Annotated in this window: 95 protein-coding genes, 4 tRNA genes and 4 pseudogenes (1 of these 103 cut by a window edge); 44 read left to right on the top strand and 59 right to left on the bottom strand. The window is 69.1% G+C overall.

Annotated features, from left to right (window positions below):
• The 12 genes from EPA99_RS13240 to EPA99_RS13185 form a co-directional block, all read right to left on the bottom strand.
• Positions 1 to 767 (bottom strand): elongation factor Tu (locus tag EPA99_RS13240; protein ID WP_129471694.1); only part of this gene is annotated, 767 nt, incomplete at its 3' end.
• A 47-nt stretch (positions 768 to 814) separates the two neighbouring features.
• Positions 815 to 890: transfer RNA gene (locus tag EPA99_RS13235), tRNA-Thr, on the bottom strand.
• A gap of 42 nt (positions 891 to 932) precedes the next feature.
• Positions 933 to 1,006, bottom strand: a tRNA-Gly gene (locus EPA99_RS13230).
• A 40-nt stretch (positions 1,007 to 1,046) separates the two neighbouring features.
• Positions 1,047 to 1,132 (bottom strand) — tRNA-Tyr (locus tag EPA99_RS13225).
• A gap of 128 nt (positions 1,133 to 1,260) precedes the next feature.
• Positions 1,261 to 2,352 (bottom strand): redox-regulated ATPase YchF, encoded by a 1,092-nt coding sequence (gene ychF / locus EPA99_RS13220; protein ID WP_129471693.1) that lies wholly within the window; start codon positions 2,350 to 2,352, stop codon positions 1,261 to 1,263.
• Positions 2,353 to 2,426: 74 nt separating this feature from the next.
• Positions 2,427 to 3,011 carry an aminoacyl-tRNA hydrolase gene (pth, locus tag EPA99_RS13215; protein WP_129471692.1) on the bottom strand — a complete coding sequence of 195 codons (585 nt, stop codon included), beginning with the start codon at positions 3,009 to 3,011 and terminating at the stop codon, positions 2,427 to 2,429.
• 57 nt (positions 3,012 to 3,068) lie between these two features.
• Positions 3,069 to 3,725 (bottom strand): 50S ribosomal protein L25/general stress protein Ctc, encoded by a 657-nt coding sequence (locus EPA99_RS13210; RefSeq protein WP_129471691.1) that lies wholly within the window; start codon positions 3,723 to 3,725, stop codon positions 3,069 to 3,071.
• A gap of 169 nt (positions 3,726 to 3,894) precedes the next feature.
• Positions 3,895 to 4,854: a ribose-phosphate diphosphokinase gene (locus EPA99_RS13205; protein ID WP_129471690.1), complete on the bottom strand. Its 960-nt coding sequence runs from the start codon at positions 4,852 to 4,854 to the stop codon at positions 3,895 to 3,897.
• A gap of 86 nt (positions 4,855 to 4,940) precedes the next feature.
• Positions 4,941 to 5,018, bottom strand: a tRNA-Gln gene (locus EPA99_RS13200).
• Between the two features lie 15 nt (positions 5,019 to 5,033).
• On the bottom strand, positions 5,034 to 5,903 hold the full coding sequence (gene ispE / locus EPA99_RS13195) for a 4-(cytidine 5'-diphospho)-2-C-methyl-D-erythritol kinase (RefSeq protein WP_425479205.1): 870 nt from the start codon (positions 5,901 to 5,903) through the stop codon (positions 5,034 to 5,036).
• A 7-nt stretch (positions 5,904 to 5,910) separates the two neighbouring features.
• Positions 5,911 to 6,555, bottom strand: coding sequence for a lipoprotein insertase outer membrane protein LolB (gene lolB, locus EPA99_RS13190; RefSeq protein WP_129471688.1), 645 nt, complete (start codon positions 6,553 to 6,555; stop codon positions 5,911 to 5,913).
• Positions 6,552 to 8,225, bottom strand: a complete 1,674-nt coding sequence (locus EPA99_RS13185; RefSeq protein WP_129471687.1) for a tetratricopeptide repeat protein — start codon at positions 8,223 to 8,225, stop codon at positions 6,552 to 6,554. Before EPA99_RS13185 ends, lolB begins: the two co-directional genes overlap by 4 nt.
• Before the next feature lie 67 nt (positions 8,226 to 8,292).
• Between EPA99_RS13185 and hemA the strand changes: the two genes are divergently transcribed.
• From hemA to EPA99_RS13170, 3 genes are read left to right on the top strand one after another with little or no spacing between them, the layout of a single operon-like run.
• Positions 8,293 to 9,576: a glutamyl-tRNA reductase gene (hemA, locus tag EPA99_RS13180; RefSeq protein ID WP_129471686.1), complete on the top strand. Its 1,284-nt coding sequence runs from the start codon at positions 8,293 to 8,295 to the stop codon at positions 9,574 to 9,576.
• Complete coding sequence (gene prfA, locus EPA99_RS13175) at positions 9,554 to 10,639, top strand: peptide chain release factor 1 (protein WP_129471685.1); 1,086 nt, start codon at positions 9,554 to 9,556, stop codon at positions 10,637 to 10,639. The genes hemA and prfA overlap by 23 nt, the downstream gene beginning before the upstream one ends.
• 16 nt (positions 10,640 to 10,655) lie before the next feature.
• On the top strand, positions 10,656 to 12,362 hold the full coding sequence (locus EPA99_RS13170) for an O-linked N-acetylglucosamine transferase, SPINDLY family protein (RefSeq protein WP_241688386.1): 1,707 nt from the start codon (positions 10,656 to 10,658) through the stop codon (positions 12,360 to 12,362).
• Between the two features lie 4 nt (positions 12,363 to 12,366).
• On the opposite strand, the gene EPA99_RS13165 is transcribed toward EPA99_RS13170, so the two are convergent.
• Both EPA99_RS13165 and EPA99_RS13160 read right to left on the bottom strand, forming a co-directional pair.
• The gene (locus tag EPA99_RS13165; RefSeq protein WP_129471684.1) at positions 12,367 to 13,125 is read right to left on the bottom strand and encodes an anti-sigma factor family protein; all 759 of its coding nucleotides are present in this window, start codon (positions 13,123 to 13,125) and stop codon (positions 12,367 to 12,369) included.
• Positions 13,122 to 13,634 carry an RNA polymerase sigma factor gene (locus tag EPA99_RS13160; protein ID WP_129471683.1) on the bottom strand — a complete coding sequence of 171 codons (513 nt, stop codon included), beginning with the start codon at positions 13,632 to 13,634 and terminating at the stop codon, positions 13,122 to 13,124. The genes EPA99_RS13165 and EPA99_RS13160 overlap by 4 nt, the downstream gene beginning before the upstream one ends.
• Positions 13,635 to 13,719: 85 nt before the next feature.
• Between EPA99_RS13160 and EPA99_RS18975 the strand changes: the two genes are divergently transcribed.
• The 4 genes from EPA99_RS18975 to EPA99_RS13140 all read left to right on the top strand — a co-directional run bounded on the left by EPA99_RS18975 (position 13,720) and on the right by EPA99_RS13140 (position 17,784).
• The gene (locus tag EPA99_RS18975; protein ID WP_129471682.1) at positions 13,720 to 15,039 is read left to right on the top strand and encodes a S8 family serine peptidase; all 1,320 of its coding nucleotides are present in this window, start codon (positions 13,720 to 13,722) and stop codon (positions 15,037 to 15,039) included.
• 36 nt (positions 15,040 to 15,075) lie between these two features.
• A complete protein-coding gene (locus tag EPA99_RS13150) occupies positions 15,076 to 15,975 on the top strand; it encodes a hypothetical protein (RefSeq protein WP_129471681.1) in 900 nt (299 codons plus the stop codon).
• Between the two features lie 111 nt (positions 15,976 to 16,086).
• Positions 16,087 to 16,605: a molybdenum cofactor biosynthesis protein B gene (gene moaB / locus EPA99_RS13145; RefSeq protein ID WP_129471680.1), complete on the top strand. Its 519-nt coding sequence runs from the start codon at positions 16,087 to 16,089 to the stop codon at positions 16,603 to 16,605.
• A 126-nt stretch (positions 16,606 to 16,731) separates the two neighbouring features.
• Positions 16,732 to 17,784 carry a glycosyltransferase gene (locus EPA99_RS13140; protein WP_425479204.1) on the top strand — a complete coding sequence of 351 codons (1,053 nt, stop codon included), beginning with the start codon at positions 16,732 to 16,734 and terminating at the stop codon, positions 17,782 to 17,784.
• Between the two features lie 51 nt (positions 17,785 to 17,835).
• On the opposite strand, the gene EPA99_RS13135 is transcribed toward EPA99_RS13140, so the two are convergent.
• Both EPA99_RS13135 and EPA99_RS13130 read right to left on the bottom strand, forming a co-directional pair.
• A complete protein-coding gene (locus tag EPA99_RS13135) occupies positions 17,836 to 18,444 on the bottom strand; it encodes a TlpA family protein disulfide reductase (protein ID WP_129471678.1) in 609 nt (202 codons plus the stop codon).
• Complete coding sequence (locus EPA99_RS13130; RefSeq protein ID WP_129471677.1) at positions 18,441 to 19,721, bottom strand: YihY family inner membrane protein; 1,281 nt, start codon at positions 19,719 to 19,721, stop codon at positions 18,441 to 18,443. The genes EPA99_RS13135 and EPA99_RS13130 overlap by 4 nt, the downstream gene beginning before the upstream one ends.
• 92 nt (positions 19,722 to 19,813) lie before the next feature.
• Between EPA99_RS13130 and wrbA the strand changes: the two genes are divergently transcribed.
• From wrbA to EPA99_RS13115, 3 genes are read left to right on the top strand one after another with little or no spacing between them, the layout of a single operon-like run.
• Positions 19,814 to 20,410, top strand: coding sequence for an NAD(P)H:quinone oxidoreductase (gene wrbA, locus EPA99_RS13125; protein ID WP_129471676.1), 597 nt, complete (start codon positions 19,814 to 19,816; stop codon positions 20,408 to 20,410).
• Between the two features lie 3 nt (positions 20,411 to 20,413).
• Complete coding sequence (locus EPA99_RS13120; RefSeq protein WP_129471675.1) at positions 20,414 to 20,758, top strand: DUF2069 domain-containing protein; 345 nt, start codon at positions 20,414 to 20,416, stop codon at positions 20,756 to 20,758.
• Between the two features lie 40 nt (positions 20,759 to 20,798).
• The gene (locus EPA99_RS13115) at positions 20,799 to 21,284 is read left to right on the top strand and encodes an asparaginase domain-containing protein (protein ID WP_129471674.1); all 486 of its coding nucleotides are present in this window, start codon (positions 20,799 to 20,801) and stop codon (positions 21,282 to 21,284) included.
• A gap of 579 nt (positions 21,285 to 21,863) precedes the next feature.
• Here EPA99_RS13115 and EPA99_RS13110 read toward each other — a convergent pair.
• Positions 21,864 to 23,624: a S8 family peptidase gene (locus tag EPA99_RS13110; protein WP_129471673.1), complete on the bottom strand. Its 1,761-nt coding sequence runs from the start codon at positions 23,622 to 23,624 to the stop codon at positions 21,864 to 21,866.
• Between the two features lie 306 nt (positions 23,625 to 23,930).
• Positions 23,931 to 24,482 (bottom strand): putative Fe-S cluster assembly protein SufT, encoded by a 552-nt coding sequence (gene sufT / locus EPA99_RS13105; protein ID WP_129471672.1) that lies wholly within the window; start codon positions 24,480 to 24,482, stop codon positions 23,931 to 23,933.
• A gap of 136 nt (positions 24,483 to 24,618) precedes the next feature.
• Here sufT and EPA99_RS13100 point away from each other — a divergent pair, with 136 nt between their 5' ends.
• The 4 genes from EPA99_RS13100 to EPA99_RS13085 all read left to right on the top strand — a co-directional run bounded on the left by EPA99_RS13100 (position 24,619) and on the right by EPA99_RS13085 (position 26,533).
• Entirely contained in the window at positions 24,619 to 25,038 is a 420-nt protein-coding gene (locus EPA99_RS13100; protein ID WP_129471671.1) for a hypothetical protein, read from the top strand.
• A gap of 75 nt (positions 25,039 to 25,113) precedes the next feature.
• Positions 25,114 to 25,677 (top strand): RNA polymerase sigma factor, encoded by a 564-nt coding sequence (locus EPA99_RS13095; RefSeq protein ID WP_129471670.1) that lies wholly within the window; start codon positions 25,114 to 25,116, stop codon positions 25,675 to 25,677.
• Complete coding sequence (locus EPA99_RS13090; protein WP_129471669.1) at positions 25,674 to 26,066, top strand: hypothetical protein; 393 nt, start codon at positions 25,674 to 25,676, stop codon at positions 26,064 to 26,066. Before EPA99_RS13095 ends, EPA99_RS13090 begins: the two co-directional genes overlap by 4 nt.
• Positions 26,067 to 26,071: 5 nt before the next feature.
• Positions 26,072 to 26,533: a DUF3106 domain-containing protein gene (locus EPA99_RS13085; protein ID WP_129471668.1), complete on the top strand. Its 462-nt coding sequence runs from the start codon at positions 26,072 to 26,074 to the stop codon at positions 26,531 to 26,533.
• Positions 26,534 to 26,636: 103 nt separating this feature from the next.
• On the opposite strand, the gene EPA99_RS13080 is transcribed toward EPA99_RS13085, so the two are convergent.
• Positions 26,637 to 28,967, bottom strand: coding sequence for a DUF1631 domain-containing protein (locus EPA99_RS13080; protein ID WP_129471667.1), 2,331 nt, complete (start codon positions 28,965 to 28,967; stop codon positions 26,637 to 26,639).
• A 163-nt stretch (positions 28,968 to 29,130) separates the two neighbouring features.
• A complete protein-coding gene (locus EPA99_RS13075; RefSeq protein ID WP_164978649.1) occupies positions 29,131 to 31,359 on the bottom strand; it encodes a DUF1631 family protein in 2,229 nt (742 codons plus the stop codon).
• A gap of 152 nt (positions 31,360 to 31,511) precedes the next feature.
• Here EPA99_RS13075 and EPA99_RS13070 point away from each other — a divergent pair, with 152 nt between their 5' ends.
• The 4 genes from EPA99_RS13070 to EPA99_RS13055 are packed head-to-tail and all read left to right on the top strand — an operon-like array spanning position 31,512 to position 34,402.
• Complete coding sequence (locus tag EPA99_RS13070; RefSeq protein ID WP_129471665.1) at positions 31,512 to 32,099, top strand: nitroreductase family protein; 588 nt, start codon at positions 31,512 to 31,514, stop codon at positions 32,097 to 32,099.
• Positions 32,096 to 33,073 carry a 5'-3' exonuclease gene (locus EPA99_RS13065; protein ID WP_206733756.1) on the top strand — a complete coding sequence of 326 codons (978 nt, stop codon included), beginning with the start codon at positions 32,096 to 32,098 and terminating at the stop codon, positions 33,071 to 33,073. Before EPA99_RS13070 ends, EPA99_RS13065 begins: the two co-directional genes overlap by 4 nt.
• Entirely contained in the window at positions 33,070 to 33,621 is a 552-nt protein-coding gene (locus EPA99_RS13060; RefSeq protein ID WP_129471664.1) for an NUDIX hydrolase, read from the top strand. The genes EPA99_RS13065 and EPA99_RS13060 overlap by 4 nt, the downstream gene beginning before the upstream one ends.
• Positions 33,614 to 34,402: an N-formylglutamate amidohydrolase gene (locus EPA99_RS13055; protein WP_241688384.1), complete on the top strand. Its 789-nt coding sequence runs from the start codon at positions 33,614 to 33,616 to the stop codon at positions 34,400 to 34,402. Before EPA99_RS13060 ends, EPA99_RS13055 begins: the two co-directional genes overlap by 8 nt.
• A gap of 198 nt (positions 34,403 to 34,600) precedes the next feature.
• Here the strand turns inward: EPA99_RS13055 and pip are convergent, their stop codons facing one another.
• Both pip and prmC read right to left on the bottom strand, forming a co-directional pair.
• On the bottom strand, positions 34,601 to 35,542 hold the full coding sequence (gene pip / locus EPA99_RS13050; protein ID WP_129471663.1) for a prolyl aminopeptidase: 942 nt from the start codon (positions 35,540 to 35,542) through the stop codon (positions 34,601 to 34,603).
• A 65-nt stretch (positions 35,543 to 35,607) separates the two neighbouring features.
• Positions 35,608 to 36,459: a peptide chain release factor N(5)-glutamine methyltransferase gene (gene prmC / locus EPA99_RS13045; protein WP_129471662.1), complete on the bottom strand. Its 852-nt coding sequence runs from the start codon at positions 36,457 to 36,459 to the stop codon at positions 35,608 to 35,610.
• Between the two features lie 56 nt (positions 36,460 to 36,515).
• Between prmC and EPA99_RS13040 the strand changes: the two genes are divergently transcribed.
• From EPA99_RS13040 to EPA99_RS13020, 5 genes are all read left to right on the top strand, one after another.
• Positions 36,516 to 37,367, top strand: coding sequence for an alpha/beta hydrolase (locus EPA99_RS13040; RefSeq protein WP_129471661.1), 852 nt, complete (start codon positions 36,516 to 36,518; stop codon positions 37,365 to 37,367).
• Between the two features lie 155 nt (positions 37,368 to 37,522).
• A complete protein-coding gene (ahpC, locus tag EPA99_RS13035) occupies positions 37,523 to 38,083 on the top strand; it encodes an alkyl hydroperoxide reductase subunit C (protein ID WP_129471660.1) in 561 nt (186 codons plus the stop codon).
• Positions 38,084 to 38,248: 165 nt separating this feature from the next.
• On the top strand, positions 38,249 to 39,838 hold the full coding sequence (gene ahpF, locus EPA99_RS13030) for an alkyl hydroperoxide reductase subunit F (protein ID WP_129471659.1): 1,590 nt from the start codon (positions 38,249 to 38,251) through the stop codon (positions 39,836 to 39,838).
• A 513-nt stretch (positions 39,839 to 40,351) separates the two neighbouring features.
• A complete protein-coding gene (locus EPA99_RS13025) occupies positions 40,352 to 41,341 on the top strand; it encodes a LysR substrate-binding domain-containing protein (protein ID WP_129471658.1) in 990 nt (329 codons plus the stop codon).
• On the top strand, positions 41,338 to 42,300 hold the full coding sequence (locus EPA99_RS13020) for a transaldolase (RefSeq protein ID WP_129471657.1): 963 nt from the start codon (positions 41,338 to 41,340) through the stop codon (positions 42,298 to 42,300). Before EPA99_RS13025 ends, EPA99_RS13020 begins: the two co-directional genes overlap by 4 nt.
• A 226-nt stretch (positions 42,301 to 42,526) precedes the next feature.
• Here the strand turns inward: EPA99_RS13020 and EPA99_RS13015 are convergent, their stop codons facing one another.
• The 8 genes from EPA99_RS13015 to EPA99_RS12980 form a co-directional block, all read right to left on the bottom strand.
• Positions 42,527 to 43,603 (bottom strand): protein-glutamate methylesterase/protein-glutamine glutaminase, encoded by a 1,077-nt coding sequence (locus EPA99_RS13015; protein WP_129471656.1) that lies wholly within the window; start codon positions 43,601 to 43,603, stop codon positions 42,527 to 42,529.
• Positions 43,604 to 43,631: 28 nt separating this feature from the next.
• The gene (locus tag EPA99_RS13010) at positions 43,632 to 44,438 is read right to left on the bottom strand and encodes a CheR family methyltransferase (RefSeq protein ID WP_129471655.1); all 807 of its coding nucleotides are present in this window, start codon (positions 44,436 to 44,438) and stop codon (positions 43,632 to 43,634) included.
• A gap of 12 nt (positions 44,439 to 44,450) precedes the next feature.
• Positions 44,451 to 45,725: an EAL domain-containing response regulator gene (locus EPA99_RS13005; protein ID WP_129471654.1), complete on the bottom strand. Its 1,275-nt coding sequence runs from the start codon at positions 45,723 to 45,725 to the stop codon at positions 44,451 to 44,453.
• Positions 45,726 to 45,763: 38 nt separating this feature from the next.
• Entirely contained in the window at positions 45,764 to 46,297 is a 534-nt protein-coding gene (locus EPA99_RS13000; RefSeq protein ID WP_129471653.1) for a chemotaxis protein CheW, read from the bottom strand.
• A gap of 9 nt (positions 46,298 to 46,306) precedes the next feature.
• On the bottom strand, positions 46,307 to 48,229 hold the full coding sequence (locus EPA99_RS12995) for a methyl-accepting chemotaxis protein (RefSeq protein ID WP_241688383.1): 1,923 nt from the start codon (positions 48,227 to 48,229) through the stop codon (positions 46,307 to 46,309).
• Between the two features lie 47 nt (positions 48,230 to 48,276).
• The gene (locus EPA99_RS12990; RefSeq protein WP_129471651.1) at positions 48,277 to 50,268 is read right to left on the bottom strand and encodes a methyl-accepting chemotaxis protein; all 1,992 of its coding nucleotides are present in this window, start codon (positions 50,266 to 50,268) and stop codon (positions 48,277 to 48,279) included.
• Positions 50,269 to 50,412: 144 nt separating this feature from the next.
• Positions 50,413 to 52,500: a chemotaxis protein CheA gene (locus EPA99_RS12985; protein ID WP_129471650.1), complete on the bottom strand. Its 2,088-nt coding sequence runs from the start codon at positions 52,498 to 52,500 to the stop codon at positions 50,413 to 50,415.
• A 12-nt stretch (positions 52,501 to 52,512) separates the two neighbouring features.
• Positions 52,513 to 52,830 carry an STAS domain-containing protein gene (locus tag EPA99_RS12980; protein ID WP_129471649.1) on the bottom strand — a complete coding sequence of 106 codons (318 nt, stop codon included), beginning with the start codon at positions 52,828 to 52,830 and terminating at the stop codon, positions 52,513 to 52,515.
• A 146-nt stretch (positions 52,831 to 52,976) separates the two neighbouring features.
• Between EPA99_RS12980 and EPA99_RS12975 the strand changes: the two are divergent.
• Together EPA99_RS12975 and EPA99_RS12970 are read left to right on the top strand one after the other, a co-directional pair.
• Positions 52,977 to 53,549: pseudogene (locus tag EPA99_RS12975) on the top strand (type 1 glutamine amidotransferase family protein).
• 117 nt (positions 53,550 to 53,666) lie between these two features.
• Positions 53,667 to 54,800, top strand: coding sequence for an MBL fold metallo-hydrolase (locus EPA99_RS12970; RefSeq protein WP_129471648.1), 1,134 nt, complete (start codon positions 53,667 to 53,669; stop codon positions 54,798 to 54,800).
• Between the two features lie 182 nt (positions 54,801 to 54,982).
• Here EPA99_RS12970 and msrA read toward each other — a convergent pair whose 3' ends face one another.
• Positions 54,983 to 55,654, bottom strand: coding sequence for a peptide-methionine (S)-S-oxide reductase MsrA (gene msrA, locus EPA99_RS12965; protein ID WP_129471647.1), 672 nt, complete (start codon positions 55,652 to 55,654; stop codon positions 54,983 to 54,985).
• Positions 55,655 to 55,668: 14 nt separating this feature from the next.
• Positions 55,669 to 55,950 carry a putative signal transducing protein gene (locus EPA99_RS12960; protein WP_129471646.1) on the bottom strand — a complete coding sequence of 94 codons (282 nt, stop codon included), beginning with the start codon at positions 55,948 to 55,950 and terminating at the stop codon, positions 55,669 to 55,671.
• A 274-nt stretch (positions 55,951 to 56,224) separates the two neighbouring features.
• Between EPA99_RS12960 and EPA99_RS12955 the strand changes: the two genes are divergently transcribed.
• The 4 genes from EPA99_RS12955 to rlmM all read left to right on the top strand — a co-directional run bounded on the left by EPA99_RS12955 (position 56,225) and on the right by rlmM (position 60,151).
• Positions 56,225 to 57,970: a glutamine--tRNA ligase/YqeY domain fusion protein gene (locus EPA99_RS12955; protein WP_129471645.1), complete on the top strand. Its 1,746-nt coding sequence runs from the start codon at positions 56,225 to 56,227 to the stop codon at positions 57,968 to 57,970.
• Positions 57,971 to 58,113: 143 nt separating this feature from the next.
• Positions 58,114 to 58,488 carry a hypothetical protein gene (locus tag EPA99_RS12950; protein ID WP_129471644.1) on the top strand — a complete coding sequence of 125 codons (375 nt, stop codon included), beginning with the start codon at positions 58,114 to 58,116 and terminating at the stop codon, positions 58,486 to 58,488.
• A 24-nt stretch (positions 58,489 to 58,512) separates the two neighbouring features.
• Entirely contained in the window at positions 58,513 to 59,073 is a 561-nt protein-coding gene (locus EPA99_RS12945) for a nucleoside deaminase (RefSeq protein WP_129471643.1), read from the top strand.
• Between the two features lie 25 nt (positions 59,074 to 59,098).
• Positions 59,099 to 60,151, top strand: coding sequence for a 23S rRNA (cytidine(2498)-2'-O)-methyltransferase RlmM (rlmM, locus tag EPA99_RS12940; protein WP_129471713.1), 1,053 nt, complete (start codon positions 59,099 to 59,101; stop codon positions 60,149 to 60,151).
• Positions 60,152 to 60,292: 141 nt separating this feature from the next.
• Here the strand turns inward: rlmM and EPA99_RS12935 are convergent, their stop codons facing one another.
• On the bottom strand, positions 60,293 to 61,396 hold the full coding sequence (locus EPA99_RS12935; RefSeq protein ID WP_129471642.1) for a Gfo/Idh/MocA family protein: 1,104 nt from the start codon (positions 61,394 to 61,396) through the stop codon (positions 60,293 to 60,295).
• Positions 61,397 to 61,561: 165 nt separating this feature from the next.
• On the opposite strand from EPA99_RS12935, the gene EPA99_RS12930 reads away from it, so the two are divergent.
• Positions 61,562 to 62,281 (top strand): hypothetical protein, encoded by a 720-nt coding sequence (locus EPA99_RS12930; RefSeq protein WP_129471641.1) that lies wholly within the window; start codon positions 61,562 to 61,564, stop codon positions 62,279 to 62,281.
• 229 nt (positions 62,282 to 62,510) lie between these two features.
• Here EPA99_RS12930 and EPA99_RS12925 read toward each other — a convergent pair whose 3' ends face one another.
• Positions 62,511 to 63,695: a UbiH/UbiF family hydroxylase gene (locus tag EPA99_RS12925; protein ID WP_129471640.1), complete on the bottom strand. Its 1,185-nt coding sequence runs from the start codon at positions 63,693 to 63,695 to the stop codon at positions 62,511 to 62,513.
• Positions 63,692 to 64,900, bottom strand: coding sequence for a 2-octaprenyl-6-methoxyphenyl hydroxylase (ubiH, locus tag EPA99_RS12920; protein WP_129471639.1), 1,209 nt, complete (start codon positions 64,898 to 64,900; stop codon positions 63,692 to 63,694). The genes EPA99_RS12925 and ubiH overlap by 4 nt, the downstream gene beginning before the upstream one ends.
• Positions 64,901 to 64,972: 72 nt before the next feature.
• Here ubiH and EPA99_RS12915 point away from each other — a divergent pair, with 72 nt between their 5' ends.
• From EPA99_RS12915 to EPA99_RS12875, 9 genes and pseudogenes are all read left to right on the top strand, one after another.
• Positions 64,973 to 65,572, top strand: coding sequence for a hypothetical protein (locus EPA99_RS12915; RefSeq protein WP_129471638.1), 600 nt, complete (start codon positions 64,973 to 64,975; stop codon positions 65,570 to 65,572).
• Positions 65,573 to 65,604: 32 nt separating this feature from the next.
• Positions 65,605 to 66,162, top strand: a complete 558-nt coding sequence (locus EPA99_RS12910; RefSeq protein ID WP_129471637.1) for a cob(I)yrinic acid a,c-diamide adenosyltransferase — start codon at positions 65,605 to 65,607, stop codon at positions 66,160 to 66,162.
• A 1-nt stretch (position 66,163) separates the two neighbouring features.
• Positions 66,164 to 67,069, top strand: a complete 906-nt coding sequence (locus EPA99_RS12905) for a histone deacetylase family protein (protein WP_129471636.1) — start codon at positions 66,164 to 66,166, stop codon at positions 67,067 to 67,069.
• A 191-nt stretch (positions 67,070 to 67,260) separates the two neighbouring features.
• Positions 67,261 to 69,696, top strand: coding sequence for an LPS assembly protein LptD (gene lptD / locus EPA99_RS12900; protein ID WP_129471635.1), 2,436 nt, complete (start codon positions 67,261 to 67,263; stop codon positions 69,694 to 69,696).
• A gap of 20 nt (positions 69,697 to 69,716) precedes the next feature.
• Entirely contained in the window at positions 69,717 to 71,045 is a 1,329-nt protein-coding gene (locus EPA99_RS12895; protein WP_425479207.1) for a peptidylprolyl isomerase, read from the top strand.
• The gene (pdxA, locus tag EPA99_RS12890) at positions 71,002 to 72,030 is read left to right on the top strand and encodes a 4-hydroxythreonine-4-phosphate dehydrogenase PdxA (RefSeq protein ID WP_129471633.1); all 1,029 of its coding nucleotides are present in this window, start codon (positions 71,002 to 71,004) and stop codon (positions 72,028 to 72,030) included. The genes EPA99_RS12895 and pdxA overlap by 44 nt, the downstream gene beginning before the upstream one ends.
• On the top strand, positions 72,027 to 72,839 hold the full coding sequence (gene rsmA, locus EPA99_RS12885; protein WP_129471632.1) for a 16S rRNA (adenine(1518)-N(6)/adenine(1519)-N(6))-dimethyltransferase RsmA: 813 nt from the start codon (positions 72,027 to 72,029) through the stop codon (positions 72,837 to 72,839). The genes pdxA and rsmA overlap by 4 nt, the downstream gene beginning before the upstream one ends.
• Positions 72,840 to 72,959: 120 nt before the next feature.
• Positions 72,960 to 73,337: a Co2+/Mg2+ efflux protein ApaG gene (gene apaG, locus EPA99_RS12880; protein ID WP_129471631.1), complete on the top strand. Its 378-nt coding sequence runs from the start codon at positions 72,960 to 72,962 to the stop codon at positions 73,335 to 73,337.
• A 10-nt stretch (positions 73,338 to 73,347) separates the two neighbouring features.
• Positions 73,348 to 74,166, top strand: a pseudogene (locus EPA99_RS12875) (symmetrical bis(5'-nucleosyl)-tetraphosphatase); the annotation flags it as partial.
• 52 nt (positions 74,167 to 74,218) lie between these two features.
• Here the strand turns inward: EPA99_RS12875 and EPA99_RS12870 are convergent.
• The 10 genes from EPA99_RS12870 to EPA99_RS12825 all read right to left on the bottom strand — a co-directional run bounded on the left by EPA99_RS12870 (position 74,219) and on the right by EPA99_RS12825 (position 81,044).
• Entirely contained in the window at positions 74,219 to 74,548 is a 330-nt protein-coding gene (locus tag EPA99_RS12870; protein ID WP_129471629.1) for a low molecular weight protein tyrosine phosphatase family protein, read from the bottom strand.
• A gap of 31 nt (positions 74,549 to 74,579) precedes the next feature.
• Positions 74,580 to 75,098 (bottom strand): dihydrofolate reductase, encoded by a 519-nt coding sequence (locus EPA99_RS12865; RefSeq protein ID WP_206733755.1) that lies wholly within the window; start codon positions 75,096 to 75,098, stop codon positions 74,580 to 74,582.
• Entirely contained in the window at positions 75,095 to 75,889 is a 795-nt protein-coding gene (locus EPA99_RS12860) for a thymidylate synthase (protein WP_129471628.1), read from the bottom strand. Before EPA99_RS12860 ends, EPA99_RS12865 begins: the two co-directional genes overlap by 4 nt.
• Complete coding sequence (gene lgt, locus EPA99_RS12855; RefSeq protein WP_129471627.1) at positions 75,889 to 76,773, bottom strand: prolipoprotein diacylglyceryl transferase; 885 nt, start codon at positions 76,771 to 76,773, stop codon at positions 75,889 to 75,891. The genes EPA99_RS12860 and lgt overlap by 1 nt, the downstream gene beginning before the upstream one ends.
• A gap of 110 nt (positions 76,774 to 76,883) precedes the next feature.
• A complete protein-coding gene (locus EPA99_RS12850) occupies positions 76,884 to 77,456 on the bottom strand; it encodes a hypothetical protein (RefSeq protein WP_129471626.1) in 573 nt (190 codons plus the stop codon).
• Positions 77,457 to 77,689: 233 nt separating this feature from the next.
• Positions 77,690 to 78,178: a TPM domain-containing protein gene (locus EPA99_RS12845; RefSeq protein ID WP_129471625.1), complete on the bottom strand. Its 489-nt coding sequence runs from the start codon at positions 78,176 to 78,178 to the stop codon at positions 77,690 to 77,692.
• Entirely contained in the window at positions 78,178 to 79,101 is a 924-nt protein-coding gene (locus EPA99_RS12840; RefSeq protein WP_129471624.1) for a TPM domain-containing protein, read from the bottom strand. The genes EPA99_RS12845 and EPA99_RS12840 overlap by 1 nt, the downstream gene beginning before the upstream one ends.
• 12 nt (positions 79,102 to 79,113) lie before the next feature.
• On the bottom strand, positions 79,114 to 79,752 hold the full coding sequence (locus tag EPA99_RS12835; protein ID WP_129471623.1) for a LemA family protein: 639 nt from the start codon (positions 79,750 to 79,752) through the stop codon (positions 79,114 to 79,116).
• Positions 79,753 to 79,841: 89 nt separating this feature from the next.
• On the bottom strand, positions 79,842 to 80,591 hold the full coding sequence (locus EPA99_RS12830; RefSeq protein WP_129471622.1) for a TerC family protein: 750 nt from the start codon (positions 80,589 to 80,591) through the stop codon (positions 79,842 to 79,844).
• Between the two features lie 72 nt (positions 80,592 to 80,663).
• Positions 80,664 to 81,044 carry a diacylglycerol kinase gene (locus EPA99_RS12825; protein ID WP_129471621.1) on the bottom strand — a complete coding sequence of 127 codons (381 nt, stop codon included), beginning with the start codon at positions 81,042 to 81,044 and terminating at the stop codon, positions 80,664 to 80,666.
• A 237-nt stretch (positions 81,045 to 81,281) separates the two neighbouring features.
• Between EPA99_RS12825 and EPA99_RS12820 the strand changes: the two genes are divergently transcribed.
• Both EPA99_RS12820 and EPA99_RS12815 read left to right on the top strand, forming a co-directional pair.
• Entirely contained in the window at positions 81,282 to 81,962 is a 681-nt protein-coding gene (locus EPA99_RS12820; protein ID WP_129471711.1) for an SGNH/GDSL hydrolase family protein, read from the top strand.
• Positions 81,962 to 82,477 carry a VOC family protein gene (locus EPA99_RS12815; protein WP_241688382.1) on the top strand — a complete coding sequence of 172 codons (516 nt, stop codon included), beginning with the start codon at positions 81,962 to 81,964 and terminating at the stop codon, positions 82,475 to 82,477. The genes EPA99_RS12820 and EPA99_RS12815 overlap by 1 nt, the downstream gene beginning before the upstream one ends.
• A 167-nt stretch (positions 82,478 to 82,644) precedes the next feature.
• Here EPA99_RS12815 and EPA99_RS12810 read toward each other — a convergent pair whose 3' ends face one another.
• Together EPA99_RS12810 and EPA99_RS12805 are read right to left on the bottom strand one after the other, a co-directional pair.
• Positions 82,645 to 83,916 (bottom strand): sensor histidine kinase, encoded by a 1,272-nt coding sequence (locus EPA99_RS12810; protein ID WP_129471620.1) that lies wholly within the window; start codon positions 83,914 to 83,916, stop codon positions 82,645 to 82,647.
• A 45-nt stretch (positions 83,917 to 83,961) separates the two neighbouring features.
• A complete protein-coding gene (locus EPA99_RS12805) occupies positions 83,962 to 84,663 on the bottom strand; it encodes a response regulator transcription factor (RefSeq protein WP_129471619.1) in 702 nt (233 codons plus the stop codon).
• Positions 84,664 to 84,798: 135 nt separating this feature from the next.
• Here EPA99_RS12805 and EPA99_RS12800 point away from each other — a divergent pair, with 135 nt between their 5' ends.
• Complete coding sequence (locus EPA99_RS12800; protein ID WP_129471618.1) at positions 84,799 to 85,149, top strand: DMT family protein; 351 nt, start codon at positions 84,799 to 84,801, stop codon at positions 85,147 to 85,149.
• 117 nt (positions 85,150 to 85,266) lie between these two features.
• Here EPA99_RS12800 and EPA99_RS12795 read toward each other — a convergent pair whose 3' ends face one another.
• From EPA99_RS12795 to nudE, 4 genes are read right to left on the bottom strand one after another with little or no spacing between them, the layout of a single operon-like run.
• A complete protein-coding gene (locus tag EPA99_RS12795; RefSeq protein ID WP_129471709.1) occupies positions 85,267 to 85,590 on the bottom strand; it encodes a YnfA family protein in 324 nt (107 codons plus the stop codon).
• 13 nt (positions 85,591 to 85,603) lie between these two features.
• Positions 85,604 to 86,425, bottom strand: a complete 822-nt coding sequence (gene mazG, locus EPA99_RS12790; protein WP_129471617.1) for a nucleoside triphosphate pyrophosphohydrolase — start codon at positions 86,423 to 86,425, stop codon at positions 85,604 to 85,606.
• A gap of 37 nt (positions 86,426 to 86,462) precedes the next feature.
• On the bottom strand, positions 86,463 to 87,278 hold the full coding sequence (cysQ, locus tag EPA99_RS12785; protein ID WP_129471616.1) for a 3'(2'),5'-bisphosphate nucleotidase CysQ: 816 nt from the start codon (positions 87,276 to 87,278) through the stop codon (positions 86,463 to 86,465).
• On the bottom strand, positions 87,275 to 87,820 hold the full coding sequence (nudE, locus tag EPA99_RS12780; RefSeq protein WP_129471615.1) for an ADP compounds hydrolase NudE: 546 nt from the start codon (positions 87,818 to 87,820) through the stop codon (positions 87,275 to 87,277). Before nudE ends, cysQ begins: the two co-directional genes overlap by 4 nt.
• Before the next feature lie 184 nt (positions 87,821 to 88,004).
• Here nudE and EPA99_RS12775 point away from each other — a divergent pair, with 184 nt between their 5' ends.
• A complete protein-coding gene (locus EPA99_RS12775) occupies positions 88,005 to 88,739 on the top strand; it encodes a 16S rRNA (uracil(1498)-N(3))-methyltransferase (protein ID WP_129471614.1) in 735 nt (244 codons plus the stop codon).
• A 189-nt stretch (positions 88,740 to 88,928) separates the two neighbouring features.
• On the opposite strand, the gene EPA99_RS12770 is transcribed toward EPA99_RS12775, so the two are convergent.
• Entirely contained in the window at positions 88,929 to 89,261 is a 333-nt protein-coding gene (locus EPA99_RS12770; RefSeq protein WP_129471613.1) for an EF-hand domain-containing protein, read from the bottom strand.
• Positions 89,262 to 89,598: 337 nt separating this feature from the next.
• On the opposite strand from EPA99_RS12770, the gene EPA99_RS12765 reads away from it, so the two are divergent.
• Entirely contained in the window at positions 89,599 to 90,411 is an 813-nt protein-coding gene (locus EPA99_RS12765) for an outer membrane beta-barrel protein (protein WP_129471612.1), read from the top strand.
• Between the two features lie 63 nt (positions 90,412 to 90,474).
• Here the strand turns inward: EPA99_RS12765 and EPA99_RS12760 are convergent, their stop codons facing one another.
• The 7 genes and pseudogenes from EPA99_RS12760 to EPA99_RS12735 form a co-directional block, all read right to left on the bottom strand.
• Positions 90,475 to 90,942, bottom strand: a complete 468-nt coding sequence (locus tag EPA99_RS12760) for a chemotaxis protein CheW (protein ID WP_129471708.1) — start codon at positions 90,940 to 90,942, stop codon at positions 90,475 to 90,477.
• A gap of 14 nt (positions 90,943 to 90,956) precedes the next feature.
• Positions 90,957 to 92,393: a chemotaxis protein CheB gene (locus tag EPA99_RS12755; protein WP_129471611.1), complete on the bottom strand. Its 1,437-nt coding sequence runs from the start codon at positions 92,391 to 92,393 to the stop codon at positions 90,957 to 90,959.
• A 7-nt stretch (positions 92,394 to 92,400) separates the two neighbouring features.
• Positions 92,401 to 94,290, bottom strand: a pseudogene (locus EPA99_RS19165) (response regulator); the annotation flags it as partial.
• Positions 94,291 to 94,470: 180 nt separating this feature from the next.
• A pseudogene (locus EPA99_RS12750) lies at positions 94,471 to 99,612 on the bottom strand (Hpt domain-containing protein); the annotation flags it as partial.
• Between the two features lie 82 nt (positions 99,613 to 99,694).
• Entirely contained in the window at positions 99,695 to 101,728 is a 2,034-nt protein-coding gene (locus tag EPA99_RS12745) for a methyl-accepting chemotaxis protein (RefSeq protein WP_129471609.1), read from the bottom strand.
• Between the two features lie 72 nt (positions 101,729 to 101,800).
• Positions 101,801 to 102,331: a chemotaxis protein CheW gene (locus tag EPA99_RS12740; protein ID WP_164978651.1), complete on the bottom strand. Its 531-nt coding sequence runs from the start codon at positions 102,329 to 102,331 to the stop codon at positions 101,801 to 101,803.
• Between the two features lie 81 nt (positions 102,332 to 102,412).
• A protein-coding gene (locus EPA99_RS12735) for a response regulator (protein WP_129471607.1) crosses the window boundary here: on the bottom strand, positions 102,413 to 102,724 show its 3' portion. Its footprint extends 90 nt past the window's final position; only the last 312 of its 402 coding nucleotides appear in the window; the start codon falls outside the window, past its right edge; it ends in the stop codon at positions 102,413 to 102,415.

Raw genomic sequence — 102,724 nt, 5'->3', positions numbered from 1 at the left:
GTCTTCTGCACCGGACGGATACCGACGATCTCGATTTCCTCGCCGACCTTGATCACGCCGCGCTCGATACGACCGGTCACCACGGTGCCGCGGCCCGAGATCGAGAACACGTCTTCCACCGGCATCAGGAACGACTTGTCGATGTCGCGCTCCGGCTCCGGGATCCAGGTGTCCAGCGCCTCGACCAGCTTCAGGATCGCCGGCACGCCGATCTCGCTCTGGTCGCCTTCCAGCGCCAGGCGGGCCGAACCGGAAATGATCGGGGTGTCATCGCCCGGGAAGTCGTACTTGCTCAGCAGCTCGCGCACTTCCATCTCGACCAGCTCGAGCAGCTCGGCGTCGTCGACCATGTCGGCCTTGTTCAGGAACACCACGATGTACGGCACGCCGACCTGGCGCGAGAGCAGGATGTGCTCGCGGGTCTGCGGCATCGGGCCGTCGGCGGCCGAGCACACCAGGATCGCGCCGTCCATCTGCGCCGCACCGGTGATCATGTTCTTGACGTAGTCGGCGTGACCCGGGCAATCCACGTGCGCGTAGTGGCGAATCGTCGATTCGTATTCCACGTGCGCGGTGGAGATCGTGATGCCGCGCGCCTTCTCTTCCGGAGCGGCGTCGATCGCGTCATAAGCCTTGAACTCGCCACCGAAACGCTCGGCACCGACCTTGGTCAGTGCGGCGGTCAGCGTGGTCTTGCCATGGTCGACGTGACCGATGGTGCCCACATTCACGTGCGGCTTGGTGCGCTCGAACTTACCCTTTGCCATGGCTGCCTATTCTCGATTCTTGGAAGAGTGGAACGTCTTGCTATGAATGGTGCTCACGAAAGGAATCGAACCTTCGACCTCCTCCTTACCAAGGAGGTGCTCTACCGACTGAGCTACGTGAGCGGAAACTCTGAATTTTGAAGGTTTTCCAAGCAACTGTCCAATTGGAGCGGGAGACGGGAATCGAACCCGCACCATCAGCTTGGAAGGCTGAGGTTCTACCGTTGAACTACTCCCGCACCCGGAAGCTTGCCGCTTGGAAACACACCACCTCAAAACTGGTGGAGGGAGGTGGATTCGAACCACCGAAGGCGTAAGCCAGCAGATTTACAGTCTGCCCCCGTTGGCCGCTTGGGTATCCCTCCAGCTGTACAACTTGGCCACTGCCCCGACCTGAATTCAGCCGGGGTGAAACAGCCCGTTATTCTGGTCGCGACATGCGGGGTTGTCAACGATTTTTGACATCCCGCATGCACTTTCTTCTGAGGCCGGATCAGACGTTGAAACGGAAATGCAGGATGTCGCCTTCCTGCACCTTGTATTCCTTGCCCTCAAGACGCAGTCGACCTGCCTCCTTGCAGCCGGCCTCGCCCTTGTACTTGATGAAATCGTCGTAGCCGATGGTCTCGGCGCGGATGAAGCCTTTCTCGAAATCGGTATGGATCACCGCCGCGGCCTTGGGTGCGGTGGCGCCAGCCTTGACCGTCCATGCGCGCACTTCCTGCACACCGGCGGTGAAATAGGTCTGCAGGCCCAGCAGTTGGTAGGCCGCGCGGATCACGCGGTTCAAGCCCGGCTCTTCCAGCCCCAGATCGGCCAGGAAGGCATCGCGATCGGCATCGTCCAGCTGCGACAGCTCTTCCTCGATGGCTGCCGACACCGGCACCACCTGCGCGCCTTCCTGCGCGGCGCGGGCGCGCACGGCCTCCAGGTGCGGGTTGTTCTCGAAGCCATCCTCCAGCACGTTGGCGATGTACATCACCGGCTTGAGCGTGAGCAGGAACAGATCGCGCACCAGCGCCTTCTCTTCCTCGTCCAGGCCGGCGGCACGGCCAGGCTTGCCATCGTCCAGCGCCTTGCGCAGCTTCTCCAGCACCGGCTTGCGCGCGGCCGCGTCCTTGTCGCCACCCTTGGCCGAACGCTCGGCGCGGTTGAGCGCCTTTTCCACGCTGTCCAGATCCGCCAGCGCCAGTTCGGTATCGATGGTCTCGATATCGGCGATCGGGTCGACCTTGTTGTTCACGTGGATGATGTCGCCATGCTCGAAGCAACGCACGACATGGGTGATCGCGTCGACCTCGCGGATATGCGCGAGGAACTTGTTGCCCAGGCCTTCGCCACTGGCCGCGCCTGCGACCAGGCCGGCGATGTCGACGAACTCCACCGCGGTCGGCACGACCTTCTGCGGCTTGACGATTTCAGCCAGCGCGCCCAGGCGCGGATCCGGCACCGGCACCACGCCCACGTTGGGCTCGATGGTGCAGAACGGAAAGTTCGCCGCGGCGATGCCCGCCTTGGTCAGCGCGTTGAAGAGGGTGGACTTGCCGACATTCGGCAGGCCCACGATGCCGCATTTGATACCCATGGTTCGATTCCGGGATTTGGGATTCGGGATTGGAGATTCGCCGTGGCACGCGGCCGCAAATCCCCAATCCCCAATCACGAATCCCTGCTCGTGTGCAGGCGCTTCATGGCTTCGTTGAAATCCCCCGCCACCGCCAGCGGCAGCACGTCCAGCGCCTCATCAATCGCACGGCCGATGGAGATTTCTTCATCCGCTGTCGGTCGACCCAGCACCCACGGCGTCACCTTGTCCTTGTGGCCCGGGTGGCCGATGCCGATGCGCAGGCGATGGAAGCGGGCGTGTCCCAGCAGCTTGATGGTGTCGCGCAGGCCGTTCTGTCCGCCATGGCCGCCGTCGAACTTCAGCCGCGCCGTGCCCACCGGAAGGTCCAGCTCATCGTGCGCCAGCAGCGCCTGCTCCGGCTCGATCTTCCAGAACCGCAGCGCGGCGGTGACCGACTTGCCGCTCAGGTTCATGTAGGTCGCCGGCTTCAACAGCCAGACCGACTCAGCGCCAATCTGCGCCCGCGCCACCTCACCGAACAACTTGCCTTCCACCGACCATCGCGCCCCCTGCTGCATCGCCAGGGTGTCGACAAAACGGAACCCGGCATTGTGCCGGGTCCGTAGATGTTCGGGTCCGGGATTGCCCAGCCCGACGATGAGACGCAAGCCTGCCATCGCAGTGCAATCGCATCCATGGCGGAAGCCCGAAGGGGCCTCCGCCACGGCGCACGATTACTCTTCGTCCTTGGACGCCTTGGTGGCCGGCACTTCGGCCGAGGCCTCGCCTTCGGCTTCCGGCTCGGCTTCCACGCGACCGTGCTTGGCGGTCACTACGGCCACGTCGTGCTCCTTGCCCAGCTTCAGCTCCGGGATTTCCACGCCCTTGGGCAGCTTCAGCTGCGAGAGGTGGATCACGTCGCCGACGGCCAGCTCGGCCAGGTCGATCTCGATGAATTCCGGCAGGTCGCCCGGCAGGCACTCGACGACGACTTCGTTCAGCTCGTGGGTCACGACCACGTCGGCGGCCTTGCCGGCCGGCGAGCTGTCCTGGTTGAGGAAGTGCAGCGGCACGGCGGTGCGGATGGCTTCCTTGTCGTTCACGCGCTGGAAGTCCAGGTGCATGATCTGCTGCTTGAACGGATGGCGCTGCATGTCACGCAGCAGCACCTTCTGCACGTCGCCATTGAGGCTCAGCGAGAGGATCGAGGAGTAGAACCAGTCGTGCTGGCTGGCGAGCCAGACGTCGTTGTGGCTCAGGGTGATGCTGACCGGCTTGAGGTCGCCACCGTAGACGATGGCGGGCACGTTGCCGGCGTGACGCAGGCGGCGGCTCGCACCCTTCCCCTCGTCTTCGCGGCGCTGCACCTGGATTTCGTGTGTCGTTGCCATGATGTTCACTTCTTTGTTGATGAACCGCCTCGCGGCGGTGATGCGACTGCCCCGCGACCAGGGAAGCCGTTGGAATGCCGGGATTGGGCATTCGGGATTGGTGATTGATTCGAAGCAGGTACCGCTTCAGCCAATCACCCAATCCCCAATCACCAATCCCGGCCCTTTGTCAGTCCACGTACAGCGAGCTGACCGATTCGCCGAAGGCCACGCGACGGATGGTCTCGGCCAGCAGCTCGGCCACCGACAGCTGGCGGATCTTGCTGCAGGCCTGCGCGGCTGGCGACAGCGGGATGGTGTCGGTGACCACCAGCTCGTCCAGCACCGAGCGGTTGAGGTTGTCCACGGCCGGGCCGGACAGCACCGGGTGGGTGCAGTAGGCCGCGACCTTGAGCGCGCCGCGCTCCTTCAGCGCAGCCGCGGCGGCGCACAGGGTGCCGGCGGTATCGACGATGTCGTCCACCAGCACGCAGGACTTGCCTTCCACGTCGCCGATGATGTTCATCACCGTGGAGACGTTGGCGCGCGGACGGCGCTTGTCGATGATCGCCAGGTCCGCATCGTCCAGGCGCTTGGCCACTGCGCGGGCGCGCACCACGCCGCCTACGTCGGGCGAGACCACGACCATGTTCTCGGTGCCGTAGGCGCGCCAGATGTCGGCCAGCAGCAGCGGCGAGGCGTAGACGTTGTCCACCGGGCAGTCGAAGAAGCCCTGGATCTGGTCGGCGTGCAGGTCCACCGTCAGCACGCGGTCGGTGTCCACCGCCGAGAACATCTTGGCCGCGACCTTGGCGGTGATCGGCACGCGCGAGGAGCGCATGCGGCGGTCCTGGCGCGAGTAGCCGAAGTACGGCACCACCGCGGTGACGCTGGAAGCCGAGGCGCGCTTGAGCGCGTCCACCAGCACCAGCAGCTCCATGAGGTTCTCGGCCGAAGGCGCGCAGGTCGGCTGCACGACGAAGACTTCCTGCTGGCGCACGCTCTCCTGGATTTCCACCTGCACCTCGCCATCGGAGAAGTGCGACACCATCGCCTTGCCCTGGCGCACGCCGAGCTGGCGGCAGATGCTGGCGGTCAGCGGCTTGTTCGCATTGCCCGAAAAGATGAGCAGATTGCGGTCGTCTTGCATGTCGGCGGGGTCCGGGCGTTGGCGGGGCGCGTCGACTCGGGCCGGCGCATTGGCGGAAGGACGAACGTGGAATACGAAAGGCAGATTGGCTGGGGCGGTAGGATTCGAACCTACGAAATGCCGGGATCAAAACCCGGTGCCTTAGGCCTCTTGGCGACGCCCCAGCAGACTGCGATCCATCAGGTTGTTGCTTGCGCCAACGCCGCGCGCAGGGGCGATACCTCCGCACCCGCCACGACCCAGGCCTGCCACTGCGCCGGGAGTCGTTCGAGCGCCGCCTGGGCGGACGCGCGATCGGCAAATTCGACGAAGCAGCCACTCCCCGTTCCGGTCAGTCGCGGCGCACCCACTTCGGAGAGCGCCTGGAAGACGGCCTCCACCGCAGGTTCGCGGCGACGCACCAGCGGCTCGAAGCAGTTGCCGAGCCGTTGTCCGGAAAGGAAGTCCGATATTTTCGCGGGCGCGGCATCCCGCGTCAAATCCGGTGCACGAAAGAGCTCGGCGGTGGGCACATGGACCCCCGGGCTGACCAGCAGGTACCACGCTGGCGGCAGCACCATCGGCTGCAACCGTTCTCCCACCCCTTCGGCCCAGGCGTTGTCGCCATGCACGAAGACCGGCACGTCCGCCCCGAGCGCCAAGCCCAGCCTTGCCAGGGCCTGCACACCCAGGGACAGCCCGCACAGCCGGTCCAGGGCGCACAGCACGGTGGCGGCATCGGAAGATCCGCCACCAAAACCGCCGCCGGCCGGGATTCGCTTTTCGATGCGGATGTCCGCACCTTTGAATGCATTCGAAGAAGAAGCCAGCAACTTGGCCGCACGAACCGCCAGGTCATCGGCTTCGGCCACGCCCTCGACCGAAGCACCCACGCGCCGGACGACCCCGTCGCGACGCGGACGCAGGTGGACGGTGTCGCCCCACTCCAGGATGCGAAACACGCTCTGCAGCTCGTGGTAGCCATCGGGACGGCGCCCGGTGATCTCCAGGAACAGGTTCAGCTTGGCCGGCGCGGGCCAGGCCGACCAGCCGTCGGCATCGACAGGCACGGGCATCTCAGGGTAGCCATTGCCAGTCGTCGACCAGCAGGCGCACGGTGGCATCGCCCCGAACCGACTCGATGCGCGCCGGCAGCGCCTGGCCGGTGACCGCATCCTGCCGCCAGGCCGGGTAATCGATGCGCCAGCCGCCCTGCTCGATCCGCTGTGGCAGGCCGTCGGCGCCGTACTGGATGTCGGCCTGGCCAAGGTCCGGCGCAGCCACGCCCTGCACCCAGTCGGCCAGTGCACGCACCGGGATGTCCCACTGCGTGGCCTCCTGCAGCAGCACCTCGGCATCGGGCCCGCTGCGCGGACCACCCTCCAGTCCGTCCAGGCGCCCCGCCCCATCGGGCTCGACGGTGAGCTGCCAACTCTGGCGCGTCACCGGCGCGCTCAGGGACATCACATCGCCCCCCTGGCGATCATGGCGCCAATCGATCCGCCCACTGCCGCCCTTGCCGGCCTTCTGGATCGCCACGCGCCCGCCGAAGGACCACGGACCGGCGTTGCGCAGGACTTCCGCCCGGGCGCGCTGGGCCACGGCGGCCGCCTGCGCCGCCTGGCCTTCCAGCGCGGGCGCGGGCTCGCGCGCCTGGCGCGTGGCGCAACCGGCCGACAGTCCCAGCAGCGCCAGCGCTGCCCACCGCATCCAGGTCCTCATGCGCCGGTCTTTTCCAGGGCGCGCTGCAGCGCGCGGCTATCGGGGTCCAGCTTGCGCGCCTCCTCGAAGTAGCGCCGCGCCTCCTCGCGCCGACCCTGCTCCCAGAGCACCTGGCCCAGATGGGCGGCGATCTCGGGGTCCTTCATCAGGGTGAAGGCACGGCGCAACTGCGCCAGCGCCTCCTCGACCTTGCCCAGGCGATAGAGCACCCAGCCATAGCTGTCGATGATGGCCCCCTCGTCCGGCGATGCGGCGCGAGCGCGGTCGATCAGCTGCAGTGCTTCCTGATAGCGCGTGGTGCGGTCGGCCAGGGTGTACCCCAGCGCGTTGAGCACCGCCGTGTTGTCCGGCTCGGTCACCAGGATGCGGCGCAGGTCGGCTTCGGCACGATCGATCTGGTCGCGCTTCTCCCAGGCCAGGCCACGGGCATACAGCAGCGCGCTGTCGTCCGGATAGGCGGCCAGGCCGCGGGCTAGGGCATCGATCTCGCCGGCCTCGTCCTCGTCCTTCTGCCGCAGCTCGGCCTCCAGCAGGTAGGCGTTGCGGCGGGCATCGTCGTCCAGCGAGGCGTCGCCCTGCATCTTGCGCGCCTGCTCGTAGGCCTCGGACTTGCGGTCCAGCTCATGCAGGGCATAGGCCGCGCGCAGGCGCGCCTCGGTCCGGGCCTCGCCCTGCGAAATCTTGGTGTACCACTCCAGCGCCTCGGCTGGGCGCTTGAGGTATTGCGCGATCTGCCCCAGCAGCAGGTCGCGGCCCGCATCGGCTTCGCCCGAGGCGCCGCGCAACTCATCGTACAGGGCGGTCAGGGCGAAATTGTCCTCGGCCTTGGCCAGCAGCGAGGCCCGCAAGGCCCAGGTGCGCTCGTCCTGCGGCCCCTGCGCCATGGCACCGGCGGCGGCGACGGGGTCGCCCAGGGCATCGAACTCCTGCGCGAGCAGCACCCGCAGCTGCGGATCCTGGGCGGCGGCCGGGGTCAGGGTGGACAGCACCTGCTTGGCCTGGGCCGCCTGGCCGGACCGACGCAGCTGGGTGGCATGCAGCAGGGCCACGCGTGGATCGGCCGGGAACCGGCGCACGACCTCGGCGATCACGCGCTCGGACAGCGCCGGCCGGTCAAGGGATTGCGCCAGCCCGCCAAGGGCCAGCCAGAACGGCAACTGGTTGGGCAGGTGCCCGCCGGCGATCAGGCGCTCGGTGACCTTGGCCGACGTGTCCGGGTTGCGGCCACCGGCGCCCAGCGCACTGATGGCGTAGCGCCAGGCCTGCGGGGTTTCCGCGCGCAGCAGGGCCTTGAGCTCGCGCAACGCCACGCGGGTATTGCCGCCGCGCACCGCCAGGGTGGCCTCGGCGGCCTGCATGGCCAGCGAGGTCGGCGCGCGCTTGCGCCACAGGTCCAGGGACTGGCGGGCGCGCTGGTCGTCTTCCGCCAACAGGGCGATCCGGGTGGACAGCTCGGCCAGGCCGATATCGTCGCTGTCCTGCGCGGCCTGCAGGTACCACTGCGAGGCCTCCTCCAGGCGCCCGGCCTGCAGGGCGAACTCGCCGGCCATCACCGGGGCCAGGACATCCCCGGTCTCCGAGGTCTCCGATCTTGGCGCCTGCGCCCGGCTGGTCCCCGCCGCGGACAGGATCAGCAGCAGGCAAACGATAAAACGCATCATTGCGGGCATTGGCGGGGGACGGACCGTAAAATGGCGGGCTATGGAACGCCAGCAGCTTAACGCAAGCGCCTGAATCATGACGTTGTGGGTACTCGGCCTGAACCACCAGACCGCGCCGGTCGACCTGCGCGAACGGGTGGCTTTTGCCGGCGAAAGCCTGCCCACGGCGCTGGACGCCATGCGCGCCCTGCCGGGCGTGCAGGAAGCGGCCCTGCTGTCCACCTGCAACCGCACCGAGCTGTACGCGGTGGCCGATGACGCCCAGGTGCTGGCCGACTGGCTGGAGTCGCACGGCCAGGGCGTGCAGGGCTACCTGTACCGGCACCAGGACGGCGAAGCGGTGCGGCACCTGTTCCGCGTGGCCACCGGCCTGGACTCGATGGTGCTGGGCGAGCCGCAGATCCTGGGTCAGGTCAAGGACGCCTGGTCGCAGGCGCGCGGCCAGGGCACGCTGGGCCAGCGGCTGGACCGGCTGTTCCAGCAGACCTTCGCGGTGGCCAAGCGCGCGCGCACCGACACCCTGGTAGGCGCCAATCCGGTGTCGGTGGCCTCCACCGCCGTGCGCCTGGCGCAGAACGCCTTCGCCCGCCTGAGCGAGTCGACCGTCCTGCTGGTCGGCGCCGGCGAGACCATCGAGCTGACCGCCAGGCACCTGAGCGAGGGCAAGGTACGCCGCCTGCTGATCGCCAACCGCACCCTGGCCCATGCCCAGGAGCTGGCCTCGCGCCATGGCGGGACCGCACTGCCGCTGTCGGCGATCGAGCGTCACCTGGCCGAGGCCGACGTAGTGTTTTCCGCCACCGCCGCGCGTGAGCCGGTGATCTATCGCAGCCAGGTGGCCGCCGCCCTGCAGCAGCGCAAGCACCGGCCGATGATGCTGTTCGACCTGGCGGTGCCGCGCGACATCGAGGCCAGCGTGGCCGAGCTGGCCGATGCCTATCTGTATTCGGTGGACGACCTGGAGCGGGCGGTCGAGGAGAACCGGCGCGGACGCCGCGAGGCCGCCGAGGCGGCCGAGGCCATCATCGACCTGCAGGTGGCCCGCTATCTGGAAACCCTGCACGCCAGCCGGCACCACGAGCCGCTCAAGCGCCTGCGCGCCCTGGGCGATGCCACCCGCGAGGAGATCCTGGCCAAGGCCCGCCAGCAGCTGGGCAATGGCCGCGACCCGGACGAAGTGCTTCAGTTCCTGGCCAACACCCTGACCAATCGCCTGCTGCATCCGCCGACCGCCGCCCTGCGCGAGGCGGCCCTGCGCGGCGATGCCGACCTGGCCCGCGCCGCCGACCGCCTGTTCCCGGCCAAGCCTGGCTACCACCACCCTATTCCCCCGCCTGATGACCCCGAACCTTCGCCGTAAGCTCGAAGCGCTGGCCGAGCGCCGCGAAGAACTCGAACGCCTGCTCGCCGACCCGCACGTGGTCGGCGACAACGAGCGCTTCCGCAACCTCTCGCGCGAGTTCGCCCAACTGGAGCCGGTGGCCACCGCGCTGGCCGCCGAGGCGCAGGCGCGCGCCGACCTGTCCGCCGCCCAGGCCATGCGCGAGGATCCGGAACTGCGCGAGCTGGCCGAGGAGGAAATCGCGACAGCCCAGGCCGAACTGGCCCGGCTGGAGGATGCGCTGGCGCTGCTGCTGGTGCCCAAGGACCCGCGCGACGACGGCAACCTGTTCCTGGAGGTCCGCGCCGGCACCGGCGGCGATGAGGCGGCGATCTTCGCCGGCGACCTGTTCCGCATGTACGCACGCTATGCCGAGCGCCAGGGCTGGAAGGTCGAGGTGGAATCGGATTCGCCAGGCGAGCACGGTGGCTACAAGGAGGTGGTGGCGCGCGTGGTCGGCAGGGGCGCCTACTCGCGGCTGAAGTTCGAGTCCGGTACCCACCGCGTGCAGCGGGTGCCGGCCACCGAATCGCAGGGCCGCATCCACACCTCGGCCGCGACCGTGGCGATCATTCCCGAGGCCGACGAGGTCGAGGAGATCGCGATCAACCCGGCCGACCTGAAGGTGGACACCTTCCGGTCTTCCGGCGCCGGTGGCCAGCACGTCAACAAGACCGACTCGGCCATCCGCATCACCCACCTGCCCACCGGCGTGGTGGTGGAGTGCCAGACCGAGCGCAGCCAGCACGCCAACCGCGACAAGGCGATGAAGCGCCTGAAGGCCCAGCTGCTGGAGGCCGAGCGCAGCAAGCAGGCCGCGGCCGAGGCGCAGACGCGCAAGCTGCAGGTCGGCAGCGGCGACCGCAGCCAGCGCATCCGCACCTACAACTTCCCGCAGGGCCGCATCACCGACCACCGCATCGAAGGCCTGACGCTCTATGACCTGCCCAACATCATCGAGGGCGGCATGGACGAGCTGATCGGGCGGCTGATGCACGAGCACCAGGTCGACGAGCTGGCGCGGTTGTCGGACGGCCCATGACGCCGGACGCGTCGCGGTGAGCGCGGCAGCCGCACAGCAGCGGCTGGAGCAGGTCCGCCAGCGGCTGCGCCAGCAACCGCAGGATTTCATCGCCTGGGTGATGCTGTCCGAGGCGGAGATGGACACGGGCAACCCGCGTGCCGGCGAAGCCGCCGCCCTGCGCGCGTTGTCGCTGCGCCCCGACCATCCCGAGGCGCTGGCGCGGCTGGGACGTGCGCGCTGGATGCTGGGCCGCATCGCCGAGGCCAGCGCCAGCCTGCGCCTGGCCTGCCAGCAGCAGCCGCAGCATCCCGGCTTCTGGCTGTGGCTGGGACACGTGCTGGAAGACGCGCACGATGCCGAAGGCGCGGCTGAGGCGTATCGGCGCTCGCACGCCCTGATGCCGCAGGAGGCACAGATTGCCGCGCACCGGCTCAACTGGCAGCGCAAGCTCTGCGATTGGGAGGGTGTGGATGCGCTGTCGCGGCAGGTCCGCGACGCGGTCCGGCAGCAACAGGCCATGGTCGAGCCGTTCGCCTTCCTCAGCGAAGAGGCTTCGGCGGCCGAACAGCTGCAATGCGCCAGGACGCGCGCCCAGGCGGTGGCGGCCAGCGTGACCCCGCTGCCGGCGGCGCGGGTGCGCGATCACGGCGCGCTGCGGGTGGGCTTGATGTCCAACGGCTTCGGCGCGCACCCCACGGGCCTGCTGATCGTGGCGCTGCTGGAAGCCCTGGCGCAGCAGGGCGCGCTGTCCCTGCATTTGTTCGCGCTGAACGCCGAGGACGGCAGCCCGATCGGACAACGCCTGCGGCGCGCGGCGCAGTGGCACGACCTTTCCGCGCAATCCCACCTCACGGCCGCGCAGGCGATCCGCGCTGCCGGAATCGATGTGCTGTACGACCTGCGCGGCTGGGGCGGCGGTGGACGGCCGGAAATCCTGGCCCAGCGTCCCGCGCCGGTGCAGGTGAACTGGCTGGCGTATCCGGGGACTTCCGGCGCCCCCTGGATCGATCACGTGCTGGCCGATGCCTTCGTGCTGCCGCCGGCGCTGGAAGCGGGCTTCAGCGAACAGGTCCTGCGCCTGCCGCGCGCCTTCCAGCCCTCGGACACACGCCGCCTGGTCGGCCAGCCGCCCTCGCGTGCGGCCTTGGGGCTGCCGGAGACCGGGGTGGTGTTCTGCTGCTTCAACAACAGCTACAAGCTCAACCCGCGCAGCATCGATCGCAGCCTGGCCGTGCTGGCCGGCGTGCCGGGCAGCGTGCTGTGGCTGCTGTCCGGACCGGGCCAGGCCGATGCGCGATTACGCCGTCATGCCGTGGCCAAAGGCATCGCCGAAGACCGCCTGGTGTTCATCGACAAGCAGCCCCACGCCCACTATCTGGCGCTGTATCGCCATGCCGACCTGTTCCTGGACACCTCGCCGTACAACGCGCACACCACCGCGTCCGATGCGCTGTGGGCCGGGTGCCCGGTGCTGAGCTGCCCGGGGGAGACCTACGCCTCGCGCGTGGCGGGCAGCCTCAACCATCACCTCGGGCTGGACGCGCTCAACCTGCCCGACGATGCGGCCTTCGTGGCCAGCGCGATCGCCCTGGCCAGCCAGCCGCACGCACTGGCCGAGCTCCGCGAGCGCCTGGCACGCGCCCGGCAGGACGCCTCGCTGTTCGACATGGTCGGCTTCGCCGACGATTTCGCCCGGGCCACCGCTGAAATGGCGCGGCAGCGCGGCTGGGCCGGCGCCTGACTTGCTAGCGCCAGCCCGCCTGGCGCGCGGCCTGCTCGTCCTGTGCGTCCAGGGCATCTCCGGCGATGCTGGCATCCACCGCATCCAGTACCACCGCTGGCAGCGGCGTGGCGGCCTGACGCAGTTCGCCGGAGGACGCCTGGGCCTGGCTGGCCAGCACCGGCAGCGACCAGCCCTGCCCGTCGCGGCAGGCCAGGCCCGCGGTGCTGGCCGCATCCACACGGAAGGTGCGGCAGTACTGGCCGGCCTGGTTGCGGAAGCTCAAGGCGATACGCACTTTGCCCGAGGTTTCCGAAGCCAGTTGACGATCCAGCGCCTGGGCCAGGGCGCCACTGGCGCGCAAGCCATCGGCGCCCTGCTCCCAGTCCGCCCCGCCTTGCGCGTCTCGCAGCATCGGCAGGGCGATCACCGCCAGTACGATGCCCGCCGCCAAGGCGCCCAGGTGCGACCACACCACGCGCGCGCGCTTGCGCGGCCGCAGGGCGACGACGTTGCCCGGTGTTGCCGCTTCCCCGCTGGCAGCTGTGTCTGGCTCGGGCGCGGGCGCCGCATGCCCCAGCACCAGCTGCATCAAGGCGTCGGGGATGGGCGCCTCGGCAGCGGCGGCATGCGAGGTCCGCAGCCGCGCGTCCTGCCGCTGCTGCCGGGCGATGCTTGCGGCCAGCTGCGGGTCTCGCGCCTTGGCCGCTTCGACCTGCGCCACGCCTTCGGCGTCCAGTTCGCCGTCCAGGTAAGCCATCAAGGTGGCGTCGTCGATGTTCATTGCACTTCTCCAGATTCGTCGCCCAGCAGGGCCTGCAACGCTTCGCGCCCGCGCGCCAGCCGGCTGGTGAGGGTGCCGACCGGGATCTCCAGCGCCTGCGCGGCCTCCCGGTAGGCCAGGCCTTCCACCAGCACCAGCGCGATGGCACTGCGCTGTTCTTCCGGCAGCCGCGCCATCGCCGCCTCCACCGACAGCCGCACCGCATGCGACTCGACGCTGGCCACGCCCACCTGTTCGCCCAGCTCCGCATCGGCGAACAGTGCCTGCCCCCGACGGCGCGCGCGCACCTCGTCGATCCAGGCATTGCGCACGATGCGGTACAGCCAGGGATCCAGCGGCTGGTCCGGATCCCACTGCGCGGCACGGGCCAGCGCGCGCTCGGCGGCGACCTGCAGCAGGTCGTCGGCGTCGTGCGGCGTGCCCGCCAGATTGCACGCGTAGCGCCGCAACTTGGGTAGCCGCTCGCACAGCGCCTGACGGAACGAAGGAGTCACCGCATCGTGCTTCATGAGTGGTATACGTTCGGGAAGCGAGATTGCTTCCATGGCGCGCGTGACTTTTTTTACATCGACACGACGGACCCGGAGCGTGGCGATGCTAGCGCAGGCGCTCGCGCTTGCGGCATGGCTTGGGCTGGCCCCGGCGGCCTCTGCCCAGCTGCAGCCGCTGCAGCAGGCCACCGCACCGTTGACCCAGGGCGTGTCGCGCGCGGTCGATCCGCTGCTGGACCGGACCACCGCTTCGCTCGATCGTGCCCTGAGCCAGGCCCGCCAGTTGCAGCAGCGGCAGCTGTTGCGTCGTCACCGAGACGTGCTGGACACCGACAGCTACGACAACCTGGTCGTGCGTGGCCAGGTCTTGGCCCTGGCGCCCACGGCGGAAGGACTGGCGCGCGCGCGCGCCGCAGGCTTCACCGACCAGGCTCCACGCCGACTGGAATCGCTGGGCCTGGAAATCGTGCCGCTGCGCGCGCCGGCCGGCCAGTCCACGCGGCAGGCGATCCAGACGCTGCGCAAGCTCGATCCGGCAGGCAGCTACGACTACGACCATCTCTATTCCGGCAGCGGTGGCTTGACCACAGGCAGTGTGGGCAGCGGTACGTCCGGCACCGCGGCTTCGGGTTCGCCCTGGCGCGTGGGGCTGATCGACAGCGGCGTGGATGCCGCGCATCCGGCGCTACGCGGTGCGCAGCTGCAGCGCTGGGGCTGCGATGGGCAATTGCATCCGGATGTCCATGGCACGGCGGTGGCCTCGCTGCTGGTCGGCGATGGCAGGCAGGCGCAGCCAGGCGTGCAGTTGTTCGCCGCGGACGTCTACTGCGGCGCGCCCACCGGCGGCAATGCGCTAGGCGTGGCACAGGGGCTAGCCTGGCTGGCCCAGCAGCAGGTGCGGGTGGTCAACCTCAGCCTGGTCGGGCCGGACAACGCGGTGCTCAAGCGCGCAGTGGCCGCGGCCATCGCGCGCGGCATGGTGCTGGTGGCCGCCGTGGGCAACGATGGGCCGGCCGCCGCGCCCTTGTTTCCTTCGGCCTATCCGCAGGTGATCGGCGTGACTGCGGTTGATCCGCGCGATCGCGTCCTGCCCGAGGCCGGACGCGGCGAGCAGGTCGATCTGGCCGCAGTCGGCGCACAGCTGCAGGCGGCCACACCCGGTGGCAAGTTCCAACGGGTACGTGGCACCTCCTTCGCCGCCCCGCGCGTTGCGGCACTGGCCGCGCAACTGCTGGCGGCGCAGCCCAATGCCGACGCCGACGCACTGCTCGGCGCCCTGGCCGCGCAGGCCCGCGACCTGGGCAAACCCGGCCCCGACCCGGTGTACGGCCGCGGCCTGGTGCCTGGCCTTGAAGATGAACGGGCGGCAACATCTTCTGGCGGCATGGAAGAAGCGCGGAGCCAGGTTCGTAGTGCTCCTTGAAGGCAGCGGATTGTCCGCGCCAATGAGGAGATCACCATGCGTCACAACACTCTGACCTGGGCCACTGCCGCCGTCATCGCCCTCGCCTCCACCGCAGCATCGGCCCAGGTCCTGGGCGGCCTGGGTGGCCAGGTCGGCGGCGCAGTCGGCGGTGCCGGCAACCTGGGTGGCCAGATCGGCGGCGTCGGCCCGTCCGTGGGCGGTATCGGTTCGACCATCGACAACACCCGCGGCATGGCCGGCGAGCGCCTGAACCAGACCCGCAGCCGCGCCGAGCGCGCCGCGCAGCGCGCCCGCAGCCAGGCCACGGACACCGCAGCTTCGGTGCGTGGACAGGCCGATTCGAGCGCACGCCAGGCGCAGACGCTGGGCCAGGCAGCCACGACCGCCGCGTCGGTGACCGGCAATGCCAGCGGCACCGGCAACGCCGCCGGCAATGCCTCCAACGGCGATCTGAGCGGTGCGTTGAGCGGCGCCGGCGACGCCGCCGGGTCGGCCAGCCTGGACACGACCGGCGTGACCAGCGCGGGCCGCGAAGTGACCAGCCAGACCGCCGAGTCGGCCCGCGCCGGGGCTGGCCAGGCCGCCCAGGGCGCCCGCAACACCGCCGGTCGCGTGCGCGATGGCGTGCAGACGGCCTCCACGCGCGCCCGTGGCGGTGTCCAGTCCGCGGTGGAGGGCGCCAGCAGCGCCGCCTCGCAGGCCGGCGATCGCGCCGCCGTCGACGGCAGTGCGCAGGGCTCGGGCCAGGCCAATGGCCAGGGCGCCCTGAGCGGAGTGGTCGAGGACAGCGCCGCCAGCGGCAATGCCAGCGGCAACGCGAACGGCAATGCCAGCGGCAGCGCCTCGCGCAACGGGGTCAATGCCTCGGTCGGCGGCTCGGCCAATGGCGCTGCCAGCGGCTCGGCCAGCACCAACGGCAATCCCCAGCCGTAAGCTTCAACGATGCCAGACACGCCGGTGCCCACACGGGCACCGGCGTGTTGTCGTCTGGAACGGGCTGTTCAACGCGTTGAAGCCCCGGCAGCCGGGACGTAGGCTGGGCCGATGACATCACACGACACCCTGATTCCCCTGCGCCTGTGCGTCCTGACCGTCTCGGACAGCCGCACCCTGGCCAACGACGCCTCCGGCGATTACCTGATCCAGGCCGCCACCGGGGCCGGACACCAGCTGCACGACCGCGCGATCGTGAAGGACGACATCTACCGGATGCGCGCCATCGTCTCGGCCTGGATCGCCGACGAGGAGGTGGACGGCATCCTGGTTACCGGCGGTACCGGCTTCACCGGTCGCGATGCCACGCCCGAGGCGCTGCTGCCGCTGCTGGACAAGCAGATGCCCGGCTTCGGCGAGCTGTTCCGCGCGATCAGCGTGGAGGAGATCGGCACGTCCTCGCTGCAGTCGCGGGCCTTCGCCGGGCTGGCCAACCAGACCTTCGTGTTCTGCCTGCCGGGCTCGACCTCGGCCTGCCGCACGGCCTGGGAGAAGATCATCTCGGCCCAGCTCGATGCGCGGACCCGCCCCTGCAACCTGGCCACGCTGCGACCACGCCTGCGCGAGTAGGAACACTTCCTGCTGCCCAGGACGCGCCGGCGCGAATCTGTGGGCTGTCGCACATGGGACATGGGATACTGGCAGCGGGCAGGCACGTCGGTGTCGGCCTTGTCCCACGTACACCGTGCCCCCCGCATGCCACCCGGCGCCAGCGCTTCCGACCCGCCTCCGTCCAACCCTCGCGTTCGCGTGATCACGCGCGACAACGGCGCCGGGCTGCTGCGCGATCTGGAGCTGGTGATCGCCCGCCTGCGCGAGCACGGGCGGCAGCCCGAATCGGTGCGCTACCGTGGCAGCAAGCTGGTCAACCGGCTGCGCGAGACGCGCCTGCAGGCCGACTGCCGCTGGCGCGGGCCAGTCGGCACCCAGGTCTTCCTCGAGCGCATCTATCCGCGCTGCCTGCCGCTGGCCGAGCGCAACGTGCTCATCCCCAACCCGGAATGGCTGCATCCGCACTGGCGCCCGCTGTTGGGGCGGTTCGATGCCATCCTGTGCAAGACGCGCCAGGCCGAGCGCATCTTCGATGGCCTGGGCCTGCGTACCCGCTACATCGGCTTCACCGGCGATGACCGCATGGATGCCTCGGTGCCGCGCCAGGACGGGTTCCTGCACGTGGTCGGGCGCAGCACCGCCAAGGGCACCGACGCGGTGCTCGATGCCTGGCGCCGCAATCCGCACTGGCCCATCCTGACCGTGCTGCGCTGGCGGCCGCCGCCGGCCTGGGTCAGGCAGGTCCGCAACATCGACTACCGCAGCGCGCGCGTCTCCAATGCCGCGTTGCGGGTCCTGCAGAACCGGCACCGCTTCCACCTGTGTCCGTCCGAGGCCGAAGGCTTCGGCCATTCCCTGATCGAAGCCATGAGCGTGGGCGCGGTGGTGCTGGCCACCGATGGCGAGCCGATGAACGAGCTGGTGGACAGCAGCCGCGGCATCCTGATCGCCCCGCAGGACGCGCGCCCGATGGCACTCGGCACCCGCTATACGGTGAGCGTGGAGGCGATCGAGATGGCCGTTGAACGCGCACTTGCGCTGCCGCTGGCCCAGCAGCTCGCCCTGGGGCAAGCGGCCCGGGCGTTCTTCCTCGACAACGACCGTGCCTTCGGCGAGCGTCTGTCCCAGGCCATCGGCCCGATGCCCGAGCCTGCCGAGCAGGCAGCGCTGGTCAATCTGGAAAACGCCAGTTCCTGAGCGCTACGCGGCCGGCATGCCAATGCCGGCCTTGCGCCGCGGCGTGCACGCCTAGGCCGGCTGCTTGCCTGCGGCGGGCGCCGCCGTGATCGCCTCACGGATCTGCGCCGGCGTCACCGGACCCAGGAAACGCTTGGCAACCCGGCCGTCCGGTGCGATCAGGTAGGTCATCGGCAGTCCGCGCGGGGTCTCGAAGTCCGCTGGCGGGTTGTAGACGTCCACCTTGGCCAGCGGATAGTCCACCGGATTCTTGTCCACGAAGGCCTTCAGGTCCGCGTCCTCGATGTCGTCGTAGGCCAGGCCGATGATGCGCACCGTGTCCTTGTCGGACTTGGCCATGGCCGACAGCTCGGGCATTTCCTTCAGACAGGGCTTGCACCAGGTCGCCCAGAAGTTCACCACCACCCAGTGCCCCCGCTGCTGGGCCAGCTCGTAAGGCTGGCCATCGACCGTGGTGACTTGCAGGGTCGGAAACTCCTTGGTGGTCGCGGCAGGCTCCTGCGCCGGCGGCGTGGGCTGGGCCCGGGCAGAGGCGGCGGCAGGCGCGGCATCTTGCTTGGCAGGTGCGTCTGCGGCCGCCGGCGCGGCGACCTGCGGCTTGTCGCAGGCGGACAGGGTCAGCGCCGTCAACACGGCCAGGGACAACACGAGAGGCTTCATGGGGAGGACAACTCCGCGGGGGAAGGATAGATCTCGGCGACCTTGTGCTTGAGCAGGTCGCGCATCGGCATGCGCAGGCGATTGAGTGCGTCGCGCACGGAGGTGCCCAGCGCATCGTCCTGGAACGGCAGATGCGCCTCGGACACCGGCACGCGCAGCTGCGCGGCCTCGTAGAGTTCGGACAAGGTCACCGTGTCCAGATCGCGCGCCAGGATCCACTCGCCGTTCTCATCGCAGCGCACCAGCTTGATCCGGCACAGCGCGGCCAGGAACTCCTGCACCAGGGCGTCGGTCAGCATCGGCTCCAGCTTGAGCAAGCGATCGTCGCTGAGCCCTTCGCCACGCGCACGCGCCTGGTGGAAACGCCCGACCATGCGCAGCAGGCCGTACAGCTCGAAACCCACCGGCAGCCGCATCGATGCCGGCTGGTAGCGGAACGCCGCGCTGGTCGCCGCGGTCGATGCGCCGATCAGGATCGCCACCCAGCACAGATAGATCCACAGCATCAGGATCGGCACCACCGCCAGCGGGCCGTACAGCGTCTGATAGCTATTGAAGTTACCTAGGTACAGGCCCAGGGCCCACTTGACCACTTCCAGCAGCAGCGTGGCGATCAGGGCGCCGGCGAAGGCATAGCGCAGCTTGATCGGCCGGTGCGGCACCACCCGGTAGATCGCGGTGATGGCGAACAGCTCGATCACCACCGGCGCCACGGTCAGCACGGTGTTGGCCAGCACGCGGCCCTGCTCGGTCTCGAACAGCGGCAGCGCGAAGAACCGGGCCGAGATCGCCAGGGAGGCCGCCGCCAGCAGCGCGCCCAGCGTCAGCACCGTCCAGTACACCAGGAAGCGCACCAGCCGCGGACGCGACTCGGGCACGCGCCAGATCTGGTTGAAGGTCGCCTCGATGCTGTTGAGGGTGATCAGCAGCGAGAACACCAGCGCCACCACGCCGGCCGCGGTGAGCTGCGCGCGGTTGGAGGACAGCTGCAGCAGGTATTGCCTGGCCGAGGCCGCCGCGCTGGGGACGAAGTTGGAGAACACGTACTCGCCCAGCTTCTGGCTCCATTCCTCGTAGCCGGGAAAGGCGGACAGCACGCCGAACACCACCATGGTCAGCGGCACCAGCGCGAAGATCGTGGTGTAGGCCAGCGCCGCGGCGGCCTGGAACAGGCGGTCGTCGAGAAAGCGCTTGACCAGGAAGCGGGCGAAGCTGCCGACCCGCGCGCGATCGCGCAGGCGCTCGTTCCATCGCTTCAATGCATCCGCAGGTTTCATCGGCGCAAGGGTAACGGATGCGCTGTCGAGGGGGACATGGCGTCCGCCAGGGCCGATACTAGGCGTCGCGCTCTTAAGGACACACCTTTCCGATGACCGAGATCCTGGTGCTCTACTACAGCCGCGGCGGTTCGGTGGCCAAGCTCGCACGCCAGATCGCGCGCGGCATCGAGGAAGTCCCCGGCATGTCCGCCCGCCTGCGCACCGTTGCGCCGGTGGCCCCGGTCACCGCGCAGGCACAGCCGCCGGTGCCCGAGGACGGGGCACCCTACGTGGACAAGCAGGACCTGGTGGACTGCGCCGGCCTGGCGCTGGGCAGCCCGACCCGGTTCGGCAACATGGCCGCGCCGATGAAGTACTTCATCGACACCCTGGGCGCGGAATGGGCCAGTGGCGCGCTGGTCGGCAAGCCGGCCGCCGTATTCACTTCCACTGCCACCCAGCATGGCGGCCAGGAATCGACCCTGCTGTCCATGCAGGTGCCGCTGCTACACCACGGCTGCCTGCTGCTGGGCATTCCGTACACCGAGCCCTTGCTCAGCAGCACGCGCACGGGCGGTACGCCCTATGGCGCCAGTCATGTCGCGGGCGGCGATGACGATGCCACCTTGAGCGAGGAAGAAGCGATGCTGGCCCGGGCCCTGGGCCGGCGCCTGGCCGATACCGCACGCCGCCTGCAGGCGGCCTGAGCCATGACCCTGGCCAAAGGGTTGCTGGCGCTGGCCCTGGCGGGGCTGGCGGTGCTGTTCGCGGTCTGGTTCCACGGCGACCGCCACTGGCTGGCCACGCAACTGATCTTCACCCTGCCCGCTCTGCTGCTGTTGCTCGGCGTGCTGGCGCGGCGTCGCACCGCCGGGTTCTGGTCCGGGGTGATCGCGCTGGCCTGGTTCAGCCACGGCGTCATGGTGGCCTGGAGCCGCCCGGCCGAAGCGACGCAGGCGTGGCTGGAGATCCTGCTGGCCCTGCTGGTGATCGGCGCCTCCAGCCTGCCCGGCCTGCGCAAGCGTTTCAGCAAGAAGCGCGCGCGGACGCAGTAAAATCCTCGCCCCTATTCGAAGCGGTCCCGCGGAGCGTGTGATGGAAGAGCTGCTGATCGTCACCACCGGTGGCACCATCGACAAGATCTATTTCGACGACAAGTCCGATTACCAGATCGGCGACCCGCAGATCGGCCAGATCCTCAAGGAACTGGGCGTGACCTTCCGCTTCACCGTGATCCCGATCATCCGCAAGGATTCGCTGCACATCACCGATGAGGACCGCGAGCTGATCCGCGCCACGGTGGCCGCGCAGCCGGTGCGCCATGTGCTGATCACCCACGGCACCGACAGCATGGTGCAGACCGGCAAGGTGCTGAAGACCATCGCCGACAAGACCATCGTGATGACCGGCGCGCTCAACCCGGCGCGGTTCCGCGGTTCGGATGCCGAGTTCAACATCGGTTGCGCGGTCGGCGCGGTGCAGTCGCTGCCGGCGGGCGTCTACATCGCCATGAACGGCCGCATCTGGGACCCTGAGCAGGTGCGCAAGAACGTGGCGGCCAATCGCTTCGAGGCGGCCTGAGCGCGCTCAAGAGGCGCTTGCCTCGAATCGATGCGCAGCGGCGCCGACGGCTCCGCTTCGGGAAGGCGGCGGTTTGCCGTTGCTGGCGTTCGCTTCCTTGGCTTGCGGCGACGGTGGATGAAAAGAGCGTCATCCACCCCACGTAGGGTGGACAACGCGAAGCTTGTCCACCACGCGCGATGCGGCTGGACCATCGAAAAGCCTTGCGAAGACGACTTGCTGTGGGCTTGAGCCGCCGTACCGGCCAGCAGGCAGGCCTGCGTCGGGCATGGCTGGCTTGCGGCTACGCCCCGTCATCTGCTGCTCCGCGACGGTGGATGGAAGAGCGTCATCCACCCTACGGCGGGTGAGCAACGCAATTTGTCCGCCACGCCCGATGCGGCTGGACCGCGGAAACGTAGGGTGGACAACGCGAAGCTTGTCCACCGAGGCGCCCGCTGCGGCTGGTCACGATTCGCGCTGCTTGGTGAGGTCGGCTTTTGCCGACGTTGTATCTCCTAAGCGATCAACGCACTCGCGTTCGGCGCAAAAAGAGAACCCCCGGATCAACCGGGGGTTCTGGTTACCAGCGCTGCTCGCTCAGTAAGTAGCCCGCAGGGTCACGCCCGAGAAGCTGCTGTAGGCCTTGACCCGCACGTACCAGGTGTCCGCGGCCGGCGAGTTGAAGGTGCAGGTTTCGCTGTTGCCGCTGCGGTACGGCCGGCAGTTGTAGGTCGAATCGGTCGGCGCCGCGCCGCGCCGCACGTACAGGTCGGCATCGCCCGTCCCGCCGCTGATGGCCACGGTCAGGGTGCTGCGACCAGCGGGCACCGTGATGGTGTACTGCAGCGAGTTGCCGGTCGTGGCCGATAGCCCGGTGACCGGCGTGCCGCTGGTCAGGGTGTTGCCGCTGGGCGGGTTGGGATTGGTGCTGCCGCCACCGGTGACCGCGTCCACCGCCGCCTTGGCGTTGACGATGCCAGCGCCAATGGGCTGCGAGGGCGTGCTCGGGAAAGCGCGCGCGGTCGACTTCAGGGTGGATTCGACCTGCGCCGGGGTTAGCGGCGAGGAGGCCACCGACTGCATCAGGGCGACCACGCCGGCCACGTGCGGGGTGGCCATCGAGGTGCCGCTGTAGGAGGCGTAGCTGGCGTTGCCCGGCGTGGTGGTACCGCTGTTGAGCGTGGACAGGATGCTGGAGCCCGGCGCGGCGATGTCCACCCCGGAGCCATAGTTGGAGAAGCTCGAGCGCGCGCCGGTATTGGTGGTGGAACCCACCGCGATCACGTTGTTGCAGTTGGCCGGCGAGGCATTGGCCACATTGGTGTTGTCGTTGCCGGCGGCGATGACGAGGGTGGAGCCGCGGCCGACCGCGCTGTTGATGGCGTTCTGGGTGGTGGTGCCGCAGGCGCCGGAGCCGCCCAGGCTGAGGTTGATCACCTCGGCCGGCGTGCTGGTGTTGGGCACGCCACTGACGGTGCCGCCGGAGGCCCAGATGATGGCGTCGGCGATATCCGAGTCGTAACCGCCGCAGGTGCCCAGCACGCGCACCGGCATCACCTTGGCGCCGTAGGCCACGCCGGCCACGCCGACGCTGTTGTTGGTGACCGCGGCCACGGTGCCGGCCACGTGCGTGCCATGCCAGCTGGAGTTCTGCGCGCCGTGGGAATAGCCGCACTGGTTGGCCGTGACCCAGTCGCCGGGATCGGCCGGGTTGGAGTCGCGGCCATTGCCATCGTTGGACACGGAGGTGTCGGCGATGAAGTCGTAGCCGGCGATGACGTTGGCGTTGAGGTCCGGATGGCTGGTGATGCCGGTATCCAGTACCGCCACCACCACGCCGGTGCCGCTGGTCACGTCCCAGGCCTCGTTGGCGCGGATGCCGCCGTTGCCGCCCTGATAGCTCCACTGCTCGCTGTAGCGCGGATCGTTGGGCGTGGCGTAGGCGCGGTTGAGCTTGTCCACCTCGACATATTCGACCTCCGGGTCCGCAGCGATCTGGCGCATCAGCGCCTCCGCTTCCACCCGGTCCAGCTTGCGCGCGCTGCGCACCACATCCGAGCCCACCGCGGTGCGGCGCAGGTACTGGATATCCAGGGCGGACTTGCCCGAGACCTTCGGCACGGCCGATGCCGCGGACTTCAGCTTGGGCGACAACGCGGCCGCGTCCAGCTGGGCGGCCGACCCTTCGCGGTACTTCACGATGAAGCGGTCGAACCCTTGCTGATCGGTGGCCTGCAATCCGGACAGGTTGAGCCGCTCTGCGGCCATCGCGGCCGGAGCCGTCATGATCGAGACGAACACCGCGGCAGCCGCGGCCAACGCATGCTTGCGCATGCGGCCTTGCGTGACTTCGGACATCGAACTTCCCTCTCAATGGAATGGAGCGGTCACCCGCATTCCTGCGGGCATCTCCGGCCACACGCCTTGGCTTCTGTTGTGATTCGAGCTGACGGCGTCCGACCGGCGTTTTGACCCGGGACAATCCGGGTCTGACTCGAACCTAAACGAGGGAAATCGCGTGAAACAAGACGTTTCACCGAAAATGGTTGCATCTGCGCTTCGGGATGTCCGATTCGGGACGCCGATCAAGTCCCAAACGGACCTGGAAACGGACATTCAGGGACATGGGCGGCGTGTTTTCACACCGCAGCAAAGAAAGTGCGCTCAGAGCATCCCGGTTTCCAGGCGCGCGGCCTCGGACATCATGTTGCGGTTCCACGGCGGGTCGAACACCAGCTCCACGTCCGCCTCGGCGATGGTGGGGATCATTTCCAGCTTGCTGCGCACGTCGTCCACCAGGATCTCCCCCATCCCGCAGCCCGGCGCGGTCAGCGTCATCCGCACATCCACACGACGGCGCCCATCGTCGAGATGCCCCAGGTTGGCCTCGTAGATGAGGCCAAGATCGACGATGTTGAACGGAATTTCCGGATCGAAGCAGGTCCGCAGCTGGTCCCACATCATGCGTTCGACCTGTTCGTCGCCCGCGTCGGCCGGCAGGCTCAAGGGCTCGACCGGCTCCTTGCCGATGGCGTCGGCGTCCTTGCCGGCGATGCGCATCAGGTTGCCTTCCACGAACACCGTGTAGCTGCCGCCCAGGGCCTGGGTGATGTAGCCGTAGGTGCCGGCGGGCAAGGTCACCGATTCCCCGGAGGGGACCATGATGGCGTCGCAGTCGCGTTCGAACTGGACGGGTTCGCTGCTTCGGGAATACATGCGGGACAGGTGGGGACGCACGGTCGATCGTGCAAGCGCGCCATTCTAGCCGAGCGCCCCGCTGCGCCGGCCCGCATGGCATGGACAGAGCATTCCGGCCGCGCCCGTTATGCTGGGCGCATCGTCTGGAGCTCCAATGTCCTTCACACCCTCGTTGAGCGGCGGCCGCACTTGGCTGGCGCTGCTGCTGACCTTCCTTGCCTGCGGTCTGCTGTCCCTGCTGTGGTCCGTCCTGGCCTTGCAAACCAATCGTCAGTGCAGCTGGATGGCGCTGGCGGTGGCGCTGGATTCGGTGGTTTGTCTGCGTCTGTTCGGGATGGCGCCGGGGCTGGCCCGCGGCCTGATCGCGCTGCTGGCGACCGCGCTGGGCATCGCGTTGGCCTACTGGAATATCGTCTCGCTGCACCTGGGCTCGATCTTCGGCCTGGGCCCGGTGGAAGCGTCCACCAAGCTGGGCCTGGACCTGGCCATGACCCTGCTCGGGCTGGCCACCGGTCCTACGGACTACGCCTTGGTACTGATCGCCTTGGTCGGCGCGTTCTTGGCTGGTCGCTGAACATCGATCAGCGCCGGTCAACCAGGCATTTTCGCGGACGTTCACTCTGGCAATCCTCCCTGCCGGACATAAGCTGTGCTGGTGAGTGCAGACATCGCCGCCCCCCTCGATCGCGTCACGGAAACGCCGCCAGTCTCGCTGGAGGCCTTCCTGGCCGGCATTGGCCCGCGCGCCTTCCGGTTCGCTGAGTCCGGCCTGCGCAGTCGCGATGACGCGCTGGATGCGGTGCAGGACAGCATGATGCGGATGCTCGGCTACGCCGAGCGGCCGGCGCACGAATGGACGCCGCTGTTCTGGAGCATCCTGCGCCGGCGCATCATCGACCTGCAGCGGCGTAGTAGCTTCCGCCTGCGGTGGCTGCTGCCCAGCAGCGAACGCAGCCAGGACAGCCTGATCGACTGGGCCGATACCAGCGCCGGCCCGTCCGATCGCCAGGAGCAGCGCGAAGCCTACGGCCTGATGGTGCAGGCCTTGCGCGCGCTTCCGGCCCGCCAGCGCGAAGCCTTCACCCTGCGCGTGCTGGAGGAACTGGATGTCAGCCAGACCGCCCAGGTCATGGGCTGCTCGGAAGGTTCGGTCAAGACCCATCTCTCGCGCGCCCGTGAGGCGCTGCAGAAGCAACTCGAGGATTTCCGATGAACACCCCGTCTTCTTTCGACGTGCGCGCCCGGCAATTGCATGCCGCGGCGAGCGCGCAGCTTTCGCCACAGACGCTGACGCACCTGCGCGCGGCGCGTCATGCCGCCGCCCAGGGCCAGCCAGCCTCGGGCCCGGCAAGACCGGCGCCGCGCTGGCTGGCCGCCAGCGCGTTCTCCCTGGCCCTGCTGGCCGTGGTGGGCGTGGGCCTGCTGCGGCAAACCACGCCGGCCCCGTCCAGCCCGTCGCAAGTGGCGGCGCAGACGGCCGACGGCGACGGACTGCCGTCGGACCTGGATGCAGTGGCCGAGGATCCTTACGCGGAGTTGGACACCAATCCCGACCTGTTCGTCTGGCTGGGTTCTGACAGCCAGCCGCTTGCCATGGAGTGAAGCAGATGAAGTCCTTGTCCTGTCTCGTGTTCGCCGCCGCGCTGGCGCTGGCCGCGCCGCTGGCGGCGAAGGATCCGCCACGGCCCGATACCGACCCGCCGCCGCGCTGGGAACAGCTGACCGAGGCGCAGCGCCAGGCGCTGATCGCGGGCGTGCGCGAGCACTGGAACAATGAGCCGGACAAGCGCGCGCGCATGCTGGAGCGCGCCGAGCGCTGGCAGCGCATGACGCCGCAGCAGCGGGAACAGGCGCGAAAGGGCATGGAGCGCTACGAGAAGATGAGCCCGGCCGAACGCGAGCAGGCGCGCGCGGTCTTCGAGCGCACCCGCGACATGGACCGGGAGGCGCGCCACCGTTTCCGCGACCAGTGGCGCGACATGACACCCGAGCAGCGCCAGGCCTGGATCCAGGCCCATCCGCCGGTGAGGCAGGACGCCCCTCCCCCTCCCCACGATCATCCGCACTGATCGTCCGGCAGTCGGCCGAGCGACCGAAAACCGATGCGTCGCCATCGCGTGCAGGAACATCGCGGTCACGGGCGTTGCCGACCGGCAGCACCGGCCAAGGGCATCAGACCTCGGCAGAGCCCCGCTGCACGCCGGTGTCCAGGCGGTCGATCACGCCCTGCATGGCCGCGTCGAAGGCGTCCTGCTCGTGATGCTTGCGCAGGCGCCCCATGCGCACCATCACCGCCAGCTCCTCCGGCGAGGCGACGCAGAAGCGCACGCCGCGACGGTTGACGAACAGCAGGCGCGAAGAAATCGGGCTGACCCAGGACAGCTTGCCGGCCTGCACGCGGTTGTCCTTGTCGATGAAATCCAGCCAGGTGCCCACGGGCAGCTTGCGGAAGTGCTCGGCGTCGGTGGCGTCGAAATCCAGCGTGTCGGTGCCGCCCACCAGCGCGATCGGCGCCGCCTCCGGCTCGACCGGGCGCGGCAGGCTCACGGTGGGCAGCTCCGGCAGCGCCTTTTCCAGGTCAGGACGTGAGGCGGCCACCGCCTGCAGGGTCTCGCGCAGCGCATTGATGGCGGCGTTGGCCTGGTCGCCGGTCACCCCGACACTGGCGAACACCCGCACCAGGCCGGCACGCTCGGCTTCCAGCCAGGCCACGTTGGCCTGCTGCGCCTGCGCCTGGTCCACCGCCGCCAGCACGCCATCGGCCAGGTGTAGGGCATCGGCCAGGGCCGCGCCGTCGTCGCTTTCGCGCAGCACCGCCATGGTCACGTGGTGCGCCCACGGCTGGCGCAGGAAATCTTCGATGGCCTGGGGCACCTGGCGTCCCTGCAGACGCTGGTCCAGCTCGGCGTTGGTGCGGGTGCGGGCCGCTTCCAGCCGTTCCTGGCCGCGCTGGATTTCCGCGGCGCGGCGCTCGGCCACCTCGATGCGGCGCTTGTGCTGGGACAGGAAATCGCGGAACTCTTCCTCCAGCGTCAGGAACACCGCCAGATTCTCGTTGAACTCGGCGACCAGCCGATCGATGACTTCCTCGACCTTGGTCATCAAGGTGCGCTCGGCCGCGCTTTCGCCGGTGTTGCCCTCGCAGGCCTCGGCCAGCACGTTGAGCAGGCGCCGGGCCGGGTGGGTCTTCTGCACGAACATCCGGCGGTCCAGCAGCGCCACCTTGACGAACGGCACCACCAGGCGCCCGATCAGCTCGCGCGGCCGGCCGTCGAGTTCGCGCTCGTCCAGCATCACATCGAACAGCATGCCGACCAGGTCGATGGCGTCCTCGTCCATCGGCGACAGGCGCGCCTGGCCCGGGTCCACGCCCAGCTGGCTGGCGCCGCTGAGGACTTCGCTCTTGAGCCGCTGGGACAGCGACTCGCCGGTATCGCCGATGGCCGCGCGCAGGGTGGCGCTGGGCGAGGCCTGCAGCACCGACAGCACCGACATCATCTCGCGCTGGGACAGCGGACGCTCTCCGCCGCCGACCGACTCGCCATAGCCTGCGCCCTGCCCTTGCCCCGCATCGTGCGGGTTGGCCTCGCGGTGCTGGCGCGTCTCCTGCAGGAAGTGGTGCAGCGCTTCGAGCAGCACGCCCGCATCGGCGTCGTTGCCGACGAAGTGCCCATCCGGGCCCTGCCCACCCATGGCCCGGCGCATGCCGGCCATGCGCTGAGTGAAGCGCGCCGCCCAGCCCGGTGCACTGGGCTCTTCCGGCACGGTGCCGAAGAAGTCCTCGCCCGTGGCCGGCGCCGGCGACGGCACAGGAGATTCCATCGTCCTGCGGCGGGCCCCGGCGGCGGGCGCCACCTGCGGCAGGACGTTGAGCTGGACCAGCCGCTCGTCCAGCGCTTCGTAGATGCGGCCGATGACCGGCGCCAGCTCGCGCTCGCACAGCTTGATCACGACCAGGCGCACTTCCAGGCTCAGGTCGCTGCTGGAGAACGCCTCGTGGACGGCCAGGCCGATGTGCTCGGGCCCGACCGGGTTGGTGTCGTTGTCCAGCTCCAGCCCGCCCGCCAGGTGGCCCAGGCGACGGTCCAGCCGCACCAGGACCAGCTTGCACTCGCGGCTGATCACGCTGGCCAGGTTGCGCGCGGCCAGGCGCGACTCGAGCTCCTGATCCGAAACCAAGCTCAGGCCGCTGGTCTGCGGATCGATCAGGACGCTTTCGGCCGACAGCGGGGTGCGGTCTTCCAGGGACTTCCAGCAGCGGTCCAGGTGCGAGCGAAACCGGGCCACGATCTCATCGCGGCGGCGGCGCAGCTCGCGCATGCCATCGAGGAAGGCCGCCTGCGAAGGCCCGGCGCGCTCGGCCCGGTCGAACAAGGCATCATCGAAACGACCCAACGCCGTGGAGAACGCCTGCACCAGCGGTGGAACAGCGCCGTCGAACGCCTGCTGCAGCAGCCGCGTGCCGTGTTCCGGCCGGTTGGAGACATCGACACTGAACGGCATAAGGGCTTCCCCGCCGGGGCTGGCCGGCGCATTCGAGTAGGGAGCATGGGGGACACGCAGAGACGGTGCAATCGTAGGCACACGGTCACGTTCACATCCGTGATGACGGTCGTTATTCCGACACGCCGCCGCGCTTACGAAACGTTCGCGCCGCCTTGCCGAATCAGTGCGCGAGCTGCTCGATGGCGCCGGCCATGGCGCTGTAGAACGCGTCTTCCTCGCGGTGCAGGCGCAGTCGCTCCAGCTGGGCCATGACCGCCAGTTCCTCGGCCGAGGCCACGCACAGCCGGCTGCCGAGTTTGTCCACGAACATCAGCCGCGCCGAGATCGGGCTGACCCAGTTCAACTTGCCGGCCCGGACACGGCCATTGCGGTCCACGAAGTCCAGCCAGGTGCCCATCGGCAGGGCGCGGAAGAAATCGGCGGTGATCAGGTCGATCTGGTCCGCTTCGACGGGGGCATCGAGCGCCTCGGCGACCAGCTCGTCCACCGGCGCAGCGCTGGGAAACGCCTCTGCCGTGCCTGCCGCCAGGCGCTCGGCCCCTGCTGCTGCGGGCGCGACCGGATACAGCGACTGCTGCAGCGATTGCAGCGCCTTGCCCAAGGCGACCGGGTCCAGCCCCTGCTGGGCCAGCATCCGCTCCAGCCAGGGCATCCAGTCCGCCAGCCACGGCGTGTCCGGACCGTGCAGCTGGTCGTGGCGCACCGCCGCGACCAGCTGCTCCAGCGCACTCAGGCCCTGGGCCAGGTCCTGGCCTGCGGCTTCGCCGCGCAACCGGATGGCCGCGATGTAGGGCACCCAGTAGCCGCGCAGGAAGCCGACCAGCCCCGGCGGCGCGGCCAGCTCGGCCAGCCGGGCCTGCAGCTGCGTCTCGGCAAAAGCGCGGGCCTCGTCGCGGCGCTCCTGTGCGCGGTGCAGCTCGGTGGCCCGGCGCTCGGCGATCTGCACCTTGCGCAGGTAGGCGCCGTAGTACTCGCCGAAGCGCTTGAGGATGGGCGTGAAGGCCTGCACGTCCTCGCTGAAGTCGCGCAGGATCGAGACAATGGCCACCTCGATCTCCTCCAGCAGGGCGCGTTCTGCATCGCCCTCGCCGATGCAGCGCTCGCTGGCGTCGGCCAGCAGGTTAAGCAGGCGCCGCGCCGGGTGCTGGTCGCTCAGGAACAGCTCCCGATCCACCAGCGCCACCTTGATGTAGGGCGCGGGCAGCAACAGCATCAGCTCGCGCGCACGGCCCTGCAGGTGGCTCTCGGCCAGCATGACCTCCAGCAGCATGCACACCAGGTCGATGGTGTCCTCGCCCTGGTTGCCCAGGCGGATGCCAGTCGGGTCGATGCCCAGGCGCCCGGCGCCGGCCAGGATTTCCCACTTGAGCCGCTGCGACAGCCGCGCGGCACGGCTGGGAAATGGGGCCAGCGATTCGTTGGGCATGGACTGCATCAGCGACAGCACCGACAGCAGTTCGCGCTGGGACAGCGCGCGCTTGCCATCGCTGGGCTCGGGCTGGGTCTCGCCAGCCAGGCGGGCGCGCTGCAGCAGCGCATGCAGCGCCGGCGGCAGGGGTTCGGCCTCGCCTCCGACGTGTTCGCTCAGCGCTGCGCGCGCGCGCTTGGCCGCGGCGGCCGGGTCGTTTTCCCACTGCACGAAGAAACGCGCGATCCAGTCCTCGGTCTGGCCCTGCTCGGCGTCCGGGTCGAGCGCGGTGCTGGGGATCCAGCGGCGTACCCCGCCGCGCGGACGCGGGCCGGCGCTTTCCTGCAGCAGCGCGGCCAGGCCGGTCTGGATCTGCGAATAGAGCGAGCCGGTGCGGGTATGCAGCTCGGTCTCGCACAGCTTGACGATCAGCTTGCGCGCCGCCGGGGTCAGGGTGCAGGCCGACAGGCTTTCATATACGGCCACGCCGATGTGGTGCGGACCGAAGGGCAGCGTGTCCTCGGTCAGGCGCAGGCCGCCGGACAGCAGCCCGAGATAGCGGCTGAGCCGCATCAGCTCGGGCTTCCAGCGCGCGGCCAGGTCGTCGGCCAGCGAACGCACCGCCAGGCGCACTTCCAGCTCGTGGTTGGACACCAGGCTCAGGTGCTCGGCATCGCCGTCGGCCAGCTTGTGCTCGACCGAGACCGGCCGTCCGGCCTCCAGCATCTGCCAGGTATTGGCCAGGTGGGCGCGGAACCGGGCCAGCATGGCCTCGCGCCGGCGCCGGACCTCGCGCACCGCATCGATCAGGTCCAGCGAGTCGGCCCCGGCATCGCCCGCGGCGGAGAGCAGTTGGCCGGGCAGGCCGGTCAGGATGGCCTCGTAGGCATCGGCCAGCGGAACGAGGGCCAGCTGCCGCAACTGTTGCAACAGCGCGACATTCTTGCCCACCAGTCCATCGCGAGCCTGCGGATCCAGCATCCGGTCGTGCATTCCTTTGGGCGCGGGGAACGACGAAAGCGTGCCGGATGCCCCGCCTGCATCCGTCACGACACGATCCATCCACAGGATCACAGGACAATGATAGCGGCCGCCGCCGTGAAAACTTTCGTAAGCCCGCTAAACTGACCACCATGCCTACGCCCACCACGCCGGATCTGCTGCGCGCACTGGACGAACGCCGTTCGGTGCCCTCCAAACAACTTGGCGAGCCCGCCCCGTCCGATGAGGTGCTGCTGCAGATGCTGCGCAGCGCCAGCCGGGTCCCGGACCACGGCAAGCTGGCCCCGTTCCGCTTCATCCGCATCCAGGGCGATGCGCGGCGCCAGCTGGGCGACATCCTGGCCGCGCGCACCGAGGAACTGGACCCGGAGGCCGGCACCGTCGCCATCGAGAAGGACCGCAACCGCTTCAACAGCGCGCCACTGGTGATCGTGGTGGTGGCCAGCCTGATCCCCGAGCACAAGGTGCCCGAGGATGAGCAGTGGATGACCGCCGGCAGCGTGTGCTTCGCCCTGCTGGTGGCCGCCCAGGCTTTCGGCTTCGGCGCACAGTGGCTGACCGGCTGGGCCGCCTACGACGGCCTGGTGGCGCAGCGCCTGGGCCTGGCCGAAACCGAACGCGTCGCCGGCTTCATCCATATCGGCACGCCCAAGCTCGCCGCCCCCGAGCGCGAGCGCCCGGACCCGGCCAGGCTACTGAGCGACTGGACCCCGGCATGAGCGTCGCGCCGCTTGCGGCGCCGGTCCATCTGGTCGACGCCAGCCTCTACATCTTCCGCGCCTGGCACTCGGTACCCGACGAGTTCCACGACGCCGAAGGCTGGCCGACCAACGCCGTGCACGGTTTCGCCCGTTTCCTGCTGGAACTGCTGGAGCGCGAGCGCCCGCGGCATATCGCCGTGGGTTTCGACGAAGCGCTGGATACCGGCTTCCGTCACCAGCTGTACCCGGCCTACAAGGCCAACCGCGAGCCGGCCCCGGAAGCGCTGCGTCGCCAGTTCTCGCACTGTAAGGCGCTGTGCGCGGCGCTGGGCCTGACCGTGCTGTCGCACGCGGATTTCGAGGCCGACGACCTGATCGGCAGCGCCCTGCGTGCCAGCCGCGACTTCGGCCTGCGCGGCATCATCATTTCCGCCGACAAGGACCTGTCCCAACTGCTGCGCCCAGGCGATGAGCAGTGGGATTTCGCGCGCGGGCAGCGCTGGGGCCTGGCGGGCGTGAAGGCCAAGCATGGGGTGGAGGCGCACCAGATGGCCGACTACCTGGCGCTGTGCGGCGATGCGGTGGACAACATCCCCGGGGTGACCGGGATCGGCTGCAAGACCGCGGCGATCCTGCTGTCGCACTTCGGCGACCTGGACACCCTGCTGGCCCGCGCCGACGAGGTGGCCTTCCTGCGCATGCGTGGCGCGGCCACCGTCTCGCTGCGCCTGCGCGAGCAGCGCGAGCACGCGCTGCTGTGGCGCCAGCTGACCACCATCGCCACCGACGCCCCGCTGGACGGGGTGGCCCCGTTCCTGCGCAACCCTGCCGATGGCCAGATGCTGGCCTCGCTGTCCGAAGCCCTGCGCCTGGGCCCGATGACCCGCCGCCGCCTGCGCGCGGCGGCCGGCCTGGACGAGCCCGAATTCACGACGCCGTCGCCTGCGGACACCACGATGGATGCCCCTTTCATTCCTTCCGGACTGACATGAACAGCAAAGACGCCACGCCCGAGATCATCTACGAAGGCAAGTACCTGCGCATGGTCCACCGCGGCAACTGGGAGTACGTGGAGCGCACCCACGCCCAGGGGCTGGCGGCGATCATCGTGGCGGTCACGCCCGAGGACAAGGTGGTCTTCGTCGAACAGCTGCGTGTACCGCTGCAGGCGCCGACCATCGAGATGCCGGCCGGCCTGGTGGGCGATATCGACGCGGGCGAATCCATCGAACTGTCGGCCATCCGCGAGCTGGAAGAGGAAACCGGCTGGACCGCCGCGCATGCCGAGGTGCTGATGATCGGCCCGACCTCATCGGGCATGAGCAACGAGAAGGTCGCCTTCGTGCGCGCCACCGGCCTGACCAAGGTCGGCCAAGGCGGCGGCGATGGCGATGAGAACATCACCGTGCACGAGATTCCGCGCCCGCAGGCGGCGGCCTGGCTGGTCCGGAAGATGGGTGAAGGCTATGCGCTGGACGCCAAGCTCTGGGCCGGGCTGTGGATGATCGAACACGAGCTGGACGGCACGCCGCGTGGCTGATGCCCAGGCGGTGCAGACGTTGCTCGGTCCGCAGGACCCGGCGACGTTCTCGGTGCTCAATGCCGCGGGCCGCTCGCCCTACGTCCTGATCGCCGATCACGCCGGCCAGGTCGTGCCGCGGCGCCTGCACGACCTGGGCCTGCCGCAGGCCGAGCTGGACCGCCACATCGGTTGGGACATCGGCATCGCCGGGGTCACCCGGCACCTGTCGGCGCTGCTGGATGCGCAGGCGGTCCTGCAGACCTATTCGCGCCTGGTGATCGACTGCAACCGGCCACTGGCCTCGCCCACGCTGATCCCACAAGTCAGCGACTTCACCGAGATTCCTGGCAATGCCGGCCTGGACGCTGCGCAGCGTCAGCAGCGGATCGACGAGATCCATGCGCCTTATCACGCCCACATCCGACAGGTCCTGGATGCGCGCGCCGGACAGGGCCTGCCGACCCTGCTGGTGATGATGCACAGCTTCACGCCGGCGATGGCCGGGGCGCAGCGTCCCTGGCACGCCGGCGTGCTGTACCACCGCGACACGCGCCTGGCGCACGCGCTGCTCAGCGCGCTGGGCGCGGAAGGCGACCTGGTCGTGGGCGACAACCAGCCCTATGCGGTGAGCGACAGCAGCGACTATGCGGTGCCCGTGCATGGCGAGGGCCGCGGCCTGCCGCATGTGGAGCTGGAGATCCGCCAGGACCTGATCGCCGACGACGCCGGGCAGCAGGCGTGGGCACAGCGGCTGGCGCGCATCTTCACCGCCATCGCCGCCGACTTCGTCCCGGGCTGAGCCTGGGGCTTAGGTTTGGCTGCCGTCGCGATGGGGCGGCGCCGCTGGCGCTGCCGTTTCAGCGACGAGCCTTACCCGGCCTGCCCCCTCTCTTCGGCATCCGAGCGCGATGCCTCGCGAACAAACAGGCTTCATCGACCGATCCGCAAGCGCCGGCGGCTTGGCGCCGCCGGGCTTTCAGGGTGCGGCTGACGCCGCTCAGGCGAAGGCGTCGGTGGCGCGCACCAGTGCGTCGATGTTCTCCGCCTCGAAGGCCGAGTGCCCCGAGGCCGGGGTGATTTCCAGCTTGGCCGTGGGCCAGGCCTGGTGCAGATCCCAGGCGTTCTGCACCGGGCAGACCACGTCGTAGCGCCCGTGCACGATGACCCCGGGGATGTGGGCGATCCGGTGGGCGTCGCGCAACAGCTGGTCGTCGACCTCGAAGAAGCCGCCATTGACGAAGTAGTGGTTCTCGATGCGCGCGAAGGCCAGGGCGAACTGCGCATCCTCGTGGCCGGCCACGAAGTCCTGGTCCACGTGCAGGAAGCTGGTGGCGCCTTCCCACACGCTCCAGGCGCGCGCCGCCTCCAGGCGGGTGGCTTCGTCCTCGCTGGTCAAGCGGCGATGGAAGGCGGAGATCAGGTCATGGCGTTCTTCCTGCGGGATGGCCTTGAGGTAGTGCGCCCAGGCCTCCGGGAACAGGCGGCTGGCGCCTTCCTGGTAGAACCACTCCAGCTCCCAGCGACGCAGCATGAAGATGCCGCGCAGCACCAGCTCGGTCACGCGCTGGGGATGGGTCTGCGCGTAGGCCAGGGCCAGGGTCGATCCCCAGCTGCCGCCGAACACCTGCCAGGTCTCGATGCCCAGGTGCACGCGCAGCGCTTCGATATCGGCCACCAGGTCCCAGGTGGTGTTGTCCACCAGGTCCGCGTGCGGCGTAGAGCGCCCGGAGCCGCGCTGGTCGAACAACACGATGCGGTACTTGGATGGGTCGTGGAACTGGCGCATCTTGGCGCTGCAGCCGCCGCCGGGACCGCCATGCAGCATGACCACCGGCTTGCCGTCCGGATTGCCGCACTGCTCGTAGTACAGCGTGTGGCGGTCATCGACCGGCAGCCTGCCGGTGTCGAACGGTTCGATGGCGGGATACAGCGTGCGCATGGGCCAAGCCTTTCAGACGACGGAAAAGCGGAAAGTCTAGCCGAGCCGGGCCTTGCGCCCCTGCCCTACGCGGGCAGGCGGCCGAGCGTGACGCGGTCGCGCTCCTCCAGATCCTGCACGGTCTGCACCTCGGCCAACCCGTGCTGGCGCATCAGTGCGTGCACGGCTTCGCCCTGGTCCCAGCCATGTTCCAGCAGCAGCCAGCCGCCGGGCAGCAACCGCGCCGGCGCGCCGGCGACCAGCACGCGGATGTCGTCCAATCCATCGGCTCCCGAGGCCAGCGCGGTGGCCGGCTCGAAGCGCAGGTCGCCCTGCTGCAGATGGGCATCCTGGCTGCCGATGTAAGGCGGGTTGCTGGCGATCAGCGCGAAGCGCCGGCCGCCCAGCGGCGCGAACCAGCTGCCCTGCGCGAACTCCACATTGGTCAGCGCATGCGCCTGCGCGTTGGCTCGCGCCACCTCCAGCGCCTGGGCACTGGCATCGGTGGCCAGCACCCGGGCCTGCGGGCGCTCGCTGGCGATGGCCAGGGCGATGGCGCCGCTGCCGGTGCCCAGGTCGGCCACATCCAGCGGGCGGTCCGGCGGCAGGCGCTCCAGCGCCAGCTCCACCAGGCGCTCGGTCTCGGCGCGGGGGATCAGGGTGGCTGGCGTCACCTTCAGGTCCAGGGTCCAGAAGCCGCGCCTGCCGAGGATGTAGGCCAGCGGCTCGCCGGCAATCCGTCGCTGCAGCAGCGCTGCGAACGTCTCCTGCACGGCCGCCGGGGCAGGATCGGCGCCATGCGCGAACAGCCAGGCACGCTCGCGCCCCAGCGCATGCAGAAGCAGGGCTTCGGCCTCGAAGCGCGGGTCGGGCGTGGGCAGGGCGGTGGCGCCTTGGCGTAGCAGTGCATCCAGGCGCGGGGGTTCTTGCGTATCCATGGGCGCATGTTAGCCGCTGGCTTGCGGCGACCCGTCTTTCCCTACCGGAGCCTGGCTTGAACCGATTCCTCTGCTTCTTTCGCCTGGGCCTGACCGGCGCTGCGGCCCTGCTGCTGGCCGGCTGCCAGACCATCGTCTTCGGCATCGCCAACCGCGGGGTTGCACATCCGGATGCGACCGCCGTGTACGACAGCGCGCGCGGCCTTTCGCTGGACATCTACAAACCCGCCGCACCCAGTGCACGCGCGCCGGTCGTGGTGTTCTTCTATGGCGGCAGCTGGCAGCGCGGCAGCCGGGCGCAGTATCGCTTCGTCGGCCGGCGCCTGACCGAAACCGGCGCGGTGGTCATGGTGGCCGATTACCGCCTGGCGCCCGCCACGCCCTTCCCCGGCTTCATGCACGATGGCGCCCGAGCCGTGGCCTGGGCACGGCAGCATGCGACCGACTACGGTGGCGACCCGGCGCGGGTGTTCGTGGCCGGGCACTCGGCCGGTGCCCAGATTGCCGCGTTGCTGGGCACCGATGCGCGCTACCTGGAAGCGCAGGGCCTGAAGCCGGCGCAGCTGGCCGGGGTGATCGGCCTGTCCGGCCCCTACGACTTCACCATTCAGGGCGATCGGGCCCTGGAGGGGGTGTTCGGGCCGGCCTGGCAGTGGCCGAAGGCGATGGCCGCAGGCTTCGTCGATGGCGATGAACCGCCCTTCCTGCTGGCCATCGGCAGCGACGACAAGATCGTCTCCCCTGGCCAGACCTTCGAACTGGCGCGCAAGCTCAAGGCCCGCGGCGTGCCGGTGCAGACCCTGACGCTGCCAGGCGGCAGCCACTTCACGCCGCTGGTGGAGCTGTACGCGCCCAAGCGCGGGCCGCAATTGCTTCAGGCCATCGACGATTTCGTCCGCGCGCCGTGATCTGGGTGAAACACCCACGGAACTAGGATGTGTCAGCCGGATTTTGATAGTCAACGGCTATTACATCGATCCCACCAATCGATTTGAGCGATGGATGGCAGATCCGTAGGATAGCCCTCAGTCGCTTCACCCCCATCCACCAAAGAGGAAACCCGATGCCCGTCATCAACACCGAAATCCTTCCGTTCCAGGCCAGCGCCTACAAGAATGGTGAGTTCATCGAGGTCAGCGACGCCGACCTGAAGGGCAAGTGGTCCGTGGTCGTGTTCTACCCGGCCGACTTCACCTTCGTCTGCCCGACCGAACTGGAAGACCTGGCCGACCATTACGAAGAGTTCCAGAAGCTGGGCGTTGAGGTCTACTCGGTCTCCACCGACACCCACTTCTCGCACAAGGCCTGGCACGACACCTCGGCGGCGATCGGCAAGATCAAGTACGCCATGATCGGTGACCCGACCCATCAGATCTCCAAGAACTTCGACGTGCTGCGCCCGGCGGGTCTGGCCGACCGCGGCACCTTCATCATCGACCCGCAGGGCGTGATCCAGTCGGTGGAAATCACCGCCGAGGGCATCGGCCGCGAAGCCGGCGACACCCTGCGCAAGGTCAAGGCCGCCCTGTACGTGGCCTCCCACCCGGGCGAGGTCTGCCCGGCCAAGTGGAAGGAAGGCGCCAAGACCCTGGCACCGTCGCTGGACCTGGTCGGCAAGATCTAAGTTTCTGGCCTGACCGCCTTCCCCGCCCTGCGCGGGGAAGGCACCGGCGGCAAACCGCAGTTCGTGTCCTTGTCCCGCATGCCGGCGCGGCTTGCGGTTTGCCTCCCCCCTTTCCCTCTGCCCGACCGGGCAGGCCCTTCTGTTTCCGTCATTTGGAGCACGCCAATGTTGGACGACACCCTCAAGACCCAGCTCCAGGCCTACCTGGAGCGCCTGACCCGACCCATCGAGCTGGTCGCCTCGCTGGACGACAGCCCGACCTCCGAGGAGATGAAGACGCTGCTGGGGCAGATCGTCATGCTCTCGGACAAGATCACCCTGGTCGAGCGCCGCCAGGGGGACAGCCGCGCGCCGTCCTTCGCGATCAATTCGCCGGGCCACGACATCCACCTGCGCTTTGCCGGCCTGCCGATGGGCCACGAGTTCACCTCGCTGGTGCTGGCCCTGCTGCAGGTCGGCGGCTATCCGTCCAAGGCGGCGGTGGAGACCATCGAGCAGATCCAGAACCTTGAGGGCGAGTACAAGTTCGAGACGTACTTCTCGCAGAGCTGCCAGAACTGCCCGGACGTGGTGCAGGCGCTGAATTTGATGGCGGTGCTGAACCCGAAGATCCAGCACGTGGCCATCGATGGCGCCGTGTTCCCGGCCGAGGTCGAGGAGCGCCAGGTGATGTCGGTGCCGACCGTGTACCTCAACGGCGAGACCTTCGGCCAGGGCCGCATGAACCTGGAAGAGATCGTCAGCCGTCTGGATGCCGGTGCGGCCAAGCGCGATGCCAAGAAGATCGCCGCCAAGGATCCCTTCGAGGTGCTGATCGTCGGGGGTGGCCCGGCCGGTGCGGCCGCCGCGGTCTATGCCGCGCGCAAGGGCATCCGCACGGGCGTGGCGGCCGAGCGCTTCGGCGGCCAGGTGCTGGACACGATGGCCATCGAGAACTTCATCTCCGTGCAGGAGACCGAGGGCCCGAAGATGGCCGCCGCGCTGGAAGCCCACGTGCGCCAGTACGAGGTGGACATCATGAACCTGCAGCGCGCCGAGAAGCTGATCCCGGCCGGTGCCGATGGCCTGATCGAAGTGCAGCTGGCCAACGGCGCCTCGCTCAAGGGCAGGACGGTCATCCTGTCCACCGGCGCGCGCTGGCGGCAGATGAACGTGCCCGGCGAGAACGAGTACAAGAACAAGGGCGTGGCCTACTGCCCGCACTGCGATGGCCCGCTGTTCAAGGGCAAGCGCGTGGCGGTGATCGGCGGCGGCAACTCCGGCGTGGAGGCGGCCATCGACCTGGCCGGCATCGTCAAGCACGTCACGCTGGTGGAGTTCGACCACAAGCTGCGTGCCGATGAGGTGCTGCAGCGCAAGCTGCGCAGCCTGCCCAACGTGACCATCGTGCTGTCGGCGCTGAGCACCGAGGTGCACGGCGACGGCAACAAGGTGACCGGCCTGTCCTACACCGACCGCACCAACGACGAGCAGCATCGGCTGGAGCTGGAAGGCATCTTCGTGCAGATCGGCCTGCTGCCCAACACCGAGTGGCTGAAGGACACCGTGGCGCTGTCCCCGCGCGGGGAGATCATCGTCGACGAGCGTGGCGCCACCAACATCCCCGGCGTGTTCGCGGCGGGCGATGCCACCACCGTGCCCTACAAGCAGATCGTCATCGCCATGGGTGAGGGCTCCAAGGCCGCGCTGAGCGCCTTCGACCACCTCATCCGCCACAGCGCACCCGCGCAGACCGAGACCGCCAAGGCAGCCTGACTGGAGGGGAATACAGGGCTCCCCAGCCTCGGCCACCGATTGGAGGTCTCACGCCCGCCGGAGTTTTCCGGCGGGTTTTTTTGTGCCGTAAGTTGAGGCGTTGGCGTTGGCGTGGGCGCGTCGTCTCGGATCGGGATAGGACGCGGTGCGGCCACGTCGTTCGGTTCGCGGCGATGGTGGGTGAAGAGGCGTCATCCACACACGGCGCTCGGTGGGCACGTCGGCACGGTCCTGGGCTTGGCGGCGATGGTGGATGAAGAAGCGTCATCCACCCTACTGACCCGCCGTCAGGAGGTCCGTCCCTTTGCCGGGGAGAATTTATCGATTGACGGCCACGGGCTTGTAGCCTTGAATGATCGACCACATCAATGAGCTTGGCAGGCGTTCGAAAAGACATGCGCTGGACCGCCGAAACGATGTGGCGGCGCAGTCGCCAGGCGTGGCGCGAGCGACCAAACCCCGCGCGAGCCCAGTTCAACGGCACTTCGATCCTGGCCCATCCCCGGAACCGCCATGAATCTACGCGACCTCAAATACCTGGTGGCCCTGGCCGACCACAAGCACTTCGGCAAGGCCGCCGCCGCCAGCTTCGTCAGCCAGCCCACGCTGTCCACCCAGATCAAGAAGCTGGAGGACGAGCTGGGCGTGTCGCTGGTGGAGCGCGCCCCGCGCAAGGTGATGCTGACGCCCGCCGGACGCGATGCCGCCGACCGCGCGCGCCGCATCGTGGCCGAGGTGGACCAGATGAAGGAAGCCGCCCGCCGCAGCCAGGACCCGGAGGCCGGCACGGTGCGCCTGGGCATCTTCCCCACCCTGGGCCCTTACCTGCTTCCGCACGTGGTGCCGCTGATCCGCGCGCGCTTTCCGGAGCTGGAACTGCTGCTGGTCGAGGAGAAGAGCGATGAGCTGCTCAACCGCCTGCGCGAGGGCCGCCTGGATGCCGGCCTGCTGGCGCTGCCCGTGCACGACGACCAGTTGCATGCCGAGTTCCTGTTCGAGGAACCCTTCCTGCTGGCCGTACCCGACCGGCATCCACTGGCCCGGCGCGATGCGCTGACGCTGGAGGAACTCTCCGAGCACAAGCTCTTGCTGCTGGAAGACGGCCACTGCCTGCGCGAGCAGGCGCTGGAAGTCTGCCGCCTGTCCGGGGCCAACGAAAAATCCGAGTTCCGCGCCACCAGCCTGGAAACGCTGCGGCAGATGGTCGCGGCCAATGTCGGCATCACCCTGTTGCCGAGCCTGGCGGTCAAGCCGCCGGTGGCGCGCTCGGACAGCATCCACCTGCTGGGTTTCAGCGACTCGGCGCCGAGCCGGCAGATCGCCATGGTCTGGCGCCGCAGCTCGGCCATGACCGGTTTCCTGTCCAGCCTGGCCGAGGTCTTCCGGCAGCTGCCGCCGGACCTGTTTTCCACCACGGACACACCGATGCAACGCGCCGTGGTGTCCAATGCCGCACGACGTTCATCCCCCGCATCATCTTCTGCACGGAACAAACGCTCATGACCGCTCCTTCCAAACTCCAGCAACTGCGCGACCTGTCCGTGGTCGTGGCCGACACCGGCGATTTCGACGCGATCAAGCGGCTCAAGCCCGTCGATTGCACCACCAATCCGACCCTGGTGAAGAAGGCGCTGGACCTGCCCGTCTATGCCGACCTGATCGATGAGCAGATCGAGTGGGCCAAGGGCCAGGGCAAAGTCAACGACACGCTGGTGGCCGAGGTGGTCGATCGCCTGACCGTGGCCGTGGGCGTCAAGCTCGCCGGGCTGATCCCCGGGCGCGTGTCCACCGAGGTCGATGCCGACCTGGCGCACGACGTGGAGGCCACCGTGGCCAAGGCGCGCAAGTTCATCGCCATGTACGCCGAGCATGGGGTGGACAAGAGCAAGGTGCTGATCAAGGTCGCCTCGACCTGGGAAGGCATCGAGGCCTGCCGCCAGCTGCAGGCCGAAGGCATCGACTGCAACTGCACGCTGATCTTCAACCCCACCCAGGCCCTGGCCTGCGCCGAGGCCAATGCCTTCCTGATCTCGCCGTTCGTGGGCCGCATCCTGGACTGGTACAAGGCCAATGGCCAGGCGCCGGCGAACATCGATGAGGACCAGGGCGTGAAGTTCGTGCGCGGGGTCTACGACACCTTCAAGCGTCGCGACATCAAGACCGTGGTGATGGGCGCCTCGTTCCGCTCCACCGAACAGATCGAGGCGCTGGCCGGCTGCGACCGGCTGACCATCTCGCCGGATCTGCTGGAAAAGCTGGATGCCGACCACGGCGAGCTGCCGCGCAAGCTCTCGCCCAGCCAGCCCGATGGCGCGCCGGTTACGCCGATCACCGCCGAGCAGTTCGCCGCCGACCTGGCTGCCGATCCGATGGCCACCGAGAAGCTGGCGACCGGCATCGACGCCTTCGACAAGGATCTGCAGGCACTGCGCAAGACCATCGCGGATCGACTGGCGGGCTGAGCCTGCTTCAAGACTCTAGCGCGGCGCTCGTATCGCGAGCGCTGGCGCGGCCTGAAGGACCGCGAAAGCGCTTGTGAGAGCGGCTTTGGCCGCGAAGGGGCTTTGCCGGGAAAGCCTCTTCGCGGCTGAAGCCGCTCCCACAAAAAGCCGCCCCACTGAAGCCGCTCCACAAGGTTCGCTTCTACCTTGCGGGTTGCACTGCTCGGTCGGTGGGCTATGCGCGGCGCTAGGTCATCTGCTGGCCGATCTCACGCGCCATGGCGTTGAGCGGCAGGATCTTCTCCACACCGCCGCGCTTGATCGCCTCCTTGGGCATGCCGAACACCACGCTGCTCTGCTCGTCCTGGGCCACGGTGTGCGCGCCGGCCTGGCGCATTTCCAGCAGGCCCACTGCGCCGTCATCGCCCATGCCGGTCATGATGATGCCCAGCGCGTTGCCGCCGGCGGCACGCGCGGCCGAGCGGAACAGCACGTCCACCGAGGGCCGGTGACGGTTTACCGGTGGCCCGTCCAGGACCTCGACGAAGTACTGCGCGCCGCTGCGACGCAGCAGCATGTGCTTGCCGCCTGGCGCGATCAGCGCGCGTCCGGGGACCACGCGATCGTTGTTGGCCGCCTCCTTGACCGAGATCTGGCACAGGGTGTCCAGGCGCGCGGCGAAGGCGGCGGTGAACTTCTCCGGCATGTGCTGGACGATGACGATGCCCGGGCAGACGCGCGGCAGCGCGGTCAGCACTTCTTCCAGCGCCTGGGTGCCGCCGGTGGAGGTGCCGATGGCCACCACCCGCTCGGTGGTCTGCGAGAGCGGCCGGTTGCCTTGGGCGGGCAGGATGACGTCCGCGTTGTGCTTGGTCTCGGCCTTTACCGCCGGTGCGGCCGGGCGCGCGGACAGGCGCTTGAGGTTGGCGCGCGCGGCGCTCTTGACCGTGGCGATCATCTCCTCGGCCGAATCTGTGAGGAACTGCTTGAGCCCGAGCTTGGGCTTGGTGACCACTGCCACCGCGCCGGCGGCCAGCGCATCCATGGTCACCCGCGCGCCCTTCTCGGTGAGCGTGGAGCAGATCACCACCGGGGTCGGGCGCTCGCTCATGATCTTGCGCAGGAAGGTGATGCCATCCATCTTGGGCATCTCCACATCCAGCACGATCACGTCCGGCCACTGCTGGCGCATCTTGTCCATCGCCAGCAGCGGATCGGCGGCAGCGGCAATGACCTCGATGCCCGGCGCGTCGTCCAGCACGGCCACCAGCACCTGGCGCACCACCGCCGAGTCGTCGATGACCATGGCCTTGACCGTATTCATGCCCAGCTTGCTCCCGGCACGTCGGCCTTCATGGTTTGCGGTACACCGACGGCGCGATCTGCACCACGTCGTTGCTGATTTCGTTGAGGCTCTCGGAGTGACCGATGCACAGGAGGCCGCCGCGCTTGAGCGCGCCCAGCACCCGGCCCACCACTTCGCGCTTGGTCTGCCCGTTGAAGTAGATCATCACGTTGCGCAGGAAGATCACGTCGAACTGGCCCAGGCTGGGCAGCGGCGCGTTGAGGTTGGCATGCAGGAAGCTCACCCGGTCGCGGATGCGGCGATCGATCAGCATGGTGCCTTCGTAGTCGCCGCGGCCGCGCAGGCAATAGCGCTTGAGCATGTCCTGCGGCATCTGCTCCAGGCGCAGCAGCGGGTAGTGCCCGGTGCGGGCCTTGGCCAGCACGCGGGTACTGATGTCGGTGCCGACCACCTCGAAGGGACGGCCCTGCAGGGTGTTGTCCAGCACCATGGCCATGCTGTAGGCCTCCTCGCCGCTGGAGCTGGCCGCGCTCCAGCTTCGGAACGGGGTGCCGCCACTGTGCGCGGCTGCGGCGTTGCGCAGCACCTCGAAGTGCCGGGGCTCGCGGAAGAAGTAGGTCTCGTTGGTGGTCAGCAGGTCGATCGCGGTCTGCACCTCGGCACCGCCCTCGCGGCTTTCCAGCAGCTGCAGGTACTGGCCATAGGTCTGCAGCGAGTTCGCCCGCAGGCGCTTGCCCAGGCGTCCGCACAGCATGGCCTTCTTGGCCGGGGTGATGGTGATGCCGGCCGCGTCGAAGATGAAACGCTGGAAGCGGCCGAATTCCTGCTCGGTGATGGTGTTCTGGCTGGTCATGGTGTGGTGCGGTCAATGAGAAGGGGCGTTGGCGCCACCGGGCAACGGGCCGTGTTCCTGCAGCTGGCGCTGGTGTTCCAGCAGCCAGGCGTGCAGTGCGCCGCCGGCCAGCGGGCGCGACAGCAGGTAGCCCTGGGCGACATCGCAGCCCAGTTCCTGCAGCAGGGTCCAGTCCTCCACCGTCTCGATGCCTTCGGCCACCGAGCGCAGTTCCAGGCGCTGGGCCAGGTCCAGCGCCGACTCCAGCACGGTGCGCAGGTTGCGGCTGCGGTGCGCGCCATGGACGAAGCTGCGGTCGATCTTCAGTTCGGTGAACGGGATGCGGGTCAGCTGCTGCAGCGAGGAAAAGCCGGTGCCGTAGTCGTCCAGGGACAGGCCGAAGCCCTGCAGGCGCAGGCGCGCCAGCATGCCCAGCGCGCTGCCGGACACCAGCGAGCTTTCGGTGATCTCCAACACCACCTCCGACGGCGACAGGTCGTGCCGGCGCACCAGTCCCAGGAGTTCGTCCAGCAGATCCGCGTTCTGCAGCATGCTCGGCGACAGGTTCAGCGCCAGGGTCAGGGCGAACCCGGCCCGCTTCCAGGCCGCCAGCCGCGCCATCGCCTGGTCGGCCACGCCAGCGGTCAGCGCGTGGATCAACCCCTCGCGTTCGGCCACGGCGATGAAGCGGTCGGGTGCGATCGGCCCGAGGCTCGGGTGACGCCAGCGCGCCAGCGCCTCCACGCCCCCCACCCGCCCGCTGCGCATGTCCACCTTGGGCTGGTAGGCGACCTCGATCTGGCCGCGCTGCACGGCTTCGCGCAGCATCTGCGCCATGGTCGACTCGCCCGGGGCCTCGGCTGTCTCCGGCGCCCGCGCATGCGGTACCGGTGCCGGCACTGCGTGCGCGCGCAGCACGGCCTCGAACTGTGCGGCGCGCAAGGGCTTTTCCAGACCCGCCAGCACCTGCAGCCCGTTGTTGCGACCGACCTGCAGCACCGAGTCGATCAGCCCGGGGCCCCGCTGGGATGCCACCACGATAGGCACGCGCACGCCACAGCGGGCCAGCGCATCGAGCAACTGCACGCCGTCCATGCCGGGCATTTCCAGATCCACGATCATCAGCCCCAGCGGCGGGTCCTGGGCCGCCCGTGCCAGCGCGGCGTGGCCATCGGCCGCGCCTTCCACCGCCGCCGCGCCCATGGCCAGGCACAGGGCCAGCGCATGCTCGCGCTGGACCTGGCTGTCATCGACCACCAGGACCGTGCCGAAACGGTGCAGAGCGGAGGTTTGAGGGGCTGTGGGCATGATGAATCCGTTGCGACGCGGTGACGCGCAAAGCCGCCTCAGGCGGCGATGCTCTCTTCCAGACGATGATCCAGCGCGGCCATGCTGGCGAACTCCTGGGGCGCCAGCACCGCATCGGCGGCCAGCAGGATGACGAAACGCTCGCCCACCTTGCCCATGCCGTGGATGAAGTCGCGGCGAATCCCGGTGCCGAAGGCCGGCGGCGGGGCGATGTCGGCGGTGGCGATCTCCAGCACTTCGCTGACCGCATCCACCAGCAGGCCCAGCACCTGGCGCTCATCGCCACTGGCCACCTCGATGATGACGATGCAGGTGCGCTTGCTGACCTCGCTGGGCGCACGGCCGAAGCGCTGCTGCAGGTCCACCACCGGCACCACCGCACCGCGCAGGTTGATCACCCCGCGCAGGGCCGGCGGCATCATCGGCACGTCGGTCGGCGTGCGGTATTCGATGATCTCCTTGATGCCCAGGATGCCGACGCCGAACATCTCCTTGCCCAGCAGGAAGGTCAGGAACTGGTCCGTCGGCAGATCGCTGGCGTCGGACGATTGGGGGGAAGCGGAAGCAGTCATGGCCGGGCCTCAGAAGGTTTCGAAGTGGGCTTCGTCGAGCGACTCGCCCAGCACCACATGGCCGCCGGCCACGCGCGCGTACGGCTTGTGCGCGGCCTGCGCACCGCCGCGGCCGCGGACGCTGCTGCCCGGGCGCCGCGCCGCCGGCCTGGCGGTCGGATCGGCATTCACGCGGAAGAAGCTCATCAGCTGCTGCAGTTGCTCGGCCTGGGCGCTCATCTCCTCGGCAGTGGCGGCCAGCTCCTCGGAGTTGGACGCGGCCTGCTGGGTGGTCTGGTTGAGCTGGCCGACCGCGGCATTGATCTGGCCCACGCCGGAGGTCTGTTCCTCGGACGCGGCAGTGATCTCCTGCACCAGGTCGGAGGTGCGCTTGATCGAGGGCACCATCTCATCCAGCAGCTTGCCGGCATTCTCGGCCAGTTCCACGCTGGAGCTGGCGACATCGCCGATCTCCTGGGCGGCGACCTGGCTGCGTTCGGCCAGCTTGCGCACTTCCGCCGCCACCACCGCAAAGCCCTTGCCGTGCTCGCCGGCGCGCGCCGCTTCGATCGCCGCGTTCAGCGCCAGCAGGTTGGTCTGGTAGGCGATGTCGTCGATGATGCCGATCTTCTGCGCGATCTGCTTCATCGCCTGCACGGTGGCACGCACCGACTCGCCGCCATCCAGCGCCTGGTTGGAGGCCTTGGTGGCCATGCCGTCGGTGATCTTGGAGTTCTCGGTGTTCTGCGAAATGGAGGCGGTCATCTGCTCCAGCGAAGCACTGGTTTCCTCCACGCCTGCGGCCTGCTCGCTGGCGGCCTGGCTCAAGGCCTGGGCGGTGGCGCTGACTTCCTCCGAAGCGCTGGCCAGTGCCTCGGCGCTGCCGTTGACCTCGCCGACCACCTTGGACAGGCGCGCGATGGTGTCGTTGACGTAGTTCTTCATCTCCGCGTAGGCGCCGTCGTAGTGCTTGTCTATGCTGCGCGTCAGGTCGCCTTCGGCCAGGCCGCCCATCACCCGCACCACGTCCTGGATGCTGTCGCCGGTGGTGGTGGCCAGCTCGTTCAGGCCCTGGCCCATCTCATGCTGGAAGCCGGACAGGCCATCCAGCGCGACGCGCTCGGAGAAGTCGCCACGGTTGGCCGCCTGCACCACGCGGCGCTGGCCGTCGATCACCAGCTTCAGGCGCTCGACCATGGTGCGCATGGCATACAGCGCGCTGTCGTTGTCGTTGCCGCGCACCGCCACCTGCAGGTTCAGGTCGCCCTGGGCCACCTTGTTGGCGATCTCGGCCACGTAGGCCGGCTCGCCGCCGAGCAGACGGCTCAGAATGCGCACGATCACCACCGAGATGACCACGCCGAACACCACGCAGACGCCGATCACCGCGAAGATCCAGGCGCGGGTGCTCGCGTACAGGGCATCGCCCTGGGCGCTCGCATCCTGGCCGCCCTTCACATTCAGCTCGACCAACTTGTTCAGCAACGCCGACGCCTGCTCGTACACCGCCTGCTGCTCGCCGTTGAGAAGCGCCATCGCATCGTTGGTCTTGAGCGCGCTCGAAAGCGCTATCGCACGATCATGCAGGGACAGGTAGCTGTCGTACTTCTTCTGGAAATCCTGATACATGGCGCGCTCTTCCGGCGACGAGATCAGGTTGACGTAGTGATCCCGATTGTCACCGTAGTCGGCCAGGATCCGCTGCATGACCTGTTCGAAGCGCGCCATGTCCTGCGGATCCTCGCTGATGACGTGCTGCAGCTCGGCCACCCGCAGGTCCGAGGCATTGGTATTCATCTGTTGGATGTAGCGGATGCTGGGCATCCAATTCTCCGCCAGGTCGGTGGAGGACTGATTGACCTGGGCCAGCTTGACGCTGGCGAAGATTCCCATGCCCAGCATCATCAGCAGCACCAGGCCGAAGCCGATGCCGATGCGCGTACCGATCTTCATGCGCTTGAACATTGTGTGTCTCGTATGTGGAGTTGCAGAGGTGGAGGTCAGAACGTTTCGAAGTGCATCTCATCCGGCGCCGTCGCCAGGGCCAGACCGGTGTCGATCACCCCGGGTCTGCGTGGGGGCGCGCTTCGGCGAAACTGAGCGGGTACCGTCGTCGAACGCCGAGGCGCCTGAATCTGATTGATGCGGAAAAAGCTCATCAGCTGCTGCAACTGCTCGGCCTGGCCGCTCATTTCCTCGGCGGTGGCGGCCAGTTCCTCGGAGTTGGCCGCGGCCTGCTGGGTGGTCTGGTTGAGCTGGCCGACGGCGGTGTTGATCTGGCCCACGCCCGAGGCCTGCTCCTCGGAGGCGGCGGCGATCTCCTGCACAAGGTCGGAGGTCCGGCGGATGGAGGGCACCATCTGGTCGAGCAGCTTGCCGGCGTTCTCGGCCAGCTCGACGCTGGACTCGGCCACCTGGCCGATCTCCTGGGCGGCGACCTGGCTGCGCTCGGCCAGCTTGCGCACTTCCGCGGCCACCACCGCAAAGCCCTTGCCGTGCTCGCCGGCGCGCGCCGCTTCGATCGCCGCGTTCAGCGCCAGCAGGTTGGTCTGGTAGGCGATGTCGTCGATGATGCCGATCTTCTGCGCGATCTGCTTCATCGCCGTCACCGTCGAGCGCACCGCATCGCCACCTTCGGCAGCCTCGCGCGCGGCCTTGGCGGCCATGCCATCGGTGACCCGGGCGTTCTCGGTGTTCTGCGAGATCGAGGCGGTCATCTGCTCCAGCGAAGCGCTGGTCTCCTCCACGCCCGCGGCCTGCTCGCTGGCCGCCTGGCTCAGCGACTGGGCGGTGGCGCTGACCTGCTCGGAGGCGCTGGACAGGGCGTCGGCACTGGTGCTGACCTCACCGACCACCTGCGCCAGGCGCGCCACGGTGGCGTTGATGCTCTCGCACAGCTCCTTCAACTGGCCCTGGCACTGCGTATCGGCCAACCGGGTCAGGTCGCCGCCCTCGATCGCCTTGAGCACCGCGCGGGCCTCGTTGAGCGGGCCGATCACCGCGTCCAGGGTCAGGTTGATGCCGTCGACGATGCGCCTGAAGTCGCCATGGTGCTGGCTGGCATCGGCGCGCACGCCCAGGCGGCCGGCCGCCGCCGCCTCGGCCAGCAGGCTGGTATCGCGGATCAGCGCACGCAGGTTGGAGCGCACCTGCTCGATGGTGTCGTTGATGAAGGCCTTCTTGCCCGGGAAGCGCTCCAGCGGCGCCTCGAAGTTGCCGCGGCCGAACTCGGCCACGCAGGCCATGGCCTGCTTCTTGACCGCGATGTGGCCGGCGACCATGCGGTTGATGCCCTCGGCCATGCTGCGGTAGTCGCCCTCGAAGCGCTGGCTGTCGATGACCACGTCGATGTCGCCGGCATCGTGCTGGGCGGACATGTGGTTCATCTGTGCGATCAGGCCCTGCAGGTTGCCACGCACCTGCTCGATGGTGTCGTTGATGAAGGCCTTCTTGCCCGGGAAGTTCTCCAGCGGCGCGTCGAAGTTGCCGCGGCCGAACTGGGCGATGCAGGCCATGGCCTTCTTCTTGGTGGCGATGTGCTCTCCCACCATGCGGTTCACGCCCTCGGCGATGACCTTGAACTCACCCTCGAAGCGGTGGCTCTCGATCACCACGTCGATGTCGCCGGCATCGTGCTCGCGCGACATGCGCACGATCTCGTCGTTGACGCGGCGCACGCTGGTCTGCACCTGGCGCAGCGCCAGCAGCACCTCGCAGGCCTGGTCGTTGGAGATGGTCGGCATCACCACCTCGAAGTCGCCCTTGGCAAAGCGCGCCAGGCTGGTGGTGGCGATCCGCAGCGAGCGGGTGATGGCATGGACGATGTAGGCCAGCACTGCGGCGGCGAGCACCGTGGCGGCCAGGCTCACGGCCAGGGTCTGCCCGGCCGGCAGGCCGAGCGCGTACCCGCAGGTGGCGGCGGCCAAGGGCAGCGCCACGGCGATGGCCGCGCCGAGCCACAGCTTGGAGGACAGCGAAAGGGAGTTGGACATACCGATGTACCTGTACGGATGGTCATGAGCCCCGCCGACGGGCGGGGACCGGGATGGTGAGGAACGACTGGAAACTGCTCCAGGCGTGGGGCCCGGCTTGCACAGCGATAGAACAATGCGGGACCGGTGCGTCCCGCCGGCGGCTCAGGCCGCCAGCGATTCGACGCCGGGTTGCAACTGGCTCAGCAGCGAGGGCACGTCCAGGATCAGCGCGACACCGCCGCTGCCGAGGATGCTGGAACCGCTGATGCCCTTGACCTGGGCAAAGACCTTGGAAAGCGGCTTGATCACGGTCTGCCACTCGCCCAGCAGCGTGTCCACCACCAGGCCGAAGCGTTGCGAGCCCTGGCGGATCACCACGATGCTCTCGCGCGCCGGCGGCGCACCGGCGATGGCGAACAGCGAGCGCAGGCGCACGTAGGGCAGCACGTTGCCACGCAGGTCGATGTATTCGCCCTGGTAGTTGTGCGCGAACTCCACGCATTCCTCGACCACGTCCAGCGGCAGCACGAACACCGACTTGCCCACCCCGACCTGGAAGCCATTGATGATGGCCAGGGTCAGCGGCAACCGCACCGAGATGGTGGTGCCGACGTCCTGCTGGCTGCTGATGTCCACGCTGCCGCGCAGCGCGGTGATGTTGCGCTTGACCACGTCCATGCCCACGCCGCGGCCGGACAGGTTGGTGACCTTCTCGGCGGTGGAGAAGCCCGGCTCGAAGATCAGCGCGAACACTTCGCGGTCCGAGAGCTGGCGGCCCGGCTCGATCAGGCCACGTTCCAGCGCCTTGGCCAGGATGCGATCGCGATTGAGACCGCCACCGTCGTCGCTGATCTGGATGACGATGCTGCCCGAGTCGTGGAAGGCGTTGAGCCGCACCGTGCCGCGCACCGGCTTGCCGCGCTCCAGGCGCACCTGGGCCGGCTCGATGCCGTGATCCATGGCGTTGCGTACCAGGTGGGTCAACGGGTCGGCGATCTTCTCCACCACCGACTTGTCCAGCTCGGTGTCCTCGCCGTTGACCACCAGGGCGATATCCTTGCCCAGCTCACGGGCAACATCGTGGACCACGCGGTGGAAGCGGCTGAAGGTGCCGCCGATCTTGACCATGCGCAGCTGCAGCGCGCTTTCGCGCACTTCTTCCACCAGGCCAGCCAGGATCGAGGTGGATTCGAGCAACTGCGCATCGCCGGTGCGTTGGGCGTTGGCGCCGGTGCTGGCCACGGCGATGATCAGTTCGCCGACCAGGTCGATCATGCGGTCGAGCTTGTCGGCATCGACGCGGATCGAGCCGCCTTCGCCGCGCGCGCCCGCGGCTGCCGCCTTGGCGCCGCCGGCGCTGGCCGGTGCCGCCGCCGCGTTGGAAGCCGCAGCGACGCCGGGGGCCGGCTCGATGACCGCGGCCACCGTGGCGGCTGCGGTCTCGAAGCCAGCGAAGTCCTCGGCGCTGGCCTGGCTGGCGGGCTCGGCCACCAGCAGCGGCAGGTCCAGGTTGGCCGCATCGCCGTTGGGGTCCACCGCCACGATCTGCAGGTCGCAGTCGTCGCGGACGAACTCGAAGATGTCCTCGATCGCCGCCTGCTGCGCGTCGCTGCGCAGCAGGATGTCAAAGCCCAGGTAGCAGGCCTCCGGGTCCAGGTCAGGCAGCGCCGGCACGCGGTCGTGATGGGTGCGCACCGCCTCCAGGCTGCCCAGGCTGCGCAGGCAGCGGATCAGGTGCAGCGGCGAGTTGCCAAAGCGCAGCGCGTCGGTGAACAGCTGCAGGCCAATGCGCCAGTAGCCGGTATGCGCCGGTGCTGCCGGTGCTGCCGGCACTGATGCGGCTGCGACCGGCCCGGCGGCAGGTTGCAGATAGGTCTGCAGGCGCGCCAGCAGCGGCTCGCCCTCGGTCGCCAGGGTGGCTTCGTCGGCCTGGGCGCCGGCGGCGGCTTCCACCAGCGCGCGGATGTGGTCGCAGCAGGCCAGCATCAGCTGGATCAGGTCCGAGTCCAGCGCCACGGCCTGCTCGCGTACCAGGTCCAGCACGCTTTCCACCACGTGGGTGAAGCCCACCAGCTGTGCCAGGTCGAACAGGCCGCCGGAGCCCTTGATGGTGTGGGCCGCGCGGAAGATCGCGTTGACCGCATCGGGGCCGGCTTCGCCGCGCTCGGCTTCCAGCAGGTTGCGCTCCATGTCCTCCAGCAGGTCGCGGCTTTCGGCGATGAAGGTTTGCAGTAATTGGGCCAGGTTCATGTCGCGCTGCCGTCAGTGAAGCGTGGTGCCGCCGACGCGCTCGAAAGCGTCGCCCAGGCCAAGCAGGTCCAGCGTGTCGCCGACCGCGGTGCTGCAGCCATCCAACTGGAATGGCCGTCCCAGTGCGCGCAGTGCCGCTTGCGTCGCCAGCAGCAGCTGCACGCCGGTGGCATCGATCTCGGTCACCTCCTGCAGCTGCAGGCGTAGGCCGCCGGCATGCTCCAGCGCCGGCAACAGCAGCGGCTTGAGTTCTGCGGCGCGACGAATGGTCATGTCGCCGTCTAGGCTGAGCAGCAGCGGGTCCTGGACATCGGGGGAGGTGGTGGGCATGACGGGCTCCGGCGGGAGTGGGCGGGTCAGCCGACGTCACGCCGGAGGGGCGTGGCGGGGCGGTTGCAGTAGGGTTATCGGCGCCGGCGGGAAATACTTAGGGCGTGTGAAGATTTTTTTTACGAAGCTGTCAAGGGGAAAAAGACGTGCCCAAGATTGCGGTGGTGATGGTCGACGGGGTGGCCGACTGGGAAATCGGGGTGGTCCTCCCGGCAGCGCGCGGATGGTTCGGCGATGAGGTGGTCACCGCCAGCATCGACGGCAGGCCCCTGCATTCGATGGGCGGGCTGGCCATCGCGCCGGCATTTGCCCTGTCGGATCTGGCGCCGCTGGACGCGGACCTGTGACTCCTGCCCGGGGGCGAGCGCTGGCAGGCCGGCGAGATTCCCGGCTTGAGCGGACTGCTCGCCGCCCGGCTCGAAGCGTCCCGCCCGGTTGCCGCCATCTGCGGTGCCACCCTGGCCCTGGCCTTTGCCGGGCTGCTGGACCGGCGCCCGCACACCAGCAACGGACTGGCCTTCCTGCAGGATCACGCGGCCACGTACGCCGGCCAGGCCCACTACCGCCAGGACAAGGTGGTGTCGGCCGATGGCCTGATCACCGCCCCTGGCACCAGCCCGGTGGGCTTTGCCTGTGCCTGCCTGGACCTGCTGCATCCGGAGCAGGCCGATAGGGTCGCGCAGCTGCGCGCCATGTTCGCCGGGGAGTTCGCGCCCTAGTCCGCAACGCCCGGGGCGGGACGATCCCCGCATAAGGACATGCCCAAAGGTCATTGGCCTGGAATGCGTCGCTTGCCTAGCGTTCGTGCTCCTTGAGGACTCTGCAGGAACAGCACCATGACGCCATCGCGACCCCAGCCCCGCCCGGCGCTTGGCCGGCGCGCATTCCTCGCCGGGGCCGGGGCCGGCCTGGCATCGCTGCTGCTGCCGCGCCCGGCGCTGGCCGGCACGGCTGCGGCGATCCGCCTGCCACAGCTGGATGCGCTGGAGATCAAGGTGGTCACCGACGGCCTGTCCTACGCGCTGGCCAAGAGCGGCCCGGAGGGCGATGTGGAGGTGATCCGGCCCGGGCACTTCCTGTCGGATACCGCACCGCCGGACAAGGCTCTGATCGGCGAGTTCGGCCTGTCGCTGCATGCGCACTCGCGCCTGGGCACGGAGACACGGCGCGTGCTGATCGACTTCGGCTACACGCCGGAGGCCATCAACAACAATCTGGCGCTGCTGGGCATCGATGTCGCCCAGCTCGACGCACTGGTGCTCAGCCACGGGCATTACGACCATTTCGGCGGATTGGCGGGCTTCCTGGACACGCATCGCGGCGCGCTCAAGCCTGGCATCGCCTTCCACCTGGGCGATGAGGAAGCCTTCTGCGCGCGGCGCTACACCAGCAACGGCAAGGACTACGGCGTCATCGACCGGGCCTCGCTCAAGGCGTCCAACATCCGCGTGGTGTCCTCGGATGATGCGGCGCTGGTGGCCGGCCACGCGCTCAATACCGGCCACATCCCGCAGGCCGGTTTCGAGAAGGTGCTCTCACCGACCGGGTTCAAGGCGGGGTTGGACGCGCATGGCAACGGTTGCCCGGTCGATGCGCTGCCCGAAGACCGCCGCAGCGCCAACGGCACGCCGGACGATTTCCATCACGAGATCGCCACCGCCTACCACGTGCGCGGCAAGGGGCTGGTGGTGCTGACCTCCTGCGGCCATCGTGGCGTGGTCAATTCGGTCAAGCAGGCGCGTGCGGCCTCTGGCATCGACAAGGTGCATGCGGTGATCGGCGGCTTCCATCTGGCCCCGCACAACGAGGCCTATGTCGGCCAGACGCTCGATGGCCTGCTGGCGCTGGACGTGGCCCACATCGTGCCGCTGCACTGCAGTGGCGAGCCGTTCTTTGATCTGGCCAGGGCCAGGGCGCCGGAGCGCCTGATCAGGGCCTATGTGGGCACGAGCCTGAAGTTTTCTGCATGAGGGGCAGGAACGAGTGGAGAGGAACGAGGAACGAGTGAGACGTCCACCGGCGCTGACCGCTCTCTCTCGTTCCTCGTTCCTCGTTCCTCGTTCCTCGTTTCTCGCTCCTGCCATCGATCGACCGCGCGCGGGCAGGCCACCGGCATGGCGCTCAGCGCCCACCCGCCCCCGCGCTCAGCCCCTCAAGTCCCCAGCCCGACCGGACAGCTCACGCCGGTGCCGCCCAGGCCGCAATAGCCATTGGGATTCTTGGCCAGGTACTGCTGGTGATAGTCCTCGGCGAAATAGAACGGCGGCGCCGGGTACACGATCTCGGTGGTGATCTCGCCATAGCCGGCCTCGCGCAGGCGCTGCTGGTAGGCATCGCGGCTGGCCAGCGCCGCGGCGTGCTGCTCGGGGGTGTGGCAGTAGATCGCCGAGCGGTACTCGGTGCCACGATCATTGCCCTGCCGCATGCCCTGGGTGGGGTCGTGGTTTTCCCAGAAGGTGCGCAGGACATCCTCGCGCGAGACCTGCGCCGGGTCGAACACCACCTGCACTACCTCGGCGTGGCCGGTCATGCCGGTGCAGCTTTCCTCGTAGGTCGGGTTGCGGGTATAGCCGCCCTGGTAACCGACCGCGGTGGTGTACACCCCGGGCAGCTGCCAGAACTTGCGCTCGGCGCCCCAGAAGCAGCCCATGCCCACGCCGATGACCTCCATGCCCGGGAAGTCCCCGCGCAGCGGATGGCCGTTGACGAAGTGGACGTTGTGCAGCGGCAGCGGCGTGGAGCGGCCGGGCAGCGCGTCCTCCGGCTGCACCATGCGCTGCTTGAACGCGCCAATGCCCAGCTTGTTGACCAGTGATTCCAGCATGGGGAGTTCCTCGCTCAAACGGGCAACAGGCCCGGGTCGGGTGCATCGCCCGAGATGGGGTCGGCGGCGGCCTCTGGCAAGCCCGACGGCAGCAGCTCCGCCGCTCTCAGCGCCTCAAGGGCCAGCGGCAGGGCCGAGTCCGGCACGCAGACCCGCAGCACCCCGAACAGCGGCAGCTCCCCGCCCGCCCCCAGCAGTTGTTCGCCAAACACGAAGGCCGGGATCTGCGCATCCTCCAGCGCATGGCGCGCCAGGTGGGCATCGAACAGATTGATGGCGCGGTAGGCGACCTGCATGCGCTGTCCTTCGGGCGAGGGGGCTGCCGGCGAGCATACGCCGGGCCTGTGGGCCGCCCCGTGGAGAGCGGCGAGGCGCTGTGGGCGCGGCTTCAGCCGCGAAGGGCTCTACCGGTAAATCTCTTCGCGGCTGAAGCCGCTCCCACACCTACTCCTCCCCCGCCGCTCCGCCCGCAGTCCCTCGCACGGCGATCTCCCATCCCAACGCCGGCCGGGGACACAGGGCCATCGGCTAAACTTGCCGATTCCCCGAGAACGCCCCGCGCCCGTCCCCATGTCCGATACGCCCGCCCTGCCCGCCGACGCCGCACCGGAAAAACGCGACTTCATCCGCCAGATCGTGCGTGAGGACCTGGCCCAGGGCCGGCACCAGGCCATCCGGACCCGCTTCCCGCCCGAGCCCAACGGCTACCTGCACATCGGCCACGCCAAGGCGATCTGCCTGGACTTCGGAGTCGCGGCCGAGTTCGGTGGGGTGTGCAACCTGCGCCTGGACGACACCAACCCGGCCAAGGAAGACCCCGAGTTCGTCACCGCCATCCAGGACGACGTGCGCTGGCTGGGCTTCGAATGGGCCAACCTGCGCCACGCCTCGGACTACTTCGAGGTGCTGTACCTGGCCGCCGAAAAGCTGGTCAAGCAGGGCGATGCCTTCGTCTGCGACCTGTCGGCCGAGGAAGTGCGCGAGTACCGCGGCACCCTGACCGAACCGGGCCGCAACTCCCCGTATCGCGATCGCAGCCCGGAGCAAAACCTGGACCTGCTGCGCCGCATGCGCGCCGGCGAGTTTCCGGACGGCGCCCGCACCCTGCGCGCCAAGATCGACATGGCCAGCGGCAACATCAACCTGCGCGACCCGGCGCTGTACCGCATCAAGCACGTCGAGCACCAGAACACCGGCAACGCCTGGCCGATCTACCCGATGTACGACTTCGCCCACTCCCTGAGCGATGCGGTGGAAGGCATCACCCATTCGCTGTGCACGCTGGAGTTCGAGGACCATCGCCCGCTGTACGACTGGTGCGTGGACAAGGTCGACCTGGTCGGCCATCCGGAACTGCTGCAGCCGCTGCTGGACAAGGGCCTGCCGCGCGAGGCGGCCAAGCCGCGGCAGATCGAGTTCTCGCGCCTGAACATCAACTTCACGGTGATGAGCAAGCGCAAGCTGACCCAGCTGGTGACCGAGGGCCTGGTGGAAGGCTGGGACGACCCGCGCATGTACACCCTGCAGGGCCTGCGTCGGCGCGGCTACACGCCGGCCAGCCTGCGCCTGCTGGTGGACCGCGTCGGCATCTCCAAGCAGAACTCGGTGATCGATTTCTCGGTGCTGGAAGGCTGCCTGCGCGACGACCTGGACGCCAGCGCCCCGCGCCGCATGGCCGTGATCGACCCGCTCAAGCTGGTGCTGACCAACCTGCCCGAGGACCACACCGAGTCGCTGACCTTCTCCAACCATCCCAAGGACGAGGCGCAGGGCACGCGCCAGGTGCCGTTCTCGCGCGAGCTGTGGATCGAGCGGGAGGATTTCGCCGAAGTCCCGCCCAAGGGCTGGAAGCGCCTGGTGCCCGGGGGCGAGGTGCGCCTGCGCGGGGCCGGCATCATCAAGTGCGATGAAGTCATCAAGGATGCCGACGGCCAGATCATCGAGCTGCGCGGCACCCTGGACCCGGAGTCGCGCCCCGGCATGGAGGGAGCCAATCGCAAGATCAAGGGCACGATCCATTGGGTCGATGCCAAGGCCGGCGTCGCCGCGGAGATTCGCCTGTTCGACCGCCTGTTCTCGGTGGCCAAGCCCGATGACGAAAGCCAGGGCAAGACCTACCGCGACTACCTCAATCCGGACTCCAAGCGCGTGGTCGCAGGCTTCGTCGAGCCAGCCGCGGCGCAGGCCGCGCCGGAGACCGCGTTCCAGTTCGAGCGCACCGGTTACTTCGTGGCCGACCGCCGCGACCACACCCCGGGCAAGCCGGTGTTCAACCGCAGCGTGACCCTGCGCGACACCTGGGCCGCGCAGGCCTGAGGCGGGCGGGCCCGCGCTGCGGGACCGCCAGTGCCTGACGCGCGCGTTGTCGCCCGCCAGCGCTCGCGCGCGATGAACACCCGCAGGACGGCCCAGCCGCTAGGATCGCGTCTGATCTCCCCAGCACCGAGGAGGAACCCCGTATGCGCCCGCTGCTGATGGCCTGCTTGTCCGCCTGTCTGATCGCCCTGAGTGCCTGCGCGGCGCCTGCGGCCGCCCCCGAGCCGGCGGCCGCGCCCGCCGCGCCCACCTCCACTGTGGTCAAGGTGGATCGCAGCTGCCGCAGCGATGCCGACTGCACGGTGAAGGACGTGGGCAACTGCTGCGGCATGGCGCCTGCCTGCGTCAACGTCGACAGCCCCACCGACCCGCAGGGCGTGGCGGCCCAATGCCGCGCCAGTGGCCGCATGAGCATCTGCGGCTTCCGGCAGATCACCAGCTGCCAGTGCGTGGCCGGCCAGTGCGCCGACAGCGGCGCCGCCCCCGATGCCCTGCGGCGTCCCGCCACATCTCCCTGACCAGAACACGAGCCGTCCTCCGACATGCTGTACGCCCAAGTCCACCTCACCCTGCCCGCGTGGGTCCACGATGTCGTCGATTCCTCGCGCGTGTATGCCAGCGACGAGGACAAGGTCGCCCTGGCCATCGCCCTGTCGGCGATGAATGTGGACCACGCCACGGGCGGCCCCTTCGGCGCTGCGGTGTTCGGCCCGGACCACCGCGTGATCGCGGTGGGCGTGAACCGCGTGGTGCCGCACGCCACCTCGCTGGCCCACGCCGAAAACATGGCCTACATGCTGGCCCAGCAGCGCCTGCAGTCGCCGCGCCTGAACGCGGTGCTGGCGCCGATCACCCTGGCCACCTCATCCCAGCCCTGCTGCCAGTGCTACGGCGCGACCATCTGGGCCGGCATCGACCGCCTGCTGATCGGCGCCAGCGCGCAGGACGTAGAGGCGCTGACCAGCTTCGACGAAGGCCCGCTGCCGACCGACTGGGTGGGCGAACTGCATCGCCGCAACATCGAGGTCCTGCAGGGACTGCGGGCCGACGATGCCCGCGCCGTGCTGCGACGTTACGGCGAATCCGCCGGCGCGCATTACTGAGAGCTCAGCTGCGATGAATGCCACGTTGAACGGCCTGCTGTGCTACTGCCGCCAGGGGTTCGAGCCCGAGCTCGCCGCCGAGCTGTCCGAGCGCGCCGCATCGGCCGGTCTGGCCGGCTACGCGCGCACCCAGCGCAACGATGGCTATGTGCTGTTCGTCTGCGAGGAGGCCGCCGCGCTGGATGCCGCCCTGCCCTGGCGCGAACTGATCTTCGCCAGGCAGAAGCTGCGCCTGATCGAGGAACTGCGCGCGCTGGACCCAAGCGATCGCATCACCCCGATGCTGGCCGCACTGCCCCGCGATGCGCGCTACGGCGAGCTATGGGTGGAGCACCCTGACAGCGATGCGGCCAAACCGCTGGCCGGCCTGGCGCGCAGCTTCGGCAACGCCCTGCGCCCGGCCCTGCGCAAGGCCGGCCTGCTCAGCGCCAAGGAAGACACGCGGCTGCCGCGCCTGCACGTCGTATTCGTCGACGGCGACCACGCCTTTCTGGCCCAGAGCGCGCCAGCCGATGCCTCGCCCTGGCCGCTGGGCATTCCGCGCCTGAAGTTGCTGCCGGACGCGCCCTCGCGCTCGGCGCTGAAACTGGAAGAAGCCATCCTGACCCTGATGACCCCGGCGCAGCGCGAGCAACACCTGCGCGCCGGCATGACCGCCGCCGACCTGGGCGCGGCGCCGGGGGGCTGGACCTGGGTACTGACCCGCCAGCACCTGCATGTCACCAGCGTGGACAACGGCCCGCTGCGCCAGCATGTGCTGGACACCGGCCTGGTGCAGCACCTGCGCGCCGACGGCTTTCGCTGGCAGCCGGCACAGGCGCTGGACTGGATGGTCTGCGACATGGTCGAGCAGCCGCGCCGTGTGGCCGAGCGCATGGCCACCTGGTTCCGCGAGGGCTGGTGCCGCCAGGCCATCTTCAACCTCAAGCTGCCGATGAAGAAGCGCTGGGACGAGACCCGGCTGTGCCTGGAGCTGTTCGCCGAACAGGCCGGCAAGCCGCTGCAGGTCACCGCCAAGCAGCTGTATCACGACCGCGAAGAGATCACCGTGCTGGCCACCCCGCGCCAGCGCGGCTGAGCCGCGCGCGCCGACCGGATTCGGCGCAGCAAATGCGGCGGAACCTGCTGCGCTGACCTACGTCCGGCGCCCTGCACGACGCCCCGACCGGGGTGCCGACTGCGGGAGCACGCATCCGATCCGCTGCTGCTTCCAGAGGCGCTACAGCACGATCCGCCGCCCACCCTCGGCGGCCGAGCGAAAGATCGCATCCATGATCCGCAGGTCGCGCGCGCCCTCCTCACCGGGCACGCGCAGCGGCATGCCGCGCAGGATGGCCAGCGCATCGTTGTCCATCTGCAGCGCCTGCTGATGCTCGACCACCGCCTCCAGCCTGCGCCCATCGCTGCGCTGCCCGCGCACGCCGCTGTAGCTCTGGAACGGCGCAAGTTCATACCAGCCATCGGCGCAGGTGGCGCGCAGCTGGTTCATGCTGCGGCCGAAGCTGGTGGCGCAGGTGGCCCGCACCTCGTCGGGAAACTCCAGGGTGAAGTCCATGTGCTCCTCGACCTGGTCGAAGATCTCCGCCCGGTCCACGCGGCTCCGCGCGCTCACCGCCAGCGGCTCGGTCCCAACCGTGTAGCGCGCGGCGTTGAGCGGATAGGTACCCATGTCGTACATCGGTCCGCCGCCGAAGGCGCGCGCCAGGCGCCAGTTGCGCGGCTGCAGATCGCCGGCGTCGTAGCCGGCGTACCCGGCCTCGGCCCGCACCTGGCGCAACCGCCCGAACGGCTTGGCGGTGGCATAGCCGATCAGCGTGCGCGTGTTGGGCTCGTGCTGCATGCGATAGCCGATGGCCAGGGCGACCTTGTTGCGGCGGCAGGCCTGGATCATCTGCTGGCACTCGTCGGCGTTCATCGCCATCGGCTTTTCGCACCACACGTGCTTGCCGGCATTGGCCGCGCGCACGGCCAGGGTCTTGTGCAGGTGCGGTGGGGTGATGATGTAGACCACGTCGATGGCCGGGTTGTCGGCGATGCGGTCGAAGCTGTCGTAGCTGTAGACGTTGGCATCGGGAATGCCGTACCGCTGCTGCCAGCGCGGAACCTTGGCCGGCGTGCCGGTGACGATCCCAGCCAGCCGGCAATGCCGGGTGCGCGCCAGCCCCGGCGCGATCAGGCCCTCGGCGTAGCCGCCCAGCCCGACGATGGCCACGCCGAGCTTGCGTTCGGCGGCCTTGCTGTTGGCCTGCCACGGCAGGGTCCACAGCGCGGTCGCACCGCCCAGGCCGGCCAGCAGGCGGCGTCGCGTGGTCGAGATCGTCACGGGCTTGTCCCCTGCGCGGTAGGAAGCCTAAGAGCCTGGCAGCGGCGGTGTCAGCATCCGGTGCATGCCCGTTAACGCCGTTTCGAATCTGCGCACTGCATCCAGGCGCGTCTCATGCCGCGCGCCGACGCCGTGGCATGCTGGCCTTCGTCAAAGGAGAGCGCCATGCAGCCCATCGAACTCAAGGATCCCGCCGCCTTCGGCAACGAATTCCTGCGCCTGACGCTGCTGCAGGGGTTCCAGTCGCTGACCAAGCGCGACCTGGAGCTGCTGATCTTCGTGCTGCTGGAACGCGACGGCGCGCTTTCGCGCAGCGACAGCAACGCCCTGGTGGCGCTCAAGCTGCGGGTCACCCCCGCCAAGGTCAAGGGCCTGCGTCGCGACGGCTACGCCCGCTGGCGCGCCCTGGTGCCGGAGGAAAACGAAGCGGCGCTGCAGCGCATCGTCGCCACGGTCTTGACCGAGGACAACCTGCGCTCGGGGGCAAAGCACGTGAGCGAGCGCAGCCGCAAGGAAGGCTTCCTCGCCGTTCGCGTCGAGCACCCCGACGATGCGCAGCAGTTCGAGCAGGCCATCCTCGATGTCGGCGCCCTGCCCGTCTACGAGCGCAACCGCGAGGTGGTGGCGGTGCGCTTTGACACCCTGCTCAAGATCGCCGAGCGCTGGGGCTACCTGCAGCCAGATCCGGAAGCGGTGACCCGCGAACTGAAGAAGCTCACTCCCACCGCGGATGAAGTGGCCGACCTGCTGAAGAAGGACATCGCCAAACTGCGCTGGGAAGACGCCCGCAACGCGCTCAACAGCCTCGGCGCCAAGGCCATCGCCAGCACCGCCGAGGGCGGCCTGAAGGGACTGCTGAAGATCGTGTTCCCGTTCCTACCCTGAAGCCAGGAGTGAGTGGAGAGGAGTGAGAAGTGAGTGGAAGCAAGGAGTGAGTGGAGAGGAGTGAGGAGTGAGTGGAAGCAAGGAGTGAGTGGAGAGGAGTGAGGAGTGAGTAAAGGCCAAGGCAAAGACGGCGGCTCACTTGCCATCCCCGCAGCCCGCTGCGAGTGGAAGTCAGTCCAAGCGCAGAAGCCTGTGCTGTTGCCCTTACTCACTCCTCACTCCGCTTCGCTCACTCCTTGCTTCCGGCCGCGCGCGACCACAGCAGGCGCGTCAGCGGCGGCAGCTTGCCGGCCAGGCCCAGCAGCTTGCCGCGGGCCAGGGTGGTGTGGAGTTCGTCGTTGGAGAACAGGGTGTTGAGGCCGTCGAAGGTGTAGGCCGCGGCGGTGTTCTCGCTGCTGCGCACGCGCGCCCAGCGTGCCAGGCGATGGGGCGTGGCCCAGTCGGCGCCGCGCGCCTGCGCCTGGCGCACCTGCGCCAGCCAGGCCGAGACATCGCGCAAACCCAGGTTCACCCCCTGCCCGGCCAGCGGGTGCACCACGTGGGCGGCATCGCCCATCAGCATCACCCGGCCGGCTACGTACTGGGTGGCCAGTTGCCGGCGCAGCGGGAACAGCGCGCGCTCCGAATCCAGGCTCACCTTGCCCAGTCGTCCCTCGAAGGCCCGGCCCAGGGCCTGCTCGAAGGCTTCCGGCGGCTGGGTCAGCCGCAGCTGCGCCTCCTCCTGCGGCAGCGACCAGACGATGGAACTGCGCCCCTGCGTGGCCGGCAGGAAGGCCACCGGCCCGCCCGGCAGGAAGCGCTGCCAGGCCGTGTCCTGGTGCGGCAGCTCGGTGCGCACGTAGGCCACCAGCCCGGACTGGCCGTAGTCGTGCGTCTGCACGTCCAGCCCCGCCAGCCGGCGCAGCGTGGACTGCGCGCCGTCGGCCGCCACCACCAGCCGGGCATCCAGCCGCTGGCCGCCCTGCAAGCGCAGGCGCACGCCCGCCTCGTCCTGCTCCAGGCCTTCCACCTCGGCCGGCGCATGCAGCTGCACGCCCGCCTGCGGCAGGGCCGCCCACAGGCGATCGACCAGCAGCCCGTGCTCGACGATCCATCCCAGCTGCGGACGGCCCAGCCTGTCCGCATCGAACACCAGCTCGCCGCCGCCGGCGGCGTCCCACACCCGCATGGCCCGGTACGGCTGCGCCCGCGCGCTGCGCACGGCGTCCCAGACCCCCAGCGACTGCAGCAGCGCGGCGTTGTCGGGGGCGAAGGCGTAGACGCGCAGGTCGGCCTGTTCAGGCGTCCAGCGCGTCGGCGCCCGGCCCTCGACCAGGGCCACCTGCAGCCCCAGCCGTGCCAGCCCCAGCGCGCAGGCCGCGCCGACCACGCCGCCGCCGACCACCACCACCTCCTGCCCCGCGCGCCGGCTCATGCGGCCTCCTCGCGGCACAGCGCCGGCACATGGCCGCGAAAGCCCATGCCGCCGCCGGCCAGCATCGCCTGCACCCAGCTGGCCTGCCCGGCCACCAGCAGCCCCAGGCTGCGCAGCGGCGCCATCAGCGGCACGTCGCTGGAGGTCAACCGCGCCAGGCCGTCGGAGAAGGCCAGCGTGCGCCGACGGTCCTCGCCGCGGCGCTGCAGATAGGTTTCCAGCAACGTGGCGTTGCCGGGGTCGTCGCTGGCCTGGATCAACTCGGCCAGCGTCAGCGCATCGCGCAGCCCCAGGTTGAAGCCCTGGGCCCCCACCGGGTGCAGGGTCTGCGCGGCGTTGCCCATCAGCACCGCGCGCGGGGCGGTCAGGCGCTCGGCCACGCGCTGGCGGATGGCGTAGGCGCTGCGCTCGCCGCTCTCGAAAAACCGCCCCACGCGCCAGCCGAAGGCGTCCTGGATGCGCGCGCACCACTGCGCCGGGGTCAGCGCCGCCACCGCATCGGCCTGGGCGCTGGGCACGGCATGGATCACCCCGTAGTGGCGGTCCCCACGCGGCAGCACCGCGGTCGGCCCGTCGCGGGTCAGCCGCTCGTAGGCGGTCCCGTCGGGGGCGCGCTCGGCGCGCATGCGCGCCACGCACAGGGTCTGTCCGTAGTCGTACTCCTGCGCGCCAATGCCCAGCGCGTCGCGGACCTGGCTGGCGCTGCCATCGGCGCCGACCAGCAGGCGCGCGGACAGCGCTTGGGTCCCGTCGGGGCCGCTGATGCGGATCCGCCGGGACCCATCGTCCAGCCCGGCCAGGGCCTCGAAGCGCGCGGGACGGTAGCGGGTGATGCCGCCCGCCAGGGCCAGGCTGCGCTCCAGCGCCTGGCCGAAATCGCTGGCCACCACGACCTGGCCGAAGGCCTGGCGCCCATAGTCGGCCGCCTCCAGCACGATCCGCCCGAAATCCCCGCGGCGGCTGACATGGATGCGGGCGATCGCCCCGGTCGGGGCCTGCAGCTGCTGCATCACCCCCAGCGCGGTAAGCGCATTGACCGTGGCCGCCGCAAAGCTGAGGTTGCGCTGGTCGAACACCGGCGGCATGCCCTGCCCGCCCGCCGCTTCCACCAGCCCCACGTCCCGCCCGGCCCTGTCCAGGGCGATGGCCAGGCTGGCGCCCACCAGGCCGCCGCCCACGATCACCACATCGTGCTGTTTGCTCATGTGACCAATGATAAGCGCGCCACGGCAGGCACTCCGCTAGAATCGAACGCTGTGACGTCCGCTGCCGCCCCCATGAATTCCAACGCCCTGCGCACCACCGCCCTGATCCTGCTCGCCCTGCTGATGGCCGCCACCCGGCTCAACCTGCCGATGACCGCCACCCATCTGGGGCCGGTACCGGATGCGTCGTGGGCAGCGTTCTTCATCGGCGGCTTCTACCTGCGCGGCTGGGGCAGGTGGGCCTTCCCGCTGCTGATGGCGCTGGCCGTGGGCGTGGACTATGTCGTCATCAGCGGCCAGGGCATGAGCTTCTGGCAGCACTATTGCGTCTCGGCCGCCTACTGGTTCCTGGTGCCGGCCTACCTGGCGCTGTGGATGGGCGGCTCGCTGACGCGCCGCGTCTACCGGCAGGCCGATGGCCGCGCGCTGGCCGTGCTGGCCGCCGCGCTGGTGGCCTCGGTGACGCTGTGCCACCTGCTCAGCCAGGGCAGCTTCTACTGGATCAGCGAGGTCGTCGCCCAGCCCACCCTGGCCGGCTGGTGGAAGAACTTCAGCGACTGGTACCTGCCGTACCTGCGCACCACGGCGATCTACGTGGGCCTGGCGATCATCGTCCACGTCGGCGTCGAGCAGACCTGGCGCCTGACCCATCCGCGCAAGGCCACGCGCTGAGCGCGGCCGCCTGCTGAGACAACGGTCGACGCGTGGGCCACCGCCTTTCCAGGATCTATACGCGCACGGGCGATGACGGCAGCACCGGCCTGGGCGACGGCAGCCGCACCGGCAAGGATTCGGCCCGCGTGTCCGCCTACGGCACCGTCGATGAAGCCAATGCCTGCATCGGCCTGGTGTTGGCCGCGCCCAGCGTGCCGGAAGACATCCGCGCCCTGCTCACCACTGTGCAGCACCAGCTGTTCGACCTGGGCGGGGAGTTGTGCATCCCTGGCCATGCCGCCATCCAGGCCGCCGACGTGCAGGCGCTGGAACGGCACCTGGACCACCACAACGACGCCTTGCCGCCGCTGAAGGATTTCATCCTGCCCGCCGGCGGCGAGGCCTCGGCGCGCTGCCACGTGGCACGCACCGTGGTGCGCCGCGCCGAACGCGAGACCGTGGCCCTGTCCAGGCTGGAGCCCGTGCGCGCGGAAGCCATCGGCTACCTCAACCGGCTCTCGGACCTGCTGTTCGTGCTGTCGCGCGTGCTGGCCCGCGCCGAGGGCCAGGGCGAAGTGCTGTGGAACCACCAGCGGCGGCACGGCTGAGATGCTCGTCCTCACCCACCCGGCCTGCCTGGCCCACGACCCCGGCCCGGAGCATCCCGAGCGCAGCGCGCGCCTGCAGGCGGTGCTGGAGGTGCTGCGCCGCGACCACGCCGACGCGGACTGGCGGGAAGCGCCGCTGGCCAAGCTGGGCGACCTGCGCCGGGTCCACACCCCGGAGCTGATCGAGGCGGTGATGGAGGCGGACTTTTCCGGCTACCGCATGCTCGACCCGGACACGGTGATGAGCCCTGCCTCGCGCGCGGCGGCCCTGCGCGCGGCCGGCGCCGCCATCGCGGCGGTGGATGCGGTCATGGACGGCAACGACCCGGTGGCCTTCTGCGCCGTGCGCCCGCCGGGCCACCACGCCACCGGCGCGGCGGCCATGGGCTTCTGCCTGCTCAACAACGTGGCCATCGCCGCGGCCCATGCGCTGGACCGTCATGGCCTGGAGCGAGTGGCCATCGTCGACTTCGACGTCCACCACGGCAACGGCACCCAGGCGATCTTCTACGAAGAGCCGCGTGTGGCTTACTTCAGCACCCACGAGTCGGGCCTGTATCCCTACGGCGGGGCGCCCTCCGAGCGCGGCGTGGGCAACATTCACAACGTGCTGCTGCCGCCGGGCAGCGATGGCTTCCGCTTCCGCAATGTCTGGGAAGACCTGCTGCCGGAACTGGAGGCCTTCCGCCCGCAGCTGCTGCTGGTCTCGGCCGGCTTCGACGCCGACCTGCGCGACCCGCTGGCCAACCTGATGCTCGATGCCGAGGACTTCGGCTGGCTCACCGCCCAGCTGCGCCAGCTGGCGCGCCGCCACGCCAGCGGTCGCCTGGTCTCCCTGCTGGAAGGCGGCTACGACCTGGACGCCCTGCGCGATGGCGTGGCCGCGCATACCGCGCAACTGCGCTGAGGGCGGCCCTCGCCCCGGTCCGGACTGCCGACCCGCGCCGCCCACGCCGCCGTGACGCCCGATGCGGGACCCTACCGGCCGGGCTGGGCCGGATGAACCCCACCTCTCGCCAACCTGACACCTTCATTGCCGCCTCGCTCCCGATACGGCAATCTAGCCGCCGTTTTTCGACCTGACGGACCACCGCCCGCGTGCGACGAGCTCTTCGCCTGCTGCCCATCCCCCTCGGCATTGCCCTGGCCCTGCCAGCCATTGCACAGCAGACCGGCAGCAAACCCGAGAGCTGGGGACTGTGCCGTGTCCAGGACGCCATTCCCGCCTTCGATACAGGAAACGGCCAGCCCGCGCCTGCGGCCGCCAATGCCGAGGCCGCGCGTCAGGCGCGCGAGCAGGCGCCGACCGAGATCGAGGGCGACACCCTGGACGGCGGGGAAACCCAGGCCCAGTACAAGGGTGATGTCCGCCTGGTGCGCGGGGACCAGTTCCTCAACGCCGACAGCCTGGACTTCAACCAGGATGACCAGAGCTATGTGGCCGACGGCCATGTCCGCTACCAGGACAGCGGCATCCGCCTGATCGCCGCGCGCGCCGAAGGCAACCAGGGCACGGACACCCACCGCATCGAGAACGTCCAGTACCAGCTGGTCAACCGCCGCGGCAATGGTGGGGCGGACTTCATCGAGATGGCCGGCGCCGACGGCGCCCTGCACGGCTCGACCTACACCACCTGCGACCCGGACGACCGCCACTGGGCCATGCGCGCCCGGCGCATCGACTTCAACACCGACGACGGCTGGGGCGTGGCCCACGGCGCGACCATCCGCGTCGGCAAGCGCGAACTGCCGGTGTTCTATTTCCCGTGGGCCAAGTTCCCCATCGACGACCACCGCCAGACCGGCCTGCTGTATCCGGCCATCGCCAACAACGGGCGCAATGGCTTCGATTACCGGCAGCCGATCTACCTGAACCTGGCGCCGAACTACGACGCCACGCTGGAACCGCGGATCATGACCCGGCGCGGCATCCAGCTGGGCGGCGAGTTCCGCTATCTGTACGAGCGCGGCCGCGGCGAGGTCAGCGGCAGCTGGATCCCCTCCGACGACCTGGTCGCGCGTCGCCGTCAGGATTACGAGAACGGCGAGGAAATCCGCTACAACGACCCGCTGAAGGAGAAGAACCGCGGCTCGCTGCGCTTCGACGGCTCGCACAACGTCAGCAGCCAGTGGCAGGCGCGCGCCGGCCTGATCTGGATCAGCGACGAGCGCTACCTGGAAGACAACGGCAATTCGGCCTACGGCATGGCCCAGTCCATCCTGCAGAGCCAGATCGGCCTGTACGGCCAGGGCGCTTACTGGGATGCCGGCGTCATGGCCGACCGCCAGCAGCTGGCCGACTACACGCTGACCGACGGAGTGCTGCCCTACAACCGCGTGCCGCGCCTGTACTTCAATTGGGAACAGCCCTTCGGCCACACCCTGACCCTGGGCGCCAAGACCGAGCTGGTGAACTTCCAGCACGAGGACCCCAGCCGGGGCAGCGGCAGTCGCCTGGACCTCAAGCCCTACGTGTCCATGCCCTTCAGTGGCGCGTCCTGGTACGTCACCCCGACCCTGGCCTATCGCTACACCGCCTACCAGCTCAGCGACCGCCTGGCGCAGAGCCTGGCCGGCCAGGACCAGACCCCGAACAAGGACCCGACCCGCAGCCTGCCCATCGCCACCCTGGATGCCGGCCTGTTCTTCGAGCGCGACACTGAGATCGACGACAAGCCCTACCTGCAGACGCTGGAGCCGCGCCTGTTCTACCTGAATGCGCCGTACCGCAACCAGGACGACCTGCCGCTGTTCGATACCCGCGCCTTCACCTACAGCTGGGGCCAGCTGTTCCGCGACAACCGCTACTCCGGTCCGGACCGCCAGTCCGATGCCAACCAGCTGACCATGGCGCTGAGCAGCCGCCTGCTGCGCCAGTCCGACGGCAAGGAAAAGCTCTCGGTCAGCCTGGGCCAGATCCTGTACTTCGATGACTCGCGGGTCACCCTGTGCAACCAGAGCACCGGCTACTGCGAGCGCGAAGTGGAACAGGGCAAGTCGGCCTGGGTGGCCGATGCCAACTATGCCCCGACCGACCGCTGGACCATCGGCGCCTCCTACCAGTGGGACCCCAAGTACCGCCGCGCGGACCTGGCCAGCATCCGTGGGCGCTACCTGTTCCGCGACGATGGCGTGGTCAACATCTCCTACCGCTATCGCCGCGAGTTGCTGGAGCAGGCGGACCTGTCCTTCCTGTACCCCATCAATCCCAGCTGGAGCGTGGTGGGGCGCTACTACTACTCGATCCTGGACCAGAAGCCGCTGGAGACCATCGCCGGTGTGCAGTGGGACAGCTGCTGCATGGCCGTGCGCCTGCTCGCCCGCCGCTTCGTGCGTAACCGCGAGGGCGATCTGAACAACGCCATCCAGTTCGAATTCGTGTTCAAGGGCCTGGGCTCGGCCGGCCAGAACACGGACCAGACCTTGCGCCGTGCTATTCTCGGCTACTACCGCGACGACCTGTATCTGGTGCCGCCGAGCAACGCCGCGACGGGCTCGCAGACCGACAATTCCGGCCCGGATTCGATCCTATGAAGACCATGTCCCCACGTTCGATGTTCAAGGGCTCGCTGCTGGCCGGCCTGATCGCCACCGCGCTGGCCGCCGCGCCTGCCTTCGCCCAGGACGCCGCCGCGGCCCGGCCGCTGGACGGCATCGCCGCCATCGTCGATGAGGACGTGATCCTCACCAGCGAGCTCGACCGCGCCGTGGCCAACGTCAAGGCCCAGTACGCCAACCAGCCGGGCCAGCTGCCGCCCGAGGACGTCCTGCGTCGCCAGGTCGCCGAGCGCCTGGTGCTGGTCAAGCTGCAGGTCGCTCGCGCCAACGGCAGCGGCATCCGCGTGGGCGACCAGGAAGTCAACGCCGCCATCGCCAACATCGCCCAGCAGAACAACACCACGGTCGATGGCCTGCGCCAGCGCCTGGCCGCCGACGGCCTGGATTTCGACGGCTTCCGCGAATCCATCCGCGATGAGATCACCGTCCAGCGCCTGCGCCAGAGCTATGCGCAGAGCCGCGTGCAGGTCAGCGAGAGTGAAGTGGACGCGGCCATGGCCGCTCAGGCCAACAACGGCACCCAGTACCACCTGGCGCACATCCTGGTCGGCCTGCCCGACGGCGCCAATGCCGAGCAGATCGCCACCGGCCAGAAGAAGATCGAAGGCGTCAAGGGCCTGATCGACCGCAACGAGATGGACTTCTCCGCCGCGGCCGTGCGCTACTCGGACAGCCCCAATGCGCTGGAAGGCGGCGACCTGGGCTGGCGCAGCCAGGACGAGATCCCGCAGGCCTTCGCCGAGATGCTCAAGAACATGCAGCCCGGCCAGGTGGTCGGCCCGATCCGCGGCCCGTCCGGCTTCCAGCTGCTGAAGCTGGTGGAGACCCGCGACGCCTCGCAGGCCGCGGCCAATACCCAGAAAGTGACCGAGTACCAGGCCCGCCACATCCTGGTGCGCATCACCCCGGTGCAGGACGCCGACGCGGCCAAGGCCAAGATCGACACGCTGCGCGCGCGCGTGGCCGGCGGCGCCAAGTTCGACGAGGTGGCCAAGGAGTCCTCCGAGGATGCCAACTCCAAGAGCGAAGGCGGCGAGCTGGGCTGGTTCCCGGCTGACGCCTACGGCCCGGATTTCGCCAAGGCTGTGACCAGCGTCGGCGACGGCGAGGTCAGCGCGCCCTTCCGCACCGAGGCCGGCTGGCACATCCTGCAGCGCGAAGGCAGCCGCGAGACCGACGTGACCGACCAGAACCGTCGCGCTCAGGTCCGCGACACCATCGGCCGCCGCAAGCTGGAAGACGAGTACAACCGCTTCCTGCAGGAAATGCGCGGCGAAGCCTATGTCGACATCCGCACCGCAGCCGCCCCTGCCACCGGCAGCTGAGCGGCCCCACCTGGCACTGGTGCCGGGTGAGCCCGGCGGTGTCGGCCCCGAGTTCTGCATCCGGTTGGCGCAGCAGCGCCGGCCAGATTGCCGTGTCACCGTCTACGCCGACCCGGACACGCTGGCCGCGGCCGCGCGCCTGCTGGGCCTGCCCCTGCGGATCCTGGCCCAGCACCAGGCCGATGCGGCCTGGCAGGCCGGCGATGTGGTCCTGCACCCGGTGCGCAACGCCGCGCCCGCGCGCTTCGGCATCGCCGACCCGGCCAACGCCCAAGCGGTGATCGGCGCCCTGAGCGAGGCCTCCGATGGCTGCCTGGCGGGCCGCTACGACGGCATCGTCACCGGGCCGGTGCACAAGGCCGCGGTCAACGCCGGTGGCATCGCCTATTCGGGCACGACCGAACTGCTGGCCGGCCGCGCCGGTTGCGACGTGGTCATGATGCTGGCCAACGAGATCGTGCGCGTGGCGCTGGTCACCACCCACCTGCCGCTACGCGCGGTCGCCGACGCCATCACCCCGCAGCGCCTGCGCCAGCGCCTGCAGATCACCCACGCCGCCCTGCGCCGCGACTTCGGCATCGCCGAGCCGGTGATCGCCGTGCTCGGCCTCAACCCGCATGCCGGCGAAGCCGGGCACCTGGGCATGGAAGAGATCGAGGTGATCGAACCGGTCATGGCCGAGCTCAACGCCCAGGGCATGCGCCTGGTGGGCCCGTTGCCGGCCGATACCGCGTTCCTGCCGGACAAGCTGCGCCGCTTCGATGCGGTGATGGCGATGTACCACGACCAGGGGTTGCCGGTGCTCAAGTACAGCGGCTTCGAGCAGGCCGTGAACCTGACACTGGGCATGCCCTATCCGCGGGTGGCCGTGGACCATGGCACCGCCCTGGATCTGGCCGGCAGCGGCCGCGCCAATCCTTCCAGCTTCATGGCCGCCGTCGCCACCTGCGCCCGGCTCGCCCAGCACCGCAAGGCTTCCCGATGACCCGCTCCAACGCCGGCGACGGCACCGCGTTTTCCGCCCCGGCCAAGAAGGCGCTGGGCCAGCACTTTCTGGCCGAGCAGCTGTACATCGACAAGATCGTCGGCTCGGTCGACCCCAGGCCCGGCGACCGCCTGGTGGAGATCGGCCCGGGCCAGGGCGCCATCACCCTGCCCTTGCTGCGCCGCCATGGCGAGTTGACCGCCATCGAGTTCGACCGCGACCTGATCGAACCGCTGACCCATGCCGCGCGCGAGATCGGAACGCTGCACATCGTCCATTCGGACGTGCTCAAGGTGGACCTGACCGAGCTGGCCGGTGGGGGCCAGATCCGCCTGGTCGGCAACCTGCCCTACAACCTGTCCTCGCCGATCCTGTTCCATGCGCTGGACCATGCCGGCGCAATCCGCGACATGCACTTCATGCTGCAGAAGGAGGTCGTGGACCGCATGGCCGCCGGCCCCGGCAGCAAGGTCTACGGCCGCCTGAGCGTGATGCTGCAGGCCTACTGCCAGGTCACCGCGCTGTTCAATGTGCCGCCGGGCGCGTTCCGCCCGCCGCCGAAGGTGGACTCGGCCGTGGTGCGCATGGTGCCGCGCGAGGCGGCCACGCTCGGCATCGACAACCCCCGGCGCCTGTCCGAGGTGGTGCGCGCGGCCTTCGGCCAGCGCCGCAAGACCTTGCGCAACGCGCTGTCCACGGTCTGCGACAGCAGCGCGATCGAAGCGGCCGGCCTGCGCCCGGATGCGCGCGCCGAGCAGATCGAGGTCGCCGATTTCATCCGACTGGCGAATAGCCTAAGAAACGAGTGAATAGGAACGAGGAACGAGTGCCTGATCTCGATTCCGATCTTCCCACTCGTTTCTCGTTCCTCACCACTCGTTCCTCGCTTCTCGCCGCCCGCCTCACGCCCGCTTGTTAAACTGGCCGGCATGAAGACCGACTATGCCATCGACGTCGACGTCGCGACCCGCTTCCTGGATGAGCGTTCCATTCCCCAGGAAAGTCGCTACGCCTTCGCCTATACCATCAACATTCGCAACACCGGGCAGGTGCCCGCGCGCCTGATTTCGCGCCACTGGATCATCACCGATGCCAACGGCAAGGTGGAGGAAGTCAGCGGCGAAGGCGTGGTGGGCGAACAACCGCGCCTGCGTCCTGGCGAAGTGTTCCAGTACACCTCCGGCACCGTGCTGGAAACCGAGTACGGCGTGATGCGCGGCAGCTACGACATGCTGGCCGACGACGGGACGCAGTTCTCGGCGACCATCGCGCCGTTCACGCTGTCCATTCCCCGAACCCTGCACTGAGGTCGCCCCCATGAGTATCTGGGCCATCGGGGACCTGCAAGGGTGCTACGACGTCACGCAGCGGCTGCTGGAAAAGATCCGCTTCGATCCGGCGCGCGACCAGCTGTGGTTCTGCGGCGACCTGGTCAATCGCGGTGGACAATCGCTGGAGACCCTGCGGCTGGTGCATTCGCTGCGCGCGCAGAGCGTGGTCGTCCTGGGCAATCACGACCTGTCCCTGCTCGCCGTTGGCGCGCGCTCGGAAGAAGAGCAGCGCAAGGTCAATCCCGACCTCCAGCGCGTGGTGCTGGCGCAGGACCGCGACGTCCTGCTGGACTGGCTGCGCAAGCAGAAGCTCGTGCACGTGGACCGCACGCTGGGCTGGATGATGCTGCACGCCGGCCTGGCGCCGAAGTGGACCGTGCCACTGGCCGAGCGCTACGCGCGCGAGGTCGAGCAACAGCTGCATGGCGACAACTACCGCCGCCTGCTGCGCAACATGTACGGCGACAAGCCGCACTGGTCCACCGGCCTTGCCGGCTACGACCGCTGGCGCGCGATCATCAACGTGTTCACGCGCATGCGCTACTGCACCCCGCGGGGTCGCCTGGCGATCGAGGAGAAAGGCGCGCCCGGCACCCAGGCCCAGGGCCTGTACCCGTGGTACGAAGTCCCGGGCCGGGCCGAGCGCGAACTCAAGATCGCCTGCGGGCATTGGTCCACCCTGGGACTGATGCTCGGCCACGGCGTGCACATGCTGGACACCGGCGCGGTGTGGGGCGGCAAGCTCAGCGCCCTGCAGCTGGACAGCGAAGACCTGCGCCTGGTGCAGGTGCCCGGGCGCGAAGTACCCGCGGGCGGCAAACACGACTGAGCAGGCCGCCGGCGCGATGCGCCGGCGCTCAGCGCATCGGCAGGAAGCGCGTCACCTTCCGGTGCAGCAGCGCGATCAGGTCCGGGTCCATGTAGGCGTAGTCGTCCGGGATATCCAGGCAGACCACGCGCGCGGCCCCCAGGTGCGCGCCGAATCGCGCCGACAGCCGCCGGCGATGCACCGGCTCCATGACGAAGATCAGCTGCGCCCAGCGCAGCAGCTCGGGCGTGACCGGCTGGCCGGCCTCGTGGCCGAGCCCGGCCGATGCGGTTTCCACGCCGGGCCAGTCGGCGAAGACCTGCTCGGCCGTCGGACTGCGCAGGCGGTTCTGGGTGCAGACGAACAGGACCTTCAGCATCCCTGCCCTCCTCGATGCGCGCGGCGGCCGATCAACCGGCGCGCACGTAGTCCACGAAGTCGAAGGCGAAGGCGTGACGCGCATCGGCCGGGTGCGCACTGCGCGCCGATTCCTTCCACTGCCGCGCATCGAAATCGGGGAAGGAGGCATCGGCCGCTTCCACCGCCGTGTGCACCAGGGTCAGCAGCAGCGCATCGGCCCGCGCCAGCGTCAGCGCGTAGACCTCGCCACCACCGATCACGCACAGTTCCTGCGCGCCCTGCTCCTGCGCCCGGGCGATCGCCGCATCGACCGAATCGACCGCCACCATGTCCGCGAACGGCACCTGCCCGCTGCGCGTCAGCACCAGGTTCAGGCGCCCGGGCAACGCGCGCCCTAGCGATTGGGCAGTCTTGCGCCCCATCAGCACCGGCTTGCCCAGGGTCAGCGCCTTGAAGCGCTTGAGGTCGTCGGGCAGCCGCCAGGGCAGGTCGTTGTCGCGGCCGATGGCGCGGTTGCGGTCCATCGCGGCGATGAGGGTGATGGAGAGCCGGGACCGGTTCTCCGTCATACCGCCACCGGCGCCTTGATCGCCGGATGCGGGTCGTAGCCGTGGATCTGGATGTCGTCGAAGGTGAAGCCGAACAGGTCGGTCACCTCAGGATTGAGCTCCAGCCTGGGAAGCGGCCGCGGCGTGCGGGTGAGTTGCTCGCGCGCCTGCTCGTAGTGGTTGGAGTACAGGTGCGCATCGCCCAGGGTGTGCACGAAATCGCCCACGCCCAGCCCCGTTGCCTGGGCCACCATATGGGTCAGCAAGGCGTAGCTGGCGATGTTGAACGGCACGCCCAGGAAGATGTCGCCGCTGCGCTGGTACAGCTGGCAGCTGAGCTTGCCCTCGACCACGTAGAACTGGAACAAGCTGTGGCAGGGCATCAGCGCCATCTTGGGCAGCTCGGCCACGTTCCAGGCGCTGATCACCAGGCGCCGCGAATCGGGATTGCGCTTGATCTCCTCCACCAGCCACTGCATCTGGTCGAAGGTCTTGCCGTCGGCGCCTTCCCAGCTGCGCCACTGCTTGCCGTAAACCGGGCCCAGCTCGCCCTGCGCATCGGCCCACTCGTCCCAGATGCTGACCTTGTTGTCCTTCAGGTAGGCGATGTTGGTCTCGCCGCGCAGGAACCACAGCAGCTCGTGGATGATCGAGCGCAGGTGCAGCTTCTTGGTGGTGACCAGGGGGAAGCCTTCGTTCAGATCGAAGCGCATCTGCCAGCCGAACACGCTGCGCGTGCCGGTGCCGGTGCGGTCGGACTTTTCCGTGCCCTGTTCCAGCACATGTCGCAACAGGTCGAGGTACTGGCGCATCAGGCGGTCTCGGGCAGCGGGGAGGGATGGAGCGTGGGCGCACGGCGCGAGAGCCACAGCAGGAACACGCCCAGCAGGACCAGCGGCACGCTGAGCAGCTGGCCTTCGGTCAGCCAGCCCCAGGCCAGGTAACCGACCTGGGCGTCGGGCACGCGCACGAATTCGACCAGGATGCGGAACACGCCATAGAGGATGGCGAACCAGCCGGACACCGCGTAGCGCGGGCGCGGCTTGCGCGAGAACCACCACAGCACGCAGAACATCGTCAGCCCTTCGAGGAAGGCCTGATACAGCTGCGAGGGGTGGCGTGCGAACACGTCCAGCGCGCCGGAGGCGTACTGCGCCTGGATCTGCTCCGGGGTGAGCTGGAGTCTGGTGATGTTGGGATCGGTGCTGGGGAAGATCACGCCCCAGCCGGCCTGGGTGTACTTGCCCCAGAGCTCGGCGCCGATGAAGTTGCCCAGCCGTCCCAGGCCCAGGCCCGGCGGCACCAGCGGGGCGACGAAATCCACCGTGTCGAAGAAATGCAGCTTGTGCTTGCGCGTCCACAGGCCCGCGGCGATCAGCACGCCCAGCAGACCGCCATGGAAGCTCATGCCGCCTTCCCACACGCGCAGGATCATCAGCGGGTTGGCCAGCAGGTCGCCAAAGGAATAGAACAGCACGTAGCCGATGCGCCCCCCCAGCACCACGCCGAGCATGCCGTAGAACAGCAGGTCGGAGAAATGATCCACCGTCACCCCCGGCAGGCGCCCCTGCAGGATGCGGCGGCGACCCAGCCACCAGGCCAGCGCGAACGCCAGGGCGTAGGCGATCCCGTACCAGTGCACCTTGAGCGGCCCGAGGGACAGGGCGATGGGATCGATCTGGTGCAGGTACGTCATCGAGAAGGGCAGCCGGAGAAACGAGCCCTATTTTGCCGCAGGCCGCGCCCCACCGCATGGCGGGGAGGCGCCTGCGCATCGGCCGTGGCGGCCGACGCGCGCTGGTGTCCTCAGGGCGCCAGGCGTGCGCGCTTGGCGATCAGGGCGGCCTGCTGGTGGAACAGCCGCAGGCTGGCCACCTGCAGGGCCATGGTGGCCTGCTCGGCCAGGTGCTCGTTGCTGCCATCCAGATAGGCTTCCACCAGGCCGCGGTCGCGCTTGCAGGCTTCCAGCAGCTGATGGGCGCTGGAGGCCTGGCAGGCCCGGCTGACCTCATCCAGGAACACCTCGCGCTCCTTGATGGCCCCATGCAGGGCCATGACCGCCTGCACCAGGGAAAAGGCGCCCAGCGCCCAGGCCATGTCTCCCAGCGCGGGCGCCAGGGTGACCAGGGCGAACCCGGCGAAGCCGACCGCGCGCAGGCGCGAGGAGCGCGCATTCTCGCTGGGCAGGGTCCACTGGTACTGGCAGATGCATTCAAAGGCGCACAGCACCGCTGCCAGCGCCGCCAGGACGTTGGCGCCCGCGGCCACCAGCCCCACCCCGGCCACCACGGCCGTGGCCATCAGCCGACCATCGGGCTTGAGCGCGCGGCGATACAGCGAGGGCAGATGGTCGAGCGTCTGGCGGAGCATGTCGTGCATGACGGAACCTGGCGGCAATGTGCGGAAGCGACTTCCGGAAGATCGTCGGCTGGGCGGGAAACTTGAGCCCGCCCAGCCGCTGGCACAGGGATTCACGCTTTTTCCGATGGACGGTCCGGCGTGAAGCCTGCGTGAGGATCAAAGCCCAAAGCGCGGCCCAACACAACCGCCAAAGCCTGAACGCCTTGGCGATCAAGGCGTTAGAGAACCGCGACGGCCCAATGGCGCCCTGTTCAGTCCAGCAGATGCGGCAGGTCGGACAGCTCGTTGTCGCGTGCGCCACCGGGCGGGAAGTGCTGGGCGATCAGGTCCGAGGCCGCCTCCACCCCGGCGATGGCGGCGTGCTGGGCGCTGCCCTGCTGCATCAGCGCCTCGATGCGGGCACACACCGCCTGCCACTGCGCGGGCGTCACCTTCCCCGCAAAACCACGGTCGGCCACGATCTCGATGTGGTGGTCGGCCAGCAGCAGGTAGATCAGCACCCCGTTGTTGTGCTCGGTGTCCCAGGTGCGCAGGCGCGCGAAGGCTTCCTCGGCGAACACGCGCGGCGGCACCCCGCGCCAGACCGCGCCCGCCGGCAGGGCGGCATCCACCGCGAACATGACCTGGCCGACGTGGCGCTGCTCGCCCGCGGCGATGGCATCGGCGATGCGGTGCAGGCAGTCCTCGGAGAACAGCCGGCTGGCCGACGGCGCGAACAGGTGACGCAGCAGGCGCGACATCACCAGCTCCCCGAGGCGCCACCGCCTCCGGAAGAACCACCGCCGCCGCCCCAGCCGCCACCGCCGCCGAAGCCCCCGCCCCCGCCGAAGCCGCCACCACCCCAACCGCCCCCGAAGCCGCCACCGCCGCCCCATCCCCCCCAGCCACCATGACTGGCGAAACGGCGGCCGGAACTGGACACCAGGCCGATCAGCAGGCCCAGCACGCCGGCCACGCCGCTGGCCAGCCACAGCGAGGAGAACAAGAAGGCGGCCGCAGCCGCGCCGCCGCCGGCCAGCAGGCTGCGCAGGGGACGCGGCGCGCGCGAGAACACCGCACGCACCAGGTTGGCGGCAAACAAGCCGGCGATGAGCGCGAAGATCCAGCCCCCACCCGCCCGCCGCCGCTGTTCGGCACGGACATCGTGGGTGCTGATCGGGGTCGGCAGGGTCTCGCCATCGATCAGCTTGACCAGGGTCGCGCTGGCCTCCTGGATGCCGCCGGCGAAGTCGCCCTGGCGAAACCGCGGCACCAGGTACTCCTGGATCACGCGGTTGGCGATGGCATCGGGGATGGCGCCTTCCAGGCCGTAACCGGGCTGGATCCGCACGCGACGATCGTCCTTGGCCACCACCAGCAGCACGCCATCATCCACGCCCTTGCGTCCCAGCTTCCACTGGTCGAACACGCGCTGGGTGTACTGCTCGATGGTTTCCGGCTGCGTGCTGGGGATCATCAGCACCTGCAGCTGGCTGCCCTTGCGCTGCTGCAGGGCCCGGGCCTGCTGTTCCAGTTGCTGCCTCTGCGCGGCGTCCAGGGTGCCGGTGGTGTCCACCACCGGCGAATCCAGCGCCGGGATCGCCGCCTCCTGCTGCGCCCCCGCCGGCAGCCACGCCAGCCACAGACACAGGGCCAGCCACAGACGCGGCACGAAACGGATCATCGCGGTGGTCCGTCAGCCGCCCGGCTGCGGCTGGGCCGGTGCCTGCTGCTGCGGCGAGGCCGGCGGCGGGGCGCTGAAATCCACCTGCGGCGCTTCGGAGATCTGGGCTTCGTTGGCCACGGTGAAGTTGGGCTTCTCCTTGGCCCCGGTCACCTTGGCGGTCAGCACCTGTGGGAACTGGCGGATGTAGGTGTTGTAGTCCTGCACCTGCTGGATGTAGCGGCCGCGGGCCACGGTGATGCGGTTCTCGGTGCCCTCCAGCTGCGCCTGCAGGTCGCGGAAGGACTGGTCGGACTTGAGGTTGGGATAGTTCTCGCTGACCACCAGCAGGCGCGACAGCGCGCTGGACAGCTGGCCCTGGGCCTGGGAGAACTGCTGCAGCGAGGCGGCATCGTCGGCGTTGACCTGGATCTGGCCCACGCGGGCGCGGGCATTGGTGACCTCGGTCAGCACCTGGCGTTCCTGCTGGGCATAGCCCTGCACGGTCTTGACCAGGTTGGGGATCAGGTCGGCGCGGCGCTTGTACTGGTTCAACACCTCCGACCAGCTGGCCTTCACCGCTTCGTCCTTCTGCTGGATGGTGTTGTAGCCACAGCTGGACAGCACAGCGACCAGACACATCAACAACACGGCACGGGCGAACAGGCGCATGTCACACACTCCAGTTGACGGCGGCCGAGGCCGCCGGAAAGCTTTGGGGATGGGGTCACGTCACGCTTGGTGGAGCCAAGGTGCCCGTTTTACCACTGTCCAGCACCAGGGACGTCATGGGCCGCGGCGCGGCGGCGCATCAGCAGGTTCAGCACCTCCACCAGCACCGAGAACCCCATGGCCGCGTAGATGTAGGGCTTGGGCACGTGCACGTCCAGGCCATCGAGCACCAGCACCACGCCGATCATCAGGATGAAGGCCAGCGCCAGCATCTTCACGGTCGGGTTGCGGTCGATGAACTCTCCCAGCGGATTGGCCGCCAGCAGCATCACCGCCACCGACAGCAGGATCGCCGCGATCATCACCGGGATCTGCTGGGCCATGCCCACCGCGGTGATCACCGAATCCAGCGAGAACACGATATCGATGATGGCGATCTGCAGGATCACCAGCCCGAACACGCCGCTGGTCTTGCTGGTGGTGGGGTCCTCGTCCTCGCCGCCGGTGATCATCTCCTTGATCTCCATGCTGCCCTTGATCAGCAGGAACAGGCCGCCGACCACCAGCACCAGGTCGCGGATGGAGATGCCCATGCCGCCCACGGTGAACAGGTCGTTCTGCATGCGCGCCAGGAACGCCAGCGACACCAGCAGCGCGATGCGCGTCAGGCAGGCCACGGCGATGCCGAAGCGGCGCGCGGTCGGGCGCTGGGCCTCGGGCAACTTGCTGACCGCGATCGAGATGAACACCAGGTTGTCGATGCCGAGCACGATTTCCAGGGCGCTCAGGGTGATCAGGGTCAGCCAGACATTGGGGTCGGCCAGGAACTCGAAACTCATGGAGGGGGGTCCTAGGAACGAAGGGGAACGCAGCGAACGCGGGCAGTGTCGGTCATGCGCGCGATGACAGTGTCAGAACAACCGAGGCAGCAGAATCAGCGCCCAGCACAGCAGCACATTGAACATCACCAGCAGCACGGCGGCCGATCCCATGTCCTTGGCGCGACCGGCCAGCACATGGTGTTCCGGGCCGTAGCGCTCGATCACCGTCTCGATGGCCGAATTGAGCAATTCCACGCAAAGCACCAGCAGCAGGCTGCCGACCAGCAGCGCCCGCTCGACCCCATCGGCACCAAGCCAGGCGCCCAGCGGGGCCAGGATCACGAACAGCACCACTTCCAGGCGAAAGGACGACTCGTGCAACCACGCCGCCTGCAGCCCCTGCAGCGACCACTGCGTGGCCTTGAGCATGCGCGCCGGGCCGCGCGGCCTGTGGCCGAAGGAGTCGGCCATGGTCAGGACTGTCCTGGACGTGGTCGTCCCGCGGCGGGGGCGTGCGTGAGGGCCATGAGACGATGGATCGGGAAAGAGGGGCACGATTTTGCCACAGCCGCCCTCCACCCCGGGGCCGGCGCCCGCGCCACGGACCGCTTTGGCACCACACCGCAACAAGGGAGACATCGCATGAACCGTCCATCCACCGCCCTGATCGCCGCGCTGCTCGCGCTGACCCTGGGAGCCTGCCAGACGATGCGCCCGCAGGCCTCGCCGGCCGCCAGCGCGCCAAGCGCCTCGGCGCAGTCCGCCGCCCCGACCGTCGGCAAGGAGGGGCAAGTCTCCAATGCCGCCTGGGAACAGGACATGCGCGACTTCGCCGCCAGGGATGCGGCCAATCCGCCGCCGCGCGATGCGGTGCTGTTCATCGGCAGCTCCTCCATCCGCATGTGGGAGACGCTGGCGCAGGATTTCCCCGGCACGCCGGTCATCAACCGTGGCTTTGGCGGCTCGGAAGTGCGCGACAGCACCTGGTACGCCGACCGCATCGTCACGCCGTACAAGCCACGCCAGATCGTGTTCTACGCCGGCGACAACGACCTCAACAGCGGCCGTAGCCCGCAGCAGGTGGCGGCCGATGTCCAGGCCTTCATCGCCCGCGTCCGCCGCGACCTGCCCGGCGTGCCGGTGGTCTATCTGTCGATCAAGCCCAGCCCCTCGCGCGCGAACCTGCTGCCGCAGATCCGCCAGGCCAATGCGCTGATCCAGCAGCGCACGGCGCAGATGCGCGACGTGCGCTACGTGGACGTATTCACCCCGATGCTGGGGCCGGATGGCCAGCCGCGCCCGGCGCTGTTCCGCGAGGACATGCTGCACATGACCGCCGACGGCTACGCGCTGTGGACCAAGGCGCTGGCGCCCTACATCGCGCCGTAATGCCCCCCCCTGACCTGGATGGCGCTGCCGCGCCGTCCTTCAACGCCTGGAGCCACGCCATGCCCGTCCCGTACAAGCCGCAGGGCTATCACGCGGTCACCCCGTACCTGATCGTCGACGGCGCCGATGCCGCGCTGGCCTTCTACCGCGAGGCCTTCGATGCCGAGGAGATCTTCCGCCTGCCGATGGGCCACAAAGTCGGCCATGCCGAATTCCGCATCGGCGATAGCTTCATCATGCTCTCCGACGAATGGCCGGAGCTGGACCAGACCGGGCCGCACGCGCGCGGTGGCACCACCGTGTCGCTGATGGTGTACGTGCCCGACGTGGATGCGGCGGTGGACCAGGCCGCCAACGCCGGCGCCAGCATCGAGCGCGAGCCCCAGGACCAGCCCTGGGGCGACCGAACCGGCACGGTGATCGATCCCTTCGGCCACCGCTGGACCCTGGCCACGCATCTGGAGGACGTGCCGGTGGAGGAGATCCGGCGGCGCCTGGCTTTGGGCGAGGAGTGAGCGGTGGGGCGAGGAGTGAGGAGTGAGCGAAGGCGAGGAGTGGTGGAAGCTGCGCTTCTCGGAGTCATCCGCGCGAACAACTTTGCAGGAAGTGCAGCTTCCGCTCACTCCTCACTCCCCGCCTTACCCCCTCACTCCTCGCTTTCACCTACTCACTTCCCAGCCCCTCAGGGCTGAAAGCGGATCACCGCGCTCGTCCCCTGCCCCAGCGCGCTGGTCAGCTCGACCTTCCAGCCGAAGCGGGCGCACAGGCGCGAGACGATGGACAGGCCCAGGCCGGTGCCGTGCGGGCGCGACTCGTCGGCGCGGTAGAACGGTTCGAACGCGCGCGACATGACGTCTTCGGTCATGCCGATGCCGGTGTCGCGCACCGTGACCCGATCGGTGTCGACGATGACATCGATGCGCCCCTCATCGGTATAGGCGCAGGCGTTGCGCAGCAGGTTGCTGATCACCACGTGCATCACCCGCGAGGAGGCGTACAGCCGCGGCCGGGCATTGCAGGTGACCTCCAGGTCGATGGGCTTGCCGATCAGCATGTCGCGTGCGCTTTCGGCCTCGTCCAGCACCACCTCGGCCAGGTCGAAGGTGTCGCGCTGCGGCTCCACGTCGCTGTCGCGCGCCAGGATCAGGAAGGCATCGATCACCGCCTCCATTTCGCGTCCGGCGCGCTGGATGCGGTGCAGCGAGCGCACCACGCGCGGCGTGGACGCCTCGGCCAGGGCCAGATCGCTGGCCACGCGGATCACGGTCAAGGGCGTGCGCAGCTCGTGGCTGGCATCGCGGGTGAAATCGCGTTCGCGCTCGATCTGGGTCGAGACCCGCTGCGCCAGGTCGTGCAGGGTGATGGCCAGCGTCTTGATCTCGCCCTGCACATCGCCTGGCAGCCGCTCGGCCGACAGCGCCGCCGCATCCGGCCGGCGCGGGTCCCACTGCGCCACCTGCTGGGCCAGCCAGTTGACCGGCGACAGCACGCGCTTGGACAGCTTGTAGGTCAGCCAGCACACCAGGTAGATCACCGCCAGGGTCAGCACGATGGGCACCGTGCCGAACCAGAACGCCAGCTGGTCCACCTGCGAGCGCAAGGACACCAGGTACAGGCGACCGAGCCGGCGCTCGTCCACCAGCACCATCAGGCCATCGCCGTGCAGTTCGTGGAAACCCGGCGAGAGGTCGCGCAAATCCTCGGGCAGCGCCAGTGGCGAGTCGCCCTTGAGCAGCAGGTAACCGCGCAGGTTGCGGGTATTGGGCGGCGGCTGCACGCCGGAAGCGCCGTACAGCTCCCAATAGTGCTCGGCCTCTTCCTTGAGCATCGCGTTGACCAGGCTGTGCTTGACCACCGCCGAGATCAGGAAGATCGCCGCGCAGATGGCAATACTCACCAGCCCCGCCTGGATCAGGAAGGTGATGCGGATCTTGCGCTTGAGCCCGTGTGTCATGTCAGCCCAATCCCGGCGCGCGGCCGGGTCGCGTCACCATGCCGCTCAGGAGATGTCCGCGATGCGGTAACCGGCGCTCTGCACGGTATGCAACAACTGCTTGTCGAACGGCTTGTCGATGACCTTGCGCAGGTTGTAGAGATGGCTGCGCAGGGTGTCCGAATCGGGCAGGCCATTGCCCCAGATCTCCCGTTCGATTTCCTGGCGGGTCACCACGCGGGGCGACTCGCGCATCAGGATGGTCAGCAGGCGCAGCCCGATCGGCGAGAGCATCAGCTCGGTGCCACCACGGGTAACCCGCATGCTCACCGGGTCCAGCACCAGGTCGGCCACCTTGAGCACTTCCGAGCCGACCTGGCGGCGCTCGCGGCGGATCAGCGCGCGCAGGCGCGCTTCCAGCTCCTGGATGGCGAAAGGCTTGGTCAGGTAGTCGTCGGCGCCGGTGCCCAGGCCGTTGAGCTTGTCGTCCAGGGTGTCGCGCGCGGTCAGCATCAGCACCGGGGTGGACTTGCGCGCCTCGCTGCGCAGGCGGCGGCAGACTTCCAGCCCGTCCATGCGCGGCAGCATCAGGTCCAGGATCAGCACGTCGTAGCTGTTCTCGGTGGCCAGGCGATAGCCATCGAGTCCGTCGGAGGCGTAGTCGACTTCGAAGCCCTTGCTTTCCAGATATTCCCCGATCATCTCGGAAATGTTGCGGTTGTCTTCGACAACCAGCACCAGGCCCGAGGTTTCCTGCACATGTCGCATTACCGTCTCCGGAGGACTTCAGCTTTGTGAAGCTAAGGGGTTCGAAGTGGAAGACACGTGAAGAACACCGCGCCGATGCCCACCGCTCAGCGCCGGCTTGCTACCGTGCGCCACCCTCCTCCTGATTCAGCCGCCATGCTCGACCGCATCCTGCCCATCGCCCTGCTGCTGGGCTCCAACATCTTCATGACCTTCGCCTGGTACGGGCATCTCAAGCACAAGAGCGCGCCGCTGTTCGTGGCCATCCTGGCCAGCTGGGGCATCGCCTTCTTCGAGTACATGCTGCAGGTGCCGGCCAACCGCATGGGCAGTGCGGTGTACTCGGTGGTGCAGCTTAAGACCATCCAGGAAATCCTGACCCTGGTGATCTTCGCCGGCTTCTCCACCTGGTACCTGGGGCAGCCGCTGAAGTGGAACCACTACGCGGCCTTCGCGCTGATCGTCGGCGCGGCCTTCTTGATGTTCTACGACCCTGGCGCGAAGTGATCAGAAACGAGTGAAGAGGAACGAGGAACGAGTGGGCAACGCCGCTATCCACGGGAAGCCCGCACTCGTTTCTCGTTTCTCGTTTCTCGTTACTGGTTTCTCGTTCCTCACCCGGCGTCAGCCAGGGCGCGGCCCGCACATGATGACCGCCATGCCCGCCAGGCACAGGCATGCGCCCAGGACATCCCAGCGCGTGGGCCGGACGCCGTCCACCAGCCACAGCCAGCCCAGGGCCACGGCGATGTAGACGCCACCGTAGGCGGCGTAGACGCGCCCGGAAGCGGTGGGGTGCAGGGTCAGCAGCCAGGCGAACAGCGCCAGGCTCGCCGCCGCCGCCGGCAGCAGCCAGGCCGATCCGTCCTGCCGCAACCAGCGCCAGGGCAGATAGCAGCCCAGGATCTCGGCAAGCGCGGTCAGCAGGAACAGGCCCAGGACCTTCATCGTCACCGCGCCCTCAGGCGGCTCCGTCGCGCTCGGCCTGCTTGACCCGCTGCCAGCAACGCTCCTGCTCTTCCAGCGACAGGTCGGCCAGCGGCTGCCCCTGGCCAGCGGCCAGCACTTCCATTGCGCGGAAACGACGCTCGAACTTCAGGTTGGCCCGGCGCAGCGCGGTCCCGACATCCACCCCGGACTTGCGCGCCAGGTTGGCCGCCACGAACAGCACGTCGCCGATCTCGTCCTCCAGCCGCTGCTGCCGGTCCGGGCCGGGCGGGAGCGCCAGTTCGGCCTGGACCTCGTCGGCCTCCTCGCGCAGCTTGTCCAGCACGGGAAGCGGGCCTGGCCAGTCGAAGCCGACGCGCGCGGCACGCTTCTGCAGTTTCAGTGCACGCTGCCATTCGGGCAGCCCACGGGCGATACCGGCCAGGGCCGAGGTGTCGGTCTGTCCCTTGTCCGCACGTTCGCGGGCCTTGATCGCATCCCAGTTGGCGCCGACCTGCGCGGCATCGGCCCCGGCCAGGTCGCCGAAGACATGCGGATGCCGACGCTCCATCTTGTCGCAGATCGACTCCACCACCTCGCCGAAGGCGAATGCGCCCTGCTCGGCCGCCATCTGCGCATGGAACACCACCTGCAGCAGCAGGTCGCCCAGCTCGTCCTTCAGGTCGTGCAGGTCGTTGCGGTCGATGGCATCGGCGACCTCGTAGGCCTCTTCCACCGTGTACGGGGCGATGGAGGCGAAGTCCTGCTGCAGGTCCCAGGGGCAACCGCCCTGGGGGTCGCGCAGCCTGGCCATGATCCGCAGCAGGCGGTCGATCTGTTGTGCGGGGGCACTCATGCGGATGTCCTTTGATACCGGCCTGCGGGGCGGCGACTCACTCCTGCGCGGCCACCTCGGGCACCCAGCTGCGCCAGGGCAGCGTGGCATCGCCCAGGGCCATGAAATCGCCATTGAGCAGGGTCTCGCGGCGGTTGTAGCGGAAGGCGCGGCCATCGGGCGCAAGCAGCACGCCGCCGGCCGCTTCCAGGATGCACTGCCCCGCCGCGGTGTCCCACTCGCAGGTCGGGCCGAACCGCGGGTAGACGTCCAGCAGGCCTTCGGCGATGCGGCAGAACTTCAGCGAGGAACCCAGGGCCACGGTCTGCGCATCGCCGATGCGGGCGAGCAGCGCGTCGGTGCGCGGGTCGCGATGCGAACGGCTGGCCGCGACCTTCAAGGTAGCGCTGGCCGGGCGGCGCACGCGGATCAGGCGGTCGGTCTCGCCTTCGCGCAGGAACGCGTCGCGCCCTTCCTGCGCGTGCCAGACCTGGCCGGTGACCGGGGCCAGGATCACCCCGAACACCGGCCGGTGGTCCTCGATCAGGGCGATGTTGACGGTGAACTCGCCGTTGCGTTTGACGAACTCGCGGGTGCCATCGAGCGGATCGACCAGCCAGTAGGTCGGCCAATCCTGGCGCACCGACCAGGGCACATGCGCCCCTTCTTCGGACAGCAGCGGCAAGCCGGGGGTGAGCCGGTGCAGGCCTTCGGCGATCACGCGATGGGCGGCCAGGTCGGCCTGGGTCAGCGGGCTGTGGTCGGCCTTGTGCTCGACTTCGAAGCCACGCTCGTAGACCTGAAGGATGGCGGACGCGGCCTCGCGCGCGATGGCGATGACGGCCTCGTGGATATCGGGGGTAATGCGGGTCAAGCGTTCTTCAACCATTCTCGTGCAATGAACAACGCCGCAAGCGACCGTCCTTCGGAGAAATCCTCGCGCAGCATCAATTCATGCAGCGCATCCAGCTTCCACGGCACGACTTCCATGTCCTCGGGCTCATCGCCCGGCAGTTTTCCCGGGTACAGGTCGCGCGCGACGACCAACCAGGACTGGTGGTTCATGTAGGTCGGGGCCAGGGTCATCTGCCGCAGCGCATCCAGCCTGCGCGCGCCATAGCCTGCCTCTTCCTTCAGTTCCCGGTCGGCCGCTTCCAGCGGGGTCTCGCCCGCATCGATGCGCCCCTTCACCAGCCCCAGCTCGTAACGGTGCATGCCGGCCGCGTACTCGCGCACCAGCAGCACCGTCTGATCGTCCAGCATCGGCACCACGACCACCGCGCCATGTCCGCGCGCCAGCATGCGCTCGAACTGGCGGCGTTCGCCGTTGGAAAACTCCAGGTCCAGCTGCTCGGCCTTGTAGAAGCCTGCCGGCTTCTCGGTCACGCCATGGATGGTCGGCAGGCGGCGACTCATGCGCAGGTTCCAGCGTCGCGCGGGAGGCTTGCCGATATCATGGAGGGATGCGAACGGACGATCATGTGGGCGCAATCCTAGCAGGTCGGCGTGACCGACCCGATGACCTGGGCGTGCCACCGCGGCGACCCGTCCTGGCCTTTGCCGCAGGCCCCCGCCCACCGTTGGCCTGGAGCCCGAACACATGCGCCTGACCCGCTGCTTCGTCGACCTGCCCCTGCAGCCTGGCGCCGAGATCTTGCTACCAGACGATGTGGCCGGCCATCTGGTGCGGGTCCTGCGCCTGCGTGAGGGCGAGGCCTGCGTGCTGTTCAACGGCGATGGCCTGGACGTGCCGGCAACCCTGACGCGCGCGGACAAGCGCGAGGTGCGCGTCGTGCTGGGCACGCCAGTGCCGGTTGCGCGCGAATCGCCGCTGCGCATCGGCCTGATCCAGGGCATCGCCCGCGGCGAGAAGATGGACCTGATCCTGCAGAAGGCCACCGAGCTGGGCGTGGCCCAGGTGCATCCGGTCAATGCCGACCGCACAGAGGTGCGCCTGGAAGGCGAGCGCCTGGCCAAGCGCGAGGCGCACTGGCGCAGCGTGATGGTCTCGGCCTGCGAGCAGAGCGGTCGTGCGCAGGTCCCGGCGCTGGCGTCGGTGGCCACGCTGGCCACCGTGTCCGCGCAGCTGCCCATCGAGGGCCTGCGGCTGATGCTGGACCCGGAAGGCGCGGAAACCTTGACCTCGCTTAAGCCCGCACCGGGCGCGCCGGTGCTGGTGGCGATCGGTCCGGAAGGCGGGTGGTCCGAGCGCGATCGCAGCCAGCTGCGTGAGCTGGGCTTCCGCGGACTGCGCCTGGGGCCGCGCATCCTGCGTACCGAAACGGCTGGACTGGCCGCCATCGCGGCGCTGCAGGCCTTGTACGGCGACCTCTGACGTCGCGTGCGCCTTAAGAGAATCTGGTTCAACCCCTCCAAGCAAATCGTGGGCGCGGCTTGAGCGGCGAAGGGGCTTGCGCGAGAGACCGCTTCGCGGCTACTGGCCAAGGCCACACAGAACCGCTCACCTAGGAGGCGCCGGCTGGCTCGATTCGGGCGTGGCGAAACCGGGCCGTCCGGGACCGGCTCAACGCCAGTTGGCCAGTTCCTCGGCGCTGATCTTGCCGTCGCCGTTGGCATCGACCAGGCGGAATTCGCTGTGCAGGGCGTGGGTGTCCGGCACTTCGTCCAGCGTCAGCACGCCATCGCCGTTGCGGTCCAGGTCGGCGATGGTCACCTTGTAGTCCGAGGCGTTGGCCAGCTGGCGGTTCTGGCCCCAGGTCAGGTTGACCGGGCCTTGTGGACCGTCGATCAGCTGGGTCCCGCCGTTCTGGCGGTCGCGCAGCTCGCTGGTGGCCACCTGCGCCAGCGCGGGCATCGACACCAGGCCGAGCATGGCGATGAGGATCCGGACGTTCATGGCTTACCTCCTCGGTCAAAGCGCGGACTTTAAGCCGGCCCGGATGACCTGCCCGTGCACGCCGCGCCCCATCCCCCGCGCCGCAGCATCTTGACACGTGCAGGGCGCAACTCCACTGTAAGCCCACCAGGGGAATCGCATAAGGACATCACGCCCGCAGCCGCGGGACGCGTGGGCCAGGCCCAGCACAGGCGCAAGATGCGCCACGTCGTTCGCGCAGGCCCAGCGGCCTTGCGCCCGCACTCGATGACCAGCCGACACCTGCGATGGGTGGATGGGGACACGTCCCATCCGTCGCACAGCGGCCGGTCCATGATCTTTCATCAGGGGGAACACCATGAAGTCCGTCATCCGCGCGCTTCCGCTCTGCCTGGCCGTCGTGGCCGTGCAGGCGCACGCTCAGTCCGTCTCACCGTCCTGGAACGCCTACCGCAAGCAGCAGGCGCAGAGCGCCGCACAGCCTGTGCCGCAGCAGCAGGCGCAGTCGCAGTCGCAGTCGCAGAGCGAGCAAGCGTCCACGCCCGTGGCTGCCCCACCGGCCACCCGGCTTGTTACCTCCCAGCCCGCATCCGCGCAGCCGGCACTGGAACCCACGCCTCGTGCGCGAGGCGATGCGCCGCGCAGCGCGTTCTTCGTCGGCGTGCAGAAAGGTCATGGCTGGATCTACGACGACAAAAAGCAGGAGCTCACTGCCGCCAGTGCCGGCTTCCGTTGGCAGGCCGGCCCGGTGACGCAGGTCGGCATCGAGGCCGCCTACGGAAAGCTGAAAAAGGAGGAGACATCCACGACTGAGTGGGATCCGTTCTGGCAGCAAAACTTCACGTACACCGAGGTCTATCCCCAGGCGCGTTACTTCACGCTTGGTGCGAGCGCGCGCTTCAACTTCGGCAGCAACAGCCCGATCTTCGGCATCGCGCGCCTGGGTTACTTCAGATCGAAAATCGACAGCTTCGGCGACAATGACCAGAGGGTTGTGGTCGGTGCCTACGCCGGCCTGGGGCTGGGCGTGGACATCACGCGACACTTCAACGTCCAGCTGATCTATAACAGCTACGTCTACTCCGACGACGACTACTACGATTACTACGGCGACGATTACACGATCAATCGCGCCGACACCGCCACGCTTGGGCTCGAAGTGCGCTTCTGACCGCGCATGAAAAAGGCGTGCGGTGATCCGCACGCCTCTGCTTCTACATCGGGGCGCGTCTGCTCACGCGCCCAGCGAGAGCGCCTCGTCGATCAGGGTTTCCAGGCGCTCCAGGTCCGGCAGCAGCGCCGACTCCTCGCCCAGCAGCACGCGCATGTGCACGCCCAGGGGCAGCGACTCCTCGGTGGCGTCGGCCAGCAGGCCATCGCGCGGCACGGTCACCAGCCGCGGGAAGGACGGCGTCAGCAGCGCGAAGTACGGCAGCTGCGGATTGCCACCCAGGGCCTTGAGCACCAGCAGCTTGACGTTGCCGCCCACCGGGTCGGCGCCGATGCCGGCCAGGCGCGCGAAGGACAGCACCGGCACCGACAGGCCCTGCCAGGCGATCTGACCAACCAGCCACTCCGGCGCATCGGCGAGCGGGGTGATCGGCACGCGCGACATCATCTCGGCCACCGTGGTGTTGGGCAGCAGCAGCCGCTCGCCGGCGGTCTGCACCAGCACGCCACGCAGTTCGTCGTTGGAAAGCATCATGGCGTCACCCTTCAGCTGTAGAGATGGCCGAACAGCTCGGCGGCGAGATCTTCGGGCGTGGCCACGTTGCCGCCCAGGGACAGCAGCTCGCGCGAGGCGGCCGGGTCGTAGCAGCCTTGCGGCGACTGTCCGCCGACGAAGGCGCCACGACGGGCCAGCAACAGCGCCGGCTCCACGTGCGCGACTTCGGCGCCGCTCAGCAGCAGCACCGCGCTGTCGGCCGCCGGCAGGGCCGACAGCAGCGCGCCGATCTCAGGCGCGCCCTCGGTGAAGGTCAGTGCGCCGTCGGCGCCGACCTGGACGCCCACCTCGTCGGGCAATACGTAGACATGCCCGGCGGCCGCGCGCTGGCCGGCGACGGTCAGCAGCACCGGCATTTCGGAGATGCGTGCGATCTGGCGGACCAGATTGTCGTAGCGCCCGCCATCCAGGCGCAGGCGGATCAGTACCGGGCGCGGGGTGCCCGAGGGCAGGCCGCTCAGCACCCGCCGCACTGCGTCGGGACCGCCGATGCCGGCCAGCAGTACCACGGCGCCCTTGGCCACCGGGCCGGCATGCGTGCCGTCCAGCGCCTCGAGTTCCAGGGTCAGCCCACTGCTGCGCGGGACCGGCGGCGGTGCGGACTCGGCGGTCGTTGCGGGCGCGGAAGCGGCCGCGTCCGCCGCCGGATCCAGCGGCGGCAGCGGCGGCGGGCCGACGCGTGGCGGCAGCGGGCTGGGCGCGGGCGCGTCCGCTTCCGGCAGGGGGGCATCGAACCGATCCACCAACGCCAGTTCGGGCCGCTCGATCGGCTTCCAGTTGTCCAGGTCGATGGTGAAGGCTTCGGCCGGCTGCTCCTGGGCCTGCTCGTCCTCCAACTGCAGTCCGATCGGCGGTGCCTCGGCGGGCGCGGCCGAGGCAGGCGCAGGATCCGGCTCGGCCGCGGCGGGCGCATCCTCGACCAGGCTCAGCCTGGAGAAGTCCGGGCGCTCCGCACCGGCGGTGGGCGCGGCGGCATCGGTGATTTGCGTGGTGGCGAGATCGCTCTCCGGCGGCAGGTCCGCATGCGGCGCTGCCGGCGTGGTCGACAGGCCGGGCCAGCGCTGCGGATCGTCCGCCTCGCGCCCAGGCGGCAGCACGTCGGCGTGGCCGAACAGCTTGGCCGACAGGTGCCGCGCCCAGCGCTGGGCATCCCAGCCTTCGCGCTGCAGGGCCAGCTCGGCGTCGTCGAAGATCACGTTGAGGGCCGGATCGTGCAGCACGTCATCCAGGCGGAACACGCTGTCCTCCACCGCCGGCTCCAGGGCCACCAGTACCGCCTCGGGCTGGGCCGCGCGCAGGGTATGGGCATCCAGGGCATTGGGATCGGCCACCAGCACGGTCTGCGCACCGGAGGCGCGCAGGGCCTGGCTCAGCTGGTCGCGTGCCCGCCCTTCCCGGGCCAGCAGCGCCACGCGCGGTCGGGTCATGGCGGGCTCACTCGCGGACACGGGCCATCCCCAACAGGTCGTACACGTTTCGCATCAGATCCAGCTCTTGGTAGGGCTTGCCCATGTAGCGCTGCACGCCGATCTCGAACGCGCGCTGGCGATGCTTGTCGCCACTGCGCGAGGTGATCATCACGATTGGCACGCCGGCGAAACGGGCATCGGCCTTCATGGCCGTGGCCAGCTCGTAGCCATCCATGCGCGGCATTTCGATATCCAGCAGCATCAGGTCCGGGACGCGGTCTTCCAGTCGCTCCAGCGCCTCCACGCCGTCGCGCGCGGTGACCACCTCGAAGTTGTGGCGCTCCAGCACGCGGCCGGTGACCTTGCGCATGGTCAGCGAGTCGTCCACCACCATCACCAGCGGGACGTGGCGCTGCTCGGCCACCGCCGCCTGCGGCGTGGCGCCCGCGGGGCGCGCGATGAAGCGACGCACCAGCGGGGCCGCGTCCAGGATCACCACCACGCTGCCATCGCCGGTGATGGTGGCGCCGTAGATGCCCGGGATCGAGGACACCTGCGGGCCCACCGGCTTGACCACGATTTCGCGGTTGCCCAGCACCGCATCCACCGCCACTGCCGCGCGCAGGTCGCCCGAGCGCACCAGCAGCAGCGGGATCTGCTCCTGCCCTTCGGCCAGCGAGGGGTTGTGGGCCACCAGCGTGCCCAGGTCGTACAGGCTGTATTCCTCGCCTGCGTAGACGTAGCTGGCGCCGTCCTTGGTGAAACGGTCGCGGGTGATGCGGCCGATGCCGCTGACCGCCGCCACCGGCACCGCAAAACGGGTCTCGCCGACCTGCACGAACACCGCGCGGGTCACCGCCAAAGTCTGCGGCAGGCGCAGGGTGAAGGTGGTGCCCTTGCCGGAGGTCGAATCGATATCCAGCGTGCCACCCAGCGCGCGCACCTCGTTGTGCACCACGTCCATGCCCACGCCACGGCCGGCCAACTGGCTGACCGTTTCGGAGGTGGAGAAGCCGGGCTCCAGGATCATGCGCTCCAGGTCCACGCGCGAGATCTCCGAGCCGGCCGCCAGCAGGCCGCGCTGCTCGGCCCGGGCGCGGATGGCGTCCAGGTTCAGGCCGGCGCCGTCGTCGCTGACGCGCAACACCATTTCCGAGCCTTCGCGGTCCAGCGCGATGGTGACCAGGCCTTCCTCGGCCTTGCCCGCCTCGCGACGCGCCTGCGGCGCTTCCAGGCCGTGAGCCAGGGCGTTGCGCAGCAGGTGTTCCAGCGGCGCGGTCATGCGCTCGAGCACGTTGCGGTCCAGTTCGCCATGCGTGCCCTGCAGCTGCAGGCGCACCTGCTTGCCGGTGTCGTTGGCGGCCTGGCGCAAGGTCCGGCGCAGGCGCGGCACGATGCCTTCGAACGGCACCATGCGGGCCTGCATCAGGCCGTCCTGCAGTTCCGAGCTGACGCGCGACTGCTGTTGCAGCAGGCTGTCGTACTGGCGGGCCAGATCGTCCAGCACGCCCTGCAGGCCGCTGAGGTCGGCGGCCGATTCGCCCAGCGCGCGGCTGAGCTGCTGCAGGGTGGAGAAGCGGTCCAGCTCCAGCGGATCGAAGGTGGGATCGCGCTGATCCTGCTCGCGCTGGTAGCGCGCCACGATCTGCGCCTCGGTCTCCAGGTCCAGGCGTCGCAGCTGGTCGTGCAGACGCACGTTGGTGCGGTCCAGTTCGGCCATGGCGCCACGGAAGGCCCCGAGCTGCTGCTCCAGGCGCGCCCGGTAGATCGCCACTTCGCCGGCGTTGTTGACCAGGCGGTCGAGCAGGTCCGCGCGCACGCGCACCTGCTCGCTGCCGCTCTGCAGCTGCACTTCCTCGTCCTGGAAGGCCGAGGCATCCACCGGCGCGGACAGCGGCGCAAGCTCCGGCCTGGCGGCCGCGACCGGCGCGACCGGTGCTTCGGCCTGCCGCGCCGGTGCTTCAGCCTGAGGCGTCGGCAACGCGGCGTCCTCCGCGGCGGCCTCCTGCACCGAGGTGGGCGGCGCCTGCTCGGTCGGCGCCGGTGCGGGCACCGACGCGGGCGCTTGGGCCGGCTGGGATGCGGGTGCATCGATTGGCGCCGGACTGCGGCCTTCGGCCATCGCGTCGAACGCAGCGATCAAGGCCTGCGGGTGACCGACCGCCCGGTACCCAGCCGCGCCGGTGAGCAGGCGGTGCAGTCCGTCGAAGCCCTGCTCCAGCAGTTGCACGCCGCCGCGGTCCAGCTGCAGGCGGTTGGCCGCGACCTTCTCCAGCAGCGATTCGATGGCATGGCCCAGATCGCCGATGGCGTTGATGCCGGCCATGCGCGCACCGCCCTTGAGCGTGTGCAGGTCGCGCTGCAGCGCGGCCACCAGCGCGTGGTCGTCCGGGGCCTGGCGCAGCTGCGCCAGCACGCCGTCGGAGTGATCCAGCAGGTCGCGGCCTTCCTCGACGAAGATGTCGACCAGGTCGCGGTCCAGCTCGTCCAGCGGCAGCGGCTCGCCGATCAGCGCATCGATGCTCTCGGCCGCGGCCGTGGCCTCCACGCCTGCCTGGACCGGTGCGTCGGTCGCCTGCGGCGCATCGACGGCGGCGCTGCCGTCGTCTCCACCCAGCAGCGCCTCGACCGTGGCTGCTTCCTCCTGCGCATCCTGCGCGGAGACGACGAAGGCCTCCTCCGGCTGCGTCGGCGCGATGTCCGGGGCGTGCGCATCGTCGGTCGCCACGGTCAGCGCATCGGCGTCGGGGTCCGGCAGCAGCGCGATGGATTCGATCACATCCGCCGGCGGCTCGGTCCAGGTGAAGTCCTCGGCAGGAGACGGCTCCTGCGCCTGAAGCGCCGGTTCCGGGTCCTGCGCGCTCGCGTCGGACCAGGCCTCGGCAGGCGCATTCTCCGGATCCGGCGCAGCGTCGGACTCGACCGGCGCCTGCTCGGCCAGGACCGCGTCCAGCTCTTCGCCCTGGACGGCCGATTCGGCCTCTTCCAGGCTGATGCCGGCGGCGGGGTCCTGGGGGGTGTCGTAATCGAGCGCGCCGAGCGAGGCCGGCGCGTCGTCGGCCAGGACCGTGCCATCGGCGAAATCGAACTCGACCGGGTCGGCGACCGGCTGGCTTACCTCGAACACGGCCGGTCCCAGCTCGGACTCCAGCGATGGCGTGGCTTCTTCCTCGGACGAGGTTTCGGCGATGGCGATGGCGGGGGCCTGTGGCTCGGTCACGGCCTCGACGGCAGCGTCCTGGGCGATGGTCCAGCGATCGGCTGGCAGTTCATTGGCAGGCTCTTCCTCGGCCGACACACCCTCGACAAGGATGTCCTCGGCAGGCGCATCCTCGGCCGGCACTTCCTCGACAAGGATGTCCTCGGCTGGCGCGTCTGCGGCAGCGGCGGGCGCCGGTTCCAGCGCCTCGGGCAGGGCATCGGCAGGTACCAGCGCCACGGCGCCCGTGATCGGGGTCATCTCCGCCGCCGGGCGACCGCTGTAGGTCGCGTCCAGCTCGAAGCCGCGGAAATGGCGATCGGCGTCCGCTTCGACCGCCTCGGCCGGCGGAATCGCCGCGGATTCATCCTGCTCGGCGGCATCCAGCGCCGCCTCGTCGTGCAGTGTGGTGTCCTGGGACCCCTCATCGTCCTGCGCGAACGCGGGCGCGTCCTCTTCCAGGCTGAGGGCCTCGTCCAGTACTGGAACCTGCTCGATCGGCTCCACGTCCTGGACCGCAGCGCGTTCCTGATCCTCGTCGAACGCGGGCGTTGCCAGCGGCGCGCCTGCGTCATCGGCGCCCGTGGCCTGGTCCTGCGGCGCCTGGTTGCCCGGCAGATGCGCCGGATCCAGGTAGGCCGACAGGTCCATGTCCTGCAGCGTGCCATCGAGCACCGGCGGGGCGATCTCGTCCTGCGCCGCTTCCTGCGACGACTCGGCCGGCAGGTCCGGCACCGTCAGCACGGTCGGCTTGGCCTGCGGCAGGGTGTCGCGCAGCGCCACCAGGCGCGCATTGAGGGCTTCAAAGCGCGGGATGCGCGGCGCGTCGGCGTGCAGGGCGGCGATGGCCTGGCGGATCGCAGTGGCGGCCTCGTCGATGGCCTGCACCGCCTCGGCCGTGACCGGCGCATTGGTCGGCAGGGCGCGCTTGAGGAACTGTTCGGCTGGTCCGGTGACCTCGGTGATGCCAGGCACGTCGGCCATGGCGAAGGCGCCGTTCATGGTGTGGAAGGCGCGCAGCAGCGGCTCGTTCACGCGCGCGTTGCCGGCGCCGGTGGCGGCCATGGCCAGCCACGCATCCACGGTCTTCAGGTGCGCCTGCACCTCCGCTTCCAGGATCTCGCGCAGCACGCTGTCCACCGAGGCGGGAATGCCGTCCAGGTCGGTAGGTGGCAGCGGCGGCGGCACCTGCGCTTCAGCGACCGCCTCGGCCTGATCCAGCGACGCACGTGGGGTGTACCAGGCTTCCTCGCCTTCGGCCAGGCGATCGGCCACCGCTTCCAGGCCATGCAGATCGGCGGTGACCGCGCCGGTGCCGCGCAGTGCGGCTTCCAGCTGCGGCAGCACCAGGGTCGAGCGCTCCAGCAGGTCCAGGACCGCCGGCGAAGGCGGACGCGTGCCGTCGAGCACGCGGTTGAGCATGTTCTCGACCTTCCAGGCGAACTCGCCCAGCACGCGGGCGCCGACCAGCCGGCCGCTGCCCTTCAGCGTGTGGAAGGTGCGGCGGATCGGACGCATGCGCTCCAGGTCGTACAGGTCCTCGCGCCAGTGCGGGACCAGGGCGGCGATGCTGCCGACCTCTTCGGCCAGCTCCTCCAGGAACACATCGCGGATCTCATCGTCGATGTCGCCCGCGGAGGTGTCAAAGCCGGCTTCGATGGCCGGGCCATCGCCCACCGGTGAGGGGGGCTGGGATGAAGCCGTCGCCTGCGGCGCATCTTCCACCTGCGCGTCCAGCGCGACCGGCGGCAGTGGCTCGGCCGTGGGCGAGTGCTCCGTAGTGGGCGCTTCGTGCGCCAGGGCTTCTTGAAAATCCAGGGGCGGCGGGTCGCCAGCGCCATCGGCCTGGAGGGTGTCCTCGGGCTCCCACGCCAGTGGCGCGGGGCTGGGTGCGTCCTCCTCGATCTCCAGCGTCCACTCGGACGTGTCCACGGCGATGTCCAGCGGCTCATCGCTGGCAGATGCGTCCACCTCCACGCCGTGGGCGCCATCGTCCAGCTCCAGCGGCGCCAGCTCCAGGCGCTCGCCGGGTGCGTCCTCTTCCAGCGTCCAGGGCGCGATGCGAGCCGACTCGGCCTCGGGTCGCGCGACCTGGTCATCGGCCAGGTGCGCGCTTTCGTCCAGCTCCAGCGGCGCCAGGGTCAGACGTTCGCCGCTTTCGGGCGCGGCCTCGAAACGCTCGATCTGCAGCGCCGGGTCCGCCGGCGCGGCGATCGCATCCTCGGCCGGCCATTCGAATACCGGCGGTTCGCCAGCCGCGTTCTCGCGGGTGCCGGGTTCGGCTGCCGCGGCCGGGTCGGCCTGCGGCAAGGCGGGGACAGCCGGCTCCACGTTCTGGACGGGCGCATCGGCAACGGCCCCTGCGGACGAATAGCGCAGGTTCTCCAGGCTGGCGCGCGCCACGTCCAGGATTTCCTCGCGGTTCGGTCGCCGGTCGCGCAGCGCTTCCAGGTAGTACTCCAGGCTGGCCATGGCATCGGCCAGCGTGTCCAGCTGCTGCCCGCCGGGCACGCGCCGGTTGCCGACCAGCTCGACCTCCACGTAACGGCGCACGCCGTCGACGTGGGCGGCCGCTGGCGCCAGGTCCAGGATGCGCAGGCTGCCGGACACCTCGCCCAGCAGGCGCGGCACGTCGGACAGCTGCTCGTGGTTCCAGTTGGTCTCGATGAAGGCCACGAACGCTTCGCGCGCGGCGGCGAAATTGCGGATCGCCTCCTGCGCGACGATCTCGATCGTGCGCATGGCTTCGCTGGAGTGCGCCTCGTCCGAGGCGTCGCCCGGGGCTGCACCCAGGCCGGCGACCTGGTCATCCAGCGAGGCATCCACGTAGAGCAGCGCGCCGGCGATGTCCAGCAGCACGCCCTCATCGTTGGAACGACGCCCGGCGATCAGGTCCGACAGCGCATCGCGCTGCTCGACCACCACGCCGCGGGCCGCGTCCAGCCCCATCATGCCCAGCGTCTCGCCCACGCTGGTCAGGTGCTGGACCTGGGATTCCAGCGCGGCGACATCGCCGCCGGTGCGCAGGTGCAGATCCAGCGCATCCTTGATGCGCAGCAGTTCTTCCTTGACCGCGCCGCCGACGGTGTCGAGCAGGGCGCGGTTGCGCCCGGTCAGGCTGCTGCGGGCGTGTTCGATCTCGGCCGGCGTCGGCTCGGCCGCTTCCAGGCCGAAGGTGCTGCGCAAATCGTCCAGTGCGGGGTGCTGGGCGTCGCTATTGGCCACCTGGTAAAGCAGTTCGCGCGTGGGCTCCTGGCCGGGCGTGGAACTGAGCAACTTGTCTTCCTGCGCCTGGCGCAGCGAGCGCACCACGCTGGCAAAGCCCTGGCGGACCGCCGGGCTGGCCTGCAGCGCCCCGTCGCGCAGCGCTTCGGCCACGCTGCTGGCCACCCACAGCATGCGTCGGGACGACTCGTCCTTCATCAGTGCGAGCATGTCGCGCGTGGCGTCGGCCAGTTCGGCCGCGTTGTCCGGCGCGGCCGCTTCCGGCCAGGCCTGCAGGGCGCGCGCCAGGCGCTCCTGCGCCGCTTCCAGGCGGCTGGCGCGGCTGCTGACCGGCAGCGGTTCGGCCGTTCCGGCGGTCGGCGGCAGCGGACGGTCCAGGTCCGGCGCGAACAGCACGCCTTCGCTGAGGCCGGCCTCGCCCCGCGCGGCGCGGATCTCGTTGAGCAGCGGCAGCAGCACGATCGGGATGTCGCGGTGCCCGCTCTGCAGGCGCTCCAGGTAATCCGGCAGCAACACCGTGCCGCGCATCAGCACCGCGCAGGCCTCGTCGATGTCCTGGGCGCGCCCTTCCTGCAGGGCCAGCGCCAGCGCTTCCAGTTCCTCGGCCACCAGCGCCGGGGCGTGCAGCTCGACCATGCGCAGCGTGCCCTGCACCTGGTGCAGGTGCGCGCCGCATTGCTGCATGTGCTGCAGATGGGTGGGCTGCTCGGCGAACAGTTCGATCTCTTCCCGCGCCTGGCGCAGGGTGGCATCCAGCTCAGGCTTTACCCAGCCCAGCACGGCATGGCTCATGGCATCACGCAACGCACTCATCGCAGCCTCCTGGTACGGACTGCCGCATCCGGCGGCATCCATCGGCGCTCGTTCGATCCACAGTTCATCCGCATGGACCGTCTCAACCCGGCAACTTGAAGTCGGCCACCGAACGGCGCAGATCCGAGGCCAGCTGGGTCAGGTGACCGATGGACTCGGCCGTCTGCCCCGCGCCCTGCGAGGTCTGCGACGCGATGCGGCGGATCACCTCCATGGTGCGGGTGATGTCGGCAGCGGCGTCGGACTGCTGCTGGGCAGCGCCGGAAATGTTCTTGATCAGCTCGTTGAGATCGCTGGACACGCGTTCGATCTCGCCCAGCGCGGTGCCGGCGTCCTCGGCCAGGCGCGCCCCGGAGACCACCTCGGCGGTGGTCTGCTCCATGGAGTTGACCGCCTCGTTGGTGTCGGCCTGGATGGCCTGGACCAGCGATTCGATGCGACGGGTGGCGCTGGAGGTGCGCTCGGCCAGGCGCTGCACTTCGTCGGCGACCACGGCGAAACCGCGGCCGGCCTCACCGGCCGAGGACGCCTGCACGGCGGCGTTGAGCGCCAGAATATTCGTCTGCTCGGAAATGTCGTTGATCAGCTCCACCACCGAGCCGATCTCCTGGGAGGACTCGCCCAGGCGCTTGATGCGCTTGGAGGTCTCCTGGATCTGGTCGCGGATCTGGTCCATGCCGCGGATGGTCTCGCGCACCACGCCCGCGCCCTCGGCCGCGATCTGCACCGAACGCTGGGCCACGCCGGCCGATTCGGCCGAGTTGCGCGAGACCTGTTCGATCGAGCCGGCGATGTCGCTGATGCGCTCGGACGCCGAGCCGATCTCGCTGGCCTGGTGATTGGCCGCCTCGGACAGCTGCAGCGCAGTGGCCTGGGTCTCCTGGGTGGAGGCCGCCACCTGCACCGAGGTGTCGTTGATGGTGGTCACCAGGTTGCGCAGCTCGTCCACGGCGTAGTTGATCGCGTCGGCGATCGCGCCGGTCATGTCCTCGGTCACCGTGGCCTTGACCGTCAGGTCGCCTTCGCCCAGCGAACTGATTTCATCCAGCAACCGCATGATCGCCTGCTGGTTGCGGCTGTTGTATTCCACCTGGGTCTGGTAGCGGATCTCCTGCTCGCGCTTGCGCGACACGTACAAGCTGCGCAGCAGGCCGATGATGGAGATCAGCAGCAGCGCGCCGGAACCGACGGAGATCCAGAAGTTGGGGAACAGGCGCGTATCGCGCGCCGAACCGAACGCCGAGAAGGCTTCGAACAGGCGCTTGCTCTGCTCCAGCATGCCGTTGGAGCCCTGCGCCAGCGCGGTGGAGGCCACCTGCGCGCCGAACAGGTTGCGCGCACTGCCCAGCATGGCGTCCAGGTCGCGCTTCATCGCCGTCCAGGTCGCGTTGGACTGCTCCAGCGCGGCCAGGGCCGCGCCGTTGCGCACCGGCACGATGCCCAATTCCTCGTTGCCCTCGCGCAGCGCGCCCATCACCTGGGCGAACAGCATCGAATCGCGGGCCAGGGCATCGCCGGCCATGCTCGCCCCGCTGCCGCCGGCGCGCACCTCGGTCACGCTGCGGGCCATGCGCCCGGCGACCACGACCTGCTGCAGGGCGTTGTAGATCTGCGAGGCCGGCGCGCCGCTGGAGGACATGGCGCGCACCACTTCATTGAGCTGGGCCTGCAGCTGCGGCACCTGCCCGGAAAAGCGGTTGGCGTTGCCCGACAGCGCCAGCACCGCCGGCTCGGCGGCGATCAGCTGGTCGGCATTCTTGGACAGCGGCGCCCAGGTCTGGGCCAGGGCCTGCAGCGGGCCGGTCACCGCGCGCTCCTGGCCGAACCGGGACTGCAGGTCGGCGATGGTCGCGTCGATGCGCTTCTCGGTGTCCTTGAAGGCGGCGTAGGCGTCGGCGCTGCCGGCCACCGCGTCGCGGCCCTGGTTGGCCAGCTGCTGGGACAGCACCTGCAGGTCGGCCGCACCGGTGCTGGCCCCGGACAGGCGGCTGCCCTCGTAGGTGGCCACGCCGGTGTTGGCGCCGAACAGGATCACCGACAGTCCCAGCAGGATCAGCCAGAAGGCGCTTCCGCGGCCGGAGGGCCGGGCATTCGGAGAACTCGCAGCAGTACTCATCCTTACAACCCCTGAAGTCAAAACCCGAAAAACCGCCCAACCCCGGGGCGGATAAAACGACGCCGGTCGCCCTTAGTGGGCGGCCTGGCGGAATTCCGGCGTGCGCGCCAGCAGCGACAGCGCGAACACGCCCCAGGCCTCGTCCTCGGCCTTGAAGGCGCGCCCCACGAAGTGGCTGTAGCGCCCCTCGGCCAGGCTGCCGGCCTCCACTTCCTGCGCGGTGCCGAAGCTGCGCTGGCCGTAGAGCTCATCGATGGTCAGGGCCACGTCGCCGCCGGCCTGACGCATCACCAGCACGCGCTGGCCTTCGTGCAGCACCGTGCGCTCGCCCTCGAGGAACTGCTTGAGGTCGATGACGGGAAACAGATTTCCGCGCAGGTTGCCGATGCCCAGCATCCACGGCTGCGCGCCCGGCACCGGGGTGATCGGCGGCATCGGCACGATTTCCACCACCTCGTCGAAGGCAGACACCAGCCGGCGCTTGCCGACGCGGTAACCCACGCCCCGCCATTGGTCCGGGGCGGTCTCGGCGATGGGGAGCACGACCGCGTGCGCCAGGCTGCGGCGCTCGTATTCGGCCAGGATGTCGAACGGCGTACGGATCATGACGGGGCCCCTTGGCGCACGCGCTGCGGCGTGCGCACCCGATATTGCGTTGGTGTCTGCGCGAACACCCGCATCGCCTCAGTGGCCGACGTGGGTGCGGATGGCGTCCAGCAGTTCTTCGCGCGTGAACGGCTTGGTGAGGTACTGCTCGGAACCGACGATGCGACCGCGCGCCTTGTCGAACAGCCCGTCCTTGGACGAGAGCATGATCACCGGCGTGCGCTTGAAGACCTGGTTGTTCTTGATCAACGCGCAGGTCTGATAGCCGTCCAGGCGCGGCATCATGATGTCCACGAAGATGATCTGCGGCTGCTGGTCGGCGATCTTGGCCAGCGCCTCGAACCCGTCCGTCGCGGTCACGACCTCGCAGCCCTCGCGCTTGAGCAGGGT

Origin of the sequence: Pseudoxanthomonas composti (genome assembly GCF_004122095.1) — a bacterium.
Classification (GTDB): domain Bacteria; phylum Pseudomonadota; class Gammaproteobacteria; order Xanthomonadales; family Xanthomonadaceae; genus Pseudoxanthomonas_A; species Pseudoxanthomonas_A composti.
Note: the sequence above shows the minus strand (reverse complement) of the source record. Positions and strands in the feature narration are given on the sequence as shown.

Coding starts and splice junctions, on each gene's coding strand:
- ychF (WP_129471693.1), bottom strand. CDS start 2,352: ATGGGTATCAAATGCGGCATCGTGGGCCTGCCGAATGTCGGCAAGTCC.
- pth (WP_129471692.1), bottom strand. CDS start 3,011: ATGGCAGGCTTGCGTCTCATCGTCGGGCTGGGCAATCCCGGACCCGAA.
- EPA99_RS13210 (WP_129471691.1), bottom strand. CDS start 3,725: ATGGCAACGACACACGAAATCCAGGTGCAGCGCCGCGAAGACGAGGGG.
- EPA99_RS13205 (WP_129471690.1), bottom strand. CDS start 4,854: ATGCAAGACGACCGCAATCTGCTCATCTTTTCGGGCAATGCGAACAAG.
- lolB (WP_129471688.1), bottom strand. CDS start 6,555: ATGAGGACCTGGATGCGGTGGGCAGCGCTGGCGCTGCTGGGACTGTCG.
- EPA99_RS13185 (WP_129471687.1), bottom strand. CDS start 8,225: ATGCCCGCAATGATGCGTTTTATCGTTTGCCTGCTGCTGATCCTGTCC.
- hemA (WP_129471686.1), top strand. CDS start 8,293: ATGACGTTGTGGGTACTCGGCCTGAACCACCAGACCGCGCCGGTCGAC.
- prfA (WP_129471685.1), top strand. CDS start 9,554: ATGACCCCGAACCTTCGCCGTAAGCTCGAAGCGCTGGCCGAGCGCCGC.
- EPA99_RS13165 (WP_129471684.1), bottom strand. CDS start 13,125: ATGAACATCGACGACGCCACCTTGATGGCTTACCTGGACGGCGAACTG.
- EPA99_RS13160 (WP_129471683.1), bottom strand. CDS start 13,634: ATGAAGCACGATGCGGTGACTCCTTCGTTCCGTCAGGCGCTGTGCGAG.
- EPA99_RS18975 (WP_129471682.1), top strand. CDS start 13,720: ATGCTAGCGCAGGCGCTCGCGCTTGCGGCATGGCTTGGGCTGGCCCCG.
- EPA99_RS13150 (WP_129471681.1), top strand. CDS start 15,076: ATGCGTCACAACACTCTGACCTGGGCCACTGCCGCCGTCATCGCCCTC.
- moaB (WP_129471680.1), top strand. CDS start 16,087: ATGACATCACACGACACCCTGATTCCCCTGCGCCTGTGCGTCCTGACC.
- EPA99_RS13140 (WP_425479204.1), top strand. CDS start 16,732: ATGCCACCCGGCGCCAGCGCTTCCGACCCGCCTCCGTCCAACCCTCGC.
- EPA99_RS13135 (WP_129471678.1), bottom strand. CDS start 18,444: ATGAAGCCTCTCGTGTTGTCCCTGGCCGTGTTGACGGCGCTGACCCTG.
- EPA99_RS13130 (WP_129471677.1), bottom strand. CDS start 19,721: ATGAAACCTGCGGATGCATTGAAGCGATGGAACGAGCGCCTGCGCGAT.
- wrbA (WP_129471676.1), top strand. CDS start 19,814: ATGACCGAGATCCTGGTGCTCTACTACAGCCGCGGCGGTTCGGTGGCC.
- EPA99_RS13120 (WP_129471675.1), top strand. CDS start 20,414: ATGACCCTGGCCAAAGGGTTGCTGGCGCTGGCCCTGGCGGGGCTGGCG.
- EPA99_RS13115 (WP_129471674.1), top strand. CDS start 20,799: ATGGAAGAGCTGCTGATCGTCACCACCGGTGGCACCATCGACAAGATC.
- EPA99_RS13110 (WP_129471673.1), bottom strand. CDS start 23,624: ATGTCCGAAGTCACGCAAGGCCGCATGCGCAAGCATGCGTTGGCCGCG.
- sufT (WP_129471672.1), bottom strand. CDS start 24,482: ATGTATTCCCGAAGCAGCGAACCCGTCCAGTTCGAACGCGACTGCGAC.
- EPA99_RS13100 (WP_129471671.1), top strand. CDS start 24,619: ATGTCCTTCACACCCTCGTTGAGCGGCGGCCGCACTTGGCTGGCGCTG.
- EPA99_RS13090 (WP_129471669.1), top strand. CDS start 25,674: ATGAACACCCCGTCTTCTTTCGACGTGCGCGCCCGGCAATTGCATGCC.
- EPA99_RS13085 (WP_129471668.1), top strand. CDS start 26,072: ATGAAGTCCTTGTCCTGTCTCGTGTTCGCCGCCGCGCTGGCGCTGGCC.
- EPA99_RS13080 (WP_129471667.1), bottom strand. CDS start 28,967: ATGCCGTTCAGTGTCGATGTCTCCAACCGGCCGGAACACGGCACGCGG.
- EPA99_RS13075 (WP_164978649.1), bottom strand. CDS start 31,359: ATGCTGGATCCGCAGGCTCGCGATGGACTGGTGGGCAAGAATGTCGCG.
- EPA99_RS13070 (WP_129471665.1), top strand. CDS start 31,512: ATGCCTACGCCCACCACGCCGGATCTGCTGCGCGCACTGGACGAACGC.
- EPA99_RS13065 (WP_206733756.1), top strand. CDS start 32,096: ATGAGCGTCGCGCCGCTTGCGGCGCCGGTCCATCTGGTCGACGCCAGC.
- EPA99_RS13060 (WP_129471664.1), top strand. CDS start 33,070: ATGAACAGCAAAGACGCCACGCCCGAGATCATCTACGAAGGCAAGTAC.
- pip (WP_129471663.1), bottom strand. CDS start 35,542: ATGCGCACGCTGTATCCCGCCATCGAACCGTTCGACACCGGCAGGCTG.
- prmC (WP_129471662.1), bottom strand. CDS start 36,459: ATGGATACGCAAGAACCCCCGCGCCTGGATGCACTGCTACGCCAAGGC.
- ahpC (WP_129471660.1), top strand. CDS start 37,523: ATGCCCGTCATCAACACCGAAATCCTTCCGTTCCAGGCCAGCGCCTAC.
- ahpF (WP_129471659.1), top strand. CDS start 38,249: ATGTTGGACGACACCCTCAAGACCCAGCTCCAGGCCTACCTGGAGCGC.
- EPA99_RS13025 (WP_129471658.1), top strand. CDS start 40,352: ATGAATCTACGCGACCTCAAATACCTGGTGGCCCTGGCCGACCACAAG.
- EPA99_RS13020 (WP_129471657.1), top strand. CDS start 41,338: ATGACCGCTCCTTCCAAACTCCAGCAACTGCGCGACCTGTCCGTGGTC.
- EPA99_RS13015 (WP_129471656.1), bottom strand. CDS start 43,603: ATGAATACGGTCAAGGCCATGGTCATCGACGACTCGGCGGTGGTGCGC.
- EPA99_RS13010 (WP_129471655.1), bottom strand. CDS start 44,438: ATGACCAGCCAGAACACCATCACCGAGCAGGAATTCGGCCGCTTCCAG.
- EPA99_RS13005 (WP_129471654.1), bottom strand. CDS start 45,725: ATGCCCACAGCCCCTCAAACCTCCGCTCTGCACCGTTTCGGCACGGTC.
- EPA99_RS13000 (WP_129471653.1), bottom strand. CDS start 46,297: ATGACTGCTTCCGCTTCCCCCCAATCGTCCGACGCCAGCGATCTGCCG.
- EPA99_RS12995 (WP_241688383.1), bottom strand. CDS start 48,229: ATGAAGATCGGTACGCGCATCGGCATCGGCTTCGGCCTGGTGCTGCTG.
- EPA99_RS12990 (WP_129471651.1), bottom strand. CDS start 50,268: ATGTCCAACTCCCTTTCGCTGTCCTCCAAGCTGTGGCTCGGCGCGGCC.
- EPA99_RS12985 (WP_129471650.1), bottom strand. CDS start 52,500: ATGAACCTGGCCCAATTACTGCAAACCTTCATCGCCGAAAGCCGCGAC.
- EPA99_RS12980 (WP_129471649.1), bottom strand. CDS start 52,830: ATGCCCACCACCTCCCCCGATGTCCAGGACCCGCTGCTGCTCAGCCTA.
- EPA99_RS12970 (WP_129471648.1), top strand. CDS start 53,667: ATGACGCCATCGCGACCCCAGCCCCGCCCGGCGCTTGGCCGGCGCGCA.
- msrA (WP_129471647.1), bottom strand. CDS start 55,654: ATGCTGGAATCACTGGTCAACAAGCTGGGCATTGGCGCGTTCAAGCAG.
- EPA99_RS12960 (WP_129471646.1), bottom strand. CDS start 55,950: ATGCAGGTCGCCTACCGCGCCATCAATCTGTTCGATGCCCACCTGGCG.
- EPA99_RS12955 (WP_129471645.1), top strand. CDS start 56,225: ATGTCCGATACGCCCGCCCTGCCCGCCGACGCCGCACCGGAAAAACGC.
- EPA99_RS12950 (WP_129471644.1), top strand. CDS start 58,114: ATGCGCCCGCTGCTGATGGCCTGCTTGTCCGCCTGTCTGATCGCCCTG.
- EPA99_RS12945 (WP_129471643.1), top strand. CDS start 58,513: ATGCTGTACGCCCAAGTCCACCTCACCCTGCCCGCGTGGGTCCACGAT.
- EPA99_RS12930 (WP_129471641.1), top strand. CDS start 61,562: ATGCAGCCCATCGAACTCAAGGATCCCGCCGCCTTCGGCAACGAATTC.
- EPA99_RS12925 (WP_129471640.1), bottom strand. CDS start 63,695: ATGAGCCGGCGCGCGGGGCAGGAGGTGGTGGTGGTCGGCGGCGGCGTG.
- ubiH (WP_129471639.1), bottom strand. CDS start 64,900: ATGAGCAAACAGCACGATGTGGTGATCGTGGGCGGCGGCCTGGTGGGC.
- EPA99_RS12915 (WP_129471638.1), top strand. CDS start 64,973: ATGAATTCCAACGCCCTGCGCACCACCGCCCTGATCCTGCTCGCCCTG.
- EPA99_RS12905 (WP_129471636.1), top strand. CDS start 66,164: ATGCTCGTCCTCACCCACCCGGCCTGCCTGGCCCACGACCCCGGCCCG.
- EPA99_RS12895 (WP_425479207.1), top strand. CDS start 69,717: ATGTTCAAGGGCTCGCTGCTGGCCGGCCTGATCGCCACCGCGCTGGCC.
- pdxA (WP_129471633.1), top strand. CDS start 71,002: ATGTCGACATCCGCACCGCAGCCGCCCCTGCCACCGGCAGCTGAGCGG.
- rsmA (WP_129471632.1), top strand. CDS start 72,027: ATGACCCGCTCCAACGCCGGCGACGGCACCGCGTTTTCCGCCCCGGCC.
- apaG (WP_129471631.1), top strand. CDS start 72,960: ATGAAGACCGACTATGCCATCGACGTCGACGTCGCGACCCGCTTCCTG.
- EPA99_RS12870 (WP_129471629.1), bottom strand. CDS start 74,548: ATGCTGAAGGTCCTGTTCGTCTGCACCCAGAACCGCCTGCGCAGTCCG.
- EPA99_RS12865 (WP_206733755.1), bottom strand. CDS start 75,098: ATGACGGAGAACCGGTCCCGGCTCTCCATCACCCTCATCGCCGCGATG.
- EPA99_RS12860 (WP_129471628.1), bottom strand. CDS start 75,889: ATGCGCCAGTACCTCGACCTGTTGCGACATGTGCTGGAACAGGGCACG.
- lgt (WP_129471627.1), bottom strand. CDS start 76,773: ATGACGTACCTGCACCAGATCGATCCCATCGCCCTGTCCCTCGGGCCG.
- EPA99_RS12850 (WP_129471626.1), bottom strand. CDS start 77,456: ATGCACGACATGCTCCGCCAGACGCTCGACCATCTGCCCTCGCTGTAT.
- EPA99_RS12845 (WP_129471625.1), bottom strand. CDS start 78,178: ATGTCGCGCCTGCTGCGTCACCTGTTCGCGCCGTCGGCCAGCCGGCTG.
- EPA99_RS12840 (WP_129471624.1), bottom strand. CDS start 79,101: ATGATCCGTTTCGTGCCGCGTCTGTGGCTGGCCCTGTGTCTGTGGCTG.
- EPA99_RS12835 (WP_129471623.1), bottom strand. CDS start 79,752: ATGCGCCTGTTCGCCCGTGCCGTGTTGTTGATGTGTCTGGTCGCTGTG.
- EPA99_RS12830 (WP_129471622.1), bottom strand. CDS start 80,591: ATGAGTTTCGAGTTCCTGGCCGACCCCAATGTCTGGCTGACCCTGATC.
- EPA99_RS12825 (WP_129471621.1), bottom strand. CDS start 81,044: ATGGCCGACTCCTTCGGCCACAGGCCGCGCGGCCCGGCGCGCATGCTC.
- EPA99_RS12820 (WP_129471711.1), top strand. CDS start 81,282: ATGCGCCCGCAGGCCTCGCCGGCCGCCAGCGCGCCAAGCGCCTCGGCG.
- EPA99_RS12815 (WP_241688382.1), top strand. CDS start 81,962: ATGCCCCCCCCTGACCTGGATGGCGCTGCCGCGCCGTCCTTCAACGCC.
- EPA99_RS12810 (WP_129471620.1), bottom strand. CDS start 83,916: ATGACACACGGGCTCAAGCGCAAGATCCGCATCACCTTCCTGATCCAG.
- EPA99_RS12805 (WP_129471619.1), bottom strand. CDS start 84,663: ATGCGACATGTGCAGGAAACCTCGGGCCTGGTGCTGGTTGTCGAAGAC.
- EPA99_RS12800 (WP_129471618.1), top strand. CDS start 84,799: ATGCTCGACCGCATCCTGCCCATCGCCCTGCTGCTGGGCTCCAACATC.
- EPA99_RS12795 (WP_129471709.1), bottom strand. CDS start 85,590: ATGAAGGTCCTGGGCCTGTTCCTGCTGACCGCGCTTGCCGAGATCCTG.
- mazG (WP_129471617.1), bottom strand. CDS start 86,425: ATGAGTGCCCCCGCACAACAGATCGACCGCCTGCTGCGGATCATGGCC.
- nudE (WP_129471615.1), bottom strand. CDS start 87,820: ATGAGTCGCCGCCTGCCGACCATCCATGGCGTGACCGAGAAGCCGGCA.
- EPA99_RS12775 (WP_129471614.1), top strand. CDS start 88,005: ATGCGCCTGACCCGCTGCTTCGTCGACCTGCCCCTGCAGCCTGGCGCC.
- EPA99_RS12770 (WP_129471613.1), bottom strand. CDS start 89,261: ATGAACGTCCGGATCCTCATCGCCATGCTCGGCCTGGTGTCGATGCCC.
- EPA99_RS12765 (WP_129471612.1), top strand. CDS start 89,599: ATGAAGTCCGTCATCCGCGCGCTTCCGCTCTGCCTGGCCGTCGTGGCC.
- EPA99_RS12760 (WP_129471708.1), bottom strand. CDS start 90,942: ATGCTTTCCAACGACGAACTGCGTGGCGTGCTGGTGCAGACCGCCGGC.
- EPA99_RS12755 (WP_129471611.1), bottom strand. CDS start 92,393: ATGACCCGACCGCGCGTGGCGCTGCTGGCCCGGGAAGGGCGGGCACGC.
- EPA99_RS12745 (WP_129471609.1), bottom strand. CDS start 101,728: ATGAGTACTGCTGCGAGTTCTCCGAATGCCCGGCCCTCCGGCCGCGGA.